This is a genomic window from Methanobacterium formicicum DSM 3637 (assembly GCF_000302455.1).
Taxonomy (GTDB): Archaea; Methanobacteriota; Methanobacteria; order Methanobacteriales; family Methanobacteriaceae; genus Methanobacterium; species Methanobacterium formicicum_A.
Genome location: NZ_AMPO01000010.1, coordinates 1 through 115,343, shown reverse-complemented (window position 1 = coordinate 115,343; position 115,343 = coordinate 1). Strand labels below are relative to the sequence as shown.

108 protein-coding genes, 4 tRNA genes, 1 pseudogene and 1 CRISPR repeat array (1 of these 114 running past the window's edge) are annotated in these 115,343 nt (G+C 38.7%); of the genes and pseudogenes, 81 read left to right on the top strand and 32 right to left on the bottom strand.

All coding sequences use genetic code 11. The features are described 5' to 3' along the window. The 14 genes from A994_RS10815 to A994_RS10750 all read left to right on the top strand — a co-directional run. Positions 1 to 150, top strand: the final stretch of a protein-coding gene (locus A994_RS10815; protein ID WP_004031626.1) for a respiratory chain complex I subunit 1 family protein. It extends 711 nt beyond the left edge of the window; the window shows 150 of its 861 coding nt (coding positions 712–861); its start codon lies beyond the left edge, outside the window; it ends in the stop codon at positions 148 to 150. A gap of 117 nt (positions 151 to 267) precedes the next feature. Continuing rightward, complete coding sequence (locus tag A994_RS10810; protein WP_004031624.1) at positions 268 to 528, top strand: hypothetical protein; 261 nt, start codon at positions 268 to 270, stop codon at positions 526 to 528. 11 nt (positions 529 to 539) lie between these two features. After that, positions 540 to 863: a DUF2104 domain-containing protein gene (locus A994_RS10805; protein WP_004031623.1), complete on the top strand. Its 324-nt coding sequence runs from the start codon at positions 540 to 542 to the stop codon at positions 861 to 863. Further along, complete coding sequence (locus A994_RS10800; RefSeq protein ID WP_004031621.1) at positions 860 to 1,285, top strand: DUF1959 domain-containing protein; 426 nt, start codon at positions 860 to 862, stop codon at positions 1,283 to 1,285. The genes A994_RS10805 and A994_RS10800 overlap by 4 nt, the downstream gene beginning before the upstream one ends. Positions 1,286 to 1,299: 14 nt before the next feature. Next, positions 1,300 to 1,749, top strand: coding sequence for an NADH-quinone oxidoreductase subunit B family protein (locus tag A994_RS10795; RefSeq protein ID WP_004031619.1), 450 nt, complete (start codon positions 1,300 to 1,302; stop codon positions 1,747 to 1,749). Next, positions 1,746 to 2,882 (top strand): hydrogenase large subunit, encoded by a 1,137-nt coding sequence (locus A994_RS10790; RefSeq protein ID WP_004031618.1) that lies wholly within the window; start codon positions 1,746 to 1,748, stop codon positions 2,880 to 2,882. Before A994_RS10795 ends, A994_RS10790 begins: the two co-directional genes overlap by 4 nt. Before the next feature lie 80 nt (positions 2,883 to 2,962). Further along, the gene (locus tag A994_RS10785) at positions 2,963 to 4,000 is read left to right on the top strand and encodes a 4Fe-4S binding protein (RefSeq protein WP_004031617.1); all 1,038 of its coding nucleotides are present in this window, start codon (positions 2,963 to 2,965) and stop codon (positions 3,998 to 4,000) included. A gap of 2 nt (positions 4,001 to 4,002) precedes the next feature. Next, positions 4,003 to 5,382 carry a 4Fe-4S binding protein gene (locus tag A994_RS10780; RefSeq protein WP_004031615.1) on the top strand — a complete coding sequence of 460 codons (1,380 nt, stop codon included), beginning with the start codon at positions 4,003 to 4,005 and terminating at the stop codon, positions 5,380 to 5,382. Between the two features lie 409 nt (positions 5,383 to 5,791). Continuing rightward, entirely contained in the window at positions 5,792 to 6,817 is a 1,026-nt protein-coding gene (locus A994_RS10775; protein WP_004031614.1) for a hypothetical protein, read from the top strand. Beyond that, entirely contained in the window at positions 6,817 to 7,758 is a 942-nt protein-coding gene (locus A994_RS10770) for a formylmethanofuran--tetrahydromethanopterin N-formyltransferase (protein ID WP_004031613.1), read from the top strand. Before A994_RS10775 ends, A994_RS10770 begins: the two co-directional genes overlap by 1 nt. Before the next feature lie 144 nt (positions 7,759 to 7,902). Then, complete coding sequence (locus A994_RS10765; protein ID WP_004031612.1) at positions 7,903 to 8,856, top strand: carbohydrate kinase family protein; 954 nt, start codon at positions 7,903 to 7,905, stop codon at positions 8,854 to 8,856. A gap of 219 nt (positions 8,857 to 9,075) precedes the next feature. Continuing rightward, positions 9,076 to 9,828, top strand: a complete 753-nt coding sequence (locus tag A994_RS10760; protein ID WP_004031611.1) for a 4Fe-4S binding protein — start codon at positions 9,076 to 9,078, stop codon at positions 9,826 to 9,828. Continuing rightward, on the top strand, positions 9,829 to 10,464 hold the full coding sequence (locus A994_RS10755) for a CBS domain-containing protein (RefSeq protein WP_004031609.1): 636 nt from the start codon (positions 9,829 to 9,831) through the stop codon (positions 10,462 to 10,464). 172 nt (positions 10,465 to 10,636) lie between these two features. Beyond that, positions 10,637 to 11,323, top strand: a complete 687-nt coding sequence (locus tag A994_RS10750; RefSeq protein ID WP_004031608.1) for an MBL fold metallo-hydrolase — start codon at positions 10,637 to 10,639, stop codon at positions 11,321 to 11,323. A 48-nt stretch (positions 11,324 to 11,371) separates the two neighbouring features. On the opposite strand, the gene A994_RS10745 is transcribed toward A994_RS10750, so the two are convergent. Continuing rightward, on the bottom strand, positions 11,372 to 11,695 hold the full coding sequence (locus A994_RS10745) for a hypothetical protein (RefSeq protein ID WP_004031607.1): 324 nt from the start codon (positions 11,693 to 11,695) through the stop codon (positions 11,372 to 11,374). Positions 11,696 to 11,948: 253 nt separating this feature from the next. Here A994_RS10745 and A994_RS10740 point away from each other — a divergent pair, with 253 nt between their 5' ends. The 7 genes from A994_RS10740 (at position 11,949) to pdxS (ending at position 18,441) form a co-directional block, all read left to right on the top strand. Next, complete coding sequence (locus tag A994_RS10740) at positions 11,949 to 13,082, top strand: trans-sulfuration enzyme family protein (protein WP_004031606.1); 1,134 nt, start codon at positions 11,949 to 11,951, stop codon at positions 13,080 to 13,082. Positions 13,083 to 13,301: 219 nt separating this feature from the next. After that, positions 13,302 to 13,496: a MoaD/ThiS family protein gene (locus A994_RS10735; RefSeq protein ID WP_004031604.1), complete on the top strand. Its 195-nt coding sequence runs from the start codon at positions 13,302 to 13,304 to the stop codon at positions 13,494 to 13,496. A gap of 52 nt (positions 13,497 to 13,548) precedes the next feature. Beyond that, positions 13,549 to 14,271: a HesA/MoeB/ThiF family protein gene (locus A994_RS10730; protein ID WP_004031603.1), complete on the top strand. Its 723-nt coding sequence runs from the start codon at positions 13,549 to 13,551 to the stop codon at positions 14,269 to 14,271. A gap of 47 nt (positions 14,272 to 14,318) precedes the next feature. Continuing rightward, positions 14,319 to 15,473, top strand: a complete 1,155-nt coding sequence (thiI, locus tag A994_RS10725) for a tRNA uracil 4-sulfurtransferase ThiI (RefSeq protein WP_004031602.1) — start codon at positions 14,319 to 14,321, stop codon at positions 15,471 to 15,473. Between the two features lie 236 nt (positions 15,474 to 15,709). Continuing rightward, entirely contained in the window at positions 15,710 to 16,537 is an 828-nt protein-coding gene (locus tag A994_RS10720) for a sulfide-dependent adenosine diphosphate thiazole synthase (protein ID WP_004031601.1), read from the top strand. A gap of 198 nt (positions 16,538 to 16,735) precedes the next feature. Then, on the top strand, positions 16,736 to 17,209 hold the full coding sequence (locus A994_RS10715; protein WP_004031600.1) for an MOSC domain-containing protein: 474 nt from the start codon (positions 16,736 to 16,738) through the stop codon (positions 17,207 to 17,209). Positions 17,210 to 17,559: 350 nt separating this feature from the next. Further along, entirely contained in the window at positions 17,560 to 18,441 is an 882-nt protein-coding gene (gene pdxS / locus A994_RS10710) for a pyridoxal 5'-phosphate synthase lyase subunit PdxS (protein WP_004031599.1), read from the top strand. A gap of 136 nt (positions 18,442 to 18,577) precedes the next feature. Here pdxS and A994_RS10705 read toward each other — a convergent pair whose 3' ends face one another. The 3 genes from A994_RS10705 to A994_RS10695 all read right to left on the bottom strand — a co-directional run bounded on the left by A994_RS10705 (position 18,578) and on the right by A994_RS10695 (position 22,074). Further along, the gene (locus A994_RS10705) at positions 18,578 to 19,210 is read right to left on the bottom strand and encodes a hypothetical protein (protein WP_004031597.1); all 633 of its coding nucleotides are present in this window, start codon (positions 19,208 to 19,210) and stop codon (positions 18,578 to 18,580) included. 472 nt (positions 19,211 to 19,682) lie between these two features. Continuing rightward, entirely contained in the window at positions 19,683 to 21,125 is a 1,443-nt protein-coding gene (locus A994_RS10700; RefSeq protein WP_004031595.1) for an MDR family MFS transporter, read from the bottom strand. Between the two features lie 358 nt (positions 21,126 to 21,483). Then, the gene (locus A994_RS10695; RefSeq protein WP_004031594.1) at positions 21,484 to 22,074 is read right to left on the bottom strand and encodes a TetR/AcrR family transcriptional regulator; all 591 of its coding nucleotides are present in this window, start codon (positions 22,072 to 22,074) and stop codon (positions 21,484 to 21,486) included. A gap of 327 nt (positions 22,075 to 22,401) precedes the next feature. On the opposite strand from A994_RS10695, the gene A994_RS10690 reads away from it, so the two are divergent. The 3 genes from A994_RS10690 to A994_RS10680 all read left to right on the top strand — a co-directional run bounded on the left by A994_RS10690 (position 22,402) and on the right by A994_RS10680 (position 23,314). After that, positions 22,402 to 23,052, top strand: coding sequence for a YkgJ family cysteine cluster protein (locus tag A994_RS10690; RefSeq protein WP_004031592.1), 651 nt, complete (start codon positions 22,402 to 22,404; stop codon positions 23,050 to 23,052). 81 nt (positions 23,053 to 23,133) lie between these two features. Further along, positions 23,134 to 23,206: transfer RNA gene (locus tag A994_RS10685), tRNA-Glu, on the top strand. Positions 23,207 to 23,247: 41 nt separating this feature from the next. Beyond that, positions 23,248 to 23,314, top strand: a tRNA-Gly gene (locus A994_RS10680). A 132-nt stretch (positions 23,315 to 23,446) separates the two neighbouring features. On the opposite strand, the gene A994_RS13420 is transcribed toward A994_RS10680, so the two are convergent. Beyond that, positions 23,447 to 23,659 (bottom strand): hypothetical protein, encoded by a 213-nt coding sequence (locus A994_RS13420; RefSeq protein ID WP_004031591.1) that lies wholly within the window; start codon positions 23,657 to 23,659, stop codon positions 23,447 to 23,449. A gap of 233 nt (positions 23,660 to 23,892) precedes the next feature. On the opposite strand from A994_RS13420, the gene A994_RS13415 reads away from it, so the two are divergent. After that, positions 23,893 to 24,045: a hypothetical protein gene (locus A994_RS13415; protein ID WP_004031590.1), complete on the top strand. Its 153-nt coding sequence runs from the start codon at positions 23,893 to 23,895 to the stop codon at positions 24,043 to 24,045. A 300-nt stretch (positions 24,046 to 24,345) separates the two neighbouring features. Next, a complete protein-coding gene (locus A994_RS10670) occupies positions 24,346 to 24,873 on the top strand; it encodes a pyridoxamine 5'-phosphate oxidase family protein (protein WP_004031589.1) in 528 nt (175 codons plus the stop codon). A gap of 164 nt (positions 24,874 to 25,037) precedes the next feature. On the opposite strand, the gene fdhD is transcribed toward A994_RS10670, so the two are convergent. The 6 genes and pseudogenes from fdhD to A994_RS10645 all read right to left on the bottom strand — a co-directional run bounded on the left by fdhD (position 25,038) and on the right by A994_RS10645 (position 31,854). After that, positions 25,038 to 25,832 (bottom strand): formate dehydrogenase accessory sulfurtransferase FdhD, encoded by a 795-nt coding sequence (fdhD, locus tag A994_RS13660; RefSeq protein WP_202802587.1) that lies wholly within the window; start codon positions 25,830 to 25,832, stop codon positions 25,038 to 25,040. Positions 25,833 to 25,874: 42 nt separating this feature from the next. Next, positions 25,875 to 27,032 (bottom strand): annotated as a pseudogene (locus A994_RS13655) (cysteine desulfurase family protein); the annotation flags it as partial. A gap of 82 nt (positions 27,033 to 27,114) precedes the next feature. Then, positions 27,115 to 27,513, bottom strand: coding sequence for a Fe-S cluster assembly scaffold protein NifU (gene nifU / locus A994_RS10660; RefSeq protein WP_004031587.1), 399 nt, complete (start codon positions 27,511 to 27,513; stop codon positions 27,115 to 27,117). 44 nt (positions 27,514 to 27,557) lie between these two features. Continuing rightward, on the bottom strand, positions 27,558 to 28,724 hold the full coding sequence (nifS, locus tag A994_RS10655; RefSeq protein WP_004031586.1) for a cysteine desulfurase NifS: 1,167 nt from the start codon (positions 28,722 to 28,724) through the stop codon (positions 27,558 to 27,560). Positions 28,725 to 28,915: 191 nt separating this feature from the next. Further along, complete coding sequence (gene metX / locus A994_RS10650; RefSeq protein WP_004031585.1) at positions 28,916 to 30,397, bottom strand: homoserine O-acetyltransferase MetX; 1,482 nt, start codon at positions 30,395 to 30,397, stop codon at positions 28,916 to 28,918. A 143-nt stretch (positions 30,398 to 30,540) separates the two neighbouring features. Next, positions 30,541 to 31,854, bottom strand: a complete 1,314-nt coding sequence (locus A994_RS10645; protein WP_004031584.1) for an O-acetylhomoserine aminocarboxypropyltransferase/cysteine synthase family protein — start codon at positions 31,852 to 31,854, stop codon at positions 30,541 to 30,543. A 339-nt stretch (positions 31,855 to 32,193) separates the two neighbouring features. Between A994_RS10645 and A994_RS10640 the strand changes: the two genes are divergently transcribed. The 7 genes from A994_RS10640 (at position 32,194) to hdrA (ending at position 40,357) form a co-directional block, all read left to right on the top strand. Next, positions 32,194 to 32,589, top strand: a complete 396-nt coding sequence (locus A994_RS10640) for a pyridoxamine 5'-phosphate oxidase family protein (RefSeq protein ID WP_048204224.1) — start codon at positions 32,194 to 32,196, stop codon at positions 32,587 to 32,589. Between the two features lie 262 nt (positions 32,590 to 32,851). Beyond that, a tRNA-Cys gene (locus tag A994_RS10635) sits at positions 32,852 to 32,922 on the top strand. 169 nt (positions 32,923 to 33,091) lie between these two features. Then, the gene (gene cysS, locus A994_RS10630; protein ID WP_004031582.1) at positions 33,092 to 34,477 is read left to right on the top strand and encodes a cysteine--tRNA ligase; all 1,386 of its coding nucleotides are present in this window, start codon (positions 33,092 to 33,094) and stop codon (positions 34,475 to 34,477) included. A gap of 127 nt (positions 34,478 to 34,604) precedes the next feature. Beyond that, complete coding sequence (locus tag A994_RS10625; protein WP_004031581.1) at positions 34,605 to 35,963, top strand: GMC family oxidoreductase N-terminal domain-containing protein; 1,359 nt, start codon at positions 34,605 to 34,607, stop codon at positions 35,961 to 35,963. 249 nt (positions 35,964 to 36,212) lie between these two features. Continuing rightward, complete coding sequence (gene hdrC, locus A994_RS10620; RefSeq protein ID WP_004031580.1) at positions 36,213 to 36,800, top strand: ferredoxin:CoB-CoM heterodisulfide reductase subunit HdrC; 588 nt, start codon at positions 36,213 to 36,215, stop codon at positions 36,798 to 36,800. After that, positions 36,797 to 37,780 carry a ferredoxin:CoB-CoM heterodisulfide reductase subunit HdrB gene (gene hdrB, locus A994_RS10615; RefSeq protein ID WP_004031579.1) on the top strand — a complete coding sequence of 328 codons (984 nt, stop codon included), beginning with the start codon at positions 36,797 to 36,799 and terminating at the stop codon, positions 37,778 to 37,780. Before hdrC ends, hdrB begins: the two co-directional genes overlap by 4 nt. Before the next feature lie 192 nt (positions 37,781 to 37,972). Next, positions 37,973 to 40,357: a ferredoxin:CoB-CoM heterodisulfide reductase subunit HdrA gene (gene hdrA, locus A994_RS10610; protein WP_004031578.1), complete on the top strand. Its 2,385-nt coding sequence runs from the start codon at positions 37,973 to 37,975 to the stop codon at positions 40,355 to 40,357. Here hdrA and A994_RS10605 read toward each other — a convergent pair. Both A994_RS10605 and A994_RS10600 read right to left on the bottom strand, forming a co-directional pair. Beyond that, a complete protein-coding gene (locus A994_RS10605; RefSeq protein WP_048204223.1) occupies positions 40,287 to 41,225 on the bottom strand; it encodes an ABC transporter substrate-binding protein in 939 nt (312 codons plus the stop codon). The genes hdrA and A994_RS10605 overlap by 71 nt on opposite strands. Before the next feature lie 2 nt (positions 41,226 to 41,227). Continuing rightward, positions 41,228 to 41,506 (bottom strand): MoaD family protein, encoded by a 279-nt coding sequence (locus tag A994_RS10600; RefSeq protein WP_004031576.1) that lies wholly within the window; start codon positions 41,504 to 41,506, stop codon positions 41,228 to 41,230. Between the two features lie 277 nt (positions 41,507 to 41,783). Here A994_RS10600 and A994_RS10595 point away from each other — a divergent pair, with 277 nt between their 5' ends. From A994_RS10595 to A994_RS10575, 6 genes are all read left to right on the top strand, one after another. Further along, positions 41,784 to 42,131, top strand: a complete 348-nt coding sequence (locus A994_RS10595; RefSeq protein ID WP_004031575.1) for a NifB/NifX family molybdenum-iron cluster-binding protein — start codon at positions 41,784 to 41,786, stop codon at positions 42,129 to 42,131. Between the two features lie 20 nt (positions 42,132 to 42,151). After that, on the top strand, positions 42,152 to 42,403 hold the full coding sequence (locus tag A994_RS10590) for a NifB/NifX family molybdenum-iron cluster-binding protein (protein WP_272942742.1): 252 nt from the start codon (positions 42,152 to 42,154) through the stop codon (positions 42,401 to 42,403). Further along, complete coding sequence (locus A994_RS13635; protein WP_272942743.1) at positions 42,336 to 42,482, top strand: NifB/NifX family molybdenum-iron cluster-binding protein; 147 nt, start codon at positions 42,336 to 42,338, stop codon at positions 42,480 to 42,482. Before A994_RS10590 ends, A994_RS13635 begins: the two co-directional genes overlap by 68 nt. Before the next feature lie 182 nt (positions 42,483 to 42,664). Further along, on the top strand, positions 42,665 to 43,651 hold the full coding sequence (cysK, locus tag A994_RS10585) for a cysteine synthase A (protein ID WP_004031573.1): 987 nt from the start codon (positions 42,665 to 42,667) through the stop codon (positions 43,649 to 43,651). Positions 43,652 to 43,779: 128 nt separating this feature from the next. Beyond that, positions 43,780 to 44,493 (top strand): serine O-acetyltransferase, encoded by a 714-nt coding sequence (gene cysE, locus A994_RS10580; RefSeq protein WP_004031572.1) that lies wholly within the window; start codon positions 43,780 to 43,782, stop codon positions 44,491 to 44,493. A gap of 321 nt (positions 44,494 to 44,814) precedes the next feature. After that, positions 44,815 to 45,192 carry a transcriptional regulator gene (locus A994_RS10575; RefSeq protein ID WP_004031571.1) on the top strand — a complete coding sequence of 126 codons (378 nt, stop codon included), beginning with the start codon at positions 44,815 to 44,817 and terminating at the stop codon, positions 45,190 to 45,192. Between the two features lie 164 nt (positions 45,193 to 45,356). On the opposite strand, the gene A994_RS13565 is transcribed toward A994_RS10575, so the two are convergent. Then, complete coding sequence (locus tag A994_RS13565; protein ID WP_237739736.1) at positions 45,357 to 45,494, bottom strand: hypothetical protein; 138 nt, start codon at positions 45,492 to 45,494, stop codon at positions 45,357 to 45,359. Between the two features lie 485 nt (positions 45,495 to 45,979). On the opposite strand from A994_RS13565, the gene A994_RS10570 reads away from it, so the two are divergent. The 15 genes from A994_RS10570 (at position 45,980) to A994_RS10500 (ending at position 63,055) form a co-directional block, all read left to right on the top strand. After that, the gene (locus A994_RS10570; protein ID WP_004031570.1) at positions 45,980 to 48,559 is read left to right on the top strand and encodes a carboxypeptidase regulatory-like domain-containing protein; all 2,580 of its coding nucleotides are present in this window, start codon (positions 45,980 to 45,982) and stop codon (positions 48,557 to 48,559) included. A 381-nt stretch (positions 48,560 to 48,940) separates the two neighbouring features. After that, the gene (asnB, locus tag A994_RS10565) at positions 48,941 to 50,542 is read left to right on the top strand and encodes an asparagine synthase (glutamine-hydrolyzing) (RefSeq protein WP_004031569.1); all 1,602 of its coding nucleotides are present in this window, start codon (positions 48,941 to 48,943) and stop codon (positions 50,540 to 50,542) included. A 143-nt stretch (positions 50,543 to 50,685) separates the two neighbouring features. After that, positions 50,686 to 50,901, top strand: a complete 216-nt coding sequence (gene gatC, locus A994_RS10560) for an Asp-tRNA(Asn) amidotransferase subunit GatC (protein WP_004031568.1) — start codon at positions 50,686 to 50,688, stop codon at positions 50,899 to 50,901. Further along, the gene (locus A994_RS10555) at positions 50,898 to 51,386 is read left to right on the top strand and encodes a hypothetical protein (RefSeq protein ID WP_004031567.1); all 489 of its coding nucleotides are present in this window, start codon (positions 50,898 to 50,900) and stop codon (positions 51,384 to 51,386) included. Before gatC ends, A994_RS10555 begins: the two co-directional genes overlap by 4 nt. 29 nt (positions 51,387 to 51,415) lie before the next feature. Next, positions 51,416 to 52,429: a homoserine dehydrogenase gene (locus A994_RS10550; protein WP_004031566.1), complete on the top strand. Its 1,014-nt coding sequence runs from the start codon at positions 51,416 to 51,418 to the stop codon at positions 52,427 to 52,429. 254 nt (positions 52,430 to 52,683) lie between these two features. After that, positions 52,684 to 53,919 carry a cofactor-independent phosphoglycerate mutase gene (locus tag A994_RS10545; RefSeq protein WP_004031565.1) on the top strand — a complete coding sequence of 412 codons (1,236 nt, stop codon included), beginning with the start codon at positions 52,684 to 52,686 and terminating at the stop codon, positions 53,917 to 53,919. A 122-nt stretch (positions 53,920 to 54,041) separates the two neighbouring features. Further along, positions 54,042 to 55,466, top strand: coding sequence for a Mur ligase family protein (locus tag A994_RS10540; protein ID WP_237739735.1), 1,425 nt, complete (start codon positions 54,042 to 54,044; stop codon positions 55,464 to 55,466). A gap of 237 nt (positions 55,467 to 55,703) precedes the next feature. Further along, a complete protein-coding gene (locus A994_RS10535) occupies positions 55,704 to 56,426 on the top strand; it encodes a type 1 glutamine amidotransferase (RefSeq protein WP_004031563.1) in 723 nt (240 codons plus the stop codon). 265 nt (positions 56,427 to 56,691) lie between these two features. Further along, complete coding sequence (gene pyrG, locus A994_RS10530) at positions 56,692 to 58,305, top strand: glutamine hydrolyzing CTP synthase (RefSeq protein ID WP_048204222.1); 1,614 nt, start codon at positions 56,692 to 56,694, stop codon at positions 58,303 to 58,305. Positions 58,306 to 58,330: 25 nt separating this feature from the next. After that, entirely contained in the window at positions 58,331 to 59,533 is a 1,203-nt protein-coding gene (locus tag A994_RS10525; RefSeq protein WP_004031561.1) for an A24 family peptidase C-terminal domain-containing protein, read from the top strand. A gap of 215 nt (positions 59,534 to 59,748) precedes the next feature. Further along, on the top strand, positions 59,749 to 60,183 hold the full coding sequence (locus A994_RS10520) for a class III signal peptide-containing protein (protein WP_004031560.1): 435 nt from the start codon (positions 59,749 to 59,751) through the stop codon (positions 60,181 to 60,183). A gap of 38 nt (positions 60,184 to 60,221) precedes the next feature. Further along, positions 60,222 to 61,118, top strand: coding sequence for a DUF2101 family protein (locus A994_RS10515; protein WP_004031559.1), 897 nt, complete (start codon positions 60,222 to 60,224; stop codon positions 61,116 to 61,118). Between the two features lie 239 nt (positions 61,119 to 61,357). Further along, the gene (locus tag A994_RS10510; protein WP_048204221.1) at positions 61,358 to 62,119 is read left to right on the top strand and encodes a phosphopantothenate/pantothenate synthetase; all 762 of its coding nucleotides are present in this window, start codon (positions 61,358 to 61,360) and stop codon (positions 62,117 to 62,119) included. Beyond that, the gene (locus tag A994_RS10505) at positions 62,116 to 62,694 is read left to right on the top strand and encodes an AAA family ATPase (protein ID WP_004031557.1); all 579 of its coding nucleotides are present in this window, start codon (positions 62,116 to 62,118) and stop codon (positions 62,692 to 62,694) included. The genes A994_RS10510 and A994_RS10505 overlap by 4 nt, the downstream gene beginning before the upstream one ends. Beyond that, on the top strand, positions 62,672 to 63,055 hold the full coding sequence (locus tag A994_RS10500) for an RNA-binding domain-containing protein (protein ID WP_004031556.1): 384 nt from the start codon (positions 62,672 to 62,674) through the stop codon (positions 63,053 to 63,055). The genes A994_RS10505 and A994_RS10500 overlap by 23 nt, the downstream gene beginning before the upstream one ends. Positions 63,056 to 63,282: 227 nt before the next feature. On the opposite strand, the gene A994_RS10495 is transcribed toward A994_RS10500, so the two are convergent. The 7 genes from A994_RS10495 to A994_RS10465 form a co-directional block, all read right to left on the bottom strand. After that, on the bottom strand, positions 63,283 to 63,966 hold the full coding sequence (locus tag A994_RS10495; RefSeq protein ID WP_004031555.1) for a diphthine--ammonia ligase: 684 nt from the start codon (positions 63,964 to 63,966) through the stop codon (positions 63,283 to 63,285). A gap of 260 nt (positions 63,967 to 64,226) precedes the next feature. Next, positions 64,227 to 65,033: a hypothetical protein gene (locus tag A994_RS10490; protein WP_004031554.1), complete on the bottom strand. Its 807-nt coding sequence runs from the start codon at positions 65,031 to 65,033 to the stop codon at positions 64,227 to 64,229. Between the two features lie 111 nt (positions 65,034 to 65,144). Beyond that, the gene (locus A994_RS10485) at positions 65,145 to 65,564 is read right to left on the bottom strand and encodes a hypothetical protein (protein ID WP_004031553.1); all 420 of its coding nucleotides are present in this window, start codon (positions 65,562 to 65,564) and stop codon (positions 65,145 to 65,147) included. Position 65,565: 1 nt separating this feature from the next. Beyond that, on the bottom strand, positions 65,566 to 65,997 hold the full coding sequence (locus tag A994_RS10480; protein WP_100222301.1) for a hypothetical protein: 432 nt from the start codon (positions 65,995 to 65,997) through the stop codon (positions 65,566 to 65,568). 35 nt (positions 65,998 to 66,032) lie between these two features. Then, the gene (locus A994_RS10475) at positions 66,033 to 67,097 is read right to left on the bottom strand and encodes a hypothetical protein (protein ID WP_004031551.1); all 1,065 of its coding nucleotides are present in this window, start codon (positions 67,095 to 67,097) and stop codon (positions 66,033 to 66,035) included. Between the two features lie 12 nt (positions 67,098 to 67,109). Beyond that, the gene (locus A994_RS10470; RefSeq protein WP_004031550.1) at positions 67,110 to 69,212 is read right to left on the bottom strand and encodes a hypothetical protein; all 2,103 of its coding nucleotides are present in this window, start codon (positions 69,210 to 69,212) and stop codon (positions 67,110 to 67,112) included. Positions 69,213 to 69,217: 5 nt separating this feature from the next. Next, complete coding sequence (locus A994_RS10465) at positions 69,218 to 70,114, bottom strand: hypothetical protein (protein WP_004031549.1); 897 nt, start codon at positions 70,112 to 70,114, stop codon at positions 69,218 to 69,220. A 301-nt stretch (positions 70,115 to 70,415) separates the two neighbouring features. On the opposite strand from A994_RS10465, the gene A994_RS10460 reads away from it, so the two are divergent. The 4 genes from A994_RS10460 (at position 70,416) to A994_RS10445 (ending at position 72,788) form a co-directional block, all read left to right on the top strand. Beyond that, positions 70,416 to 70,820 carry a class III signal peptide-containing protein gene (locus A994_RS10460; RefSeq protein WP_004031548.1) on the top strand — a complete coding sequence of 135 codons (405 nt, stop codon included), beginning with the start codon at positions 70,416 to 70,418 and terminating at the stop codon, positions 70,818 to 70,820. Positions 70,821 to 70,912: 92 nt separating this feature from the next. Beyond that, entirely contained in the window at positions 70,913 to 71,146 is a 234-nt protein-coding gene (locus A994_RS10455; RefSeq protein ID WP_004031547.1) for a hypothetical protein, read from the top strand. 102 nt (positions 71,147 to 71,248) lie between these two features. Continuing rightward, a complete protein-coding gene (locus tag A994_RS10450; RefSeq protein ID WP_004031546.1) occupies positions 71,249 to 72,277 on the top strand; it encodes a M42 family metallopeptidase in 1,029 nt (342 codons plus the stop codon). Positions 72,278 to 72,578: 301 nt separating this feature from the next. Further along, positions 72,579 to 72,788 carry a hypothetical protein gene (locus A994_RS10445; protein WP_004031545.1) on the top strand — a complete coding sequence of 70 codons (210 nt, stop codon included), beginning with the start codon at positions 72,579 to 72,581 and terminating at the stop codon, positions 72,786 to 72,788. A gap of 213 nt (positions 72,789 to 73,001) precedes the next feature. Here the strand turns inward: A994_RS10445 and A994_RS10440 are convergent, their stop codons facing one another. From A994_RS10440 to uvrC, 3 genes are all read right to left on the bottom strand, one after another. Beyond that, positions 73,002 to 73,712: an ATPase domain-containing protein gene (locus A994_RS10440; protein WP_004031544.1), complete on the bottom strand. Its 711-nt coding sequence runs from the start codon at positions 73,710 to 73,712 to the stop codon at positions 73,002 to 73,004. A 41-nt stretch (positions 73,713 to 73,753) separates the two neighbouring features. After that, complete coding sequence (locus tag A994_RS10435) at positions 73,754 to 75,031, bottom strand: methanogen output domain 1-containing protein (RefSeq protein ID WP_004031543.1); 1,278 nt, start codon at positions 75,029 to 75,031, stop codon at positions 73,754 to 73,756. Between the two features lie 110 nt (positions 75,032 to 75,141). Then, complete coding sequence (uvrC, locus tag A994_RS10430) at positions 75,142 to 77,163, bottom strand: excinuclease ABC subunit UvrC (protein WP_004031542.1); 2,022 nt, start codon at positions 77,161 to 77,163, stop codon at positions 75,142 to 75,144. Between the two features lie 236 nt (positions 77,164 to 77,399). On the opposite strand from uvrC, the gene uvrB reads away from it, so the two are divergent. From uvrB to A994_RS10380, 10 genes are all read left to right on the top strand, one after another. After that, positions 77,400 to 79,355: an excinuclease ABC subunit UvrB gene (gene uvrB, locus A994_RS10425; RefSeq protein WP_004031541.1), complete on the top strand. Its 1,956-nt coding sequence runs from the start codon at positions 77,400 to 77,402 to the stop codon at positions 79,353 to 79,355. Continuing rightward, positions 79,355 to 82,288, top strand: coding sequence for an excinuclease ABC subunit UvrA (uvrA, locus tag A994_RS10420; protein WP_004031540.1), 2,934 nt, complete (start codon positions 79,355 to 79,357; stop codon positions 82,286 to 82,288). The genes uvrB and uvrA overlap by 1 nt, the downstream gene beginning before the upstream one ends. Positions 82,289 to 82,862: 574 nt before the next feature. After that, positions 82,863 to 83,759: a sensor histidine kinase gene (locus A994_RS10415; RefSeq protein ID WP_004031539.1), complete on the top strand. Its 897-nt coding sequence runs from the start codon at positions 82,863 to 82,865 to the stop codon at positions 83,757 to 83,759. A 76-nt stretch (positions 83,760 to 83,835) separates the two neighbouring features. Next, positions 83,836 to 84,285, top strand: coding sequence for a response regulator (locus tag A994_RS10410; RefSeq protein ID WP_004031538.1), 450 nt, complete (start codon positions 83,836 to 83,838; stop codon positions 84,283 to 84,285). 189 nt (positions 84,286 to 84,474) lie between these two features. Further along, a complete protein-coding gene (locus A994_RS10405) occupies positions 84,475 to 86,244 on the top strand; it encodes a response regulator (protein ID WP_004031537.1) in 1,770 nt (589 codons plus the stop codon). Beyond that, a complete protein-coding gene (locus A994_RS10400) occupies positions 86,244 to 87,125 on the top strand; it encodes a methanogen output domain 1-containing protein (protein WP_004031536.1) in 882 nt (293 codons plus the stop codon). Before A994_RS10405 ends, A994_RS10400 begins: the two co-directional genes overlap by 1 nt. A 270-nt stretch (positions 87,126 to 87,395) precedes the next feature. Then, positions 87,396 to 88,325, top strand: coding sequence for a DUF2121 family protein (locus A994_RS10395; protein WP_004031535.1), 930 nt, complete (start codon positions 87,396 to 87,398; stop codon positions 88,323 to 88,325). A gap of 290 nt (positions 88,326 to 88,615) precedes the next feature. Next, complete coding sequence (locus A994_RS10390) at positions 88,616 to 89,395, top strand: MBL fold metallo-hydrolase (protein ID WP_004031534.1); 780 nt, start codon at positions 88,616 to 88,618, stop codon at positions 89,393 to 89,395. Between the two features lie 202 nt (positions 89,396 to 89,597). Next, positions 89,598 to 89,671 (top strand) — tRNA-Thr (locus A994_RS10385). Positions 89,672 to 89,726: 55 nt separating this feature from the next. After that, positions 89,727 to 89,906 carry a hypothetical protein gene (locus A994_RS10380; protein WP_048204220.1) on the top strand — a complete coding sequence of 60 codons (180 nt, stop codon included), beginning with the start codon at positions 89,727 to 89,729 and terminating at the stop codon, positions 89,904 to 89,906. Positions 89,907 to 89,996: 90 nt separating this feature from the next. Here A994_RS10380 and A994_RS10375 read toward each other — a convergent pair whose 3' ends face one another. Further along, positions 89,997 to 90,356, bottom strand: coding sequence for a zinc ribbon domain-containing protein (locus A994_RS10375; protein ID WP_004031533.1), 360 nt, complete (start codon positions 90,354 to 90,356; stop codon positions 89,997 to 89,999). 407 nt (positions 90,357 to 90,763) lie between these two features. Between A994_RS10375 and A994_RS10370 the strand changes: the two genes are divergently transcribed. Then, complete coding sequence (locus tag A994_RS10370; protein WP_004031532.1) at positions 90,764 to 91,513, top strand: zinc-ribbon domain-containing protein; 750 nt, start codon at positions 90,764 to 90,766, stop codon at positions 91,511 to 91,513. A 67-nt stretch (positions 91,514 to 91,580) separates the two neighbouring features. Here the strand turns inward: A994_RS10370 and aroC are convergent, their stop codons facing one another. Then, a complete protein-coding gene (gene aroC / locus A994_RS10365; protein ID WP_004031531.1) occupies positions 91,581 to 92,672 on the bottom strand; it encodes a chorismate synthase in 1,092 nt (363 codons plus the stop codon). A gap of 444 nt (positions 92,673 to 93,116) precedes the next feature. On the opposite strand from aroC, the gene A994_RS10360 reads away from it, so the two are divergent. After that, positions 93,117 to 93,794, top strand: coding sequence for a hypothetical protein (locus A994_RS10360; RefSeq protein WP_004031529.1), 678 nt, complete (start codon positions 93,117 to 93,119; stop codon positions 93,792 to 93,794). An 82-nt stretch (positions 93,795 to 93,876) separates the two neighbouring features. Here the strand turns inward: A994_RS10360 and A994_RS10355 are convergent, their stop codons facing one another. Continuing rightward, positions 93,877 to 94,758, bottom strand: a complete 882-nt coding sequence (locus tag A994_RS10355; RefSeq protein WP_004031528.1) for a class I SAM-dependent methyltransferase — start codon at positions 94,756 to 94,758, stop codon at positions 93,877 to 93,879. A gap of 39 nt (positions 94,759 to 94,797) precedes the next feature. Then, a complete protein-coding gene (locus A994_RS10350; RefSeq protein ID WP_004031527.1) occupies positions 94,798 to 95,322 on the bottom strand; it encodes a GNAT family N-acetyltransferase in 525 nt (174 codons plus the stop codon). 307 nt (positions 95,323 to 95,629) lie between these two features. Here A994_RS10350 and A994_RS10345 point away from each other — a divergent pair, with 307 nt between their 5' ends. The 4 genes from A994_RS10345 (at position 95,630) to pheS (ending at position 100,858) form a co-directional block, all read left to right on the top strand. After that, positions 95,630 to 96,319 carry an endonuclease III domain-containing protein gene (locus A994_RS10345; RefSeq protein ID WP_004031526.1) on the top strand — a complete coding sequence of 230 codons (690 nt, stop codon included), beginning with the start codon at positions 95,630 to 95,632 and terminating at the stop codon, positions 96,317 to 96,319. A 526-nt stretch (positions 96,320 to 96,845) separates the two neighbouring features. Further along, positions 96,846 to 97,829 (top strand): porphobilinogen synthase, encoded by a 984-nt coding sequence (gene hemB / locus A994_RS10340; protein WP_004031525.1) that lies wholly within the window; start codon positions 96,846 to 96,848, stop codon positions 97,827 to 97,829. Between the two features lie 189 nt (positions 97,830 to 98,018). Beyond that, positions 98,019 to 99,041 carry a triphosphoribosyl-dephospho-CoA synthase gene (locus tag A994_RS10335; protein ID WP_004031524.1) on the top strand — a complete coding sequence of 341 codons (1,023 nt, stop codon included), beginning with the start codon at positions 98,019 to 98,021 and terminating at the stop codon, positions 99,039 to 99,041. A gap of 278 nt (positions 99,042 to 99,319) precedes the next feature. Continuing rightward, positions 99,320 to 100,858, top strand: coding sequence for a phenylalanine--tRNA ligase subunit alpha (gene pheS / locus A994_RS10330; RefSeq protein WP_004031523.1), 1,539 nt, complete (start codon positions 99,320 to 99,322; stop codon positions 100,856 to 100,858). 97 nt (positions 100,859 to 100,955) lie between these two features. Here pheS and A994_RS10325 read toward each other — a convergent pair whose 3' ends face one another. Beyond that, entirely contained in the window at positions 100,956 to 102,077 is a 1,122-nt protein-coding gene (locus tag A994_RS10325; protein WP_004031522.1) for a VWA domain-containing protein, read from the bottom strand. Between the two features lie 703 nt (positions 102,078 to 102,780). On the opposite strand from A994_RS10325, the gene A994_RS10320 reads away from it, so the two are divergent. From A994_RS10320 to A994_RS10300, 5 genes are all read left to right on the top strand, one after another. Continuing rightward, entirely contained in the window at positions 102,781 to 103,446 is a 666-nt protein-coding gene (locus A994_RS10320; protein WP_004031521.1) for a molybdopterin-dependent oxidoreductase, read from the top strand. Positions 103,447 to 104,132: 686 nt separating this feature from the next. Continuing rightward, the gene (locus tag A994_RS10310; RefSeq protein ID WP_004031519.1) at positions 104,133 to 104,897 is read left to right on the top strand and encodes a metallophosphoesterase; all 765 of its coding nucleotides are present in this window, start codon (positions 104,133 to 104,135) and stop codon (positions 104,895 to 104,897) included. A gap of 143 nt (positions 104,898 to 105,040) precedes the next feature. Further along, a complete protein-coding gene (locus A994_RS10305; RefSeq protein WP_004031518.1) occupies positions 105,041 to 107,620 on the top strand; it encodes an ATP-dependent helicase in 2,580 nt (859 codons plus the stop codon). A 262-nt stretch (positions 107,621 to 107,882) separates the two neighbouring features. After that, on the top strand, positions 107,883 to 108,254 hold the full coding sequence (locus A994_RS13560) for a type I glutamate--ammonia ligase (protein ID WP_237739733.1): 372 nt from the start codon (positions 107,883 to 107,885) through the stop codon (positions 108,252 to 108,254). Further along, positions 108,217 to 109,251: a glutamine synthetase family protein gene (locus A994_RS10300; RefSeq protein WP_237739732.1), complete on the top strand. Its 1,035-nt coding sequence runs from the start codon at positions 108,217 to 108,219 to the stop codon at positions 109,249 to 109,251. The genes A994_RS13560 and A994_RS10300 overlap by 38 nt, the downstream gene beginning before the upstream one ends. 173 nt (positions 109,252 to 109,424) lie before the next feature. On the opposite strand, the gene A994_RS10295 is transcribed toward A994_RS10300, so the two are convergent. The 3 genes from A994_RS10295 to A994_RS10285 all read right to left on the bottom strand — a co-directional run bounded on the left by A994_RS10295 (position 109,425) and on the right by A994_RS10285 (position 112,221). Next, a complete protein-coding gene (locus A994_RS10295) occupies positions 109,425 to 110,192 on the bottom strand; it encodes a hypothetical protein (protein WP_004031517.1) in 768 nt (255 codons plus the stop codon). A 171-nt stretch (positions 110,193 to 110,363) separates the two neighbouring features. Next, positions 110,364 to 111,353 (bottom strand): ATP phosphoribosyltransferase, encoded by a 990-nt coding sequence (gene hisG, locus A994_RS10290; protein ID WP_004031516.1) that lies wholly within the window; start codon positions 111,351 to 111,353, stop codon positions 110,364 to 110,366. A gap of 448 nt (positions 111,354 to 111,801) precedes the next feature. Next, positions 111,802 to 112,221, bottom strand: coding sequence for a hypothetical protein (locus tag A994_RS10285; protein WP_394295006.1), 420 nt, complete (start codon positions 112,219 to 112,221; stop codon positions 111,802 to 111,804). Between the two features lie 390 nt (positions 112,222 to 112,611). Between A994_RS10285 and nikR the strand changes: the two genes are divergently transcribed. Then, entirely contained in the window at positions 112,612 to 113,019 is a 408-nt protein-coding gene (gene nikR, locus A994_RS10280; RefSeq protein WP_048204218.1) for a nickel-responsive transcriptional regulator NikR, read from the top strand. 398 nt (positions 113,020 to 113,417) lie between these two features. Further along, positions 113,418 to 113,771 (top strand): hypothetical protein, encoded by a 354-nt coding sequence (locus tag A994_RS10275; RefSeq protein ID WP_004031513.1) that lies wholly within the window; start codon positions 113,418 to 113,420, stop codon positions 113,769 to 113,771. Positions 113,772 to 113,980: 209 nt separating this feature from the next. Then, a CRISPR array of direct repeats spans positions 113,981 to 115,329; the repeat unit is 30 nt; unit sequence ATTTCAATCCCAATATGGTCTGATTTTAGT. Positions 115,330 to 115,343 lie beyond the last annotated feature (14 nt).

Genomic DNA, 115,343 nt, shown 5'->3' with positions numbered 1-115,343 from the left:
TGGTACCTGGTGGGCATGGTCCTCATGTCTGCAATTGTGGCCCTTATAAATGCCACTACCCCTATCTTAAACCCCAATCATTCCATAATGATGCAGGTTTCCTTTGCAATAATTGGAATCATAGGTTCCTTTGCGCTACTACTATACTAAGAGCGCTTCCACTATACCTAAGAGGAGATTATAGTACTAATAAAGATTAAAATACTAATAGAACATCATACCTAATAAAAAAACATTTCTACTACATCTGACAGGAGAAACAAAAAAATGGAAATGCAAGAAAAAGACACACTGTTCCTCATGACCCTGGCTGCCTTTGGTGCTGTTTTAGCCAGTGCATTAGCCACATTTATACAGTGGATTGTAGTTTTACCACTCACCATAGCAGTTTTTCTCTTAATGATTCTCACCTACTTACTTCACCGAAAAGGAGCAGTTCACTTTTCAGAGAATGCTGAAAAATGGGCCATGATCCTAACTCTCCTGGTGTTCATAGCCGCCTTCATATACCTTTACCGCCCTGTTTAAATGGTGATTAAATGAATGAAACAATTTACCTACTTTACATACTTTCCTTTGTACTGGGATCCCTGCTGGGACTGGTTGCAAGTTATCGGAAATACAAAGCACCCTATGCCATTGGAAAGCTTGATGCCCTGGCCGTGGTACTGGCTATAATCGGCTGGACATTAACACTTAACAGCGTTTTAATAACATTCATACCAGAATACATAACCATAACCATTGGTGTGTTCCTCCTGGCAATGGTGCTGGGAATGAGACCCGGTTATGGGCGTAACGAGACATTTATCGGCATAATAGTTGCCGGAATCATTTGGATTATGAGGACGGTGATCCTTTGAGCAAAGAGGATACAGGAAAAACTGGTGACATATCCACTATGGATGAGGATGATGTGCTGCGTATCATGAAGATGCGAATCGTTGAAAGTTACCGCTGGAAACTGGATATAGTTGAACCAATATCCAAGGAACTGGGAATTTCAGAAGATGAACTGGAAGAAATATTAATCCGACGGTTGGATATGGCCAGTTTAGAGGCATTACACCCGCGCTATGAATCATCAAAGCATCACTGTATAAAAGAAAAACTGCACGCTGATCTGAGATTATGCTGGTTATCCGATGCAATGAATATATTATCTGAAGAAGAAACTGAAGAAATTAAGAATAAAATTACTGCTGAAATATTAACTGAAGGTAAATCTTACCAGGAAGCCCTAGAAGACGGTAGGAAAGATTTACTGGAATATCTAATGAGATAAGTCGAGGTAAATCAATGTTAGATGCCCTTAAAGATGTTGTAAGGAAAAGTTCAATTCACGTATGCCTTATTAACACTGGAGGATGTAACGGCTGTGACATCGAAGTGGTGGCACTCTTATCACCCCGCTACGATTTAGAACAGTACGGTATCTACGTCCACAATAACCCCAGGGAAGCAGATGTAATACTGGTAACCGGGGCCGTGTCAGAACAGTGGAAAAAGAACCTGCAAAGAATTTATGCTAAAGCCCCAGAACCCAAGGTAGTGGTGGCCATAGGAAACTGCCCCCTAACAGGGGATGTTTTTAACCAGGAAGGATGCAAAATATACGCCCCAGTATCCGATTTCATACCAGTGGATGCTGAAATACCCGGATGCCCACCCAGACCCTCTGAAATTTTAGCCGCCATTCTAGCAGTAGGCCCGGATGCCATAGCAGCCAAAGGGAGGCAAAAACAATGATACTTCCAATCGGACCCATACACCCCGCACTTAAAGAACCAGTACGCCTCAAACTCAAAACAAGGGGAGAAAAGGTTATAAGTGCCGAAATTGATTACGGTTACGTTCATAGAGGAATAGAAAAGGTAATGGAAGGTAAAACCTGGCAGAAAGGAATATTTCTCTCAGAACGGGTTTGCGGAATCTGCTCCTACATTCACACCCAGACCTTTGCTGAAACCTTTGAAAAGATAGCAGGAGAACGTGCACCACTACGGGCCCAGTACCTGCGGGTTTTAACCAATGAACTGGACCGGATCCAGAGCCACCTTCTGGCCAACTCAACCTACTTCAAAGCTGTTGAACACGAAACCCTGTTCATGTACATGCTCTACCTAAGAGAACCAGTGATGGATGCCATAGAACTTTTAACCGGTAACCGGGTGAACATGGGCTGGAATGTAGTTGGTGGGGTTAAAATGGATGCCAAAGAAACCCACCTCAACCAGATAAAAGAGATCATCACCAACCTGGAATCAGAATACGATAGATACGTGTCAATATATGAGGAAGGGCCACTTTTAAGTCTCAGGTGTAAAGATGTGGGGAAAATGAGCCGTGATGATGCCATAACTGGTCGTGCAGTTGGACCCATTGGAAGGGCTTCAGGATTAAAACATGACCTCCGGGAAGATCATCACACCTACCAGGACCACTTTGACTGGAAGGTTATCTGGAGAAAAGAGGGGGATAACGATGCCCGAAACATGAACCGTTTTGATGAAGTTCGAGAGTCTATTAAACTCATCAAACAGGTTATTGACAATATTCCCGAGGGAGATGTGCGTAAAAAGATTAACATCCCCGCAGGATATGCAGAGTGGAGGAATGAAGCTCCACGTGGTGAAGTCACTTACATGATTGAAACCAATGGTAATCTTATAAACAATATCTCAATTAGAACTCCCAGTATCATGAACATCGATGTTTGTGCCCGGTACATGTTGAATGACGTGGCCACAGTGGCTGATGCAGTTGCCACCTATGCCAGTGTAGACCCCTGTGTTGCCTGCACTGAAAGAGTAGTGATCACAGATGAAAGTGGAAAAAAGAAGGAGTTTGATGGGCTTCACACTGTTAAATATCTCAAATAACAATTTAAGTAATCAAATGAGTTTATAACGGATAATATAAATTTATAACAGATAATGAATCTTTAAACAGTTGATGAATCATGTCATCGGTAATCTGGTATATTTACGAGTTCGCCCGAAAATCCTGGGCTGAAAATTTTGCAGTAGCCAAGACCAACCCTGAAATTGTGGAAACACCAGATCGTTTCCGGGATTTCCCCCAGGTCTTTCCAGAAAACTGCATAGCCTGCGGTGCATGCACTGCAGCATGTCCTGCCCCTCAAGCCATTAAACTCGTGAGGAGTGAGGACACTGCAGATGAGGAAGGGCAAACTTATCCCGTGATTAACAACCGTGGGTGTATACGCTGCGGATTCTGTGCGGAAGTCTGTCCCACTGACCCAAAAACAATTACCTGCGGAGAAAACCATCTCATCAGAGAAGAATTTACCATCCTTCCTTCTGAAATAATGTACGTAATCGATGATTACCTCTGCATTCGCTGCAAAAAATGTATGAATTCCTGCCCAGTCTACGGGGCCATTTACGAAGAGAACAACAAGATCCTCATTGATAAATCAGTGTGCATCAGTTGTGGAGAATGCTTGAAAAACTGCCCGGTGAAGGGTGCAGTTAAAGGTATTTACGTCTCCAATGTCCAGGAACAGAAGAAGATCATCAATTTAATTGTTAACACTTTAGAAGAATACATTGATGGTCAAAGAGATAAAATAACCCCTTTAAAAGATACCGAAGTTTATAAAATGGATTATCCCATCAAAGAACTGGTTGAAAGTGCCCGATCCATAGTAAAAAATGATGCCCTTATCCTGGACACATTCCATAAAATTACCGATCGATTGAATATGCGTATCGTTACCTGGGATGAAGGAAAATGTAAAAAATGCCAGTTATGTGTTGACGAATGCCCATCAGGTGCCATAAGTTACGATAAAGAGGAAAATGTGATTAAACGTGACACCAATAAGTGTCTGCGTTGCAGTACCTGTTACCAGACCTGTCCCTTTGGAGTGGCAGGATTCTTTGTAGCCAGGTTCTTGCTGGACCCACCATCCCTGGAAGAAGGTGTCATCCACATCACAATTAAGGCAGCACCGTTACCGGTAGGAGCTGATTAAAAATGCCCACAGCAACCGATGAAACTGGAAAATCGGATAAACCTAAAAAGATTTACAAACCACTTCGTGACGTGGAAGTGGAATACAACATTGATCATCATAAGTGCACCATATGCACTGAAAGGCCCTGTATTAATGCCTGTCCTGTGGATGCAGTTAGTGAAGATCCCACAGACAAACACATTGAAATTGATGATAAATGTTTAGGATGTGTTCTGTGTAGAAATGTCTGCCCCTACGATGCTATACATATGGAAACAACCCTCGATGAACCTCGTAGAGAAAATGTTCCCAACATAAACACCAAACTATGCAGGCAGTGCGGAGCATGCGTGGACGCCTGCCGAATGGGTGCCATTCACCTTGTTTCTACTGGCACAGAGGAAGCACACAGTGTAATTGATGAAGATAAATGTGTGCGTTGTGGCTACTGTTCCCGGGTTTGTCCCACTGAAGCCATAAAATACGGGGAGATCCTGCCCCGCTCAGTGGTAGGTGGAAAGGCCATTGTGGTAAACCAGAAAAAATGTATTGGCTGCATGACCTGTACCCGTGTATGTCCTTCCAGAGGCGCCATTAATGTTGGTAAAATGAATAAACTACCCTATATCAACCCATCTTACTGTGCACGATGTGAAGAATGTATGAATGTCTGCCCATCAACTGCAATACGTTATTCTTCCCGTAAAAGGGCATATGAAGGGTACCAGAAAATAAAAACCATGGAAATTGTTTCCGAGTTAATGGAAAAAGAAAGTGAAAAATTAGCCCGTGAAACAGTTAAAATAGATTCTATCCTGAATAAAGTCACCCGTGAAGTAAGTTATAGTCATAAAGAAGATGAATTCACCCAGGATGTCACTGACCTGGTAACTGACCAGATCAAAGCACTGGTTGGAGGAGATCTTGAAATTGAAGATCTTAAAGAAATAATACATGCCACCAACCCCCACCGGGAGATAATGGTGGATGAAGATACTTGTATTGGTTGTAGTGCCTGTATAAAAGAGTGTCCAGTGGAGTGTATAGAACTGGAAATGCCTTCACCAGTACATATTAAAGAGGACTGCGTTTACTGCGGTAAATGCGTTGGAACGTGCCCATTTAATTCTATTTCACTTAAAGAAGAATCTTTCCAGGTTGAAGACGGCCGTGTTCTATTTAAAAGGCGTAACATTACCGGCCCATCTTCAGGGGAAGTTCTCATTGACAACGATGCCTGTCAAAAATGTGGAGTCTGTGTCAACAAATGCCCGGTTGATGCCATGACCCTGGAAAATGATCAGGTCACAGTTAGTGAAGATAAATGTATTCTATGCGGAGAATGCCAGGCCATTTGCCCCACCAGAGCCATTAAACTGGATCATACAGATAAAGATTAGTTTTAAAAAAATCTTGTCTATATTTTTTGAAGACTTCATTTATTTTCTTATGGGTTAATTCATAAATAATAAGTTAAATCTTAAAATAGGTTAACTCCTAGTTAATCCCTAAAACATTAACTGAAATAGGTTAATCCTAAAATAAGTTAATCCTAAGTGAATCAACAAATAAAACTCCATGAATAAAAAAATTAACTTAGTAAAATTTATAGACTAATCTAACTCATAAGACCAATCTAAATCAATCATTAAAAAATCTCTTTAAAAAAGTTAATCTTTAAAAATGATCCTACCCTATCTTTTAATAAAATATCTTTTAATAAACTAATTTAAACATGTGAATATTTTAAACATTCACATAATCTAAAAACCATGTATTCAATTTTAATCGTCCACAGGAGGATGTAGATTGTTAGGTAAAAAATTCTTTGTTTCTGATTGTGAAGGACCCATCACAGTTAATGACAATGCCTTTGAAATGGCAGGTCATTTCATTGAAGATGGGGAAAAGTTCTTCCAGATATTAAGTCATTACGATGATATTCTGGTAGATGAGATAAAAAGACCAGGTTATAATGCAGGAAGCACTTTAAAACTAATTTTACCATTTTTAAAAGCATATGGTGCTACTAATCTTAATATGATGGAGTTTTCATCACGAAATGTTCTTCTGATACCTGGAGCCAGGGCCACCCTGGGATTGCTTCAATTTATCATGCCCTCATACATTGTCAGCACCAGCTACGAGCATTACATCCGGGCACTATGTGATTTAACCAACTTTTCCTTTAACCGGTGTTACTGTACCCAGCTGGATCTGGACAACCACCCCTTAAGTGATGAAGATAGGAATAAACTAAAAGAATTCCGATTATCAATTCTTTCGAACCCTGAATTTGATAACCTGGAACGCATATTCTGTGAAGAAATTCCAGGCATGGAAATTGGTTCACTCTTAACTGAAGTCAAACCGGTGGGTGGTGAAGCCAAAAAAGAAGCAGTTCTGGATATTATGGCCCAAAAAGATTACCAGGCATGTGACCTGATGTATGTAGGAGATAGTATAACCGATGTAGAACCGCTCCAATATGCCCGGGATAATGGTGGAATCGCAGTATCATTTAATGGGAATGAATTCGCACTTGATAATGCATCGCTTGCTGTTATATCAGACAATACTACAATAACATCTATACTTGCCGATCTGTTCAATAGATATGACAGGGATATGGTTCTGGAATTTGCATCCTCCTTCAAAAAAGATCCTGAAAAAGCAGTGCAAGATCATCCAGTTAACCCCCAGCTTGCATTTAAACTTGCTGAGACCAACACACGACTGGAATTAATCACCCCAGACAATTTGGAAGAGCTTAAAGAAGATAGCTGTAAGTTCCGCAAAGAGGTTAGAGGAGAATCAATTGGAGGACTGGGTTAATGACCACTGGAAAAGGGAAAGGAGATTTACCTGGAAATGCGGGAAAATATCCAGTAAGGATAGGTAAAATTGAAGATACATATGCCGAGGCCTTCAATGGTATCTGCTGCAGGGTTATTGTCACTGCCGATGATGATCTGACCCTCCAGAGAGCTGCCTACGATGCTACCAGCACCCCTGGAACCGTGATTGGTAGGGTGGAAGGAGGAGTTGAGGGATGGTTAAATGAAGATCAGACCCCGGACCATAGAAAAGGAGCAATACTCCAGTTCTGGTACAACACCACGGATATTGAAAAGTTTCAGGTGGAATTATCCTACCGTATAAGGCAGGACATCCTGGTAAAACCATTCACCTCTGTATTTGATGCATCTATAAACCCCTCGGGCTATATTGACACCATGAAATATGTTGGTCACTGTGGTGATGGATACGAGTGGGAAGAAGAAATATACGGTAGGCACATGATTGTGGTACCCATAGCCATACCCGACTTTCTCATTGAACGCAAGTTAGGGTACACCGAAGGAATTATGGGCGCGAACTTCTGGTACTACTCCCGGAGTAAAGAAGCAGTACTTGAGGGAGGTAGAGCTGCCCTGAAGGCAATTGAAAGTATTGAAGGTGTGATCACTCCTTTTGATATCTGTTCTGCAGCTTCAAAGCCTGAAACCAACTACCCCTGGATTGGGCCCACCACCAATCACCCTTATTGCCCAACATTGCAGAACATATTGGGAGGAGAATCCCAGGTGCCGGAGGGTGTTAATTACATTCCAGAAATAGTATTAAACGGTTTAAACCTTGAAAGTCTGAAAAAAGCCATGAAAATAGGAATCGAAGTCCTGCTGGATTATGATGACGTCATGGGGATATCCGCTGGTAATTACGATGGGAAACTGGGAGACCACCAGATACATTTGAAGGAGTTATTCCCTTAAAACTTAAAAAAATCTCGTAAAAATAATTTTACCGTTGGTTAAAACATTTTACCATTGATTAAAAATAAGATTAAACTAAGTAAAATTAGATTAGGTAAAAATTAACATAAAAATAGAATATAAAAATTTAAATAGATATTAAAATTGACAATTGGATGTGATGTTATTTCCATTATACTGGATGCAGTGGGATTTGGAGCACTGAACCTGGACAAACTATACCGGGTTAATAAGATAGCTGGAGAAGATGAAGAAGCATATATTACAAACGTTCATGAAAGCTGCGGGGGCTCAGCAGCCAATACCATAATAGGACTGGCCAGACTTGGACTTTCAACTGGTTTTTTAGGCAAAGTGGCCCGGGACAGACCAGGGCAGTTACTCCTGGAAAACCTTGAAAATGAAGGCGTTGATACTGGGGGAGTTATAAAAAAATCCAATGGCCGCAGTGGAACTGTCCAGGGATTCGTGGACCTTGAAGGTCAACGAGCTTTATATGTTGATCCCGGAGTAAACGATGACATCCAATCAAAGGAGATCAACCTGGAATACATATCCAATACTCGACTCATTCACCTCACCTCATTCGTAGGCAAATCAATCCAGGTTCAAAAAGAGTTTTTAGAATCAATTCCAGATAGTGTAACCGTCAGCATGGACCCCGGGATGATTTACGCAGAAAAAGGCATTAAAACATTGGAGAAGTTACTGGAGCGAACTGATATTTTACTTTTAAACCAGAAAGAACTGGAAATACTAATGCCACACCAGGAAAAAGAAGAGGAGAAAATGAAAGCCCTTCTTGATTTTGGACTGGAAATACTGGTAGTTAAACAGGGACAAAATGGGTGTACGGTTACTGATGGTGATGAACTCTATGGTTTGGATGCATTCAATGTAAATTGTCAGGACACCACCGGTGCCGGAGATGCATTTAACACCGGATTCCTCTACGGATATTTAACTGGTAAAAGTATCAAAAGATCAGCCAACATGGGCAACTACGTGGCATCATACTGTGTGAAGATGCCCGGTGCCATCAGCGGACTTCCATTCTTATCACAGATAATATCCAAGTATCCTGATAAAATGCATTGATGAATTAAGATAAAATATACAATTATGACAATGGCACAATTATGACAATGCAGATTAAAAATAATCACCAAGGTGAACTGATATTTAGAAGAAATAGTATCTTTAAAAAATTAGATATAACTTAAATTAGATGTTATCATAATACTATAAATCAGGGAAGGAAATAAACTAACCAGTAGTATAATACCCACAGTTAGTGAATTATATGACGGTGTTAAGATGGATGTAACATTCAAAAAGAAAAAAGAGGTACTGGAGGGAGAGGTAGCCCTTAAATCCAGGGACATGGAAGATAGTCATGAAGGGTTTAAAGGAGAAATCGAGGACTGTGCCTTTGAAGATGAATTCATAACTATCTCCCCAGAGTGTGTCCGGTGCAATTTGTGTGTGGAAGAATGTCCAGTTAATGCTATCAGCGACGCCACATTCTCACGACCAGCAAAGATCCTAGATGGCTGTGTGAAATGTGAAATCTGCGCCCAGACCTGCCCTGTGAAATGTATACATGTCATTGAAAGCACATCAACTGTCCAGGATGATGTTAAATTTCATCTAAAGGATGTTAAGGTGCCCCATCGTAAACTGCGCATGGAATCAATTGAGGTAGATCCAGATAAATGTGATTCATGTTCTACCTGTGTTAGATTCTGCCCCACTGAAGCCATAACTGTTAGTGAGGGAGAAACTGCCCAGATTGACCAGGAAGCATGTGTAGGTTGCGGTGCCTGTGCTAATGTCTGCCCCCAAGGGTCCATTAATCTTGTAAGAGAACTAGGGCCTGTGATAAAAACAAAAGAACTCCTGGTGGACGAGGACACCTGCGTCCAGTGCCAGGTCTGTGAGGAAAACTGTCCAGTAAATGCCATTAAACTTAATGGCGACCGGGTAGTTTTGGACCATGAAAAATGTATTTTATGTGAAGTTTGTTCTACAAAATGCCCGGTAGGGGCTTTAAAACTGGAGATGGTTTAAGTGAAAGTTAATGAAATGATGGACAAGGATTTTATTGTAGTATCCCCTGACGATGACCTGGTAGAAGTATCCATTTTAATGGAGAAAAAATTAAGATTCACCACACCAGTGGTTGATGATAAAAAAAGACTGGTTGGGTGGATCACTTCCCTGGATGTGACCAGAGGTTTCAGGGAAGGTAAAAAAAAGGTTAAAGACGTGATGTACGCCAAAGAGGACATTGTCCATGTGCATGATGATGACCCTGCACGTTTAGCTGTTCTGGAAGCAGGAGAGTATAAAGTGTTTAACATACCTGTGATAAGTGATGATGATGTTGTTGTAGGTGTGGTACGAACTTTTGATATCGTAAAAACCCTTTCCAGTCTCTATGAGATTAAAGTTTCCAAGATCTTCGAAGCCATGGCAGAAGAACTTAAAGGAGTTACCTGGGATGAACTCATGGAAGCATCAGCCATTGTCACCCGCCGCAGAACCGGTAAACGAGTCACTGCCAATGATTACGAGAAAAGAATCAAAAACTCCACCTTTGGTGAAGCTATCTGGGCCACTGGAGGATTGGAAAAATTCTTCGTTGGTTTGATAGCCATTGGAGAACTGGTTATAGCCAGGAAAGTGGCTAAAGCCCGGAAATAATATATTAAGTCCACCCTAATTCTTTTTCTTACTTTTTTTAATTTTCGGAAGAGGGATCTTTTCAAAAAGCATAAATGATTTTATTTTTTTAAAATGATTAAATTTTTTTAAACGATTGAAGGAGTTTTTTTTAAATGATTGAAGTTTCCAAATAAATGATGGTGGGAATGAAATGTTCAATACAAAAACTATTGAATTGAAGATTTATGGTGGTATAGCTACTGTTAACTGTTACCTTCTGAAGATCAACACCAGTTTTGTCTTAATTGATACTGGACCATCCAGTAAACGTACCAGTCTGGAAGAAGAACTGAAAAGTGCGGGTTGCAAGGAAGGGAATCTGAAACTTATCATAATCACCCATGGCGATTCGGATCACACTGGCAATGCAGCTTACCTTCGCCAGAAACACGGTTCTCTTATAGCCATGCATCCAGATGATGCAGGAATGACCCGGGAAGGTAACATGTCACACAATAGGGACGTTAACTTCTTGACCCGGATCATGTTTTCATTACCATTCATCCGTTTAAACAAATCAGACTGGTTTAAAGCAGATATTGATGTGGAGGATGGTTATGATCTTTCAAGTTACGGATTAAATGCAAAAATAATTCATATACCCGGCCATTCCAGGGGTTCAATTGGTATCCTGACTGGAGACAATGATCTATACTGCGGTGATCTTTTAACCAATACTAGTGAACCTGCCTTGAATTCTATTATGGATGATGAAACTGCAGCCCACTCCAGTGTTAAAAAATTGGAAAAAATAGAGGTAAATATGGTTTATCCTGGCCATGGTAGTCCATTTATCATGAGGGAATTCATAGTGAAAGAAAATGACTTAATTAACTAAATATATCCTGATAAGCACCCTGTTTCCCTTAATCAGTTTAGTTTTCACCTATTTTTCAAAAATAACACAGTATCCATTTTCAGTCTGATAAATGAATATTTTTTTATCCTGCACATGGTCAAACAGTACTCCTGCAATATCCACATAGAAAAACCATATCCCTGATTCTTCCTGAATAACATCCATCAACAGTTCAAGATATTCCTGAAGGCTGATAGAACTTAGTCTAGAAATGTCATCTGAGTTTTTACTTCTATTTACATGGTAATTGAGAGCTTCAAAAATTTCATCGGAGGATGGTTTGAGTTTTTTCCAGACATCAACACAGCGTATGGAAAATTTTAAATCATTATAACTGGTAATAAGGTTCAATTTAATTACCCCCATTTTAAGTTAATAATTTCTTTTAAATTCTCGGTAATTATAATCATAGGTCCCTTCACCGTAACTTATATAAGATATAACAATTGTTATATAACTATCGTTATGATAAGTGGTGTTAAACATTTCATTAAATGAAAAATGCATCCGAAAAATGGAATAAATAGCCTAAATCCAATTTTATTCAACTTAAATTTATCATTAGACAAAATATGCAACTTAACAGTTTAAAGGAGAAAAAATAATGAGATTTAATACCAAATCTATACATTCAGGCAGAAGACCTGATGAAGCAACCGGGGCAATATCAACCCCAATATGTCAAACCTCAACATTTGTGTTTGATGGATACCAGAAACCCAAAGAACATGACTACACCCGGACCAGCAACCCCACAAGAAACGTACTTGAAGATACAATAGCTGCCCTTGAAGGAGGTAACCAGGGTTTCGCATTTTCCAGTGGAATGTCTGCGGTTGCCAGCGCCATACACCTTTTAAGTGCAGGTGATCATGTAATAAGCTGTGATGATCTCTACGGAGGTTCACATCGACTGTTTGAACAGATAATGACCCGTTTCGGAATTGAATTTACCTTCATACGACTCAATGATGAAGAAAAAATCCAGGATGCAGTAAAACCCAACACCAAAATGATATGGGTGGAAACACCTTCCAATCCACTCCTGAATATAACTGACCTGGAACTGGTTTCCAAGATTGCTCGTGAAAACGAGCTACTCACTGTGGCGGATAACACCTTTGCCAGTCCTTACTTCCTGAAACCAATAGATTTTGGTATTGATCTGGTGGTTCATTCCACCACCAAGTATCTTAACGGTCACAGTGATGTGATTGGTGGGGCCATTGTAACCACCACCGATAAACTGGCTGAGGACATTCATTTCATCCTCAATGGAATGGGGACTAATGCCGCGCCATTTGATTCATGGCTGGTTCTGCGTGGTATAAAAACATTACCCCTCCGAATGGAAAGACACGCCAGTAATGCCATGGCCATAGCCGAGTACTTACAGGATCATCCTCAGGTTAAGGAGGTTTACTACCCGGGCCTACCAAGTCATCCTGGCCATGAAATAGCCAGAAAACAGATGACCGGATACGGGGGAGTGGTTTCATTTAAACTCAAGTCAGATGTTGGAACATTTCTCCATGGTTTGGAATTATTTTCTCTGGCTGAATCCCTGGGAGGAGCAGATTCCCTGGTGGAACACGCTGCCACAATGAGCCATGCCTCAATGACCCCCCAGGCAAGGGAATATGCGGGGATAACAGACGATCTCATACGCCTATCAGTGGGCCTGGAAGATGTTGATGATCTGATTGAAGATTTGGATAAAGGTTTTGCAGCAGGATAACTTTCATATTCTGATTCCATATCAATTGAAAATTAACTAAAAATGGATAAGAGGTGTTTAAAATGTGATTTGAATTAAAATAATCTCACAGTGAAAATAGAATAGTTCAAAAGGATTAGATTTAATTAAATTGACAGAACATGGTAAAATTCATTGCAAAAAATTATCAAATAATGTTAGTTTAAAATACGACCAAATAAAGTATTGGTCGGTGATTAAATGAAAGTAAATATCAAAGACGAACCAACAAAGGAACTGGAAATTGACTCATCTTCGGTTAAAGAGGTTCTCAAGGAGCTTGAAATTAACTCCATGGAGGTGGTGGTTAAAAAGGATGATACCATAATCCATGAAGACCAGCTCTTAACCAATGAAGATGAGATAACCGTGATTAAAGTAGTGTTCGGCGGTTAAAAAATAAAACTAACGGTTAAAAAATGAAAAAAATATAATATGGGGATGTAACATGCTAACCAGTAGCGAAATTAAACGATATGTTCGTCAAACAATGATTTTTGGCGAAGAAGGACAGGAAAAACTTAAAAATGCAAAGGTATTCATTGCAGGTGCAGGAGGACTGGGTTCCCCTATATCAGTGTATCTAGCAGTGGCCGGAGTGGGAAACATAACCATAGCCGACCACGACATTGTGGAATTAAGCAACCTCAACCGACAGATCTTACATGGGGATGCAGATATAAACCGGAAAAAAACAGAATCAGCTGAAGAAACACTTACCAACTTAAATGCAGATATAAAAGTGAACATCATATCTGAAACCATCACTGAGGATAATGTTTATGATCTAGTTGGTGACTCAGATCTGATAGTGGATGCCATGGACAACTTCGACACCCGTCACACCCTCAATAAAGCTGCATTCAAGTTGGATATTCCCTACTTCCACGGTGCAGTAAGTGGATTTGATGGTCAGGCCACCACCATCATACCCGGTAAAACTGCATGTCTAAATTGCATATTCCCTCAAAGCCCCCCTAAATCAGTTTTCCCAATTATAGGACTTACACCCGGATTAATTGGAGTGGTACAGGCTACTGAAGTAGTTAAATATATTACGGGGGAGGGTGAGCTTCTGGAAAATGAGATACTTCTGTGGGATGGTTTGAGGTCAGAGGTAGAAAAAGTTAAAACCAATAAAAGGCCAGATTGTGAAGTATGTGGGAAATAGGTCTTAAGACCTAACTATTAAATTTTTTAATTTTAAGGAGTTTAAAGATGCTGGAGAAATTAATAATAGTTCGTTACGGGGAAATTGGAGTTAAAAGCCCGAAGGTTAGAGGACGATTCGAGCGAAAGCTCATAGAAAATATTAAAACTGTTATCAAAGACAAGATAGAGATAAAACAGGGCAGGATCTTCATTTATCCCCAGGATCTGGATAAAACCCTCGAATCCCTCCAGAAAATTGTGGGTATAGTTTCATACAGCCCAGCGGCAGTCACCCATACTGATCATGACTCTATAAAGGAGTTGATCGACACTTACACCAGGGAACTGGTAGCCCGAGGGGCCTTTTCATCAGATGATTCATTTGCAGTTAAGTGTAGAAGGGTGGGCAAACATGACTTCTCCAGTCAGGAAATGGCAGCTTATGCGGGTTCAGTGGTGTATGGAGTAACCGAATCCAAAGTTGACCTTTCAAACCCCGATTTCAGATTATATGTAGAAGTAAGGGATGATAAAACCTATGTATTCCATGAGAAAATACAGGGACTGGGCGGCTTACCCATGGGAACACAGGGAAAAGTCATAGCACTCGTTTCTGGGGGCATAGACTCACCAGTTGCCACTTTTTTAATGATGAAGCGTGGTTGTAGTGTTACCATGGTGAACTTTAACAACCATCCATTCACATCTGGTTCCAACGAAAAAATCCTGAAAATGCACGAAAAATTGAAAGAATACTCTGCTGGTTCAAAACTGAAACTTTACCAGGTTGACTATGGAGAATATCTGCAAAAGTGTAAGGATGAAGCTCCAGAAAGGATGACCTGTGTACTGTGTAAGAGTGGAATGTACCAGATTGCCGAGAAGATCGCCCGTGAAGAAAACGCCCTGGCCATTGTCGATGGAAGCAGTATGGGTCAGGTTGCATCTCAAACCCTGCCCAATATCCTGGCAACACGTTACTCAACTTCCATGCCAGTTTTAAGTCCACTTATTGGGCTGGATAAGGTGGAGATTGAAAATATTGCAAAAAAGATCGGTACCTTTGATATATCCATACTCCCAGATAGTGGCTGTTTGGCTGCCCCCAGGCATCCTGAAACTAATGCAGAATTACCACTGGTGCTGGAGACACTTGAAAAAATTGATGCTGAGGATGAGTTTGATAAAGCCATTGCAGGTATTAAATTACTTAAAAAATGATTTATCTTGAATGGTTTTTAAAAATCATTCCTGCTGATTTTTACGATTTAATATTTTTTTACAATTTTCCAACTGATTAATCCTACTGAGTTATTCCAACTGAGTTATTAATTTCAAAACTGGGCGCAATTTTTATAAGTAACTATAGTTATATAACAATTGTTAAAGATGGTCTTGTTGAAGTTCCCACTTCCGCAGGGAGTTTAAAAGTGAAATTATAACTAGGAGGAAGAAAAATGGAAATATTTTCAAAAGTTTCAGAAAAGGATGTGACCAAGGCAATTGTATCAGAATTTGCAGAAGAATTCATTGATTACATAGAAAGTGATGTTATCATCATCGGTGCAGGGCCTAGTGGTTTGATAGCCGCACGTAGACTTGCCCAGCAAGGTGTTAAAACCCTGATAATTGAAAGTAACAACTACCTTGGAGGCGGGTTCTGGATTGGGGGTTACCTCATGAACAAATTAACTGTCAGAGAACCAGGAGAACAAATATTAGATGAAATAGGAGTTCCCTACAAAAAGGTTCAGGATGGTTTATTTGTTGCCGATGGTCCACATGCCTGTTCTAAACTTATTGCCAGTGCAATGGATGCCGGTGCCAAAGTGGTTAACATGACCAAATTCGATGACGTGGTTATTCGTGAAGGTAAAGTTGCCGGAGTGGTTATAAACTGGACTCCAGTTTCGGCACTGCCACGCGCAATTACCTGTGTTGACCCGGTTGCCATTGAATCTAAAATAGTCATTGACGCCACTGGACACGACGCTGTGGTTGTTAAATCCTTGGAAGAAAGAGGAATGGTTGACACGGAAGGTTTCCAGGGAATGTGGGTGGAAAAATCAGAAGACGCCATTGTGGAGAACACCAAAGAAGTCTACCCCGGTTTACTGGTTACCGGTATGGCTGTGGCCACCACTTTTGGAAGCCCCCGTATGGGACCCACCTTTGGGGGAATGCTCCTATCTGGTGAAAGAGTGGCTGAAGTAGCCATTGAAAAGCTCAAAGGCGGAGTAACAACAACCTCAACAGAAAAGGGTGAAGTTAAAGGATCCAAATAATTATTGATAAATATCAAAATATTTTTAAATGTTAAAAATGGGCCAGTGGATAGATAAATCCATAAACCATTTTTTAAAGGATAATTTATAATTTTTAAGGGATAATCTAATAGATTCGTTGAAATCTTAGTAATAAAGCTTTAATAACACAAGATTAAATCTTAAGGTCGATATATAAATCCTATTTAAGTGATCTTCATGATAAAATCTGCATCCAGTGAAAATGTGAAAAAGTTTGAGTACGGCGAGGTAATTGCAGTGTGCACCAGTCCCCTGAAGCAGACCCGAAAGATAAACGTTAAAGAGTGCCTGGTTAAAGAAAACCATGGCCTGGTGGGTGACGCACATAGCAGTTCCCAGACCCACCGGCAGGTAAGTCTTCTAGCCCAGGAAAGCATTGATAAAATGAAGGATATGGGACTGGATGTGCATCCAGGGGATTTTGCAGAGAATATTACCACCTCTGGGATAGAACTGGTCACAATTCCAATTGGTACCAGAATCCAGGTGGGGGATTGTATCATGGAAATCACCCAAATTGGTAAAGAATGCCACAACCGCTGCGCTATTTACCTGCAGGCAGGAGACTGTATAATGCCCAGGGAAGGTATCTTCGCCCGGGCTATCACTGGAGGAAAGGTTAAAACAGGAGATAAAGTTAGGATTCTTTAAAGTCAAGATTCTTGAATTTTTAATACCCTAATTTTCAATATATGGCATAAAGTTCAAATATATTGCAAATAAGATGAATAACTAAGTAATCCTATTTTATTTCTTATTTTCAACTCATTTATCTTTTTTAAAACATGTCCTGTTTAAGCAGATCTGGATTAAAATGTTTCATAGATAATATTAGTAAGGTAATTTAAATAAAAAATTTCACAAATAACATGAGATCACGGATAAATATCTAAATAAACTTAATAAACAATATATTTATTTGAAAACACGTTTATATCTAATATAAAACTAAATTTAAGATAAATAAATGAAATTTAAAACAAATATAGGAGAATTTAAGAATGTTACATGGAACTGAAGTACTGAAGAAAGGTTTCGCCAAGATGACCAAAGGCGGAGTTATTATGGATGTTGTTAACGCTGAACAAGCTGCCATTGCTGAAGAAGCAGGTGCAGTATCAGTTATGGCACTGGAAAAGGTCCCTGCAGATATCAGGGCTGCCGGTGGAGTGGCCAGGATGGCAGATCCGTCCAAGGTCCTGGAGATCATCGATGCCGTGAGCATACCAGTGATGGCCAAGGCCAGAATCGGTCACTTTGTGGAAGCACAGGTTCTGGAAACCCTGGGAGTGGACATGATCGATGAAAGTGAAGTCTTAACCCCAGCCGATGAAAAATACCACATAGACAAAAAACAGTTCACCATACCATTTGTATGCGGAGCCCGGAACCTGGGTGAAGCACTCCGGAGGATTGATGAGGGAGCAGCCATGATCAGGACCAAAGGAGAAGCGGGTACCGGTAACGTGGTTGAAGCTGTGAGGCATATGAGGGTGATTCAGGGAACCATCCGCGAACTTGCCAATAAAACCGAAGAAGAACTGTGGAGTGTTGCCCGGGAACTGGAAGCACCTCTCGAACTGGTTAAAGAAACACAAAAACAGGGAAGAGTACCAGTCGTCAACTTCGCAGCAGGTGGAATAGCCACCCCAGCCGATGCAGCCCTAATGATGCAGCTAGGGTCAGATGGAGTATTCGTGGGCAGTGGTATCTTCAAATCAGAAAAACCAGAACTAGTTGCCAACGCTATTGTAGAAGCCACTCACAATTTTAAAAACGCAGAAGTCATTGCAGAAGTCAGCCGGGACCTGGGAAGTGCCATGCCTGGACTGGAAATAAGCGAAATACCTGAAAATGAAAGGTTACAGGAAAGGGGTTGGTAAACACCCCATATACTTTCTTTTAAACTTCTGCAGTTCTTTAAACAATGTTTATTACAAAATAACAACACTTATTACAAAAAATAATTCTAATTCTAATTTAATTCTTTACATTAGTATGAAAGTTTAAAGGGAAATTTTAGGATGATATTCTTGTTTTTAAATATCCCCCGATCCATCCACAAACAGCCCCATTAACAACTCCTAATATAGTAAATGGAATTAAATAAAGAAACGAGCCAGCGAAGAGACTTCCTAAAAAGAATGCAATAGCACCGGTAATCACCGCATTTTTAGTTCCTACGATTTGGTCCCTGAAGAAATAACCCATTGCCACTAAGAGTATAAAAACTAACAGAGTGAAAACACCCTTCGTATAGGTTAATAGCATAGTTATTACCAGGGCTACAGGTATTACTAGGGCCCATCGAATGTTACGGAAATTGAGCTCATTTTTTATGGAATTTATAAGGCCTATGAGGCCAGCTTCTCTACCATACTGTGTATTACCATAATGGGCGTTGTTATAATTGGTGTTATAATTCTTATTCCAGTTATGAGTATTGCGAATGCGGTATCGGTAGTTATTCCAAAATTGAACAAAAGGAGTTTTTAAATTATACCAAAATTGAATCAAACGGTTTTTTAAATTGAAATTTCGTAGCGAAAAAACTGATTGCACCTTGTTTCGTATAATCTCACTTTTAGGACTTTTTTTTCGGGATTGAGACCTGTTTCCAACTGGGATCAACAATATCCAAATTTTCAACATACCTTAGTTTACCACCACAATCACAGGAATCAACAAAATCTTTTGCAGAATCACCTGATTGGAGTTTATAGTAGCTTTTACATTTACCACAGATTAAATAACCCATTTCATCACCAATAGCCAATAAAGACTATAACTCATTTTAAGACCCAATATTTCCTATTTAAAACTCAATATTCTTAATTTAAGACCTAATATCATTTATTAAAAGCCTAATATCCTATTTTTTAAAAATTGGTTAACCGGAATGTTAAAAGGTAAAATATGTTAGATATTGTTTAGATCTTGAGATCTACTGTTTTTAATATTTTTTAGGTATTTTAAGGGTTTAGCTATTTTCGTTAAAATGTTTAGTTAGATTGTTCCAGTTAGAGTGATCTAGTTAAATTGTTCTGGCATAAATATCTGTGCAATTATCAAAAAAGATGAATTAAAAAAACGAAAAAAATCCATCTTTTTACCTGAATCTCTTTTATGCAGGGTTTTCACGTTTTAAGAATAGTGATAGAATAAAAACCACTCCTAATACTACTGCAGCTATTAAATATGCAAAATCCACTCCAGATACCAGGGCCTGGACCTGTTGTGCGGCAGTTGGATTGGTCAGATTCTGAAGGTAACTGTTCTGTCCAAAGGACATGAAGCTTACAAATAGAGCAGAACCAATTGCACCACCCATCTGCTGTAGAGCAGTCATTATAGCTGAACCCGAAGCATAGTACTTGGGAGGGAGGGTTCCCAGGGTGTGTGTCTGGTTGGGTGCCATTACCAGGCTGGTTCCTATGAAAAAACAAACCAGTATTAGTACAATTACCATGAGGAGTGTTGATACTGAAAGGAATGAAAGCATCACCATGGAAATACACATGATAGCAAGTCCAGAGCTGATCACAATCTTAGGACCATGCCCATCATAGATACGACCCGATACAAGTGATAAAATACTATTCAAAATACTTCCAGGTAGCAGGATAAGACTGGCAATAAATGATGTGACTCCAAGGGCACTCTGCAAGTAAATGGGCAGTATAACCACCATTGCAAATATTACCATAACATTAACCATGGTAATTACAATTCCTATGGTGAATGAAGGATATTTAAACGTGCGCAGGTCCAGCATAGGTTCTTTCATGGTTAACTGGCGAATTGCAAATAGTATTAAGCTAACCATACCCACAATTAAAGGGATTGACACGTTTGGACTTAATCCATTTTCTCCCATACCACTTAAACTAATTACCACTCCTCCAAATCCAATTGCAGCAAGTATGACCGATAGAAGATCTAGTTTAGGATGACCTACTTCTGTTACATTCTTTAAGAATGCTATTCCAGCAATTGCTATGGCAACGAAAAAGACCAGTACCATTACGAAAAACCAGTGCCAATCCATATATCCCATGAGGAAACCCATGAGCACCGGTGCTATTGTCGGGGCGAACATTACCACCAGTGTCACCATTCCCATTGTTGCACCTCTTTTTTCAGGGGGTATCAAAATAAGCACGGTGTTAAATATTAGGGGTACCAGTATACCGGTTCCAATTGCCTGTATAACCCGTCCAACAAACAGAATTGGAAAGTTTGTTGAAAAACAGGCCACAATTGTTCCTGCAATCAAAAATCCCATTGAAGCTGTGAATAATTTTCTGGTGGAAAACCGTTCAATGAGAAATGCACTGATAAGAAATACAATACCCGAAACATAAACATAAACTGTAGTTAACCACTGCACAGTTCCAGCGGAAATATTAAACTGTCCCATTATATGTGGAAAAGCGATGTTTAATGCAGTTTCATTTAGCATTGACATGAACCCACCAACCAGCAGCAGAATTAAGATTCGGTTGGTGGTACTTTTACAGGGTTTAATTTTATTAATAGTGTAGTTTTCATTTTGAATTGATGACATTTGAGTACTCCTGAAGAATTAAATAGATCTTTTACGGCGAACAACATAACATGATAAATTTTGGATAAAATTCTATTGCACAAACTGGTTTAGTATAAAATTTCTCGTATTAATGAGCCTAATTCAGCGGGTTAATGAGCCTAACGAAGAAAACCCCAATATTTAGAAATTTTTTGATACAAATATGGACATAATAATAGACCGGTCTATATAATAATGTTTTTAAAAATTTGATTTAAAGGAGAGTTTTAAGGATTAGGTAAGAAGAATTTTTAAAATGGTTTAATTAAATGGTTTAATAGAAGATTTACCCATAATCTCGTAGATAAACTTCCCAATAATCCATTAAAAAGGATTTTTAATGTTTTAGTACAATGGGAATCTGTTCGGCAATCTTCTGAATAGGTGCATCACTATTTGTGGTTAAAGACATGATTATGGCCCCTTCAACCATGGATTGAATAACCATTCCCAAGGTCTCTGCCTTTTCCTGGTTGAAACCACCTTCCACCAACTTCTCAGTGTAAACCTTTTGCCATGCATTGTAAGCAGATTCACATGCTTTTCTTAATGTTTCATTATTTGCATAGGTTTCCAATGCAATTAAATTAACAGAAACTTTTTTAGTACTTTTAATGGAATGTTTATCGTCTATTTCAGAATTTGAATTGTCTACAATCTTTTCAATGGATTTTTTGATGGATTCAGCAGGATCATCAATTTCTGCCAGACCATCCCTAATTGTTTTTTCAACAAAAACATTGGTCAAATTTATGCATTCTAAAGCAAGTTCTTCTTTTCCCTTGGGAAAATAATAATACAAAGAACCTTTAGGAGCATTGCTTTCCCTTAAAATCTGATTTAAACCTGTGGCATGATAACCCTGCAGCTGGAAAAGACGCGTAGCAGCGTTAATAATTCTGTCCCTTGTACCTATTTCTTCATCCATAATAACAAAACCATTAATAATCAGTCACTAATTATAATGACCAGTCTATATATCCTATTTTTATTTAAAGTAAAAGTGATATTTAAAGGTGATGATCAAATGAATTATTCAAAAAAAATCATTAAAAATATTTTAATAAAGAACTTATGGGCTGAATTATCCTGATTTAATGGTCTTAAGTGATTTAACACTTAAAATAAATTTTAATATTAGAATTAATTATTTAAATCATCAAACCATATTATCCAATGAATTAGTTTTGATGAATTGAGTAATCAGAGTTTATATCTTGATTTACAATTTAACAAACAAAGTGAGCGCCTGCCAATGTTAAGAGATCTCCTTATTGATAAAGAACTGTTTGAAACCCTCAGAGAAAAGTCTCTGGAGTCGGATGAAGGTGGAATGAATACCACTGAAGAGGTTGAACTCCTGGAGAAAGCGGTCTTCAATCGATTGAAAAAGAAAAGATCGGTTAAAAAGTACAAAAAATTAGGGGTCAGTAAAGGGGACCTTAAAGAAATAATTCAGTTGGCAGACATCATCAGTTTAGATGCAATGGGTGGCCCATCAAATTATGAGTTGGCCAAGGAACATCAAGAATGGTGTCTCATTTGTGGAAGATGCTGCAAGGAATCTGAATCCATTTTCATACACAAGGATGAACTCAACCTGCTGTTAACCTTCAACCCTGAACTGGAGAATGGAATCATCCACAATAAACTCTACCCCGAACACTTCGAACTCAAAGATATCAGACCGTGTAAATTCATGGATAAAGAGACCCATAAATGTGAGATCTACGACTCCAGGCCACAGGTCTGCAGGAGTTATCCTCTTGTACTCATTGAATCCAATGGTAAAGCAAAAAATATCATTAATATACGTTACAAATGTAATTATACCATTAATTTGATTCTGGAAAAGTCAATGATACTCTTTGATGAGGCTATAAGAAGATTGGAAGAGAAAAGGTAATGGTTTACCAGTTATAATCTATAATTTGCCCTCCGAAAGGTTTATAGATATTAAAGCCAATTATAACAATAGATTTGTAAAGCTCCGTTGAGGTAGTCGGCAATCCTATCGGACTCTCGATCCGATTACAGGGGTTCGAATCCCCTACGGAGCACTAACAAGAATAATAAATAATAACCGAAAATCATCATTAGCGACTTTAGTCCAGCCTGGTTAAGACTTGGGCTTCCCAAGCCTGCAATCCGGGTTCAAATCCTGGACGTCACATTTACTATTAATATTAAAAAGAATGACTACCTACTAACTTTCAAAATAGGAAGACCCTGTACACACCATAGTTTAATATTAGTGGTTAATAGTTGGATGATAAGTTTGTTACAATTTAATTAAATTGTTACCACCCTTCTATCTTTTTTACTTCTTCCAGTATTTCAATACACTCTGTTATTTCATCAGTAGGTTCTAACTCCCCAAGTATGTCTATGACCTGGTTAATTCGGGCTATACTTCCAATATTCATAATTTTTTCTTTTTCAAGTTCTATATCGTCAAATCCTTTTAGTTTTACCATTTTATCCCTCATATCTTTTTTAGAGTGGTATTCCATCTATTCTACTGTTGTTTGAATATCAATTATTGTGCCTGTAATTAAATCAACCAATTTATATTCATTATTATACCTTCCAGCGGTTAATGTATTTCTGTTTTATTCTGTTTCATGGTTGTCTCTGTTATCAATATTCTCCTTGGGCAGTTTAGGCAATAACTGCACACCCCAAAAAATAAATCATAACTCCAATAGAAAAATATATACTAATAAAAATGAGGGGGTATTTTATAATGGCTGAAACATGCATGACTGAAAGTGAAGTTGAGGTGTTCGTAGACAACTTCAAAGGAATGTTATGGGATGATATGGACGATGCTTTGAACTGTATGTCCAAAGAAGATATGGTTGCAGTAATAAAAGCTTTGAAAAAACGTTTTGGTTAAATAAAAATATATTTCTATTTTTTTGAAAAATCAATCCCATCCCAAAAAAAAATCGTTTCCGATGATTCTATTGATAATTCTAAAATTTTCTCAATTATCTTAATTTGTAGTTATCATTCAGAATATCATTATTGACTTAACAGAATCGCATTAAAAAAAACTTTATATACAGTGATGTTTAATTAATAATCGGAAGTATGCTTCCTTATTCCACTATGAGGGATGAAAAAAATAACTTAAATAATAACAAAAAAGTTGATTAACACTGCTAAATGCTATGAAAAATGAGGATGTCCCTTTATGAATAAAATTAGATACGTGCAGAGAGACTGCAAAGATAAAGAGAAAATTGAAAATTTCCTAATCGAGACCAGGACTGGGGTAATTGGAATGAATGATGATGATTTTCCATACGCTGTTCCGGTGAACTTCGTGTGGTATGATGGTTCAATATTTTTCCATGGAATGGGTTCTGGGAAAAAAGTAGACCTCCTTTCATCAGAACCACCAGTCTGTTTTACAGTGTATGAAGAGTACGGAACAGTAACTGATCCAATGCTTTGTCATGCTGACACTTCCTACATGAGTGTCATGATCTTTGGCAAGGTGGAAAAGGTTGTTGATTTTGAAGAAGCAGCTTCAGCTCTTCAGAAACTGGTTGAAAAATACACCCCTGGTTATTACAAGAAGCCATTAACCAGCAAGCTGATTGAAAGTTATCGATCCTCCTTTGATGATAAAGCGGTTTCTGTTTATAAGTTAACACCTGAAGATATGACCGCCAAAGAAAACCAGGCCGATGAAAACGAAATTTTCAAAAATGAATGAAATATGAATTGGAAATGAGGGTGTCGTTTCCCATTGGGTGCGACATCTATCATTATCTAATTACAAACTAGCATTATTAAATTACAGAAATCTAATAACAGAAATCTTAGAAGAAACATTATCAAAAAAAACTTCAATTTTTATAAAATGTTCTAAAAAAATGTTTATTCCATCAATATCCTCTGGGGATTAGTGTAAATATTAAATCTATTCCCTCTTAAAAATCCGATCATGGTTATCCCTGCCTTAAAAGCCACAGAGTAACCAGATGAAGTTGGTGCAGCATTGGATGCTATTATAGGAACTCCCACCCTGGCCAGTTTTATCATCATGTCCGCAGGCATCCTGCCACTGTAAACCATGAAGGTTTGTGAAAAATCAACATTCTCCATTGCAGAGGCTCCAATAACTTTATCTGCAGCCACATGCCGGCTGACATCTTCACGGGAAATGAATTTATCCTGATAGACCATACCCGCAACATGCGCACCACCTGTATTCTGCCATACCTTGGCTTCATCCCTTAATTTTTCAATGGCCCAGAAGATATCATCCTTTGTGACAGTAAATTCAGATTCCACCCGGTTTATGGTTTCAATTTTCCGTCTCCACCCACCGAAACAATCCGAGCCCACCACTAGATCCTTTATATCAAAATCTGCCAGGTCGATCTCCACGTTAATATTCAGCCCGTCAATTTCTATCTTCTTTATACCATCAACACTTGCAACCAGACCTTCACCGAGAAGGTAGCCGGTGGCAAATTCTTCCAGGGCCTCCGGGCTAATGGAAAAACTCCGTGAGAATTTTTCATTGATAATCAGATTAACCTGTTCGTCAATGACAATTTCATCATCCCCAGTTATTAAACCGGATTTTTTATTATTATAAGAATTTTTACCATGAAAACTCTCTTTAGAGACAGCAGTGTAACGTTTTATAGGAACAATTTCAGTCATTCCCTTGACACTTGCCGGTGCTCTCAAAGTTTCCACAGCTTCTTTAATTGCTTTAACTGCCAGATCAACATCTCTAGAGGTATTATCTTTTCCCAGGGTTACCCTGAGGGAGCCATTGGCATCCTCCTCATCCAACCCAATGGCCAGTAGAACATGGGAAGGTTCCACCTTTTTGGTTGAGCACGCTGATCCAGTTGAAGCATCCACTCTTTTACTATCCAGGAGGAAAGTTAGAGGTTCTCCCCTGACACCTTTGAAACTGAAATGTGCATTACCCGGTAATCTTTTACTCAGGTGGCCATTTAACTGTACTTCGTCAATTCTTTCCAGGACTTCCCTGATGAGTCTATCCCTTAATTGGGTGATATAATCCCTGTTATGTTCCAGGTTTTCATCTGCAATCTGGCAGGCTTTACCCAACCCCACAATTCCAGGAACATTCTCAGTGCCGGGGCGCATACCCCTCTCATGACCGCCACCGTGGAACAATGGTTCCAGTTTTACTCCTTTGCGGATGTACAGTACACCGGCTCCTTTAGGTCCGTATAGTTTGTGGGCAGAAATGGATAATAAATCAACATTCATGTCTTCCACATTTACCGGTATTTTACCAACACTCTGCACTGCATCGGTGTGGAAAACAATGCCTTTCTCACGAGCAATCTTCCCAATACGTTTAATTGGCTGGATTGTGCCAATTTCATTGTTGGCATGCATAATCGTGATTAAAATGGTTTTATCAGTGATTGATTCTTCCACATCAGCTACATCAACAATACCATCACCATCAACTGGTAAAAAAGTAACCCTGAATCCTTCCTGTTCCAGGTGTTTACAGGTCTCAAGAACAGCGGGGTGTTCAATGGATGAAGTTATTATATGATTTCCATTATTTTTCAAACGATTTGCAATTTTAAAACGATTTACAGTTCCGAGTATTGCCATGTTGTCTGATTCTGTACCTCCACTGGTGAAGTACACTTCATCTGGACTGGCACCTATGAGTGATGCCACCTGTTTGCGGGCCTTTTCAGTGGCTTTTTTAGCCTGACGACCCAGTAAGTAGAGGGTGGATGGATTGCCAAAGTTATCTTTAAAATAGGGTTCCATTGCTTCCCACACCTCAGGGTCTAAGGAAGATGTGGCTGAATGGTCCAGGTAAACCCGATGCCGGTTCTGGTTAGGTGAGTATTTAGTCATACAAAAGTGAGGTTAGGGTTATTCAAGCCTTTTTTTAGTGCATACTAGGATTATAGCTTTATGTTTTTTTTAAAAAAAGATGTTATTCTGAGGTTTCATCCTCAGAAGATTCTCCGGCCTGTTTCTTTTTGTAGTCTTCAATGGCTGCTCTTAATGCATCTGCTGCCAGGTTAGAGCAGTGCATCTTCACTGGAGGTAATCCTTCCAGTTCTTCGGCCACATCATCCCTGGTGATCTTCAGTGCTTCGTCTAATGTTTTTCCAATTGCCATCTCAGTGATCATACTACTGGTGGCTATTGCTGCTCCGCAACCGAATGTTTTGAATTTTATATCGGTTATGACATCATCTTCTACCGTGATGTAGATGGTCATCAGGTCCCCACACACTGGGTTTCCTTCGGTTCCCACACCACTGGCATCTGATATTTCACCTACATTCCGGGGGTTGGAGAAATGGTCCATTACTTTTTCACTGTACATATTCCATCACCTGCTTATTTTTTATTATTAAGTATATTTTATTATTAATTTTCTTTGGCTGGACACCAAAGTGGAGACATGCTTCTTAATCTTTCAACTACTTCACCAATTGCAGTAATAGTGTAATCAATATCTTCGGTAGTGTTTTCAGTGCCCAGGCTTATGCGGAGTGATCCGTGGGCATCAACTTCTTTGAGTCCTATGGCCATCAGGACATGGGATGGTTCCAGTTTTTTGGAGGAGCATGCAGAACCTGTGGAAGCGTTGATTCCCTTGGCATCCAGTTGCAGTACCAGCGATTCTCCTTCTATACTACTGAAACGGAAGTTGGCATTGTTGGGGAGTCTTTTGGTGGGGTGTCCGTTGAGGTATGATTGCTCAATGGTCTCCAGAACTCCTTTTATTAACCGGTCCCGGAGTGAAGAGACGTATTCCATGTTTTTCTCCAGGTTCTCTTCGGCAATCTGGCAGGCCTTACCCAGTCCCACGATTCCAGGTACGTTCTCAGTTCCAGGACGCATACCCCTCTCGTGACCTCCACCGTGGAGTAATGGATCTACCCTTACTCCTTTCTTGATGTAGAGTGCTCCGATTCCTTTGGGTCCGTAGAGTTTGTGGGCAGATATGGATAACATGTCCACATTCATATCTTCGACATTGACTGGTATTTTACCCACGCTCTGCACTGCATCGGTGTGGAAGTAGATTCCTTTTTCCCTGGCCAGGGCCCCGATCTCTTTAATGGGCTGGATAGTGCCGATTTCATTGTTGGCATGCATCACTGTGATTAAAATGGTTTTATCAGTGATTGCTTCTTCCACATCAGAAACTTTTACTATACCTTCTTCTCCCACCGGGAGGTATGTAACTGTGTATCCGTTTTTTTCCAGATATTTACAGGTTTCTTCCACTGCAGGGTGTTCAATGTCACTGGTGATGATGTGGTTGCCCTTGTTTTTAAGTCTGCTGGCAGTTCCCTTGATTGCTATGTTATCTGATTCTGTACCTCCACTGGTGAAGTACACTTCTTCTGGTTTGGCACCGATGAGTGATGCTACCTGTTTTCTGCCGTTTTCCATGGCAGTTCTGGCTTCCCTTCCCAGAGCGTATAATGTAGAGGCGTTTCCAAATGATTCTGTGAAGTAGGGTAGCATGGCCTCCAGGACTTCCGGGTTAACGGGTGATGTTGCAGAATGATCCATATAACTCATTGTATATCACCTAGTTTTTTTATTAATACTTGAATAACCTTTATTAATAGTGAATAATTCTAATACTCTAATCTAATATTATATGGGGGTTAAAATTCTTAATAATTGTCCCTTAAGAATTTTCCAGTTTAATATTTGCCAATTCATAATATTGTCTTGTTTAATATTTGCTTTTTCTTAATATTGTCCAGTTAATATTTGTCCCCGGCAATGAGGGTGCTTATGTGGTCCGTGGTTATCAGACCCAGGACATTTCCTTGATCATTGACCACCGGCAGTGAAGATATGTTATGTTTTCTCATTTTCCGTGCAGCTAATTCAATTGGGTCCTGGGGTAGTGCTGTTACAACGTCACGGGTCATGATTTGGTCCAGTTTATCATATTTGAGAGCTACTGCTTTGGAAATATCCCACGCCGTAACTATTCCCAGCATTCTATAATCTTCTGAGACCACAGGTAGGTGGGTGACTTTCTCATCCAGCATTAACTCTGCTGCTTCTTCAATACTGGAGTCTTCGGTTATGGTGGCGGCATGGATGGTCATCACATCTACCACCAGGGTTTCACTGAAAAATCCGTTTATAATGTAGCTGAGTTGTCCAGCTTCCAAGAGGAATGCATCGTGACCATAGCTGGATTTGATCTGGCAGTAACTGACATCCACTTCATTGGCAGTCATAGCCATTACTATTTCTTTAGACTCAGCTGGCGTGTAAAGCCAGTCCGAATCAACTGATATTACTAATACTCTGGCTTTGACATTCTTTAATGCTTCGGATAAGGATACTGTTCCGTTTTCTGTCAGGTCAAAATAGTCAATGGCTTTGGAGATGTAGAGATATGAGTTGGCATCAAACCTCTTGGTGAAGGTGTCTCCCTGGTAGTGGAGGTAGCTTTCCACCTCAAAGTCTGTGGAAAAATCAAAACTGTACTCTTCTTTGTCCTGGAGTCTTCTTCCGAATTTCTCATACATTGATTCGTTACTGAGGTAAGTTATGTGGCCAATCATACGGGCCAGGGCCAGGCCACTGTCTGGAAATTCTCCTTCATAATAGTTACCTTCATTCCAGTGGGGGTCACTGATTATGGCTCTTCTTCCCACTTCATTGAAGGCTATTTGTTGGGGTGATGAATAGGATGTAGTGGCAATGGGAATGGCTGATCTGACCATATCAGGGTAAGATACACACCACTGGAGGACCTGCATGCCACCCATGGATCCACCTACTACTGAGAATAGTTGTTTGATTTGGAGGTGGTCAATTAATTTTTTCTGGGCTTTTACCATGTCTTTGATGGTGATGATAGGGAATTCCAATGCGTATTGTTTCCCTGTTTCTGGATTTAGGGATGAAGGTCCGGTTGATCCCTGGCATCCTCCCAGTACATTGGAGCAGATGATGAAGTATCGATCGGTGTCCAGGCATTTGCCTGGGCCGATTATATTATCCCACCAGCCAGGTTTCCGGTCTCCCTCATGCCATCCTGCCACATGGGCATTACCAGAGAGGGCGTGACAGACTAAAATCGCATTACTTTTCTGCTTGTTTAAGGTCCCATAGGTTTCATAAGCTATTGTAACATCTTTTAGACTGTCTCCACCATCTAAGATTAATTCTTCAGATAGGTTGTAGTGTTTAGTTTCTACAACGCCAACAGATTCTTTTTTCATTTTTTATCCCACATTTAGGTGTACCTTTAGTTTTATAGTTTATTCTATTCATTTTTTGCCCCAGGATTCTCCATATTCAGTTCATTCCAAGCTTACAATTTTTACATTATCAACAGTATTTTTACACATGGATACATGCGATTTTACACATCAATACGTGCTAGTGCCTGGTCTATATCTCCGATAATATCTTCAATATTTTCCAGTCCAATGGATAGTCTGATGAAGTCAGGGGTTACACCAGTGGCTGCCTGTTCTTCGGGTGTTAATTGCTGGTGGGTGGTGGATGCGGGGTGTATAACCAGGCTCTTGGCATCTCCAATGTTAGCCAGGTGAGAGAGTAGTTCCACGTTTTCTATGAACTGTTTACCAGCTTCCAGACCTCCCTTAACACCGAATCCCAGTAGTGCTCCGTATCCATTTTTAAGGTACTTAGATGCGCCTTCATGGGTTGGGTCATCTTCAAGTCCAGGATAGCTAACCCAGTTGACCTTGGGATGGTCTTTGAGGAATTTGGCAACTGCAAGTGCATTTCGGGAATGCTGTTGCACACGAAGATCCAGTGTTTCCAATCCCTGCAGAAACAGGAAGCTGTTAAATGGACTTACCTGTGCTCCCAAATCACGTAATAATCTTACTCTTGCTCGGAAAGTGTAGGCTACATTTCCAAGACCTGGGAAGTCTCCAAATGCATCCCAGTAGACTAATCCATGGTAGCTAGGGTCTGGTTCTGTAAATCCTGGGAATTTCCCGTTACTCCAGTCAAAGTTACCTGAATCCACTATAACTCCACCAATGGATGTTCCATGTCCTCCGATGAATTTGGTTGCAGATAATACACTGATGTCCACCCCATGCTCTATAGGTTTAACTAGACCCACTGCACTGGTATTATCAACGATTACCGGAATTCCAGCTTCATGGGCAATGTCTGATAAAATTTCAAAGTCTGGAACGTCCAGTTTTGGGTTTCCAAGTGATTCTGCAAATATTGCCTTGGTTTTATCTGTGATGGCCTCTTCAAATTCTTCTGGTTTGGTGGAGTCCACGAAGTTGACTTTCCTACCTAATTCAGGGAGGGTGTAATTGAAAAGTTGGTAAGTTCCCCCATAGAGGTTGTCTGCGGATAATATTTCATCACCGGGTAAACTGAGGTTTAAAACGGAGTAAGTGATTGCAGCCATTCCTGAAGCTACTGCCAGTGCTGAATTTCCACCTTCAATGGCAGCAATTCTCTTCTCGAACACATCATTGGTAGGGTTCATGATACGGGTGTATATATTACCCAGTTCTTTCAGGCCAAATAGGTTGGCTGCGTGTTCAGTGTCATTAAATACATAGGCGGCAGTCTGGTAAATAGGGACTGCTCGTGCTCCTGTTGCAGGATCAGGTTCCTCCTGCCCTACGTGCAACCCCAATGTACTTAAACCATATTCTTTCTTATTTTCTTCTGTCATTCTGTTTTCTCCGTTGTTTTTACGTTCCATTTTTCCCCATAATTCCATTGTAATTATTTTACATTAATTAAAACACATTATGGAGTTTTCCAAATTTTCCGAGGATATCTTAGTATTATTAACTTCATTTCGAACCATACTAAGGGCCCCATAGAAAATATAACAATTGTTATATTATTTTACTATTTAAACTTTGTCCCTCAATTTTAGTTTAACAGCTGTTTTTCCGAATTTTAACCACCACCCCAGCGGAGTAAATTAAATCAACCGGGAAAATTAATATTATATATAACATAACTTATATAATATAACAATAGTTATATAAATTTTGGTGATACAATGACTATGACTGAAGAAATGATGGACGCAATTGAAAAAGACTTAGTATTTCTTGCAACTGCCAGCAGTGAAGGTATTCCCAATGTGGTTCCAATTGGCTTTGCCAGGCCCATTGATAATGGAAGCATATTAATCGCTGACAACTACATGAACAAAACCCGAAAAAACATTGAAGAAAACCCCAACGTTGCCATTGTAACCAAGGACGCCCAGAAAAACCCCTACCAGTTCAAGGGGACTGCTGAGATCTTTGAGTCAGGTAAGATCTTTGATGAAGTAGTGGAATGGGCCCAGAATGTTATGACCAAATTGAATCCCAAAGCAGCCATTGTGGTTAAGTTAACTGAAATATACTCAGTACAACCAGGTCCTGAAGCTGGGAAAAAGGTTGATTAAGGGATAAAATGAGAAGTTGATGAGATATTGAGAAAGTTAATAGATATTAAAAGTTGAATAGATATTTAAATATATTTATTCAATTTTTGCCTGAAACATCCCAAATTATCGAATAATCCTCATTAAATGATTTCTGTTAAATTGATATAACAACAGAATATTTTCTGGATCGACTGAAAAACAGGGGCAATGTTTATATATAACAATTGTTAATGTTTGTAATGCAGCTTGAAAAATTGCCAAATTTTCATAATCGTTTTTTGCCAAGATGACCGAGCGGCTAGGTGCGTGGCTGCAGACCACGATACTTGGGTTCAAATCCCAATCTTGGCCTTTTATTTATTAAACAACTAACAGCTAAAGCTATATTTAATAAAAAGATAGATTTAACAAGAACCCAATTGATAATAAGCCATATATAAACTTTATAAGAAGTTATATCTTTGATAATAAGTTACATCGAATAATTTTATGAATCTATCCGAAAAATTTTAGTGATTTTATGATAACCGTATACAACACTTTGTCCCGAAGGAAAGAGATTTTTAAGCCGCGTGAAGGAAACCGGGTAAAGCTCTTTGTCTGTGGACCAACAGTTTACGATAACTCACACATAGGTCACGCACGGACCTATATATCTTTTGATGTTATCGCCCGTTACCTGAAATACAGGGGTTACAGTGTTTTCTACGTGCAAAACATCACTGATATCGATGACAAGATCATCAACCGGGCCAGAGAAACTGGGGAAGACACCTTTCAACTGGCAAGGAAGTTTGAGAAAAAATACATAGAGGATATGAAGTCCATGGGTGTGGAAAATGTTAACCTCTATGCCCGGGCCACTGAACACATAGGAGAAATCATTAAGCAGATAGAAACACTCCTGGAGAAAGGATTTGCCTATGAAACAGATAGTGGAGTTTACTTTGATGAATCCCGATTTGAAGATTTTGGTAAACTTTCCAACCGTAACATTGAGGATTTAAATGTTCACCGAATCAACCCGGACACCAGTAAGCGCAACCCTGGAGATTTTGCACTGTGGAAAAAAAAGGATGAAGAACCATACTGGGATTCTCCCTGGGGCCCGGGACGACCGGGATGGCACATTGAAGACACTGCCATAACCGAGGAATACTTCGGACCACAGTATGATATACACGGTGGAGGTCTGGATCTCATATTCCCCCACCATGAGGCAGAAATAGCCCAGATGGAATCCGCATCCGGGAAAAAACCCATGGTTCGCTACTGGATGCACACCGGTTTTTTGAATGTTTTGGGAGAGAAGATGTCCAAATCCCTGGGAAACTTCATCACCATCAAAGACCTGCTGCAGGAATATCCACCAGAGGTATTCAGATTTTTTGTTTTATCAACCCATTACCGCAGCCCCATAGATTTCAGTCAGGAAATACTGGAACAATCCCAAAGTGGGCTTAAAAGAATATACAAACTAACAGAAACCATGGAAGATCTCTTGGAAAGTGATATTCCAGAAACTGGTAAACATGATACAAAACACGACCAATTACTCCGTGAAACAAGGGAAAGTTTCCTGGAAGCAATGGACAATGATTTTAACACACCATTTGCCCTTTCATCCCTTTTCGATTTCATAAGAGATATGAACAGGGAAATAAATGAATTAAACGTTTCCAAAAATACATTGATTAATATTAAAGAATTTATAAACGATATTGGCGATATTTTAGGTTTTGAATTTGTTTTAAATAAATCTCATGGCGATGCTACTGATGAGCTGGTGAATATTCTCACCGATGTCCGGGAAAAACTTCGCAAAAAGAAGGATTATGAGCTTTCCGATGAAATCAGGAGCAAATTGAATGATCTAAACATTGTTATAGAAGACAGGAAAAATTAATTTTCAAAAAAGCAGGGAATTACTCAAAGAATAAGTAATTCCCAGATTAAAAATTAATAATTTAAAATTTAATAATACTGAAAATTTAACAATACTGAAAATTTATCACATTTTTAAAGTGAATATCATGATATACGATGTTATTGTAGTGGGAACCGGTGCCGGTGGATCAACTGTGGCCCGTGAACTTTCAATGAAAGGTCTTGATGTTTTAATGCTGGAGAAGGGAGACTTTATACCATCAGGAACTGCAGCTGGAAAAATCAAAACTGCCAAATTAATTTTAGACCAAAAAGAAATTTTAGACCAAGAAGAGAATGGTAAAAAATTTAATGAACAATCTGAAAAATATGAATTCCTGAAGTACGCAGGAGAACTGATGTACATTGAAGGTGTTGGTGGAACCACCCCTGTTTCACTGGCCAATGCCTGTTACGCCTGTACAACATGTTATTCTAACTCTCCCACCGCTCAGTTCAAGATCCACGATCTGGAATTATTTGAAGAACTCATGGAAACCAGCAGGGACATGAATGTCGGTCCACTTCCCCAGAAGCTGACTGGTCCGGTGACCCGTAAAATATGGGATGCTACTGAGAAACTGGGCTACTTTGTTGAGCCCATGCCTAAATTCATTGATTATTACAAGTGTGATAACTGTGGACTCTGTATCGCGGGATGCACACGCGGAGCAAAATGGGATGCAACCAGCTTTGTTGAAGATGCTAAAAATGCAGGAGCAACACTGGTACCCGACTTTGAAGTAGTAAAAATCCTGCACAGTGAAGGAGAGTGTAGGGGAGTAGAGGGTTTAGATAGGGATGGAAATATCAAAACCTACCATGCCCAGAGGGTCGTACTGGCAGCAGGAGCACTGAACACCCCCCGAATTTTAAAAAATAGCCAGATCACAGATGGAGTGGGGCAGGGTCTTTTCACTGATTTATTCATCACAGTGGGTGGCTTCCTAAAAGATGCAGGTCTAAGCCAGGAGTTACCCATGGGAATTAAATCTGAATTTGGAGCGTACTTCATATCACCACACTTCTCTGGCCAGCTGGTTACATTAATAGCAGAAAAAGGTTTCAATCCCCGGAATAATGATGTGGTGGGTTTAATGGTTAAAATTGCAGATGAAGCCAATGGTTCCCTGAACGAGGATGGTTCTGTTACCAAACCTCTGACCAGTTCCGATCTGAAACTGTTAACTGAAGGATATGATAAAGCTGTGGAAATACTCACTGAAGTAGGTGTGGATCCTTCTTCTATTGTTGCCACGCCCCTCAGAGGAGCACACCCTGGCGGTACTGCAGCCATGGGTAAAGTAGTGGACCCATCACTGGAAACTGAGATAACTGGTCTTTTCATTGCTGATGCCAGTGTTATCCCTCAGGCACCAGGACGACCACCAATATTAACCATAACTTCTCTGGCTAAAAGACTGGCTAAAAATATAATTCATAATGCCCTTGAATTAAAAAATTAATCACTCCACTAAATTAACAAAATCCATTAAGTACGGGTAATTAAAATTAGGTAATAAAATGTAACTCTATGAAATACCGGGAAATGAAAATTATGCATTTCATATCAACTAATTAGGTTAATAGTACTGTAATTTAAAAATTAGAGTAATAATTTGTAATTATTAAAAATTATGGATTATATTTATAAGGCTTAAAAAGCCCATCACTTAAGAAGAGATTAACAATTCACAAAAAGAGGTAAATTTGTAATGAGAACTCTTAAGCTTAATGAAGATTCCTCTAAACTTGCCAATGAGGTAATCAGCGATTTAAAATCATCACCCTCCCTTGAACTGTTTAAATGCATCCAGTGCGGAATGTGTACTTCACTATGTCCTGGAGCGCGTTACAGTGATTACAACCCCCGAGAAATGGTTAAAAGAGTGCTTGACGGGGATGAAAGTGTTGTTTTTGATGATAATATATGGAACTGTTTCTACTGTTACACCTGTAACAGTGTTTGCCCCGCCAACAACAGTGCCAGTGTGGTGAACCAAATATTAAGGCAAATGGCAATTAATAAAGGTGAACAGACAGAAAGACTTGCTGCATTTTTAACCTACGGAGATAGCTTTCTAGAGATTGGAATAGGTTCCATCCCTGCAGCATTTTTTGATGTGCTGGTCAATGATTTTGGACCAGAATGGCTTGATCTCAAAATGAACCTTGATAGCGTGCGAAAGGATTTGGGACTGGGACAAGTTACACTACCTGAAGAATCCATTGAAGAAATAGATAAAATTCTCAATGTAACTGGATTCACCAAGAAAATGGGGAAAATAAGGGGATCCAAATGAAGAAAATACCTGATAAAAATATTCTATTATTCAAAACATGTTTGGTAAGTGTGGAATATCCCGGTGTGGAATCATCAACTACCTTCCTGTTTGATAAACTGGGAGTAGGATACCATCGTGATGAACGCCAATCCTGCTGTACTGGTCTGGGACATTACTACGATCTTTTTGACCAGCTTTCAACCACCGCTCTGGCTGCCAGGAACTTTTGGGTAGCAAAGGATTCTGGTAACCCAAATATAGCAGTGATGTGCGCCACCTGTTATGCTATCTTAAAAAAATCTGCAGAAATCCTGAATGAAGATGATGAAGCACGGGAAAAGATCAATGGACTCCTGGAAGAAGCAGGCCTGGGTAAAATGGTCTACCATAAGGGGGACATAGACCCACATAAAAATATTTTCCATGCAGCTGAGATTCTCTACAATAAAAGAGATATGTTCAAAGATCTCACTCAGCAGCTTGATTTCTCTCAATTCAATATAGCCACCCATCATGCTTGCCATTACTGTAAAGTGCACTATGAAGACACCATTGGTGGAGTTAGACATCCAGTACTCCTTGATGAGTTGACTGCTTCCTGTGGTGTGGATACTGTAGAATGGTATGATCAAAAACGCCTTACTTGTGGTGCTGGTTTCCGTCAGCGTTTCACCAACAATGAGCTTTCACTCAGTGTGACCGCTGAAAAGCTCACCAGTCTTAAGGAGAACCAGACCGATATAATGCTGCACATGTGCCCCAACTGCCAGATGCAGTTTGACCGTTACCAGCCAGTTATTGAGAAGAAACTGGGTGAGAAATTCAACATATTCCACCTTAACATATCCCAGTTTTTAGCTCTGAACATGGGGGCTGACCCCTACAAAGTGCTGGGAATTCAGACCCACACTGTTCCGGTGGAACCACTCCTAAAAAAACTGGGTATTGAACCGGTTAAAAGTCCCATTAACTCTGAAAAAGTAAAGATAGATCATTAAATAATGTGTTCTCATCTTTGGATGGGAAAATTTTAGATTGGGAAAAATCTTGGGAAAATATAATAGATTAGGGAAAAATCTTGGAAGATCTGATAAATTAGGGAAATCTTTTAGAATTGGAAAAAAATAATTCAAATATAATCCTTGATTAATCCAGTATAATCCATCAATCCTTTAAGGAGATTGGTTAATTTGAATGAAAATGATTTTAATTTAAATCCTGCCAAGCAAAATCTGAGGGTGGGTGTCTTCCTGTGCCGCTGCGGTGGTAACATCTCAGATAACGTGGACATGGAAAAACTTCGCTCATCATTAGATGCCACAGTGGTTGAAGAATTTGAAAACCTATGCTCTATAAATGGCCGTAAACTCATCCGAGATTCAATTATAGACAAACACCTCGACCGGGTGGTGGTGGCGGCATGTTCACCTATTACCCATGAGAAAACTTTCCAGAAATATGTAAAACCCCTGAACCCCTACCTGATGCAGATGGCCAACATCCGTGAGCAGTGTTCCTGGGTACACTCAGACACAGGTAAAGCAACTGACAAAGCCATTTCATTAACAGTGGCTGCCATTGAAAAGGCCAAATATTCAGAACCCATTGACCCGTTACTGCGACGCACCAAAAAAAGTGTTGCAGTTATTGGTGGTGGTATCTCTGGAATCACCACTGCACTTTCACTGGCCAGGCAGGGAATAAAAACCAGGATCATTGAAGAGCGATCCACCATTGGCGGATCCATGGTTAAAATTGGTAAGGTCTTTTCTCCAGAAAAACTGGCAGAAGAATGTGCAATGTGCCTTTTAAACCCACTGGTTAACGAGGCTGTGGAAAATAAAAACATCAAAATTCTAACCAAAACCAAACTTTTAAGGGCAGAACGTAAGGCAGGAAACTTCAATTTAATAGTGGAAAAAAAGCCAGGATTTGTAAAGGCTGAACGCTGCATTGCCTGCGGAAGCTGTGCCGAAGCATGTCCAGTGGAAGTACCCAACTCCTGGAATGAAAACATGACCATCCGCAAAGCCATTTACAAATCATTCCCCCAGGCAGTTCCAGATGTCTACACCATTGATGATGAGAACTGTATCCAGTGCGGAGCATGCCAGGAAACATGTAAAATGGATGCCATTGATTTTTCCATGGAAACAGAGGTCATGCCAATCAACGTGGGATCAGTGATTATCGCCACTGGCCATGATAGGTTTGATTTATCCAAAAGACCGGAATATGGGTATGAAAGATTCCAGGATGTGGTTTCCCAGATGGAACTGGCCAGAATCATGGGAGTGAATGGTCCCACTGAGGGACAGCTACAGAGACCATCCAATGGCCAGGTTCCAAAGCGAGTGGTAATGATACAGTGTGTTGGTTCCCGTGATGATAAGCCAGATGGCAATCCTTACTGTTCCAAGGTATGCTGTATGGTGGCCATGAAACATTCCAATGTCATAAAACATTACTACCCTGAAACTGAAGTCATAATCTGTTACACTGACATGAGAACTCCCGGAATGTACGAGAAATACCTCCGCTACGGTCAAAATAGAGGTATTAAATTGATTCGTGGAAGAGCTGGGGAAGTTACCTGGAAAAACGATAAATTGGTGGTGAGGGTGGAAGAAAGCCTCGAGCACAGTCCACTGGAAATCGAAACCGATATGGTAGTTCTATCAGAAGCAATGGAACCCTCAGAAGGAACCAAACAAGTGGGAGAATTACTGGACGTGGGTCTAACCGAGGATATGTTCATCAGAGAGATCCACCCCAAAATAAAACCAGTCAACACCGATGTGGAAGGTATTTACGTTTGCGGAACAGCCCAGGGGCCTAAAGATATTACTGACAGTGTTTCTCAGGCCAATGCTGCAGCCGCTAAGGTTGCAGAATTAATGAATGGTGATCTGGAGGTGGATCCCTTCGTGGCAACCATTGACACGTCCCAATGTAATTTATGCAACAAATGTATAGATACCTGTAAGTACAAGGCCATTTACATCCAGGAAGATAACATGGGTATTGACCCCATTGCCTGTAAGGGATGTGGAATCTGTCTTTCACAGTGCCCTGAGGAGGCTATCAGCATTAGTGGTAATGCTGATGAAAAGTTATTCGGCATTATTTCGGGTGTTCTTAAAGGAAAAGAAAAGGGTGAACGCATAATACTCACCTTCCTGGACAGTGTGGGATACCTGGCAGCCGACAACATGGGTATTAACAAGATAACCTATCCTGAATCTATCCGGATAATCAAGCTCCCATCATCAAACCGTTTAATGACAAAACACATTTTATACGCGTTCCAAAAGGGTGCAGATGGTATATTTTTAGGAGAATATCCTGATGATCTGATGTATCCACATTTAAAAGAAAAAGTCAAACACTTAAAAAAAGTCCTGGAAGAGAACAATATAAATCCAAAACGTTTAACCCTCCACCGGGTTTACATACCCTACTTTAGAGGATTGGCCAATAAATTAACTCTTTTCGACCAGGAAATTAGTTCTTTGAACCAGCAGTATCAGAAGGAAGATCGTAGTGCGAAGGTTCTGGATGAACCTCTTGAATGAACTTCAAATCGAAAATATCTTCCCTTTTTATTTTATTTTGCAGATACCCTAATTTTTCAAGGACCGGAACAAAATCCAGAGTGGATTTTATGTATTCTTCTGGAAGACTGGCGCAGTACTTGGGAGAAATCTGGAAGGTTTTCAGTATGAAATCCACATCGATATTTCCCAGCTGACCAGCAGCAACTTCTGCAGCCTCGCGGGGCTGGTTGCGTATGAGATTACATGCAGCTTCGTGTGCAATTAAAAAATCAGTTATAAATTCAGGTTCACGTTTTATGAGTTCTTCCCTAACTGCGATCCCATAACTGGGATTGTAGGGCCACAATTTGCTGGGTGGAATTATCAGCTTTGAATTTATTTCCCGAGAAGCCACTGCAGCCAGTGATGGTGTGCCTAATCCTGCACTTATTTCACCATCACTAATGGCACCAGGTATGAAATCTGCCCAGGGGTAGTTAATGATGGATATATTTCGATCATGAATGAGATCCCGTATGATAACATCATGAATGGAACCACGGGCAGGAGTTCCAATATTTTCCCCTTCAAACTGGTTCAATACCTCATTAACATTACTTAAATCATCAAAAGAAGAGAATGAATCTTTAGAAATCATCACGGTACCTTCCACATGACCTCCAGCCACACATTTAAGTTTTAGTCCATTGTTTATCCCCATCATTACTGGAGGAAGTCCAATATAACCTAAATCTATTTCACCAGTTTTAAAGGCCTCTATCATTGCCGGGCCTGTGGGAAATAAAGTCCAACTAAGATCAGTGTCTATTCCTTCAAGGAATTTATTACCTAAACTTTTTAAAATAAATGATGTGTGGTAGATAGTGGAAAGATACCCTATATTCAAATTTAACCACCGGCCAGAGTCTGGAATATAACTATTTCATCAGCGTCCTTTATGGGAGAACTTAAACCACCAGTTCCTCTGATGTCATTTCCATTGACCAGGACTTTCACAAAATCCTTTATTTCACCAGCTTCATCTGTTATAGTGGATTTAAAGTCTTTTCCTTCAAGTTTAGTGTCCAGATTATCAATTAAACCGGATATTTCCCCATCGTATTCAATGGTCAGGGATTTTTCTCCAGTTATATCTGCTAGATTTGATAAAAATTTTATTTCAGGCATTTTTTTTCCTCCGATTTTTTGGTTTTTTTATAAATCATACTTCAATAAGTATAACTACTTTATATAACTATTGTTATATAACTATGGTTAACTTATAAAAGTTAGTGTCTGAAATTTTTTAAAAGAGATATTCCCCTGAAAAAATGGGGAAATTATTTAAAATAATGGGAAATTTGGAATAAATCAATTCTATGTTAAAAACATTAGGAATAAATCAATTCTACAATAAATAAATTAGTGTTTATCACAAATAAAATTATTAAAAAAGGTGTTAGTAATGTCCATAAAAGTAGCAGTTGCCAGTAGCGATGGAAAGTACATCAACCAGCATTTTGGAATGGCTTCCCAATTTCTGATTTTTGAGTTAGATGATGATGGAACCCACAAGTTTCTGGAGTTGAGGGAAAATAAACCTGCCTGCAGCACGGAGGGTCACAGTGAATTATCCATGGAAGAAAGTGTAAAACTAATATCAGACTGCCAGGCCGTACTTGCTGGTCAAATCGGTCCGGGGGCTATTGACATACTGTTGAAAAACAATATAGATCCCTATATAGCACCAACATTTATTGAAGATGCATTGAAGGAATTGGCAGGAATCATACAAACGAAAAAAAATAATTAACTCAATGCAAGTGAGTAAACATGCCCATTAGAGTAGCAGCCGCAAGTAGCGATGGAAAATACGTGAACCAACATTTTGGAAAAGCAGATAAGTTTTTGATATTTGACATTAAAGATAATGGAGAACATGAATTCATTGAGCTTAGAGAAACAGCCCCCCCGGTGTGGTGGAGATCCGAATTTAAAAGAGGAAACAATCGAATTAATTTCAGACTGCGATATTCTGCTGGTGAGTCAGATTGGACCTGGAGCCCAGAAAAAACTGATAAATAGAGGAGTTAGGCCCTTGATCATGCCTGTTTTCATAGAAGATGCTCTGGAAAAACTGTATTCAGTGCTACAGAATGGTTAATTTTATTTTTATTGAATTTCTTTTTCAATGATTTTGAACTGAATTACGGTTTAAATATCGTTAACTATTTATACTAAATAATTTGTTAACAATTGTTATATAACGATAGTTATGCAATTATTTTAATGAGTTGTATAACAATAGTTATATAAGTGGAGTTATATAAAATAAAAGGTGAAAAAATGGTAAAGATACCAGAATTAACAAGAGGAATTGCAAACGATATAACAGAAACCATTGGAAACACACCACTGGTCAGGTTAAATAGAATAAGCGAAGGTTTAGATGCAGAAATATTAGTAAAACTTGAATCATTCAACCCCATCAGCAGTGTTAAAGACCGAATTGGAGTAGCACTAATTGAACACGGGGAAGAAATAGGAGCCATAAAACCGGATTCAGTTTTAATTGAACCTACCAGCGGGAACACTGGAATTGCCCTGGCATTTGTAGCTGCAGCAAGGGGATACCGATTAATACTAACCATTCCTGACACCATGTCCATTGAAAGAAGAAAACTTCTGGCAACCTTCGGTGCGGAAATAGTCTTAACACCGGGTGCAGATGGAATGCCTGGTGCCGTGGCAAAGGCCGAAGAACTGGCTGCAGAAATACCTAACGCAGTAATGCCTCAACAATTCAAAAACCCGGCCAACCCCAAAATCCACAGGGAAACCACTGCCCAGGAAATCTGGAGAGACACCGATGGAAAAGTGGACATCGTTGTGGGAGGAGTAGGTACTGGCGGAACCATCACCGGCCTCGCACAAGCTTTAAAGGAAAAAAAACCCGAAATCAAAGCAGTAGCAGTAGAACCCGCAACATCACCAGTCCTATCCACCGGAGTAAAAGGACCACATAAAATACAGGGAATCGGTGCCGGATTTGTGCCAGAAGTATACGATGCAGACCTTATTGACGAAGTCATTCCCATTAAAGATGAAGATGCCGGAGCATATCTATTAAAACTGGCCAGGGAAGAAGGAATTCTGGCAGGTATTTCATCAGGAGCAGCCACCCGTGCAGGAGTAGAACTTGCCCAGCGCGAAGAAAACAAAGGCAAACAGATAGTGGTTATACTACCTGACACCGGTGAACGGTACCTGAGTGTTGGATGGGTTTTCGAAGAAATTTACAAAACCTACGAAGACACGATTCCTCAAATATAAATTAGTGTTAGTATAATAGTAAAAAATCCATTCAATGCCTTTATCAAGCGTTGAATGTATTTTATGATTTTTCTAAAAAAACCTAATTAGTAAACTATTAGATTTGAACTTCACAGGAGGAAAAAGTAATGTTTGATAGGATAAGAGAAGATCTGGAAATGGTACGTATGCGGGACCCTGCCGCCCGAAGCACTCTGGAAATATTCTTCTGCTATCCAGGTTTACATGCCATCTGGCTCCATAGACTAGCCAGTTGGTTCTGGAACCACAAACTATTATTTTTAGGTCGATTAACATCAACCATCAACCGCCTGTTAACCGGGATCGAAATACACCCCGGTGCCACCATTGGCAGAAGAGTATTTATAGATCATGGGATGGGGGTGGTTATTGGTGAAACTGCAGAAGTAGGGGAAGATGTACTGATTTACCAGGGAGTAGTCCTGGGCGGGACCAGTCTGGAGAAGATAAAAAGACACCCAACCATTGGAAATGGTGTGGTCATAGGTTCGGGAGCCAAGATCATTGGTAATATTAAAATTGGGGATGCATCCAAAATTGGTGCAGGATCAGTTGTCCTGAAACCAGTTCCAGCGGGTTCAACCTGCGTTGGTATACCTGGAAGGGTAGTACAGGAAGAACGCAAATGCGCCATTGATTTAGATCACGGGGAGTTACCGGACCCTGTGGCAGAAGTTATTAACTTACTTTTAAAACGACAGGATGAAATGGAAGCCCAGATCAAAGAACTTGGGATTACCTCAACAGTGATGAAGGCTAACGGCCTGTTAACCCGCAAAACTGAGATGGAAGAAATCTTCTCAGAAGGCGCAGGAATATAAAGAATTTAACTCACATTCATCACAAATAATACTAAAAATCAATACAATATGCATTAATACATACCTTTAAAACATTAAATTTTAAAATAAACATAACTCCTGAAAATTAGAGAGAACTTTTTAAAAACATGTCTTACTGTTAAATGTTTAAAAATGGATTAATGAATTAAAAAGAAAGTGCTAAAAGTATTGATAAATAAATATCTCAGGATTTAATGAATTAATTACTTAAAAACGGATTAAAATAAGGAAATAATAATAAAAAAAATACGGAAATGATTGATAAAATTATAGTAAAAATAAGGGGAATTAGTGATTAAAATGAGACCTCCATGTGAAATAGTAGTGTGGTACGTTATCCCCACCATAAGATCTGAACTGGCCAAGGAACTCCTGAATCTGGGAATGAAACAGAAGGAGATTTCTGAGCTTTTAGATATAACTCAACCCGCAGTTTCTCAGTATATCAGTGATAAAAGAGGACATGGTATAAAATTCAATGATGAAACCCAGAACCTCATCCGAGAATTTGCCAAGGGTCTGGTGGAAGAAAAATACACTCAAAGGGATATAATACCACATGTTTGTCAAATATGTAAAAAAGTAAAGACTGATGAAATTCTCTGTCAGCTACACAAAGAAAAAGGAAAAATGCCAACTGATTGTGACGCCTGTATGTCATCTCACCTAGTTGAATAAACTGTACACCCACAAAGGCCACATTCATGGATTTTTTTTGAATTCCTTTTTACTTCTAAACTTTCGCTTTACTTCTTAAATATTAAATTGAACTGATTTTAAGTTTTTTTACAGCAGGAAGGATGTTATTCTATCGTAATGTTTTTATATCAATCTATATTAACTTATCCTGTCCTAAACTTATCGCTCCTAGTTTTACAAGCTTTATAAATTTTTAAATATTTACTATGACTGGATAATGCCAATAATAAATCTTTCAACCCACATTTATTCATTGATTTTCCATTCATTTTTATTTTCATGAAATCCAGTGATTTTTCTATCCCGGTTGCTATTCTAATAGTATTACTTAATTTTTTTTTGAAAAAAAATCTGCTTTAAAAAAGTAAGCTGAAGGTATGATAGATGAATTTAAAAGGATTTATCTATTAAACTTTGAACCGTGATCTAGTACATATCATTAATTTTTGTTGCTCAGTTTGCTGAACGTAATCATTCAAATAGATTGTTGTGCTTATGAGCTAAGATTCTAATATTATAGCAGTTATGTAATGATAAAAACTGTTTTTTTAGTTAATATTTATATAGGACTGGATAATATCTAAATATGACAGTATGTATATTGATGAAATCAGTAGTATTCAAGTAATAAATACCATATTAATTTAGTAATAAAAATACTAAAAAAATTATGATATAGGTGTTTTCCATTATCATTTTGTCACTATCATTTGGAAATAACTAACCACAGTTGTTTTCATTTGTAAAGAAAAAGGAGGTGAAAAATTTGAAATACAAAAAACGTGGAGCAGCTCTTCTAATAACATTTTTTCTAGCAGTGATACTTTGCAGTGCTGTTTGTGCCGCAGATTCTGACAATAACTCCATCAGTTCCACTGCAGATAATTCCGAAATCCATTCATCGGCGATTACTGCAATATCTGAAGAAAACAACAGTGCAACATCAATAGACCCTATAATATCAGGAACAGTGTTTAATGGTTCAACAGACCTTGGGTTAGGAGGAGTTACCATCCAGGTATTGGATTCCGGTAACAATCTTATGGCGGAAACAACAACCGGAGCCGATGGTTCATATCATGTGAACTTTAACAATCCCGGAACAGTATTCCAGGTGGCAGCAATCAGGTTAGGTTACATATCATACTCAAAAGAAATAACTGTAACCCCCAATGCAACCAATCCCAGTGATCCCAATCTTTACGGAACTGCAAACTTCAGATTATATGGTTTACCAGCTTACAGTGGCAATGCTTCAAGTTATGTATTGAACGTAGGAGCGATTCCAGGAATTTTACTGGATATATACGCAGGAAAATCAAGTGCAGGAGTAGATAGCCAGGTGATACCTTACAGTGAAGGTGAAGGTATACCCTTAGAAATCAGACTGCTTGGCGGCGATTTACTCGCTGGTTTATTGAATGTGAATTCGACAGGTGATCAGGGTTTGGTGACTGGAGGAATACTTCCATCCAATTTACCTAGCTTATTGCAACTACTAGGACTCAATGTGGGTGCTTTAGTTGGAGTTGCTGATTCAAGTACCAACCCCCCAGGAGCAATCGGAGGGAGCAGTTTAGTATCTTTACAACTGAGTTTACTGAATTTAATCCAGATCATAAACTTGGGAGTTATAAACGCCAATAGCAGCGTGACACCCGATTTTGATACTGGCGCCCTTACAAGTTCCTCTAGTGTTGGAAGCACAGCCAATATACTAGTTCTCGGCGGATTACTCGAAATAAACGCTTTAGATGTTCATGCAACTGCGTTTGCCAATGGTGAAGTAGGAGGAGCTTCTGCAATCTATGATTGGACTGTAGCTGACATAAAACTCCTCGGCATAAGTATTTTGGACCAACTCCAGATAAATGGAGTAGTTCAAATTCCGGGAGTGCTGAGAATAGCACTGGGTGATAAGACAGAGATAACTTCTCCTGATGGTACTCATGCCTTTGCTTCAGGGGATGCTTTAAACATTGAACTTCTCAACATCATACCAGGTTATGAGTTATTAACCCTGACCCTGGGTCATGCACAAGCAGAAGCAAGTGTGCCTTTGGGTGGTTTAGATGTAGGAAATGCAGATCTGGGAATTGATAAAGCTGTGAATACCCTGACACCTAACTACATGGATGAAGTTGTGTTCACTCTAACTGCACATAACTACGGACCAGATGATGCTACCAATGTTCATGTGACTGATCTGTTACCTGCAGGGTTTGAATGGGTTTCTGATGATTCTAACAATTCATACAATCCTGCAAATGGAGTCTGGAATATTGGTAATCTGGCAAAAGGTACCAGTGCTGTGTTACATATTGTAGCACGAGTTATTGCATCTAACACTACTATAACCAATGTTGTCAGCATCAATGGAACAGAACATGACCTGGAACCAGGTAATGATCATGATTCTGTGACTGTAACTGTAGGCCCTGCATCCGACCTTGAGATAACTAAGACCGTTGACAAAACCTCACCAGAATATCTCGATACCATCACCTACACCATAACTGTACACAACAACGGACCAGACAATGCCAACGGAGTAACCGTGACTGACCTATTGCCGACAGGATTAAGGTACATCCAAGACGATAGCAACAACGCATACAACCCTACCACAGGAATATGGACCATCGGAACCCTGACAAAAAACACCAACACCGTTCTCCACATCTTAGCACAAGTAATGGTCTCCAACACCACCATCACCAACATCGCCACAGTAAACGGAACTAACCACGACCAAAACAGTACTAACAACGAAACCAACACCACCATAACCATAGGACCCGCATCTGACCTTGGTATTGCTATAAATGTGAATGATGCACATCCAAAATATCTGGATTTTGTTGAGTTTACATTGACTGCATACAATTATGGGCCGGACAATGCACCTAATGCTAAAGTGAATTTCACAGCACCTGCGGGACTTCGCTATGTATCAGATGATACTAATGGTTCATTTAATTCAACCACAGGTTTGTGGAGTATTGGTTACATGGCCTTGAATACCATGGAGGTTATGCATTTAGTAATGCAAGCTATGGTTCCAAATGTTCAGATGACTGTTGAGGCAGTTATAACTGATCCAGACCCTAATTTGGCTTCAGGATTCTATGATCCAAATCCGGACAATAACCGGGCAACTGCTTCAGTTTCACCTTATTCAGTATCGGAACCTGGAAATCCAACTACCAAGACCACTGATTCCAGCACCCCCACAACCTCATCAGAAAAAACCGTTGGTATGCAAACTACGGGAATACCCCTTGGTGGAATATTAATGGCAATACTGATGATCTTCACTGGAATATCGGTGTCCAAAAGGAAGTAAAAACAACTCATTTTCCCCTTTTTATTTTTTTTTGATAATTGAATGGACATGTAATAAATTAAAATTCTAATTTTTAGGTCTGAACTTAAAATCATAACAAATCAATTACAATTTAGACAGATTGAATATTATTTAATTAATTATAAAAAAGATTAAAGTCTAATATAATTAAAAATCTGTGTAAATAAGATTTTGTATATAAATAATTGTGTTATAAAATTAAAAAAAGGATATTAAAGCATAAATAAAAGCAAACACTATTTAACTTTAGGAATAACCTTATTTTATTGATTTTAGTCTTTTGGATAATTTTGTGGATTCAGACTTAATTAATTTAATACACTTCTAAATCTGTTAAAAAATTGTGGGATTAGTTGTCTTATGTGTGCAATAACTGGCATCATCGGTGAAAATATTGGTGACAAACTGTATAATATGTTACTAACCCTTAAACACAGGGGACCTGACAAATCTGGAGTTTTTGTAGATGGTAAAATATCTCATGGCAACTTGGAAGATTTGATCATACCCCACGGTAACATTGGACTGGGTCACAATCTTCTGTCTATTGTGGGATCAGAAGTTGTTCAACCAATGAGCAATGGGAAAATTATCCTGGTTTGTAACGGGGAGATCTACAATTATTCCCAACTGCATTCTGATTTGGAAGATACATCATATGATTTTAAGACTGACAGTGACTCTGAAGTGGTTTTAGCCCTCCTCACAAAACACTACCAAGGTTCCCTATTAAAAACTGTTCCTTTGGTTCTTGAAGAGTTGGATGGAGATTATGCCTTCGCTGCATATGATGGTGAAGATTTAGTTGCAGTTAGAGACCCGTTGGGTGTGAAACCACTTTATTATGGGGATGAAAATGGCTTATTTGGTTTTGCATCAGAAAAAAAAGCATTATGGGAAGTTAAAATAAATAAAACCCACAGCTTACCACCTAATTTTATGTTACATAATAAGGAACTAGTACCTTTACCACAAAGACAATCACTACCACAAATATCATCATTACAACAAATATCATCAGGGAAAGAAAATTTCTCTTCCTGCGTAGAAGACCAATTCCAAAACGAATCATATGACTTTTCCATTGAAAGTGAATTTTCCAAAAGTACTCGGGTCACTTCAGATAAAAAATATCTTAAAGAAAAAGAAGAGATTAAAAAGGTTTTAGGAAATTATATCAGGGAATCTGTGAAAAAAAGAACCCGGGGCCTGGATAAGGTGGGAATTTTATTTTCTGGAGGTGTTGATAGCACCTTACTGGCTGTGCTATGTGCTGATCTCGGGATTGAAACTGAATTGTATGCAGTGGGTAGTGAAGGTTCTCCAGACCGTGTTTTCGCCAGTAAAGTAGCGGAGTATATAGGTCTTCCCCTTCACATCAGAATGGTTGATGAGGGCGTGGTAAGAGAATACATTCCCCGAGTATTAAGTGCCATAGAAGAGTGGAATGTTATGAAATTAGGGGTGGGTATGACCGCATACCTGGCTGCGGAGATGGCCCACCATCATGGTCAAAGGGTGATCTTGTCTGGTCAGGGTGCAGATGAACTCTTTGCAGGATACCATCGATACCTCAGTTTTTACCAGCAAAAAGGTGAAGAGGCCCAGGAAGACCTCCAGAATGATGTGGCGAATCTTTACCATGTAAACTTGGAGCGTGACGATAAAGTAACCATGGCCAGCAGTGTGGAACTGAGGGTTCCCTATCTGGACCTCCAAATTATAAATATGGCCATGAATATACCTATGTACTACAAGATAAATGGTCCAGATGACAAATTACGTAAGTGTATCCTCAGGGAAGTGGCTAACCAGATGGGTGTGCCCTTTGAGATCGTTAAAAGACCTAAAAAAGCTGCACAGTATGGATCGGGTATCCATAAAATCCTCAGAAAAAAGGTGTTAAAGGACTCAGGATATATGGATAAATTGAAAAAATCCTTTAAATTTATAGACATTTAAATTCATAATATGGATGATTGATAAACATTCAATATAAAAAAAATAATAATTCAACTTACCAATTGAGAATGAAATTCTAATTAATAAACGAATATATGAAAATAACTAAAATAAGGTAATTTAATAATTTGGGAGTGAAAAAATTGAAGATTGAAAAAGAGGCCGAAGAGATACTCCAGAGCTTTTCTGAAGCCCTGAAAGACATACCTGAACTGGAAGAAACCCATTACATGGTTGATAACGTTAACCTATCCCGGGAAGACTGTGCTGAAGAGAAGGACTCAACCAAGATCATGCGCAACGCCCATGTGGATAAAGAAGGTAATCTGATTGCTGAAAAAGGAAAGTGGGTAAAATGAGATTTAACCTTGTACTGGATCTACCCGATGTTCCAGGACAATTATTAGAAGCTCTTGAACCCATGGGAAGATTAGGCGCAAACATAGTAGCAGTTATACACCAGAGAGATGTTAAAACAGAACGGGGCACAGTTCCAGTCCAAATAACCATAGAAGGAGACAAAGAAACCTTAGATCGGGTTATGGATGCCATGGAAACTAAAGATATTCAGATAATGGCAGTGGACGGTGTACTGAGGAAGGAACAGATCACCACCGTTCTGGTGGGGGATATTGTGGAAGAAGATGTGAAGGACACTGTAACCCTCTTAAACCAGTTGGAAGGTGTCAGAGTGGCTGATCTGGATCTTAAAATGTCTGATGAACCCCGAAACTCTGCCACTAAGATCGTTATGGAAGCAGATTTCGGACAGAAAAAGGAAGTGCTCAAAAACATCAAAGAAGTTGGGAATCAAAAGGGCTTCCTGGTTATTAATGAAGTTTAAGGATTATGGAGTCTAAAGTAGGTGTTCCCATGAAAATTATTATTTTAGGTTTTGGTGCAGTAGGACAGGGAGTTGCCCGTGTTCTGTCCATGAAAGAGGATTATTTGAAGAGTAACTATGATCTTAATCCCCAGATCGTTGCAGTGACTGACCGTTCCGGGGCAGCCATAAAAGAAGATGGTCTGGATGGAGAATTGCTCCTTAAAACCAAAAACGAAACCGGCAAAATCTCGTCTTACCCAGAATATGGTGTTCCTGGTGTAAGCAGTCTTAAAGTTCTAGAAGAAGTTGAATACGATTGTCTGGTGGAAGTTACTCCCACGGATATTGATGATGGAGAACCCGCCCGTAGCCATATCCTGAAGGCCATGGAAGAGGGTAAAGATGTGGTTACATCCAATAAGGGCCCCCTTGCATTGTCATTCCAGGAACTTGCTAGTTCTGCTCAATCCAATGATGTTGAATTTAAATTTGAAGCATCAGTGGGCGGTGCCATGCCCATCCTAAATTTCGCCCATGATAATCTGGCAGGATGCAGTATAGAATCAATTTACGGGATTTTGAACGGAACCACTAATTACATCTTATCCAGGATGGCTAAGGAAGGATCATCTTATGAACAAACCCTCAGTGAAGCCCAGGAAATGGGAATTGCAGAAACTGATCCATACCAGGATGTGGAGGGTATTGATGCAGCCTGTAAAATAGTTATACTGGCCAATTCTGTTTTAAACCTCCCTGTAACTCTTAAAGATGTTGAAGTTGAAGGAATATCCAGAATAACCGCTGAATCGATCGCTCTGGCTAAGAAAGAAGGTTTATTAATTAAACTTATTGGTGAAGCTTCAGCTGATGCTCTGGAAGTATCACCCCGCCTGGTGCGCCAGGGATCACCCTTTGCAGTGGAAGGTACCCTTAACGTTGCCACTCTTAAAACTGATCTGGCAGATGATGTGACTGTGGTAGGTAAAGGTGCTGGATCCGTGGAAACCGCCTCTGCCATTTTAAGTGACATCATCAGTATCTGGAAGATAAGGAAATGATAAACTTTTAAAAAATTATTTTTTTTAATAAATCATCATAATATCAGTTTTAAGCTTAATAAATTCCTAAATTAAGATTGTCTTAGAAACTGCACCTAAAACTATCTTAAAAACCATAAATAAAAAATTATCTTAGAAATATAAATAAAAAATTATCTTAAAAACTATAACTAAAAAATTATCTTAAAAAATTCATTTATTTGATTTAATGGATTTAATCTATTACAAACCAGAGATGAAAGGAGATAAATTTAATGAAGTATGTTGTTGTTATTGGGGATGGAATGGTTGACAAGCCATTAAAAGAGCTGGATGGAGAAACACCCCTACAAAGAGCCAAAACCCCCAATATGGATTTTATAGCAAAAAATGGGTCCTGTGGAATGCTGAAAACTGTCCCTCAGGGGATGGAACCCGGATCAGATGTGGCCAATCTATCCATAATGGGTTATGATCCTAAAAAATATTACACCGGCCGTGGCCCACTGGAAGCCGCCAGTATCGGAGCTGGGCTTGAAAAGAATGATGTGGCATTCCGTTGTAATTTAATAACTAACGAAAATGGCATTTTAGCTGATTTCAATGCTAGTCATATCACCACTACTGAAGCATCCCAGCTCATTGAGACTTTAAATCAGTCATTTTCACGTTACGGGAAATTCTATCTGGGAACTAGTTACCGCCACCTATTCGTTTATAATGATAGGAATGCATCTTTACTCAAATCAACTCCTCCACATGATGTTGTAGGAGAACCAATTCAGGAACATCTTTTAAAAGGAAATAATGACACATTAAAGCACCTAGCTGATGACCTGAATCAGCTGATGTATAAATCTTCGGATATTCTGGAAAAGCAATCCCTAAATGAGAAAAGGGTTGAATCTGGTAAAAATCCAGCTAACATGATCTGGTTATGGGGACAAGGACCCAAACCCCAATTACCTCCTTTCAAAGAAGAATACAACCTTAAAGGTGCAACCATTACAGGAGTAGACCTAATCAAAGGAATTGGAACTTACCTGGGATTAACCAATATTCATGTTCCTGGGGCAACTGGCTATTATGACACTGATTACTGTGGTAAGGCTGAATATGCCTTGAAAGCCCTGGAAGACCATGATCTGGTATTTATTCATGTGGAAGCTCCTGACGAAGCAGGGCATGCTGGAGATATCCAAGAGAAAATAAAAGCCATAGAACGCATTGACCGACGCATACTGAGAAAGTTAAGAGAAAAACTCCCAGCAATAGATGATTATGCTCTGGCTGTGTTACCGGACCACCCTACACCGATAGATATTAGAACTCATACTTCAGATCCAATTCCATATGCCGTGTACACCCCAGGTTGCGAAGCAGATAAAACAGAAGCATATAGTGAAGTTTCTGTTTTAAATAGCTTTAAAAATAATTCTAATGAAATCATGGAAGGTTATAAGTTTCTTAAATTTTTCATAGAATATGGAAAATGTGCTAAAAAATCTTGAGAAAATGGTAAAACATCCTGTAGAAGTGGTAAAGATCTTGAAGTGATTTCCAGACGTATCCATTTCGTTGAAGGCAAATAAACCATGAGTTGAAGAAAATATAATTATAATAATTAATAAAGGTGGGATTTAAAATAAGTTATTCAAAATTCCGGTACTATTCTGCAGTGACTGCGGGTAAAATAGTGTCTTTCGTTCTCAGAAAAATTCTCAAAAGCAGTGCTAGTGCAGCGCCTGGTAAAGTGGCCATGACCATTTATCCAGATATTCTGAGAGTGGTAAATGACCGCTGCCAGAAGAAGATCATTATCACTGGTACCAATGGTAAAACCACCACCAATAACCTTCTCACCCATATTTTAACCAGGGAATATCCTTCAGTTCTCTCTAACTTAAGGGGGGCTAACATGCCACAGGGACTGGTAAGTGCCTTTTTGCATGACCGGAAAAAAGAGTATGATTGGGGAGTTTTCGAAGTGGACGAAGGTTCATTTGAAAGGGTTACTGAACATCTTAAACCAGACTACGTTCTGGTGACCAATTTCTTCCGGGACCAGCTGGATCGCTATGGTGAGATCGAAAAAGCATTTCAGGACATCCTGGAATCTCTGGAATCATTGGATACAACTTTAATCCTTAACGCAGATGACCCTCTGGTTTCAAACTTCCGTAAACTCCATAAAAGGAATATTTACTACGGGGTGACCCAAAACCAGTACAGCAGCTGCCAGCAGGGAATTGTTGAATCAAGATTCTGTCCCGCTTGCAGTAGCTATCTAGACTATGATTATTATAATTATGGACAATTAGGTGGTTACCAGTGCCCTGATTGTGGTTTTTCCAATCCTGATTATGATTATCAGATTACGGAGATAAATTACCAGGATCATCAGTACCATTACCAGTTTAAGAATAAGAATCAAAACATGCAGGATATAACCTTTGCCTACGAGGGAATATACAATGCATATAACTGTTGTGCGGCATTATCTACTGCCCTGGAAGTAGGTCTTCCTCTCGATAAAGTTGCTCATTCCATTGAAGAATTTGAGTATCATCTGGGCCGGATGGAAAATTTCCAGTTCCCAGGGAAAATTGTTAAAATAGCACTGGTTAAAAACCCCATTGGACTCAGTGAAACCATAAGCAGCATTTTTCTGGATGAACGAGAAAAATCCATGTTATTTGTGCTTAACGACAACCCAGCTGATGGTAAGGATGTTTCTTGGATATGGGATGCTGAAGTAGAAAAAATGAATAATATAAAAAACATCAACCACATCTACTGTTCAGGTCGCCGGGCTGAAGATATTGCACTCAGACTCAAATACGCTGGAGTACCAGTTGAACTGGTAGAAGTGGATGATAAAATGGATAATGCCATAGAAAAACTTCTAAATGAAGATGTGGAAATAGCTTATCTCTTACCAACTTATACCGCCGTGTTCCAGGCCCGTGAACTGGTACTGGCACGTTTAGAAGGTTCAGGTAAGAAAATGTCACACATTCGTGAGTATCTGAAAAATTTGAAGTTTCCAGGGCGTTAAATGAATAATTAAAAAATGATTGAACCTGTTAAATAACTTCAAAGCATTATGGAACTAATTAAATAAAAGTTCAAAGTATATTAAAACTAATTTAACGACTCAAAGTATATTAAAACTAATTTAATGACTCAAAGTATATTAAAACTAATTTAATGACCTAAAGTGTATTAAAACTAATTAAATAACTTCAATATCACTTAATATGTTAATAATAAAAATAATATTGCTGGGAAAAACATGGAACTGAAAATATATCATATGTATCCGGATCTTCTGAATCTTTACGGTGATCTGGGTAATGTAACCTGCCTACGTCAGCGCTGCCAGTGGAGGGGTATTGATGTAGAGGTGGTGGGTTTCAGCATGAATCACGAAGTACCCTTGGACGAAGGTGATCTGTTCTTTATTGGAGGTGGATCTGATCGTGGACAGAACATTGTTTACTCCCACCTTTTAAAATACACACGTATGATGGGAGATCTGATTGAAGATGGTGCCCCGGTACTGGCTATATGCGGGGGGTATCAACTTTTAGGTGAAAAGTACATTGATGCAGATGGAAATGATGTTCCTGGTCTGGGAATATTTGATTACCATACCCGTAGTGAGGAAGGACGGCTCATTGGGAATATAATCATTGAAAATAGTTTAGGCCTTAATCCAGAGACACTAGTGGGCTTTGAAAATCATGGGGGTCGTACCTACCATGACCACCAGGCACTGGGAAAAGTAAAAGTAGGTTACGGTAACAATGGCCAGGACAGTGAAGAGGGTATGGTTTACCAGAACTGCATCGGAACATACCTCCACGGCCCATTACTACCTAAAAATCCACACTTGGCTGATTACCTAATTTTAAAGGCGTTAGAAAGGAAATATGGCTTGAAAGAGTTATCATCCCTTGATGATCAACCGGAATACGCAGCTCATGAAAAAGTACTGAAATTGTACTCCCCCTGATTTTCTAGGAAATCATTTAATGGGAAATACATTGATTGGTGGGGGATCATTACACTCTTTCGGAATCTTTTTTAATGATATTTACCTATACATAGATGTTCCTATTGGACTTTCATTAGGTATGCACCTTGGAGTAAATATTCATGGGAACTAAAATTTTAAGCCTATTCAAAGCATTAAAATAAGTAGTAATGATTATTTAAAGCTTTTTAGAATAGTTTATAATGTTTTACAATTAATACAGTGTTAAAATCTTTTTAAGGAGATGGTTTGTCTGTCTAGATATATAGTGGTTACTGGTGGTGTGGTAAGTTCAATTGGAAAGGGAATAACAGCAGCTTCGATTGGTAGAATTTTAAGGTCTTATGGTGTTGATGTAACTGCCATCAAGATTGACCCTTATCTTAACTGGGATTCAGGAACATTAAACCCCTACCAGCATGGTGAAGTCTTCGTTACTGAGGATGGTATGGAAACTGACCTGGATCTTGGCCACTACGAGCGTTTTCTGGATGTTAACCTCTCAGGAAAATCCAACATCACCACGGGTAAAGTTTACTCTTCAGTAATTGATCATGAACGCAAGGGAGACTACCTGGGTTCATGTGTGCAGATCATACCCCATATCACCAACAAGATCAAGGACATGGTGCGTAAGATTGCTCGTGAAAGCCAGGCTGAAGTGGTTTTGGTAGAAGTAGGGGGAACTGTGGGGGATATTGAAAGTCAACCATTTTTAGAAGCCCTTAGACAACTTAGAAATGAGGAAGGTCATGACAATGTTATGTTTGTACACGTAACCTACGTACCCTACCTGAAAGCTGCAGGTGAATTTAAGACCAAACCTACCCAGCACAGTACCAAGGAACTCAGGAGTACTGGTATCATTCCAGATATGATAATCTGCCGTTCAGAGTTACCTATTGATCAGGCTCTTAAAAACAAAATTGCACATTTTTGTGATGTAGAACCTAAAGCAGTAATCAGCACTCCTGATGTTGAATCAATTTATGAGGTTCCACTGATCATCAACCAGGAAAAAGTCGGGGAATACATCTTAAATCGGATAAAAATTGATGCATGTGACCAGGACCTGAATGAATGGGAACATGTGGTTGAATCACTAAAACAGGATTCATATCAGGTAAGTATTGGAATAATTGGTAAGTACGTGGAACTGGAAGATGCTTATATGAGCATCAGGGAGTCATTAAAACACGCTGCAGCTCATCTTGGAATAAAAGTCAACATTGAATGGATACAGGCTGAAGATACCATTGACGAAGAGAAAATAAGCCATCTTGATTCTCTTTTAATACCCGGCGGTTTTGGTGAGCGGGGAATATCCGGGAAACTGGATGCAGTGCAATATTCTCTCCAGAATAAGGTTCCACTTTTCGGAATCTGTCTGGGAATGCAGTGCATGGTTATAGAATTCGCCCGCCAGAAGGGTTTTGAAGGAGCACACAGCACTGAATTTAATAAGGAAACCTCTTATCCGGTTATTGACCTCATGGAAGAGCAGAAAAAAATAAAAAATATGGGCGGGACCATGAGGTTGGGTTCTTACCCTTGCAAAGTTAAAGAGGGAACCATGGCCCATGAAGCCTATGGTCAGGATGAGGTCAGTGAACGACATCGTCACCGTTTTGAATTAAACAATGATTACAGGGACGTTCTTAAAGAGAAAGGGTTGATTATTTCCGGAACATCACCCGATGATTTCCTGGTGGAAATGATAGAGTTGAAAGATCATCCCTGGTTTTTAGGTTGCCAGTTCCACCCTGAATTCAAATCCCGACCCAACAAAGCCCATCCTATCTTTGTATCATTTTTAAGGGCAACTCTGGAAAACCATAAGCAAAAATCAGGAAAATAAACCTACCAGAACCCTGAGGACTTAAATGATCATAGACATCCCTCTATTAACCATTATATTAGCGGTGGTAGCGTGTATTTATGCCAGTTATTCTGACCTTAAAAGGGGTATTATTCCCAATAAATTAACATTTCCCCTTATTGGTCTGGGATTAATACTTAATGGAATTTATGCAGTTATGCTGGGTGAAATCTGGTACATTGTGGTATGTGCAGTGGTTACTGGAGTAATATTTACCTTAGGCTACCTCTTCTGGAAGCTGGGAGCATGGGCTGGTGGGGATGTTAAACTCTTCACTGCTTTGGCAGCACTTCTCCCATTTTACTCACTTCCACCATATTACCCTGCCTTAATACCCTATAACTTATTTGGAGTGCAATTCCCCCTTGAAGGAATTTACCCCTTCCCATTAACATTGATAATTAACAGTATCCTGTCTATACTCCCATTTCTACTGATTTACGTTTTTTATGTGGTAGTAAAAACCAAACCACACCTCATGGGTGAATTAACAGCCCCATTTATAGAATATAAAAAGAACATTGTCCTAACCCTGGTAATCACATCCGCGGTTAACATAACTCTTTTCATAACCCAGCATTTGAACTTTCAGATAATGCAATTGGGAGCACAGATTATAATTATTTCCTTAATTTTGATTTATCTCTTAACTCTGTTAATATCCAAATTACCCAATCAGGTTAAAGCAGTGGTAGTATCAATGGTTACTGTTGCAGCTCTGTTCTTTAACCTTAAAATTACCCTTATTAGTATTGTTATTTTATTCATCTCCATAATCATAATCGAACTTGTGAAAAAGCTGTTAACATCAGTGAGCAGAGAAGCACTGCAGGATGATACTCCCCTGGATGAACTTAAGGAAGGAATGATACCTGCTTATAACCTGTACCAGAATGAGGACCAGGAGGTATTTGTGGATGATAAGAGTTTCACTGATAAGATTAAAGAATCCTTCAAAACAAGAGACCCAAATATTCTCACTGCAGCCCCGGGTAAACGTTTGATTGGAACTCTGGCAGCAGGATTAACCACAGAAGACATCCAGCTTTTAAAACAACTACACCAGAATGGTAAAATTACCAATGCATTCCGGGTAAAAAAAGGAGTTCCCTTTGCACCTTCAATTTTAATTGGGCTTATCATATCACTTTTCATTGGGGATCTGGCTTATATATTACAGAAAATACTTATCTGGGCCCTCTATTAACACATTATGAGCCCTTATTAACATATTACACCAATGATCTAATGGCGTCACTGATGGAAACCCTTGAAGATCAAGTAGCAATAATCCTCAGGATTTGAAACAAGAGACATTATATATTGTTAAGTTAAAAATGCACTAATATTTATATGAATCCTATGTCAATAGATTATATAATCTATGTGAATTAGATTATAATAATAATCAGAGTGGTTAAAATGGAAAACAAAGGACAGGTTTCTGCAGAGTACTTACTCCTTCTGGTAGTGATTTTAGTTATAATGGCTGCAGTTACCATACCATTAGTAGCTTCATCTGTCAATGCTACTATGGATGTTTCCACCTCATCTGACACGAAAAATGCAGTGCAAAGCATTGCAAATGCTGCTAATTTAGTTTATGCTAATGGACCGGGTGCTAAACGGACGCTTAGTATTTATATGCCCCAAACTATGAATTTAACTTATGATAATAACACTAAGACCATTAATCAAAAACTGGGCCTTTCTTCCCAGAATAAAACCATAAGTGCCAGTGTAGATTACACTGTTAGCTTTACGAATCCCACTCCTAGTAAGGGATGGCATGAAACACAGATAACCTGGCCCACCAATGGAACTAACTCCCCTATAACTGTAGTTTTCACAACTTAAATTTTTGAGGTAAACTTAAATTTTGAGGTAATAATATAATGTTCAATAAATTAGGAGACATAATATTACGATTTTTCTCACTTCTGGGGGCAGTGATACTCGCAATACCGAAAATTCCCCAAAAACTCAGTAACATCAACAGGGACCGCGTGAAAGAAAAGATAGACACTGAAAACATTAAAGAAAACGTTTCAAAAGTTAAGGAAAACTTGGGAATTGATGAAAAAACCTCAAAGATCAACTCTAATGAAACCCCCTCTTCAAAACAAACAACATACTCAAATGCCCATAATACTGGAAAAACCAGCGAAAAATCTGATGTTATTCTTATATCCACTCCCTTCACATCCAAGGAGAAGGAAGATACTATCTTTCGTCTTCAATTGTTATCAGCAGGATTCCTTATTATATCTGTTTTATACCTTTTTAATTTCTTTTCTTTGATTCTTTATGGAATCCTTGGGATTTTAATAGCAGGTTACATCATTTATATCTTATTTAACCGGGTTAAAGTCATGTATGGTCCGGAATTCCCTGCTTATCGGGATTTTTTCTTGATGTACCTGGTGGTGGGTATTATCCTGGTACTGGCCGGTACCAATAGCAATCTGGTCATGGCATTTTCCTTCAGTTTTTTCCCGTCACTGACCATATTCATATTTGCAATTGTGGCAGTGGCACTTGTCTATCTAATTTTCAGGATACGTTACCATCGAGACTTCACTTATGGAGTTGTGATTGAAACCGGTGAAAGGATGGCATATGTAAAGGTAGAATATGATATTCGTTCCAATGTCAAACCAGACATATATGTGGTTGAAAACGGTTACGGTGCAGTAGATGGTGATACAGTAAAATTAAAGACAGAACAGAAGATTCTCAGTAACAGTGGTAATAAACCAGTAAGTGTGATGGAAACTGTTAACAAGATTTAGTCCATTTTTTTGATTTTTAATAAAAACCTTAAATCAACATCAAATCATATGCAAATTTTATTTAAAAATTTTATTCACCATACCCGATTTGAAAAAAATTATTTACTCGAATTGAATCCATCAAAGAAACTAAACCTTATCCAAAAACTCATTAAAGCTATAATATTCACATTACCTTCAAAAAAAATTGAATGAATAAAAAAGGAATAAATAAAAAAGAATTAATGGATGTACTTAATATGCATGATATTTCACCCAGCCATCCTCGTTATCGTTCCCTTCTTTTAAGGGATAAAATGGCCCAGGCTTACCGAGAAGGAATCCTGGCTGATAGTGCCCTTATCGCCCATGGTAGGGGTGAGGCATTTGATTATATTTTTGGCGAAAAAACAAATCCCCCTGCAATTAAAGCTATTAGAGCTGCTAGTGCCACTCTTTTACTTGCTGAAAACCCAGTTTTATCAGTTAATGGAAACACTGCAGTTTTAGCGGCAGAAGATATGGTGGAACTGGCCAGTTTGCTACCTGCAAAGGTGGAGATCAATCTATTTTATCGCACACCCCCACGTGTGGTTCAAGTTGAGAGGGTGTTGAAAAATGCAGGTGCAAATGAGGTTCTAGGTAAAGAGGGTGATGATTTCCTGCCCCTTAAGGGGTTGGAGGGACCCAGATCACGGGCGCATCCAGAGGGTGTGTACATTGCAGATGTGGTTCTAGTTCCATTAGAGGATGGTGACCGTGCCGAAGCACTGGTGGCATTGGGTAAAAAGGTTATAACTATTGATCTGAACCCATTATCGCGGACGGCTAAAAAATCATCCATAACCATCGTGGACAATCTAGTCCGGACCATACCACTTATTATTAACGAAGTTAAAAGGCTTAGAGAATGCTCCAGGCAGGAGCTGGAAGAGATAGTTATGGAATTTGATAATGATGAGAATGTGTCTAGTTCACTTGAACTGATATCAGAATATTTTAAAAGAGATGAAGACTCATGAATGTAATTGGAGTTACAGGAATGCCAGGATCTGGTAAAAGCGTGGTTTCCAGGGTTGCGGATAGTCTGGGAATGAAAGTGGTGAGGATGGGGGATGTTATCCGTAATGAAGCTCAAAAGAGAAACGAAGCCCCAGGAAAAGTGGCAGTGGAACTGCGCCAGGAGTACGGGGAATTTATAGTAGCAGAGCGATGCGTGGAGTATATTAAAAATTTTTCAACCAGTGGAGTGGGACATTCAAATAAACCCCAGAAAGATAAATCGCCAGTATTCCTTATTGAAGGAATTCGCAGCCCCTGGGAAGTGCAAATATTCAAAAAAAATTTCCCAAATTTTAAGGTTATAGCCATACATTCTGCACCAAAAACACGTTATATACGGCTTAAAAAGAGGATGCGATCCGATGATTCTGCTGAGGCTAAAGAAGCCCAAAAAAGAGACCAGAGAGAACTTAAATTTGGTATTGGAGAAGTAATTGCCAGTGCTGATTTTATGGTGGTTAATGAGAGTGCTAAAGGTAAACTGAAAAACACAGTGCGGGGGATCCTGAAAAATGAATTGCAAAATAGTTGCTAAAGCCACAGTTAAACCCACTGAAGATCTGGATAAAGTAATAAAAGCCCTATCAAATATCTTTGACTATGATGATATTGTAATAGCCGAAGAAATGGTTACAGTCACTGGCAATACATCCTGTCTTTTCCCATTTAGAGAATTCCTGGATAAAGGACAGATCAATGATGCTGCCAGAAAAATGATCCTCAAGGGATGGGACGAAGAATCCAAAACCATTAATTTAAAGTTGAATAAGCAAGCAGCCTTTGCAGGTAGGATCAACCTGGTGGATGCTGCTGATCTTTCACCCCTTGGAGAGATAGAAGTTAAAATCAGCACAGAAAATGTGGAAAAATTTGCCAACTGGCTATGTGGTCCTTAAACAATAAATTTTAAACAGATACGATGATTTTAAATGAATAAACAAATTTAAACAAAAAAATGATTTAAATGGACAAATAAATTTTAAATAGAATACAATGCGTTTTAATGAATAAATAATTTTTTGATGAAGACAATGATTATTTATGGATAAAAAAAGAGTCTTAAATGGATAAAATAAGATTTTTTTATTGATAATGTGATTTTCACAAATCTAGTGAGGGAAAATCAATCTTTTTCCGTTAATTCTGCATCCTTAATCACCAGATGGCCGCTATCAACATCCCATATCTTTTCTGAGTCCAGAATATGGAGTCTTTTAGTGAAAATGGGGCCGTTAAGTACCAGGGTTTCTGCTTCCCCACCTTCAAATGCCATGTGTAAACCATATTTATCATGGAGTACCTTCAACTCTTCCAGTAACTCTTCATCAACAGTTCTACCCAGCCATGATTCATCCAGACCTTCAGCAGATACACTGGTGATGATTACTTCAAATCCCAACTCAACAACCTCTTGCATATAATCCAGAGGCTCTCGGTGCCATAATGGTGCTATAGATTCCAAGCCTAACTCCTGGCAGAGCCCATCAATACGTGATTTCTGGTACTGGGAATGTATTGCCCCGGTAAATACTGCCTCAACACCCCTATTTTTAAGGTCTTTAAGGGCATTTCTAAGATCATCTAATTCTTCTTCCTTCATGCCTGGAGTTTTAGCCTGAATAAGTGGTATTCCCATGGCTTGAGATAGTAAAACCGCCAGGTGGATGTTAGGAACATGGAACATGTAAGAGTAAGGATTCTCAGAATGCATGGAAAGTAGATATTCCACATTCCAACCATCTTCCATGGCTTTGTAAACCGCCATGGTACTGTCTTTACCGCCTGAAAAAAGTACTGCTGCTTTCATAATCATTAACTCCGTCAATAATCATTTAATGCCCTAAATATAGCAATGAAATGCCATTAAATATTTGTTAATCCATTAAATATTTAATCCATTAAATATCAATTGCTTTAAACCAATTACTCATCATTAAATAATTGTCTTTAATTGTCTTTTTAAACGTTTAATATTTGACTAAACTACTAAGATCACTGCCTGAACTAATTAAATTAATAAAATAAAAATCAAGGAGGGAAATATCAGTGGTTACCATCCTCATGTGATTAATTAACCTTTTTTTTACGTAGCCTGTTTTTAAGACCTTTAAAACCGCTTATTATGGTGTCAATGAACATTCCAGCTAATCCAACCAGTACACCCAGGAATCCGCAGAACAGTATCACATTGTTCTTTGCAGGGATGGTGCTTTTCAGGGTTTGGATTTCTTTTTCCACAGGCCCATTGATCTCAGTTACCACAACTTCCCCCTGGGGGAGTTGTTTAACAACTGAATCTACCTGAGATGCATCCACCACTACTTTAACCTGCACTATACTGTATTTGATATTTATACCACTAATCAGGAGCAACCAGCTTTTAAGTTTCTTGATAACTTCTGTGGGGTCACTTCCTGGTTTGATCTGTACCATCAGGGTATCACTGGAGACAACAGTTGCTGATGTGATATTGGTGTTGGCCGAGGGTATGCGTGACTCCAGATTACTCTTCCAAGCACTGCTTATTCCTGTTGTTTTTACCGTTATTTCTCCACTTTCAACACTCTGGACTCCAGGAATATTCTTAACATCCGCAATGGCTTTATTAACATCACTGTCTGTGGAAATGTTTAAGGTGATGGTTTCTTGCTGGTCAGTGGTGGACATGTATATGCCCCTGGCCATATCCGGAAGATCATCATAGACCGGTGCTATAAAGAATGCACCGCCAATTAAACCCACCACAAATCCTAAGCCAATAACGAATAAGAAATTCTTTTTACCAATTAATGGTGTGAGAAGTGCAGTGGAAAATACAAAGGCCATTAAGAGGAAAAAGAGTATGATCATAATGATTACAAATATTGTTTCCATGGTTTCATCTCTGGTTGGTCAGTAGTACAGGTAAGGAAAGTTAAAGTCATTGAAATGGATTATCATGTAAATAATACACTATCAAATAGTGTTCACTAGATAATTACAGTATCAAGTAGTGTTCACTATTTTTCCTGTGTTAACATCCACATATACAGTTTTTGATGGTTGGGTAATTTTGGAGATTGGAACCATCCACACCACTATGGTAGTCTGGTTGACCACAATAGTTCCCTGCATTGGGTCCGAAGCTTTATATCCCGGATTAGCATTAATAGCTATATTCTTAGCCTGAGTTGCTGATATCAGGAAAGTGTTACTTGCATTGTTATTTGATGAATTAGTTGAATTGTTAGAAACAACCGGTGCTTGGCTGACTGGTGTGGATGTGACAGGAGGAGTATAAGACTGATTATCAGTAGTTACATTTGATTTGGACTGAAAAGGATTATAAGCATACGCTACCAGCATAAAAACCACCACAGCAACTACAATCAGCGCCTTTTTTTCCCAACCTTCTCCTAGATCCATATTAATACCCTTGGAATTTTATAACACCCTTTACATTTTTAATGGTTATTATTCTATCGGTTGTAGTACTGGTAGTGATATTGAAGTTATTAACCTGTTGTGGTATCATCTTGACACTAACAGTTTTATTATTATAGATGACATCAACAGAATCAGTGGAATTATTCACACGGATAACTGATGCAGTAGTGGTTATGCCTGCCGGAATTGTTAAATTAGCTGTATAACCATCTCCATTAACATAGACTGCATTGATAGCCCCAACCACTTTTTCACCCAGAGCTCTGGCTTTACCCATATCTGCAGCATTTAACTGGTTAAATTCACTTCCAACCAGTGAAAGCACACTTGCCATAATAACCAGGAAAATGAGAGTTATAAATAATAACTCTACACTTGCCTGTCCTTTTTTATCAAGATCCAACTTTTTCACCTGAAATAATAAAGATTACGTGTTATAATTACTGATTATGTGTTATAATTACTCGCTAATGGGAAATAAGTTTTGTAAGTTTGGGAAAGATAAAAAGGTTTACCCGCGGGATCATTGAAGGGTACAGTTCCATTTATGGTTATACCAGTACCAGTCACCCCTGTAGCATACTCGTGATCTAAAGCAGAGATTGTTTTACCCCTGTATACATCGCTTAGTGGGTTACCTATAATAAAAGTACTCATACGGGTTTCATTGTTCTCACCGCTGATCTGTCCTCCCTGTAGCCTTTCAAAGAAGTTGAGCCCGGAAGGATCAGGGAAGTACTGTGGAAGAAGTGATTGATTTTGAGGATTATCGGTTCCGTTTAAACAATTCCACAGGTTCTGGATTTCTGCACCTGTAACATTATCATCAAAGTGGTAATCTACATCTCCTAAATAATTTTCTTCATACTGAGGATATTCATATATAACATCCCTGCTCCTGAAACTGGTTTTTATCCATATGTAAGGATCTTCAACACCAATAATTGGAGCATAACCTCTTATTTCAGGTAAAGTTCCCTCATAAACTTGACCTTCTTGTACAACTTTTATGGGTACACCTGCTTTAACCACTACGTAAAAACCAAATGGATCGCCATTACCATAAGGATCAACCTGAGTAACAGTGATATTATCTTGAGAGAACGTGTCATTGAAAGTAGTATTGGTTAAGTTAGTGGGTATCAGTACATTGTTAATGTAAATCTGCCTACCAGTTTCCCGGGATAGTTTACTGCAGGCATCAATGACATGGGCGTTAAGTTGTTGAGTTACAACCTGCCTGGTGTAAAGTTTGCTATCACTCATAAAATGTTGGTCGTCAATTACTTTACGGCTAGCATTATAGGCTGCATATCGTCCGGAATCACCAGCACCATTTTGTATGACGGAAATGATAGACGAAACAGTACCACCTGTAACATCACTACCAATTGTTACGGTAGAAAACTGGTTAATTTCATTCACAATATCCCCAAATGCCACTGCAAAGATTACTATTGGTATGAGGAGTAAAAATGCCAGCGGAGTGATTGTGTAACCTTTTTCATCCATGATACCATGTTCCTATTGATTCCATAATTCTAACCTGACAGTGACTGCATTGGGAGCGTTACCTGCATACAATGCAGAAGTATGTATATTTTGAGCTTTGGGATATTTTTTTAATAGATTAGCTGTAGCATTTTCCATGGCTTCTTCTGCAGTGTTTCCCATACCAGTTGACCATTCATTCTGAATCTGAGGATTGATTACTGCAATCCTGGTACCTGAAAATATGGAAGCAGTACCAGTACTCAGTGATTGATAGTCACCAGATTCCCATGCTTTGGTAGGCCCAGTAACTGTAATTCTCAAAGGATAGTTTCCAGGTACAAGAGTATAATTTGTTGCAGTGGAGTTTGATGTGGTGATCTTATGGAAATTATTCTGAGCATCCAGTGCAGCCAGATCCAGGGAAAATGGTACTGATGAGCCCTGGTATAGTATTTGATTATTACCATAGTCTATCCGGACATTTCGAGTGTTAAGTCCCAAGCCCAAAAAGAGCATAGCCTTCTGGCTGTCTTCAGTAAGTGTAAACGACTTAGTCTGCACTAAATTATTATTACTGGCTTGATGGCTGTCAAATGGATAAGTATCCCATTTTATTTTGTATTCACTGGTGGAAAGCATGATGTAAGAATCCTGCAGACCAACCAGGTCATAATCAGAGGAGGGTACATTATCCCATGTCGTTATTCTCACCTTGTTGTTTGCTCCCTGCCTTAATTCATCCCCGATATAAATAGTTCCTGGAAGATTACCGTAACCATCAGATATGTCACTGTAATCCGCTCCACCTATGTCAAATGAACAGAATACTGTTCTCCAGTTCTTAGATTGATCATCCCACACCTCAACCAGAGTATTATCTACTGCCCCCCAGCTGTTTACAACAACATAAGCATCTAATATGTTTTCATCAGCAGGGATACTAACATCTTTAACAACAGAGACTGCAGATCCATCCTCACCATTCACACCAGTTATGACAAATGGAATACCGTCAGAATAGGAATGATCCTTGTTATACATATTAGTCCAGCTGATTTCTCTTAAATAATTAAGGTTAGTCACCTGACCAGTATCCAGATTGTATATACGACCATAACCATCACCCGCCCCCAGGTCAGTTAATCTGTCTACAGCCAGACCAGCAGCGTTCTGGAATGGAAGTTTATTTGTGCTCACGTTAATTGGGACAGTGATATTGGTGGAATAACTTGACAGTATAGAAAACCAGGGCATATTATAATCATAGTTAGAATTCGTGACGAAATTAACATAGAAATTATTTATACCAGGATTCAGGAGAGTCTTAGATATGTTTCCCTGATAGTTATACATAAGTTCAGTGGAGCTCACCCTCTTATTAAGAAATGTGAATTGGTTTGAATTAGCAACAAGTGCAGGCTTGCTATTTATTACGGTGTTAGTCCCAAAAGCAGGGTTCGCTGTAGGCCAGCTATATCGGTTATCACTTGAAGAACCTTGCAAGTATTTAGCCCCATATATAGTGGCCCCGTCAGGTATGGTGAAAGTAATGGCCTGAGCACTACTTCCACTACCCCAATAAGCATAGTTCCTCAAATTACCACTTCCACTCCACGGAGAAAAGTTGGTAAGCCAGTTGTGGAATATCCAGGAAGTGGTAGTAAGATTAACCTGTTGATTTGTGAATTCAACTGGCTCCGATTTAAACCATGCACGCCCCCACCATCCTTCTTGAGGCCCAGAAATAACCCTTACTCTGGTCACAGTATCTTTATTGTATAAATATCCAGTACTACTTGAATTCCTTTCCACAGATATGGGCGTTCCAGGATTGATAGTTAACCGGTATCCAACTCCGTTAGGTATCAAATTATCTATGGATTGACTTAAGATAAACTGAGATTCCTCAGTGGCATTAGAAGAGTTACTAATAGCAGCAACAGAAGCAGAATCTAGAGTCCCATCCTGTTCCATAACCTGTAATGCACTGTCGGCCAACGCTTCCAGATGCTGGTGTTCCTGCCCCATGTACATGGGGAGCATAATGTAACTGGCCACAGTTACCGTAAATACTATAACTACCACCAAAGCCAGAGCAGCATCAGCAGTGAATATAAAACCTTTTTCATCCATTTCAATCACTTAGTCCATGCATAAAACTGGAATCTGTAACTTTTGGGTAGTGCATTAGCAGCCGTTACTTCACTGGGTGAAGTTCCTTGGGGAACCCTAATCACATAAGCATCCATATCCGTAGTAGGGCCACTGGCAACCTTCTTTAAATATAAAATATTATTTTCTAGGTTTGTTCCATTTTTTAAATAACTTTCTGGTATAATCTTTGTCCAATTTGAATATTTATCATGACCTTTAAATTCATTTTCACTCATAACTTCATATTGATTGATATAAACTGATGTGGATGTTACTCCTCTATTGAAAATAAGGATGTAATAATCATAGACTTCCAGATCATATTGATTAGTGGAAAATGGGTTAGAACTATAATCTTTGGGTTTTCCAGTACCATGACCTGCATTCTTAATTGAAGTTAATACATCACTATCAAAAGGATTATAAAGAACATCTCTTTCTATTTTGACAACGTCTTTAGCATTTTCTTTAGGAGTTCCTGCACTAGTAAGGTTCCAGACAATAGTTCCAGTCGAATTTACTGGACTAAGGGTGATTAAAAACCCATACTGATCACCAAGCATGCTCTGTGTCTTAGTTTGCCCAATAGTACTTTTTAACATGGCCATCTTTTTAGTAGATAACGTATATTCTATTGGGTTTTTACTGACTGGATCATACTGAGCAACTCCCACAACATTTGTTTGTGAAGGATTGCTCTCCCAGTTATAAGGATCTCCAGATGTTTTCAAAAGAGTATTAACAGTATCTGCTGAAACACGTTCCAGCGAACTTCTATAAATGGTATCCTGAGTATCATACATAATATTGCCCATGTTGGCTGCCACTAATCCCAACATTATAGTAATTGGAATAAGAGCAAGTAATAAGTCAAGGGACAATGCAAACCCCCTCGAATCACTTTTTAATGACCTCAGAATATCAATCTCCTGTTAATATATAATATAGATAGTTTATTTTATATAATTCTATAATTATTAAGTTTTATGGTCTATTTAAGTATATAATTATGCAGAATAGTACTTTATCATTATAAATTACTACGATAAATGAGATAGACAAATTAATGCTGATAGAATTAGACATAATTAAATAATGTTAAGAAACAATTAAAGTATAAAAAGAAATTGAAAATTATGGTAAAAGAGTAAAGGATCATTAATATAAGAGGAATGGGTTATAATGGACGGAAAAGGGCAAATATCAGTGGAGCTGATCCTTATTTTAGCTTTCATCCTGCTGGTTGTACTTGTGGTCGCGTATTATGTTAGTGATCAAAGTGAACAAAACAGCATTGCAACTGCAACCCGGTTAGGAGCTACCAATGCCACAACCACAGCAGTAATTACAACCCCTGGGATGTTACCAGTTCAAGTTGAATCCATTCAGATGAGCGGAACACAAAACATCACTGTTCTCATTAATCTCAATTATAAAAATGATCCAATTCAAAACACTACTTTAACTGGTGTATATAATTCCCTTACTGCACAGGGATATTCCCCTCAAAAGAAGAGTGTGTCCAACATAATTCAAAACTTAACTCTGAACACGACCAGACACAATTATAACATCAAGTTAGCGTGAAATGAACTCTAAATAAAATTTGAACCGGAAATAAAAATTCATTATTTGAAAAACAGCACCAAACATTAAAAAAAAGATACAGAGGATTGCAAATGGATAAAGATATAAATGAAGATATAAAAATTAGCAAACCTGAATCTGCCAAACCCAAAAAAAAGAGAAATATTAATAAATGGGGCATCTATATTAGTATATGCTTTATCCTAATTGGTTTGGTATGGTACGGGGTGAATTTAGGAGTTATACCACTGACCTTCCTTCAGGAACAGGCAGGACCAATCGTTCTGGTCTTAATAGGAATTTTAATTCTGGTTAAATCATTTTAACCACATCAAATATATTTTCAGCACATATAACCTAGATTATTGTATTTCTAGATTAATTATATAATTGTTCACATTTTATTTTAAAATTGAGAGGTTAATACCATGAAACAGTTACTTGAAAAACTATCTAATGCATCTGGTGTATCTGGATTTGAAGATGAAGTTCGCAACCTCATGCTGGAAGAATTGAAAGGGCATGTGGATGACTTAGACGTGGATAATATGGGTAACCTTATCGCAACCAAGAATGGGAAACCCGACGGAAAGAAGGTCATGTTAGCCGCCCACATGGACGAAATAGGCCTTATGGTAAGGTACATTGATAAGGAAGGATTCATCAAGTTCTCCAAACTGGGAGGAATAAATGACCAGATGCTCCTTAACCAGGAAGTGTACATCCACAGTAATGGTGAGCAAATACTGGGTGTGGTAGGAAGTAAACCTCCTCACCGGATGAAAGCAGCTGAGAAGAAGAAACCAGTGCAGTATGAGAACATGTTCATTGATATTGGTGCTTCAGATAAGGAAGATGCCGAGGAAATGGTGAATGTAGGAGATCCAATCACCATTAAACAGAAATTTGCAGAACTTAAAAATGATCTGGTAATGGGAAATGCCATGGATAACCGGGTGGGCTGTGCAATCATGGTGGAAGTCATGAAAAGAGCCCGCAGCGATGCCACTATTTATGGAGTGGGAACTGTTCAGGAAGAAGTGGGTCTTAAAGGTGCCCGTACAGCAGCATATCGTATAAACCCTGACATGGCCCTGGCCCTGGATGTAACCATATCCGGTGACCACCCAGGCATGAAAGAAGAAGATGCCCCTGCCAAGGCAGGTAAAGGACCATGCATCATACTCACCGATGCCAGTGGAAGGGGGATCATCACCCATCCACAGGTTAAAGAGTTACTGATCCAGGTAGCAGAGGAAGAAGAAATACCATACCAGTTAGAAGTTAGTGAAGGCGGAACCACCGACGCTACTGCTATCCACCTAACCAGAGAAGGTATTCCCACTGGAGTAATATCCCCACCATCCAGATACATCCACACCCCGGTTAGTGTGGTAAATATTAATGACGTGGAAAATGCAGTTAAACTAATATTAGCAGTGCTTAATAGACTTTAAGTACTGTTTAACCTTCCTTTTATTTTTTTTAGTTTAAAACGGATTTACTTAAATATGATACTTTAAATTCTTCTGCTGTAAATTTTCCGGGTGTAAATTATCCTTCTATTAAATTTGCTGTAAATTCTGCCACTACAATTTCTCCTAATCAATAGAAAAACAGAAGATAATTTTCTTTATAATTAATAATTGAAAGATTTGAAGAACAATTAATATAAAATATTGAAAATAAAAAAAATGAATATTAATAAAATGAAGATTAATCAACGAGTATTATATAATATTCCAAGGGGCATTAATAATGAACAAAGTAATAGTGTTGATGATTGTTATTCTATTAATAATTGGAGCAGTGGCTTTGAACAAAATAATAAACTCACCAGAAACAGATAAGGCACAAAAAAGCCCAGAAAACACACAAGTAATCAACAATCAAGTTCAAAACAACTCAAACAACACCACGTCCACCAGCAAGCCAAACATACCAACAACCTATGTTGCACAAAAGTAGTATAATAGAATTACAGATTACCTGTACTTACGGCTGCAGGTAACTCTGGTTTCCTATTTCAATTTTTTAACTGTTTCTGAAAAAATAAATCGTGAACTTTTCTTATAATTTTTATGAAAAATTTATTCGTAGTTTATAGGAAATTTCTTTCTTGAAATCACATATTAGGAACGGAATATCATTAACTCCAATTGAGATTCCAAAACCCTATTTTTATTCTTTAATTTCCACTCCAGATACAATGTCAATACCATTAGCATTGATCTCATAAGTCATAAACTGAGTGGGTGTTTTGGTGCTCCTCATCTTAACCACATCCATAACACGCTCTCGGCGACCAGTGTAAGGATTTTCTCGTTTCATGAGTTTTATGGCACCATAAACAGAGAAAAGGGCAATTTCGTTGAATTCTCTCGAGGTTGCACTATCCAGGATGATAAGTGCAGTTATGTTACGCTCTTTCAATTCGTATACCAGAAGGTCGAAACGATCCCTGAATTCGTAGGGGGTGAGCTTTGCGGTGTAACTACCAATATTGTCAATTATTACTGTTTGGGTGTCTTCAGGAAGGTCTTTTAAGAATTTAGAGAAATTACCTTTCATTGCACCGACATCAATGCTGATCTCAGCCTCGGTCACCCTGGCCCTGATACCGGCTAATTCAATGAAACGTAAAAGACCACTGTCAGTAGCTGATTGAATATCCCATCCAAAGGTTTCTCCCTGGGTAAAAAGATCCTTAGAATCTTCTTCTGTAGTGATGTAAACCGTTTTATTATTCTGCTGGCAGCTGGTAAGGGCAAACTGTAAACCAAATATGGTTTTACCAGAACCAGCATCTCCAGTTATGAGTATTGTTTTCCCACGGGGAAGTCCACCTGTAAACTGGTCTATTCCGTTTATTCCTGTTTTGATTCGTTCCAAAGATTAAACCCCCAATAATAATATAATATGATTTTTTCAAGTTAAATACTACTATCCCATGAAATTATAAATTCAAAGGAGCATTTATTATCATCATCAAGCAGGCACTGGCTCTGTTCCACATGTCCATGGAGAGATGTCCAGGTGAAGCTACGTATAACAATGGCCCTGCAAATTAAGCAGAAGATTGGACTAACACTTTCTTCATTGGTCCAGGGACAGTTGGCAAAATTCAGATAACTTTTTCTCTTTTCAATGTCAGTATCCGTTACAATACCCATATTAGACATGAATTCACTGATCCAGGACAAGTAACACTGGAACAAGATTTTTTGATTGGTTTGAGAATCATCGCCTCTGTTAAGACATGTTTCCATTTCCGCCACAAAGAGGGGCTTCATGTTTTTCTCAAATCGATCCGCAAAACTACGGGCAATGTTATTCCTGATCTGCGGTGGGATATTAGATGCAAATACAGGCAGGGCACTGACCATGAAACTGGAAAGTTCTCCCCTGGCTTTATCCTTCAATAATTCTTCTCTTTCCTTTGCTTCCTTTCGACGCTGGGTTACATCACGGAAGACCAGGGCCACACCAATTATGCCACCATTTTCATCCTTGATTGGAGCACTGCTGTCATCAATAGGTATCTGTTCGCCTTTTTTATTGATCAAAAGTACTTGTGGTGGTAGATCAATTATGGCATCATTTTCAACCACCTTCACCACTGGATCATCAACTGGTTTACCAGTTTCTTCATGAATGATCTTAAAAATATCATTTAATGGTTGTCCAATGGCTTCAGCATGACTCCATCCAGTCAATTGACTAGCCACCGGGTTCATGAATTTAAGTTTGCCATTTTTATCAGTGGCTATAACTGCATCTCCAATACTTTCCAGGGTAGTGGATAACCATTTTTCACTCTCTTTGAGTTTACTTTCCATTTGGTGTTTGTAGAGGGCTACTTCTACTGCACTGTGAAGTTCCCGGTCTTCAAAAGGTTTGATTATGTAACCAAATGGTTCTGTGATTTTGGCTCTTTTCAAGGTTCTTTCATCAGAATAAGCAGTTAGATATACTACTGGAATGTCGTAATTATCCCTTACCTTCTGTGCTGCCTCAATACCATCCATTTCACCCTTGAGAACAATATCCATCAGCACCAGATCAGGCCGATTACTGGCCACATGTTCCAATGCTTCCTCTCCAGAGGGTGTTATGGCGGTAACTTCATACCCCAGACCTTCAGCCCGGTGTTTGATATCCATGGCCACAATACTCTCATCTTCAACAATCAAGATTTTAACTTCAGACATGCCATTCCCCATTCACAGATAAATACATTGTATCATTATCTATCATTATCTTTTGATTTGAACCTTATAAGATTTATTATAGGTTTACTAGTTAATCACATTTTAAATGTTCAATCCCGGGCATTATGAAGATGTGCATGTATTTCCCTGGCCAAATTATTATTTATACCTTTAACTTCAGCTATTTCACTAATGCTGGCATTTTTTATTGAGTTATTATCTCCAAAATGCCGTAACAGGTTCATTTTACGTTTGGGGCCTATACCTGGAATTTCATCCAGGGGAGAACTCTTAAGATTTTTGTCTCTGAGATTTTTATGGTATTTTACTGCAAAACGATGGGCTTCATCACGAACTCGCTGCAAAATGTGTAACGCTGGAGAGTTAGGGGGTAATATGAGTGGAATGGCAACTTCAGGTATGAAAACCTGTTCAAACTCTTTGGCCAAACCTATGATTCCCGTTTTTACACCCAGTGAATCTAAAACATCAATGGCAACATTTAACTGACCCCGCCCACCATCAACCACCACCAGATCTGGTGGTTTTTCATCTTTACTTACCATTTTTTCGTATCGTCTTGTTAGTACCTCTCTCATCATACCATAATCATCAGGCCCTGGTGTTTCCAGTTTATATTTTCTGTAATTATTTTTTGATGGTTTACCATCTTCAAAAACTACCATTGAGGCAACAGCCATTTGCCCGGAAAGATTGGATATGTCAAAGGCTTCTATGCGCCGAGGAATTCTGGGTATTTTAAGGTAGGTTTTCAGATCAAGCAATGCCCCCCTGGCCTGTTTATGGTGGTTTAAAATTATACTAGCATTTTTGGTTACCATTTGAACCAGACGTTGCTCTAATCCTTCATCAGGCACCCTTAATGATACTGCAAAATCATTAATAGCCTTATTTGGAATGTCATTACCAATCATAGAAGTATCCCTTTCGATCCCCTTTTCACCATTCCTATATTCCACATTAATAACATTAATTTCAGGATCAGGACTATGAGAGTTATCTAAACTTCCAGAGTTATGGGAGTTGTCTAAATCTCTAGGACTAAGAGAGTTACCTAAACTTCCCGATTTATGGGAGTTGTCTAATTCTCCATGTTTAAGAGAGTTATCTAAATCTCCAATATCATCGGCAAGGATTTTGTCAGACAGCCATTTTTCAATAAGTTCCTTGTCCTTAATCATAACTGGTAGAAGAATTTCTGAAGGTACCTGGCGGGGGCCAGAATAGTACTGTTTGATAAATGCTGCTAAAATTTCTTGGGATGTGTTTTCCTGAGCTCCTTCCATTAGGAAGTCCTCTTTTCCCATGATTTTACCATTCATCACCCTGAAAACAACCACTACCACAACTTCCCCATCATTAGATGATGCTATAACATCCTGGTCCAGGCTACGGTTGAATTCCATCTTCTGTTTCTCCATAACCTCCCCTAAAGAGAATAACTGATCCCGTATAACCCCTGCTTTTTCATAGTTATGAGTACCTGCTGCCTGTTCCATTTCTTCCTGTAGGAGGTCCATAACCTCTTTTTGCCGGCCCTCCAGGAATAGTTTAACCTTTTCCACGTTTTCATGGTAGTCTTCCCGGGTGACCTGCCCGTTGCAGGGTGCAGGGCACAGATCAATCTGATAGTTCAGGCAGGGACCATCCATACGTTTACAATCCCTGAGCTGGAATACTGGTTTCAGGAGTTTTAAAAGACTCCGGACTGATGTGACATCGGTAAATGGCCCGTAGTAATGGGAACCATCCTCACGGATATTACGGGTGATTAGTAAACGGGGATAGTCCTCTGAGGTTATCTGTAAATAGGGATAACGTTTATCATCCTTGAGGCGTATGTTGTAACGGGGTAAATGTTTCTTAATCAGGTTAGATTCTAGAATAAGAGCTTCTTTTTCTGTATCGGTCACCAGGTAATCCATGTGGTGGAAGTGGCTCATTAAAACCCGGGTTTTGGGATCTTCCAGTTCTTCTTTAAAGTAACTTTTAACCCTTTTTTTAAGAGATTTTGCCTTTCCCACGTACAAAATCTCATCATTAACATCTTTCAGGAGATATACACCGGGTTTTTCAGGTAAATCATTGGGGTTGCTAATTGTGGCTGACAAAACAAATCCTCTTTAATAATCTTACCTTATATTAAAAAAATTTGATTCAGTAAACAATGTGGTAACTAAAAAATATTCATATAATACAATTACGATTTACGAACAGTTCGCTGATCAGTGACTTATATATAACATTGTTGGGAAAAGATAGTATAATAATGTATGGCAAATAATATAATCTATTTTTAGATTTAAGATTAATTAATATTTTGTTTTTCACATGAGAGGATTGATAAATGAGAAAATTTGAACTTGTATCAAATTATAAGGCATTAGGCGATCAGCCAAAGGCTATTAAATCTTTATCTGATGGAATAAACAGGGAAATGAATCATCAGACCCTTCTAGGAGTTACTGGTTCTGGTAAGACTTTCACCATGGCCAATGTAATCAAAGAAGTTCAAAAACCTACCCTGGTAATATCACACAATAAAACACTGGCTGCTCAACTCTACGAAGAGTTCAAAGAACTGTTCCCCAACAACGCAGTTGAATACTTCGTCAGTTACTATGATTACTACCAGCCCGAGGCCTATGTGCCCCAAAGCGATACTTACATTGATAAAGAGTCATCAATCAATGAAGAAATTGATATGATGAGGCACAGTACCACCCAATCTCTTCTTAGTCGGGATGATGTAATCGTGGTCTCCAGTGTATCCTGTATCTATGGTATTGGTGCACCAGAGGATTACGGAAACCTGGTACTCCAGCTTGAAATGGGTCAGAAGATAGAAAGGGAAGAAATAATCTCTAAACTGGTTGAAATGCAGTACGAACGGAATGATATTGATTTCAGCCGGGGCAAATTCAGAGTAAGGGGAGATGTGGTGGAGATCTTCCCAGCACAGGGAAAAACAGCAATCAGAGTGGAACTTTTCGGTGATGAAGTGGATGGCCTGTCCTTCATTGACCATGTAAGAGGCAGTGTAAATCGCCAGATGGACAAAATAGTAGTTTTTCCAGCAAAACACTTTGTAACCTCACCCGAAAAAATGAACAATGCCCTGAAAAAAATTGAAGATGAACTGGAAGACAGACTCCGCGTTTTAGAGGCAGAAAATAAACTGGTGGAAGCTCAACGCTTAGAACAACGCACCAGATTCGATCTGGAAATGTTAAAAGAAATGGGGTACTGTCAGGGAATTGAAAACTACAGTATGCATATTTCCGGGCGAAAATGGGGAGAAACCCCCTACAGTTTATTGCGTTACTTCCCAGATGACTATTTAACCATCATCGATGAATCCCACGTGACTGTGCCACAGATCAGGGGGATGTACGCTGGTGACCGGGCACGTAAGGATGTTCTGGTTGATTATGGGTTTCGACTGCCATCTGCCCGTGAAAACAGACCCCTGAACTTCGAAGAGTTCCAGAGTCTCCAGAACCAGGTGATATATGTATCAGCCACCCCTGCTCAGTACGAGTTAAACCTATCAGAACAAGTGGTGGAGCAAATTATCCGACCCACTGGCCTGGTGGATCCGGAAATAATGCTTCAACCGGTCCAGGGACAGGTTGATCACCTGCTGGGCCAGATCCGGGAAAAAACTGAAAAAGATCAGAGGGTCCTGGTGACTACCCTAACTAAACGCATGGCCGAAGACCTTACAGATTACTATGCCCGGGCTGGTGTTAAGGTACGCTATCTACACTCGGAGATCAGCACCCTGGAAAGGATTGACATCATCGATGACCTGCGCAGAGGAGAATTCCACTGCCTGGTGGGAGTAAACCTGCTCAGGGAAGGTTTGGACTTACCCGAAGTGGGCCTGGTAGGTATTCTGGATGCAGATAAGGAAGGATTCCTCCGCTCCCAGCCAGCACTTATCCAGACCATTGGACGGGCTGCACGTAACGTGGAAGGTCAGGTGATTATTTACGCAGATAAAATTACTGATTCGGTTCGTAATGCAGTTGATATAACCAACCATCGGCGAGAATTGCAGTTAAAGTACAATAAAGATCATAACATAACCCCCAGAAGCACAGAAAGGACTTTGAAAGAGAAAACACAAGTTAAAGACGTTATTATGCGTGACGATGTGGAAAAAATGCCCAAAGATGAGCTGCGTCTATTAATTAAGGACTTGAAAGAGGAAATGAAAAAGGCAGCTACTCGCCTTGACTTTGAAGAGGCCGCCAGTATCCGGGATAAAATATTGATTCTTGAAGGAGTTTCAGACTGATGAATAATAAGAAAGAAATTATTTTAATTAAAGGAGCCAGGGAGCACAATCTCAAAAACATTGACCTGGAGATTCCCAGAGACAAGTTCGTGGTAATCACCGGATTGAGTGGTTCTGGAAAGTCTTCCCTGGCATTTGACACCATCTATGCCGAAGGACAGAGACGTTACGTTGAATCCCTTTCTGCCTATGCCCGGCAGTTTTTGGGGCAGATGAAGAAGCCAGAAGTGGATTATATCGAAGGATTATCCCCTGCCATATCCATTGACCAGAAAACCACCCGTATGAACCCCCGTTCCACAGTAGGAACTGTTACCGAAATATATGATTACCTTAGACTTTTATTTGCACGTATCGGGACTCCCCATTGTCACCAGTGTGGCCAACCCATCAGCCAGCAAACTGCGGGCCAGATCGTGGACCATATCCTGCAAAAAGAGGAAGGCACCAAGATACAGATACTCTCACCCCTGGTAAGAGACCGGAAGGGAGAACACCAGAAAGTCTTTGAAGACCTACGCCGCAAGGGATTTGTGAGGGTACGAGTTGATGGAGAAGTTCACAACCTGGATGAGGATTTCCAGCTGGAGAAAAACTTCAAACACAGCATAGAAGTAGTGGTAGATCGGCTAGTTATCCGCTACGATCGTGATTTTGAAAGTAGACTGGCAGATTCTGTGGAAACTGCCCTGGAACTAGGTGAGGGTCTTCTAATTACAGTTTACGGTACTGGTGAAGATGCCACTGAGAAAATATACAGCGAACACTTTGCCTGCACTGACTGTGGAATTAACTTTGAGGAGATCAGTCCCAGAATGTTCTCCTTCAACAACCCCCACGGAGCCTGTCCAGAATGTAATGGACTGGGAAGTAAACTGGAAATCGATGCCGATCTGGTGGTACCAGACCCTGCACTATCCTTAAATGAGGGAGCTATCTTGCCCTGGAGTAAATCCAAACACCGTGACAACTACTACGGGCAGATGTTAAAGGCAGTGGCTGATCATTACGGTTTCAGCATGGACACACCATTCCAGGACTTACCCCAGAAATACCAGGATATCATCCTATACGGTTCACCAGATAAGATCGAATTCGAGTTCCAGAGAAAAAACCGCCTCCACCGTGTTCACCGCTACTTTGAGGGAGTGGTAAAACGGATGGAACGTATCTTCATGGAAACCAAGTCCAATTACATGCGCAGTTACATGGGCCACTTTATGAGTGATCGTAAATGTCCTGCCTGTAACGGGACCCGCCTGCGGCCTGAAAGCCGTAGTGTGACTGTGGGGGGCAAATCCATAACCCATGTAGTTGAGATGCCCATTAAAAATTCATACGATTTCTTTGAATCCCTTGAGTTATCTGAAAGGGAACAGTTCATTGGACATGAAGTCTTGAAGGAAATAAAAGAACGATTAAAGTTTTTAAAAGACGTGGGACTTGATTACATCACCCTGGCCAGATCTTCAGGTAGTTTATCCGGTGGAGAAGCACAACGAATACGCCTGGCCACACAAATAGGTTCGGGACTGGTGGGTGTGCTGTACATTCTGGATGAGCCCAGCATTGGCTTGCACCAGCGGGACAACCACCGGCTCATTGAAACCCTTAAAAAACTTAGGGATATTGGAAACACCCTCATTGTAGTGGAACACGATGAAGACACCATACTACACGCAGATTACGTGGTGGATATTGGTCCCGGAGCAGGTGAACACGGTGGCTGGATCACCGCCACTGGAACTCCCCAGGAAATAATGGAAAACCCGGACTCCATAACCGGCCAGTATCTCTCCAGGTTGGAAACCATACCCCTACCACCTAAACGGACTCCGCCCAATGGCAACTATTTAACTGTTAAGGGTGCCAGGGAACATAACCTGCAGAATATCAACGTGGAATTCCCCATGGGCGTGTTTACATGTATTACAGGGGTTTCAGGATCCGGTAAAAGTACCCTGATTAACGATGTATTATACAAGGGACTTTACGGAACACTTAACCATAAACACATGAATCCAGGTAAACATGATTCCATAACTGGCATAGAACATGTGAACAAGGTAATTATAATTGACCAGTCCCCTATTGGCCGTACTCCGCGTTCAAACCCTGCCACCTATACTGGGGTTTTCACTTACATCCGGGAGATATTCGCCCAGACACCCACCGCCAAGAAAAGGGGTTACAAACCAGGAAGGTTCAGTTTCAATGTTAAAGGTGGAAGATGTGAGGCCTGTACCGGTGATGGTATCATAAAAATAGAAATGCACTTTTTAGCAGATGTTTATGTTCCATGTGAGGTTTGTAAAGGTAAAAGGTACAATAAGGAAACCCTGGAAGTTCGTTACAAGGGTAAAAATATCTCAGAAGTTCTGGACATGACTGTTGAGGAAGCACTGGAGTTCTTTGAGAATATTCCCCGTATCAAGAAGAAACTGCAGACCCTGGATGATGTGGGTTTAAGTTACATTAAACTGGGACAACCAGCCACCACCCTATCAGGAGGAGAAGCCCAGAGAGTGAAACTGGCCAAGGAATTGAGCCGTCAAAGCACCGGCCGTACCCTGTACATACTGGATGAGCCCACCACTGGACTGCACTTTGCCGATATCCGGAAGTTACTGGAAGTACTGGGAAGGCTGCGCGATGGTGGAAACACAGTAATAGTCATTGAGCACAATCTGGATGTTATAAAAACCGCAGACCATATCATCGACCTGGGACCAGAAGGTGGAGATGGTGGGGGAATGGTGGTTGCCCAGGGAACACCAGAAGAAATTGCTGCCAGTGGATCTTACACTGGAGAATTTTTAAAAGAAGTTTTGAGTGATGGAGAAAATCTGAACAAGAAAAAGGAACCATTAAGTCAGAGTATAAAGTCAGATAAAGAAATTGACAAATCCAGTACCAAAACCCGTGGCAAATAGTCACTAAAAACATGTTGCGTGCGTCAATTCTTCCCCCATCCACATTATTTTTTTTACTTCCAAACCATTTCTTTTTTTTATTTAAATTTTAATTGTTTATTTAATCAAATGATTAAAATCAATGATTAACCAATATAACTGATAATATTTCATTAAATTTTATAAATACTATTTTCTATAAGTTTTCATAAAAATAACGTAAAATCCTATTCCAAACTAATAGTAAATTTTAATATTCCTAAACTGTAATTATCTAAAATTCCAATATTTGTAAAATTCCAATATCCAAGACTAATTATAAACTACATATTCCGGACTAATTAATAAATTCCAGTTATTCTAGACTAATTATTTGATTCAATTATCCAGACTAAATTTTGTAATTCACTATTTTATTAATTCCATTCTAAAAATAAGGCTACCAACCTAATCTTTTAGAACGTTAATCAAATTATTGTGATACTAATCCCCAAGTTGGGTGGAATATTTATAAAGTTGTGAATAGAGGGGTAAATTACAAGTATAATAATGAACATAAATCATTTAATAATTTAATAAAAAAAGGAGGTAAAATATGGTCTTTAACCCAGTGTTAATCTCATTTATATATGCCCTAGAACCTGTTTACAACGTTTTGAATGTTCCTCCCAATGAAGATTACTTCCTTTTATTAATGCTTATTATTGTAGTGGTTCTGGTGGCTATTCTCGCCGAAAGGATTGAAAAGGTAAGAAAACTCAATGAATTAAACCAGAAATTAAAGGTTCAAACTGATAAACTGGAAGATGCCAACCAGGAATTGGAGGCATTTGCATATTCCGTATCACATGACTTGAGAGTTCCATTAAGAGCCATTGATGGTTTTTCACGGATATTGGTGGAGGATTATGAGGATAAACTGGATGAAGAGGGAGTAAGGCTCCTGAACATTGTAAGGGATAATACCTCTAAAATGGGACACCTTATTGATGACATTCTCCTCCTATCCAGAGCCAGCCGTCAGGAGATGAAACTCAATGAACTGGACATGGCAGCCCTGGCAAAGAGTGTTTATAATGAATTCCAGACAGATGTAGAAGGGCGAAACATTCAATTCTCTGTGGGCAACCTCCCTCCTGCCTATGCCGACCGGGCCATGATGGGACAGGTATTTCAAAACCTCATTGGTAATTCCATCAAATTCACACGCAACCAGGACCCGGCTATAATTGAGGTGGGCAGTAAATTAGATGATAAAGAAGTCATTTACTACGTCAAGGACAATGGAGCTGGTTTTGATATGAAATACATTAACAAACTCTTTGGGCTCTTTCAAAGGCTGCACAGTCCTGAAGAATTTGAGGGAACTGGGGTTGGGCTTTCCATTGTTCAAAGGGTTGTAAGACGGCACGGTGGACGTGTTTGGGGTGAAGGATCCGTGGATGGTGGTGCAACCATTTATTTCACCCTACCCAAAGATAAGCCTAAATAAGATTATTTAGAAAAGATTTTAATGAACTCATAAAATAACAGCAATAATAGATTAACGACCCAAGGAAGGTGTATTAATGGATTTTGAAGAGGCTGATATTTTACTGGTGGAAGATAATCCCACCGATGCCGAACTCACCATGAGGGCACTTAAAAGGAAAAATCTGGCCAATCAAGTAGTTTGGGTGAAAGATGGAGCGGAAGCTCTGGAATTCATATTTGCCACAGGACAGTTTGCCCATAGAGATGTTGAAAACTTTCCAAAGCTCATATTATTGGATTTGAGAATGCCGAAAGTGGATGGGCTGGAAGTTTTACAGAAAATCAAAGCAGATGAACGAACCAACCGCATACCCGTGGTTGTTCTAACTTCATCCCAGGAAGACCGGGATATAGTGGAAAGTTACAAGTTAGGAGTAAATAGCTACGTCAGTAAACCAGTGGAATTCGATGATTTCATTGAAGCAGTATCCACCCTCGGATTTTACTGGATGCTCATTAACAATCCCCCTAATTCATTGGAATAATCACATATTCAGGGATATAATCACTTATTCATGAATTAGAATAACCCAGTACATTATACGGAATAAATATTCCTAATACGTATACTAAAAATAAAAACGCTGACAATAGCGTAAATAACCCATTTTAGGGAATAAAGTCAGGCATAACAGAATAATAACCCTAAAAAGGTGCAACTCCCTAGTGATTTTATGGAAGAAGAAATTAAAGTTCTGATCCTGGAAGACGTTCCTTTAGACGCGGAATTAATAGAACGAGAACTTAGAAAAGAAGGTTTCGATTTTGTTAGTCATCGTGTTGAGAGTGAAGATGAATACGTGAAGGAAGTGGAAAAATGGCAACCCAACATTATACTGGCAGACCACTCCCTGCCACAATTTGATGGTGTCTCTGCACTTCACATAGCTCAAGAGAAATCATCCCACATACCATTTATATTCGTCAGTGGAAAAATAGGGGAAGAATTTGCAGTGGAAATGTTGAAAAAAGGAGCTACAGACTACGTACTCAAACATAACCTTTCTAAATTAGGATATGCTGTTCGAAGAGCTCTGAAAGAAGCACAGGAACACTTGGAAAAGAAGAAAGCACAGGAAGCTCTCCTGGAAAGTGAAAAAAAATACAGAGCATTATTTGAAAAAACTACCAACCCCATCCTAGTTTTTAATGATGAAGGTGTTTTTATAAATTTTAACCAGGCTGCAGTGGATTTTCTGGAAACAAAACCATCCCAAATCCTTAAACATAAAATTTATCAATTCATTGCTCCTGAATCAGAACCATTTGATATTAAAGAATGGTCCACTGGAGAAATAGTAGAATTACCCCTTAAAATTAATGATGAACTTAAGATACTGGAATTAACCATCACCCCTGTAAAGCTGGGTAACAGTAACATTATTTTCGGTACAGGGAGGGATCTCACCAAACAGAAGCAGATGGAAAATGCCCTAAAAGAAAGTGAGGAAAAATATCGGCTCCTGGTTGAAAACCAGACCGATATGGTGGTAAAATTCGATCCAGATGGGAAAGTTCTCTTTGCCAGCCCCTCCTACTGCGAAGTTCTGGGACGTACTGAGGATAGCATTATAGGAAGTAACTTCCTACCCATGGTACACCAGGAAGAACAGGAAAAAACTCAAAGAGCACTGGGAAAACTGCGACGTCCTCCCTATGTTGTTTTCTTAGAACACCGCATGCTGACCATGAATGGATGGCGCTGGATTGCATGGGCAGATAAGGCCATAATGGATGATGAAGGAAATTTAGAAGCATTTGTAGGTGTGGGACGTGACATAACTGAACGTAAACTGGCTGAAGACAGGATAATGAGATCATTAAAGGAAAAGGAATTATTACTCAGGGAAATCCACCACCGCGTGAAAAACAACCTGCAGATCATATCCACCCTTCTAAGTTTACAATCTGCTCAAATTGATGATCAACGCGTCATTGACTTATACCGGGAAAGTCAGAATCGCATACTTTCCATAGCACTTATACATGAAAATCTGTACCAATCTGATGATTTAACCAACATTAAATTTGCCACTTATGTGAAAAACCTTATTGATGACCTTTTCAACTCATATGGTGTGGATCCAGAGAAAATCCAAATCAACATGCAGATAAAGGATATTATAATAAGTATTGAAACTGCAATTCCCATCGGTCTTATCATAAATGAGTTAATATCAAACACCCTGAAACACGCGTTTCCCCAGGGAAAAGGAGAGATATATCTGGAATTATCCGCAAAAAACAGGGATAAATACCAGTTAATTGTTCGAGATAACGGGAAACCATTCCCAGATAACATTAAATTAAATGAAACTGATACCCTGGGAATGAAATTAATTTCTAACCTTGTAAATCAGTTAGATGGAACAATTACACTGAATAAAGATAATAAAGAATTTACTATTGAGTTTGAGGAACTTAAATATAAGGAGCGGATCTGATGACCAAATCCCGTATACTTGTGGTTGAAGATGAAGCAATAGTTGCAATGGGTATTAAACAAAAATTAGAAGACCTGGGTCATCAAGTAGTGGATATTGTTTTCACTGGGGAGGATGCAGTACAAACAGCACTAAATAAGCAACCAGAGCTGATTTTAATGGATATTGTCCTGAAAGGAAGTATGGATGGTATAGAAGCTGCTGCTAAAATACGTAACCAGCTGGATATCCCGGTAATCTACTTGACAGCATATTCCGATGAGGAGGTCCTGGAAAGGGCACGTATGACCGAGCCATATGGATACATAATCAAACCATTCAAAAAGAGTGAATTGAATGCCAATATAGAAATGGCTCTTTATAAACATGCTGAAGACCAAAAAAAGAGCGAAACTGTTAAAAAACAGGTTCTGGCAGATTTTTATGATTTCATACTCAACTCCCTGCCTACCACTGCAGATCAGTCCGATGCTGAAATCAGAGACACTCTCCTGAACATATTCGCATCACGTCTGGAAGAAGATATGCGGCCCCGTTTTGAGCTTGAACTGGGAGATATTGTTGAAGAACAGAATTTAAATGACTTGGAAAGTATCTACAATGCCTACCTTGATTGGGTTGCTAAACTCTTTGCAGATTTTGGTGTTCAAACCAAAATTGAAGCCAAAGGCCGTGTGCATCTATTTGAATTCCTTAACTGCCCCTGGATTGAAGATGCCAAGAAAAAACCAGTGTTCTGCCTTAATTGCCAGTCAATAATGCAACAAACATTTGGTTGGACTGGTATGGAAGGGGATGTAGAAAAAAAAGCTACCATTGCTGATGGTTCTGATAAATGTATCTTTAAATTCAAGGTTCCATTCATGGAAGAGGATAAATGAGGTGCATGAATAATAGAATGATGAATAATAAAAATAATATGATAACAACGACAATACGAATAATTTAATCCTAAAACCATCATGAAATGGCCTATAATTAAAAAAATTTATATTGTTCTCCACTATGAAAAAGTAATTATGAAAAGGTTATTATATTCCTATTTTTATCAATAGATATTGTCCTTGATGCAGCGAAAGAGCTATTCCCATTATTTTTAATAAACATCTTTAAACATTGAAGATAGTATAAACAATTATAAAGGTGATGTAATGAGCCTGATTATAACATACGTTGGAAGTAAAGGTTGCGTGATGGCCGGTGACAAACGCAGTATCGGTTTTTTGGGAGACAAAGAACAGAGAGAACTACTAGAAGAAGAGATGTACACCGGTAAAATAAAAACCACCGAAGAACTCCATAAAAGAGCAAAAGAACTGGAAATAAATTTGAAAATAACGGATAATGTTGAAAAAGTGCGTAATCTTGGTGAAGTTTTAGTGGGTGAGGTGAAACTTCGAACTACTCTTGAAACCAGGCGTAAACGGATATACGGTACCAGCAGTGGTTACCACCAGGTCGAACTTACTGGATCTGAAATAAAAAATGTCAAAAGCGGTCAAAGCTCAATTGTTATCTTTGGAAACAAAATTACCAAGGAAATCGCCAATAAACACCTTAAAAAACATTGGAAATCAAAAACAAGCCTGAATGAAGTAGGTAAAATATTTAGGAACATTATGGAAGATGTGGCACAACTTACACCTACTGTGAGCAGCCAATATGATATTTTCACTGTTCACCCCCAGCTGGACCATAAACAGGCCATGGAACTTTTGAGAACAACCATGATTGCTGATGTTAAACAACTGCAAAAATGGCGTGAAGATCTTAAACAGGAAATGTTAGAAAAATCAAGAGATATTCAAATGGCTTCACGAATTTTAACCCAGGGCGAAGTGGGAAGGGTTCGTAAAACAGAAGGAGATGAAGTGGAAGTAATCCTTTCACCCGGTGTGGAGGCCTTGAATACCAAGTGGGAACTCCTTGCTGGTCCAGGAGAAACTATCACCATGAAACTGAGTGATCACACATCCCTTAACCGGGGTGATCTGGTGATAATTGAAGATGAAAACCTTTGCATTAAAAAGGATAAAACAGGCCTAAGCTGTGATATCATACTCTGTAAATCAGACCAATAAAAGGTTAAATTCGAAATAACCCTTAACTTACTGGAAAAAAACCAAAATACTTGCAAAAACCAAAAACAGGAAATTATGGGAAAAATTGAAGTTTAACATTGTTCGTGAAGTTTAATAGTCAGAATTGATTGATAAATTGCAAATTAAAAATTTAGAACTTGCAAGTTAAAAAATATAATAAGAAGAACTTCAAAATACTAAACTTCAATTAAATTTCATATACAAAATGGATATATTTAAATTGTAACTTAAATCAAAGGTAAATAACATGAAGCTAACTTTTTTAGGAAGTGGTGGCGGACGCTTTCGCCACTATAACTCAGCGCAGGATGACCGGCGGATTTAGAATCGACGGTATAGATGGTAAAAACCTGCACCTGGATCCGGGTCCTGGGGCACTGGTAAGAAGTTACCAGTTCGGTGTGAACCCCCTTAAACTCCACGGAATCCTGGTATCACATTCCCACACCGATCACTATAGCGATGCTGAGGTCTTAATTGAGGCCATGACCAGGGGCATGACCAGGAACCGGGGACTGGTAATTGGTAGTCAAAGTGTTATCAATGGATACAAGCAATGGGGCCCATGCATATCCCATTATCATCTTTCTAAACCCCGGGTGGAAGTTTTAGAAGCTGGTGCGAAGTTAGAGATAGATGATCTTAAAATCACTGCCACTCCCACCAGACATGGTGACCCTAAAAACATTGGTTTTCGCATGGAATGGGATGAATTTACCCTATCCTACACATCAGACACTGCCTACTTTGAAGAACTTCATCAACACCACCAGAATGCAGATGTGCTTATTGCCAGTGTAATTCGACCAGGAAATGAGAAAATTCGGGGTCATCTGTGTGCGGATGAATTCCAGTTGTTGGTGGAGGAGACTTCACCCAAATTGGCCATTATGACCCACCTGGGAATGAAACTCATCACCGACCACCCGGTAGATGAGGCCAACAAAATCAGCAAAGAAACTGGTGTTAAAACCATTGCTGCCCGGGATGGGATGGTTATAGATCTGGATATTTTCCGATCCAAACAGGAGACCCTGGACAAATATTAAAACATCAAACCGTTCCTTAAATCCATCAAAAAACTCATCAAATCAACAACCATACCTTAAAACAATCAAAAAAACCTCATCGAATTAACCAAAACTTACCTAAAAGGTGAGTGGCATCCAATACTAATTACATTCAAAAAAAAAAAAACTTAATCTAAAATAAAGAAAATTTTAAATGACATTTAATGAATAAAATTGATCTGCCTCGGTGGCTCAGTCTGGTAGAGCGCGTGACTCGTAATCTCGTGGTCGGGGGTTCAAATCCCCCCCGAGGCTTAAACTTCTTATTCTGCATTAAACTAAAAGTTACGATTTAATGGTGATTTTCTAGATGAAAGTAAAGTTAAACCAAAGTCCGGTCATGTGCCGGGAGCATTACCACTGCCAGTATGAAAGCTGCAAACATTACTCCTGGCACGAAGAGAAAGAGTCCTGTAAGAGCCGTAAATGCCAGAAACTCAGGCAAATGGTTGCCTGTACTAAAACACCAGTGATTAATGATAAAGAATAATAAAAAAGTAAATTTATTGATTGATATATATAGCACAGCACTCGTCTTTCAACACTGCACTCTTTTTCCATTTACCATTTACATATCCACTCATACAGGGTTGTAGAAGTAGGCCCGATAGACTAAGAGGCCCCCAATAGCCATAATAACCAGTAAAAGGATAATCACTGAAATTGCAGCAATAATGATACCATGAGTTTTATCTTTGCCACCTCTACGATAGAGAACAATTCCAATTATAAGACTGATTACTGAAAGTATGCCTATGGAAAATATTCCTAAAATTGAAAGGATATAACCTAAAACAATGAGTAATGTACTGGATTTCTCAATGTTTTCATTAACTTCAATGTTTTCACTAGCAGGTTTTTTAATAATCTCTTGGCCACAACTTTGACAAAATTTAGAGTTTTCATCGTTTTCCGTTCCACAATTAGGGCATGATACCATTTTAATCACCTCAATTATTGGTTTTTTAATTTTTCAAATATATGATTTATTAATCACCCACAATATTAATGTGTTATCCTTTTTTAGGAACTGAGTTTTTTTTTAAAAAATTTTATTGTATAGTGGATATAAAAATTGGAAAAATGGGAAATGGAATTAAAAAGGGGATGAGTGACAATGGGATGAAATAATTATGTTAAACGTAATAGAACAAAAAAATAACAAATCAAGGATATTTAACCCATAAATTCACATTAATCTATGAATAATCTTCAATGAATTAGAAAATAATTAGGAAAATAAATTTCATAAATAATAAAAATTATTTCAAACTATTAAATATTCAGAAAATATCCAGACTGGTTCAGAAAATATCCAGACTGATTAAAAAAATAGGAGTTACTACTATGTTCTGTCCGGAATGTGGTGTGGAACTAAAAAAGAAGGAATATGTGTGTCCTTACTGTGGAAGAGATCTTCATGATCTGTATAAACTGGAGAAAAAAAATTTAAAGAAATTGGTTATTGTAATTATTGGTGTAACTTGTGTGCCAATTATTGTAATCACATCGTATTTATACATGGGTATGGCTGCAATCTACCTTTCACTTGTTTTATTAGCTGTATTTTTTATTATTTACCTTATTTGCCGAACAGAAGATTTAGACTATTCAAAAATTGGAAAATGTTGCCCAAACTGTTACAATATGTATTTAAACATTAATTTCTGTTTTAAATGTGGTTATGACCTTAGAAAGATAATTGGATTTTCAACATGGACTGGGTATGATTTAGAGATACGTGAAAAATATATCAAGATAAGCCGGTATTATCTCAATAATGGAATGAGAAATTATGTCTGTACAGGTAAATATGCCCTGATACATATCAGAAACCTTCATGTTCAATACAATAAATGTGGGAGATTTTTATCCAAATTACCATGTTTAGTATTTGAATATGATCCATTTTACATCGATAATAAAGGTAAACCCAAAGATAAATACGTATTTAGAATCACCATACTAAAAAAACTGGCCCCACAAATTGAAAAAGCGATTACAAACCCCATATTCGGGAAATCCCGTAGCAATGAACCATATCCAGTGAAAAATCCCTTTCCACAGGATTATGATCCTGAAATGGTAAAAAAATAAAAAACTAAAAAAAATAAAGTCAAATATTATTTAAAAGAAGTTGAAACCCACCATTTATAGAAAACCATTATATATGTCTGGGATTTATAAAACCTGATCTGAGAAGATGATCTGCTAAAACCATAGCTACGGCAGATTCAGCCACTGGAGTGACCCTGGGACAGATACACGGGTCGTGTCGGCCTTTTATCTGGATTTCAGTTTCTTCCATTTTCTCCAGGTCAACTGTTTTTTGAATTGTACTGATGGATGGGGTGGGCTTGACTGCCATTCTGGTTACAATTGGCATACCGTTGGATATCCCACCCACAATGCCACCACTGGTGTTGGTAGTGGTTTTGATCTGTTTTTCTTCCAGGTAGTACTCATCGTTGGTGACACTTGCCGTTGATTCTGCTAGCTGGAAGCCAAATCCTATTTCCACACCTTTCACTGCTCCGATTCCCATTAGTGCCTTGGCTAGATCCGCGTCGAGTTTATCAAAAACCGGTTCTCCCAGTCCGGCAGGAACACCGAAAGCTATGGTTTCCACCACACCACCTACAGAATCTCCTTTTTCCTTAGCATCCAGGATCTTATCTTCCATGATTTTTGCAGCCTTCTGGTCAGCGCAACGCACCATGTTCTGTCCTGCGTACTCTTCAATATTGCTGTAAGCAACGTGCTGGGCCTTCACATCACCCACCTGGGTTACGTGGGAAACCACACGGATATTCAGTTGTTCCAGGAGCTTTTTGGCCACTGCTCCACCAATCACATGGCCAATGGTAGTTCGGCCACTACCACGGCCACCTCCACGGTAATCATAAAATCCGTACTTGGCAGTCCATGTGTAATCACCATGACCTGGCCTTGGTTTATTACGGAAGGGCTCGTATGCAGAGGAATCAGCATCTTTATTGTACACCACACCAGTTATGGGTGTGCCATCTGTTTTATCCTGAAAAATCCCGGATAAAAGTTCAATCTGATCTGTTTCTCCCCGGGGAGTGGTGATTTTACTGGTCCCTGGCCTCCGGCGATCCAGTTCCCTTTGTATATCCTCAGATGATAGTTCCAAACCCGCTGGGCAACCATCAACCACTGCCCCCAGTGCAGTGCCGTGGCTGGACCCGAAGGTGGTTACCTTGAATAAATTCCCTGTGGTGTTTCCGGCCATTTAAATCAACTTCCTAATTTTTAATTACGATTTTAGGTGAATTGAGATTATTAAATGAATATTTGGTTATATTATGATAATTAATTAATTTTGACTTTACGAATGATTAATTAAATATTGGCTGAAATAGGATAATTAATTAAAGGTTAGGTGAATGAGATAAATAGAATTTTGGTATTTTATTTACTATTTTTATCGGTACTATATATCTTAAACTGAACCAATGAGTATCACTCTAAGTTTTTAGAAGAATACTTTGAAGAAGTAAGAATTATCCTTCAAAAAAATGAGACCATTTAACTGGTATAGATGGAATTAAAATGGAATTATAAGAATAAAAAATTTGAAAGACTTTTTTTAGATTTTGGGATTTTTTTTGTTCATGGTTGATGTATTGAATATTAGAAAAAAGTTTTTTATATATTGTTTGAAAAAAGAAGTTTTATGGATGAAGACAAAACATTAATTGCTATTTGTGGGATTGGAATAATATTAACATTTTTAATAATTTATTTGCGGTCTAATTCTACCTTTTTCTTAATTTGTATCACGTTAGGTATCATGACGCTTATATATGGATTTTTTAGTGAAGATTCAACTGTTAAAGTTACAGTAAGTTATGTTTTGGCAATGTTTTGTGTTATTGTGGTTCAATGGTTTCTAGTAATTTATATATTCTATAACTCGTTATATATAGGAGATTTTTATCTTAGTTTAATCATTGCATTGTTATCTACCATGTATATAGTTAATCAGATCCGTAACAAATATTTTAAATCCACTGAAATCATTACGTTAAAAAATAATAAAAAACTAAAATTAGTTTTTATAGGTTTAATTATAATTATCGGTAGTTTAGCAGGTTTTGATGTTTATTGTGATCCTATATTCTTATATGGAATTACTTTAGGGTTGATGGTTTCTATATTTGGATTTTATCATAATGGTAAAAAAGTTAAAGTTTCATGGACTTATGCTATTATTATGATTTTTCTTTTAATATTACAGTTTTCTGTCCTCTTTTATTATATCACTCAATTTTCAGTAGGTGAATGGACTTTTACTATGACTTTATCCCTAAATATTGCACTATTCCTATCAATACAACTTTATGTAAAGTAATTTAGAATTTACAAAAAAAGATGTGAATAGGTTTTTATTTGCTATACAAAACTGTTACAATCCCATAGTATAAGTTACAGGTTTATTTCCTTACGTAAGCAATGCAGTGCGTGCCATTAACTTTTCCTATTATGTTTCCATCTTCATCTTTAAAAAATTCTCTTTCCAAGTCTTCGGAGGTTAAACTTCGTATTAACTGAAGATTTTTAGTTTCTAAAAATGATCCCAGTTCCCCTTTTTCTATTCCAAAAGACCAGGGTTCATTTTCTTTTTTAACCTCTTTGAAAACTTCAGATTCACCGTAGTAAATATTTTCACCCCTTAAAACAGAGGAGTAGATATAATCAAAAACAATTTCACTACTTGCTCCTGCAAATTCATTTATTATATTAAATGTATTATCAATGGCCGCACTGTCCAGATACATTGTTAAGCCTTCCAGAATAAAGAGAGATTTTTTATTTCTATCAAACCCATATTCCAATAATTTGTCTTTAAAAGATTCTTTATTAAAATCAATGGGAATGAAGACTATGTTTGGATTTATTACAACTCCCCTCTTTTTAAGTTGATGAATTTTTGATTTTTGTGTAACTGGAGCATCCAATTCGAAAAATACTGTTTTTTGGTTTAAGCCTTGAAAACGAATTCCCCTGGAATCAAAGCCAGCACCAAATATCAATATTTGATCAAAATCTTTGGAAATTGCCCCTTGAAAAACGGTGTCAATGAACTTTGTTCTGGCAATTACATATTCATACATACCCGGAGGGAAAAATCTCTTTTTAAAAATATTTCTTAGAAAATCAATTTTAACAACAGGTGAAAGAAATTTAGGAATCAATTTAGGAGCTATGTTATCAAAGCTCTTATATTGGGGGGATTTTTCATGAAAAGAGAAAGCTCTTATTAAACAGGTAAATTCAGCAGTTCTTGAAACATTGTTTTCGATTCTTTTCTCCATCTTATCACCTAAAAAGTTATCCAAAAAAATATATCCATATCATTCATGCACTGATTTTGTAATGGCATACAAGGCCTGGTTGTAGATTGTATTGTGTTTAATAACACTTTTTTTTAAAATACCTTCCTGAATGAAATTATTCCTCTCCAACACTCTCCGGGAAGCAGTGTTATGTTCAAATGGTTTGGCGAATATCCTTTCGAGTTCTAATTGGTTGAATCCATATTCCAGGATTCCTTTTATGGCAGAAAAGGTTATTCCATTTCCCCAGTAATTCTCACCTAACCAGTACCCAAGTTCGGCTGATATCCGTTCTATGTCATTACCGGGAGCAAGTCCTATGCCTCCCACTGCCTGGTTGTTAATGGTAATGGCGAAATTATGCTGTGGATCATCACTGCCAGCCATATTGATCCATGCTTCACCATGTTCTGGGGTGTAGGGATAGGGGAAGCCATCCCTCATGTTAGCTGCAATACTGGGGTTGTTGGCATTGGTTACTAAACTAGGAACATCCGAAGACTTCCATTCTCTTAAAAAACATTTATCACACTTAATTATCATTATTATTACTCCGTGTATTCTATTAATTTATTCCAGTATATAATACACCCGTCGTAACTAACATACACCCAATAATGCACTTCCCACCCCCATATTCACCATATCTTTAAAGGAGTGAATTAGTAAAGATTTAGTTGGTAGATTAATGCAACTGATCAATCACGAGTAAATTGATTTAATACATTTGATGTAAATCTATAACTTTGATTTAAAATTTAATATCAGTGATGCAGAATTGATCTATGAAATTTGTCTAAAATTTAGTTAATACCATTGATGTAGAATGATCTAATAACCGGGTTTTTTCATGAAAGAATCAATAATTTTCAAGATATATGAAAAACTTTACCATATTTATGGTCCCCAGGGATGGTGGCCATTGATGGACTTAGAAACTGAAAATCCAGATAAAACCGGGGCCACCCAGGGTTATCATCCATTGGATTATGATCTTCCCATAACACCAGAACAGAAGTATGAAATTATTTTAGGCACTATTTTAACCCAGAACACGGCATGGACATCTGCTGAAAAGGCCCTGGAAAATCTGAAAAACCTGGATGTGATTCATCCAGAAAGATTACTTTTACTGGATGATGAAATATTAAAAAATGCTGTGCGTCCTGCAGGATTTTTAAACCAGAAATCAGTTTATCTTAGAAATATAAGCCAGTTTTTCCTGTCACTGAAGGGTAAAACACCCGCACGGAGTGAAATTTTGGAGGTTAAAGGTGTGGGAAATGAGACTGCAGATTCCATATTACTTTACGCCTACAGGAAACCTGAATTTGTGGTTGATGCTTACACCAAAAGGATTTTCAGCAATTTAGGATTGGTAGATGAAAAAATAACTTACATGGACTTGAAAAAGTTTTTTGAAAATAATTTACCGGTAGATGTGCCGATCTATCAGGAATACCATGCATTGATAGTGGAACACGCCAAAAGGTACTACCGTAAAAAACCCTACAGTGAAATTCTAGATATTAACAAATAGCCAATTTCATTAATAAAAAATCTATTAATACTTTAATTCTCTCATTAAGTACATGATTACTTAGTTAAATACCATAAAACCATTTATTAAATCCAAGGACCCCATTAAATCCCTTAACTATTTTAAATCCAATGACCCCCACCTTTAATTAAACATAACACCCCTAATTAAATCCCATATTTTCTTGTTTAAACCCCATAATTCTATTTTTAAAGATAAATATTAAGACTAATTGGAAAAAAGAAAATTATAATGGTTTAATGAAATCGGGGGCTAAAAATAAATATAATATCCCTGAAATAAATATAACATCTTCAGAATATATTAATCAGGGATAAGTTTTGAGTGTCAAGTTAACCATATTAACTCCCCACAATGAACTTTCTTAAAAACAGAGCAAAATATTATATTTCCTTATTAATTTATCTAAACAAGGAACAACACTATTAAATCCCGATTTTGCCAGTTAAACAGATTAATTTGGTTAAATTTTTATATTTAACAAATTTATTTATATGGTGATAATATGCAATTTCCAACCCGTCGCATGCGTAGACTAAGAAAAACACCCCAGATAAGGAAAATTCTCCGAGAAACAACCTTAAACGCGGAAGATTTCATTTACCCGCTTTTTATTAAAGAAGAACTGGAAGAAGGGGCAGGCGAGCATATTGACACCATGCCTGGCCAGTACCGTTACAGCTTAGAAGATGCAGTAGAAGAATCAAAGCGACTGGAAAAATTGGGCCTTCAATCAGTCCTTTTATTTGGAATGCCTGAAGAGAAGGATGAACTGGGAACATCAGCCTATGCCGAGGATGGGATAGTTCAGCAGACTGTCAGGCGCTTGAAAAAAGAGACCGATCTGGTGGTTATTACCGATGTTTGCCTCTGTCAGTACACCACACATGGCCACTGCGGAATAGTGGAAAAAGGGGAGATTCTCAACGATGAAAGCCTGCGTTTACTGGCTAAAACCGCTCTTTCTCATGCTGAAGCCGGTGCAGACATTGTGGCCCCATCAGATATGATGGACGGTAGGGTGGAAGCCATCCGTGAAATGTTAGATGACGGAGGGTTCCAGGACACACTGATCATGTCATACGCTGCTAAATATGCATCAAGTTTCTACGCACCATTCCGTGATGCAGTTTGTTCTGCACCATCATTTGGTGATCGTAAAACCCATCAGATGAACCCTGCCAATATTGAGGAAGCCATTTTAGAAGTGGAATTAGACCTCAATGAAGGAGCAGACATTGTAATAATCAAACCAGCCATGGCATATCTGGATGTTATACACCAAGTTAAAGAAGAGTTCAGAATGCCTACCGCAGCATACCAGGTTAGTGGAGAGTATTCCATGTTAAAAGCTGGAATAGAAGCAGAATATCTCACCAACGATGCTATTTATGAGTCATTGCTATCAATTAAAAGAGCTGGAGCTGATTTAATTATATCTCACTTCGCACCTGACTTTTTAGAAGGAAAACTGGAGGAAGGTTGTTAACCTTAAATTTAGGGATTTAATTAAATTTTATGGATTTAATTAATTACTAATTGATCATTGACGTTGATTTAATGTTTTGACGTGAATCTTGTGAAAAGTAATCTTGTAAAAAAAACAGGGTTGCGTAAGAATAAGGGAATTAAAACATGAATAAATAATCATTATGAATCTTATTTGAGGTGAACTCCATTGGAATCCAGTTATGTTGCAAAATGTGCTCAGATAGCTTCTGTGCTTGAGGTGAGTGGGCATCCAAAACCAGGTAATGTGCACCGCACCCGGAACTTTCCAGACATGGTCTTTGAGGATTTTCTTCTCAGTGGAATAGCCATTGGAAAGACCATGGAAAAAGCTGCAGAAAGGGGATTCAAATACCGCAACCGGTCCGAAAAATGGGATAAAATGGGTTTAGGTGAACTGATCCTGGAGGCGGTAACTGAAACCGACCACTGGGTTGCCAACAACACCAACCTGGGCATTGTAATGTTACTCACCCCTATTTCAGTAGTGGCAGGGATGTTTGAGGATGTAAAAAGTGGTGAAACAGAAAATATCGGTATTTCTGAAAGTGGGACTGAAAATACTGGCCTGATTCAAAGAGGAACTGAAGGGTCAATTGAAATATGGAATAGTTTCAGGGAACGAATTGAGCAGATTATGAGGTCCACCACTTCTGAAGATGCGGTTAACCTTTACCGGGCTATTAATATTGCCGATGCAGGGGGAATGGGTCAGCAGGATGACCTGGATGTGGCAGCAGATAGTTCTCTCCAGAAACTGCGGGATGAAAATGTTAACATGTTCAATGTGCTGAAGATGTCATCTGCATGGGATAAACTGTCATACGAGCTCACCCATAAAATGCCAGTTACCTTCGAAATAGGATACCCTACCTTTAAAAAAATTAAATCAAAATATGAAATCAACCAGGCCACGGTGCATACATTCCTGACCATTCTATCCGAAGTTCCAGATACTCTCATCAGTCGCAAGTTCGGGGACCCTCAGGCAGAGGAAGTTAGAACCAGGGCAAAATCTATGTTGGAAGAAGGTGGAATATTAACCAGTAGGGGAGTATCTCTGGTGGAAAAATTTGACCATGAACTGATAGACAATGGTTTAAACCCAGGCACCACTGCGGATTTTACTGCCTCATCAATCATGGTGGCCTATCTTGATGACTACAGTGATTATAAAGCCAAGCTGCAATGAATAACCAAATCCTATAAATAGAATAGATATTCATCTAAACCAAATAATATCAATTTGATTCATCTAAAATAATATCAGTTAATCATCTAAAGAACATCTAAAGGATAATATCACTTAATCATCTAAAAGATAATATCACTTGATTTAAGCACTAAATAATATCACTTGATTTATCTAAGAAATATTATCAATTAATTACCTAAAAGAAATAATATCACTTAATTTACCTGAAAAAATAGTATTCACTTAATAAAATAACGATTACCGAGGTTTCAAAAATGTTAGATAAAATAATCAATGAAATGCACCTCTATGAAAAGAAAGTTTTAAAAGCGTTGGGGGAAGCAGGAGGCCAGGACATACCAGAAAACGTGGCTAAAAGTACAAAACTTGACATAAAACAGGTTATGAGTGCTTCAGGGGCCCTGGAATCCAAAGGAATCATAGAAATAGAACGTGATGTGGAGGAAGTGCTCAGCCTGGGCCCTTCAGGATCTACATATGCTCAGGAAGGATTACCAGAAAGGAAAATCTTAGAAGCACTCCACCAGGAACAGACCATCCATATGAAAGATCTGGCCCAAAAATCTGGAATCGACCAGTCCGAAGTTAAAATAGCCATTGGATGGATCATGAAGAAAGGTTGGGCAGTACTCGATAAAGGAAATGTTACCATTACTGCAGATGGTGAAAAAGCCCTGGAAAAGCCTGGTATTGATGAGATCCTCCTTAAGACCATTATGGATTCCACCAAAATCTTAACCCTGGGTGGCCTGTCAAACTCCCTTAACGAAGGATTCCAACAACTTAAAAAAAGGAAAGGACTTATTAATTTAAATAAAAATTCCAGTTATACTTTAATTGTTACTGAAAAAGGTCAAAATATCCTGGATCATGGTTTTGAAATACGTGAAGAAGCCACTCAACTTACCCATGACCAGCTTAAAACTGATTCCTGGAAGAACTTACACTACCGTGGTTACGATATCCAGGCAGAACACCCCCTCATATTCCCGGGGAAAATGCATCCCCTTCAGCGGACCATTCAGGAGATACGTCGCATATTCCTAAACCTGGGTTTCACTGAATCAAGGGGAACCATCCTTGAATCAGCCTTCTGGAACTTTGACTGCCTATTCCAGCCACAAGACCATGCTGCCAGGGAAATGCAGGATACATTCTATGTTAAATCTCCAAAGAGCACCCGGCTACCATCAGATGGGATGGTGCAGAAGGTGAGTCAGACTCATGAAGATGGTGGTGCCACCGGTAGTGAGGGATGGGGTTACCACTGGGATGTTGATGTAGCCATGCAATCCGTGCTCAGAACCCATACCACCTGTGTATCAGCCCGTTACCTTGCAGAGAATGAACCACCCTTAAAGATGTTCTCGGTGGGTCGTGTGTTCCGCCGTGAAACCATAACCTACAAGCACCTCCCTGAATTCCACCAGGTTGAGGGTATTGTGGCCAGTGATGATATAAACTTCAAGAACCTTCTGGGAATAATCAAGGAATTTTACCATCAGATGGGCTTTGAAGTTCGCTTCCGACCGGCATATTTCCCCTACACCTACCTGTCCACTGAATGTGAGATTTACCTGCCTGAGAAGGAGAGCTGGATTGAACTGGGAGGATCTGGAATGTTCCGTCCAGAGGTCTTAGAACCACTGGGAATAGAAACACCAGTAGCAGCTTTTGGCCTGGGAATTGAACGCCTGGCCATGATACAATTGGGGATAAAGGATATCCGGCAGTTATATCAGAGTGACCTTGGTTGGCTCCGAGAATTACCGGTAATTAACTGGGTTAAATAAGACAAAGTCCCTGAATGGATTCATGTACTGGGGAATGGATTCATGTACAGATAAAAGTAGTACTTAAAAAAAAATAAAATGAGTTAAAAAGCTAGATTTACTTTCTTCTAGGCAATAGTAGGCCACCCATAACCAGTAACAATGCAGATATTAATCCCGCTACAGGAACTCCTGAAGTCTGCATTCCTACTGTTTTAGCGGTGACTGTTGTTCCGTTGGTTGCTGGTTTTGTGAAAGTTACTGTTGGCACAGGAAGCGTTGCAGTTTTAGGAATACCTTCTGGATCGTTGTAAGAGACAGTCGCTTGAACGTTAGTAGGAAGTGTTCCGTATTGACTGGATTTTACATTGTACGAAACTGTCCAGGTTTGTCCAGTAGATAAGCTTCCGACATTCCAGACTAAAGTTGTAGTTCCATCAGCGTTTTTGGTATTGCTGTTTGGTATAATGGTAGGATTACCCACTACTGAGATGTAACTGGGCAAGACATCAGTAACTACAATGTTGGTTGCAGTTTGAGATGTGAATTGACTGAATATATCGTTGTATATCTGGTCTAAATCACTGCCGGATGGTGCAGCATAATATTTTCCTCCGGTAATGGTGGCTAACTGAGTCATGAATGCAGCATCCACACTATCACCTAAACCAATGGTAAATAGTTTGTAGCCTTTAGCTGCGGCAGCTTGTGCTTGAGTTATAGCATCAGCCTGACTATCTGGATAACCATCACTTAAGAGAATTATATTATGGGTGTTTCCTGCCATGGTACTTGCATCAAGATAGGCAATGGCCTGCTGTATAGCTGCAGCCATATTAGTAGATCCTGCTGCTACTCCTGCATTAATTGCAGCATGTACTGCCGTATAGTCAGTAGTTAAACCTATACTGGACGGTTGAATAGTACTATCCCAATTTACAACAGCTGCTTGCTGATTTGCCGGATTCATCTTGTTAACAATGTTGTTCGCTGCATCTTGAGATGCCTGTAGAGGTTCACCACTCATACTTCCAGAACAATCCAATGCATATACTACATCGGTTCCAGTAGCAGAAGAATTTGCAGGCGGTCCATTAATGGTAATGGTTACCGTTGCAGTGTCCGAACCTGTACTAACAGCAGTCTTGCTTACAGTAACATTATCCCCAGCAGTTGCAGCTCCACAAAGAACAAATACTAACAACAAACTAAAAGACAATGTTATGGCTTTTTTCCTCATTTTCCCCCCTCCTATTTATTTTTTATTTTACAAAATCAACCACAACCTAGTAAATTAGAATTTTTGCTGAGTTTAAGTTCAAAAATAATAATGTTTATGGACACATTCATGAATATTCAATGTTAGTTAAGATAGATTGTGATTACATAATATAATTATTATGTTTGTAATATAACTATATTGTTATTACAGAACAATTATTTTATCATATGAAATTTTTTATCATGATGAAAATCATGATATAAGCACCTTATTCTCACAAACACACATAATTTGAATTACAAAGTGTTAGGATAACAGAAAAAAGAAATATTCAGGATAAAGTCATTGTACCTGATTATTACGCGCTATTGATATTTTTTTTGATACATCAAATGGTTAAAAGTAGCTAATGCCATATATTTCATTTATAAAGTATATAAAATAGGTTTTATTCGCAAAACTCACAAAAAATGTTTATTTCTGCTTTAATTGGTAATTTCCACTAGTTTATGCGATGAATATTCTAATGGCAAAAAAATTTCCAGGGATAAATGCTTTATATGAGGGTTAACTTAAATATAACTAGTATTAATGGATTTTCAGTAAAATTGAGTATTAAATATGTTCAGTTGTAAATTGTCAAAAATTCAGGGATACTTAACCATAAAAATACCCTTCCTGACTTTTCAAAAAAGGTAAAATGATAGGGGGTAGATGAATAATGATAAAACAATACATTGCCGTGGGTGCAATCGTTATTATCATGTTACTGGCCATTGTAATTAGTCTGGACTTATTGCCTCCCAGTACAATTCCCCTTGATTCTGTGGAAGTTACCAACTATCAGGGACAGCAACTATCATCGGTTAACGACTTCCGTGAAAACTCAATTAAAGGACCCCAGTACGTGAATATTACCAGTTACCATCTGGAAGTAGATGGACTGGTGGCTAACCCCCAAAATTATACTTATGATCAGGTTAAGGATTTCCAGAGTTATCAGAAAGTGGTTAAACTGGATTGTGTGGAAGGATGGAATGTGAATATACTTTGGCAGGGAGTACTGGTAAAGGATATCCTTAATGATGTGAAACCATTACCCCAGGCAAACACCGTGATTTTTTATGCAGTTGATGGTTATTCCACCTCTTTTCCACTGGAATACCTTCAGAATAACCAGATATTAATGGCGTATAAGATGAACAATGCCACTTTACCTACTGAGAGGGGATTCCCATTTCAACTGGTGGCAGAGAGTAAATGGGGATACAAGTGGATAAAATGGATAAACAGGATTGAACTATCTGATAATCCTAATTACCAGGGTTACTGGGAAAGCAGAGGATATTCCACAACCGGTAACCTCAATGAAAGCTTTTTAAAATGATAAATCATTAAATGATTCCCTCATTAAATACTAGATCAAAACACACCCAGGTTGTTTAAAATGGACAGGAAACCCATTAAAAAAGCTGTTCATATTACTTTGATAATTTTGATATTCATTGTTATCATTTCTGGCCTGGGAATAACCTATTACAGAAGTATAGAATTTATCACAGGAGGTTTACTCGATAAAACCCTTTCTTTCCAGCTACACACCCTCCTGTTTTTACCATTTCTTTTGATACTTCTAATTCACATCTTTTTTTCATGGCTTTGGCCTAAAAAATAAAGCAACAATAAATATAAAACAAGCAAACATCAAATATATATACTTAAATAAGTTGATCTTTAACTATATTGATATCATATAGATAATAGATTCCTAAATTTATAGTGATAACCACATCATTACTGACTACAAACCTTACTGATTTACATAATCATTTTATAACATTTACACAGTTCCAATAAATTACCATAAGAACTAACAAATCACATACCGATTTTCTAAAGATATTTTTTCTATTAGTAATTATTCCACATCTTAAATGAGAATCTAGTCCTAACTAGATATTTAAAAATAATACTCTGAAAATTAAGAAGTAATATTCCAATATTTAAGGATGAATAAGGTTTTAAATGATAAACAGGATTTTGAGATTAAAAAAAGGGTTTTAGAGGATAAACATGGTTGATGATATTATTTTTGGTGCCAGGATTCTGGATCTGGCCCTGGAAGTTGAGGATCACCTTATAATATCCGATCTTCACTTGGGATACGAGGAAGCATTGAACTACCAGGGTATTATGATACCCAAGTTCCAGTACCCCAAAATCATTAAGAGAATGGAAGAAATCCATTCTCGTAGTGATTGTGCTAACATCATCATTAACGGTGACCTTAAACATGAATTTGGTAAGATAAATCGTCAGGAGTGGAAAGAAACCCTGAAATTCATTGATTACCTTAAGGAACGTTTCCAGAAAATCATTCTGATCAAGGGTAATCACGATCCCCTGACACCAATAATAGCCGAAAAAACTGGTTTAGAAGTGTACCCCTATTATTCAACCGGTAATTTCATAGTAATGCATGGTGATAAGATTCCAGGAAAATGGGATGAAATCACCGAACAAAAGATCATAATTGGACATGAACATCCCTCGGTTGGAATTAGAAGCGGTGAAAGAATGGAGAAGGTTAAATGTTTCCTTGCCGGAGATTTTCGGGATAAAAAAATGATTGTAATGCCATCATTTAACTTCATCACCGAAGGTTCAGATGTTCTCCATGAAAAACCACTCTCCCCCTTTTTAAAAGAAGCCAAACATGATGATCTGGAGGTTTTTGGGGTTGAAAACTTTGAAACATTCTATTTTGGTAAAATAAGTCATCTTTTGAATGTTCAACAGGAACCATATCCTTATGATTCTCATTTTATAGAATTTTAAGGGGTAAGGTTATGAAAACTACTATAAATCATTGAAAAAAAATCCCAAATCATTAAAAACACTCTAAATCATTAAAACAAGTTTAAATCCATAAAACGGTTCTAAATCACCATTAAAGAGAGATTATTAAAATTTAAGATAAAATGATAGTAAGACAGGATAAAAAATATTCTGATAAGGATATTTATAAAATTCTACATCCCTGGGCCAGGGAATGGTTCAAGGGGAAGTTTGAAACATTTTCCGAGGCACAGCGCCAGTCAATCGTGGATATACACCAGGGAAAAAATGTGCTGGTCTCATCACCCACTGGTTCCGGTAAAACCCTCACTGCATTTCTATCCATAATCAGCGAACTCACCCGTCTGGCTGATCAGGAAATCCTGGAAGACCGTGTTTATTGCCTGTACATATCCCCATTAAAGGCACTGGATAATGATATTGAGAAGAACCTGGAAGAACCATTAACTGAGATTGAAAAGATAGCCGGGCACGAGCTTGGTATTCGTAAGGCAGTGCGTACCGGGGACACCAGCCAGTATGAAAGGTCCAAGATGCTTAAAAAGCCACCTCACATCCTCATTACCACCCCTGAATCTCTTTCAATCCTTCTCTGCGCACCCAAGTTCAGGGAAAAACTTTCCAAGGTTCGCTACGTGATTATAGATGAAATACACTCCCTGGCCGAGAATAAGCGCGGAGTACACCTCAGTCTCAGTCTGGAGAGATTGGAACACCTCACTGGTGGATTTGTACGTGTCGGTCTCAGTGCCACTGTACACCCCCTGGAGAGGATGGCAGAATTTTTGGTGGGCTACTCCTATGGCCAGCCACGGGATTGTCTCATTGTGGATGTAAATTATCTGAAACAACTGGATATGGAAGTGATCTGCCCGGTTAAGGATATCATAGCCACAGAACCTGATGAAACCAACAAGGCCATGTATCAGATGCTCCATGATCTCATCCAGGAACACCAGACCACCCTCATCTTCACCAACACCCGTAGTGGTACTGAAAGTGTGGTTTTCAACCTTAAAAAAAGGTACCCTGGTAGTTACCATGACCAGAATATAATGGCCCACCATTCCAGTCTCTCCAGGGAACTGCGACTGGAGGCCGAAAACAAGTTAAAGGAGGGGAAGCTGAAAGTTGTGGTCTCATCCACCAGTCTGGAGCTGGGAATAGATATTGGTTACATTGACCTGGTGGTACTGGTTTCCAGCCCCAAATCTGTCTCCAGAGCCCTGCAAAGAATAGGTAGGAGTGGCCATCAGTTACATGAAAAATCCAAGGGCAGGATGATGGTGGTAGACCGTGACGACCTGGTGGAATGTGCTCTCATTCTTAAAAATGCCATAGAAGGAAAGATCGACGAGATACACATCCCTGAAAACTGTCTGGATGTTTTATCCCAGCAGATATATGGTATGGCCATTGAACAGCGCTGGGACCTGGATGAAGCACTCCAGCTTATCCAGGGAAGTTACCCCTACAGAGAACTGAGTAAAGATGATTATCACAGTGTCCTGAGCTATCTAGCCGGTGAGTACACCCGATTAGAGGACCGTTACGTCTATGCCAAGATATGGGTGGACTGGGATGAAAACCGCATGGGAAAAAGGGGTAAACTGGCCCGTATGCTCTATTCAACAAACATTGGAACCATACCCGACCGCAGTGCTGCAGTGGTAAAATGTGGTGGTGAAGTGGTGGGTAGGATTGAAGAGGACTTCATGGAAAAACTCAAAAAAGGTGATAGTTTCGTATTAGGAGGGCGCATCTACCGTTTTAATTATGCCCGTGGAATGAGTGTGAATGTCAGCCCTGCTTCTGGCCCCCCAACCATTCCCTCCTGGTTTTCAGAACAGCTACCATTGTCATTTGATCTGGCTATGTCCATTGGGAAGTTCAGGGGAATACTGGAATGGGAATTTAAAAAGGGTAGAAGTAAAGAGGAAATCATTGAATTCATACACCAGTATCTCTACCTGGATCACAACGCTGCCAACTCCATTTACCAGTACTTCCGGGAGCAGTACCTCTACGCAGTGGTACCCAACCTTAAAACATTACTGGTGGAGTATTACACCGGTTTTGGCGGTCGTAAATTTGTGGTGTTCCATTCACTCTTTGGAAGAAGGGTTAACGATGTCTTAAGCCGTGCCCTGGCTTACGTTATTGCCAGAAGGTATCGGCACGATGTTATGATATCCATCTCTGATAATGGATTCTACCTTTCCAGTGAGGGTAAGATCGGTGCACTGGAGGCTTTCCAGGAGCTCACATCTGAAAACCTGGAAAACTACCTTAAAGAAGCAATTGACCGTACCGAGACACTGGCTGGAAGGTTCAGGCACTGCGCTGGACGTTCCCTCATGATCCTCCGGCGTTACAAGGGTCAGGAGAAATCCGTGGGGCGTCAGCAGGTTAAGGGTAAGATTCTCTTAAAGTTCGTGAAGGAACTGGACCCTAACTTCCCCATTCTCAAGGAAGCTAGGAGAGAAGTTACCGAAGACTTCATGGATGTTAAAAATGCTCTGAACGTGTTAAAAATGATTGAAGATGGTAAAATGGAGATAAAACATATAAATACCAAAATACCATCCCCATTTGCTTTTAACCTGGTGTCTCAGGGATACCTCGATGTTTTAAAGTATGAAGAAAGAATAGAATTCATTAGAAGAATGCATGAAGCTATTATCAAGGAAATAGATGGGTAAACTACTTTTTTCAAAATCTCTAGTAAATCATGCCCCCTCCCCAATTTCATCCTCTAATAATATTTACAGACAATCTTAAGATCTCAATCCATCCATATTCATTTTTCAATTGTAATATCCACGATAATCTTAAGATCTGCAGATACTCCATCATTACAGTTAAATAATCCGGAGCCATAATCAATGTTAAATTATCATAAGTAGTAATCAATTAGAAGTAAAGAGCCATGATTACTAGGACATGATGCCAACGGTGACGTTAATGACGAAAAATATATCAGACTCCAAACCCTGTTTTATTAGAGTACTATGGTGTGATAATGCCAATATCATCCGGGCAAAAGCGGTTTGTGTGGACGAAATTAAGGATCAAGAAGTCTCAGTGGGTATTTCACGTGCCCAGCAGGGGGTTCCAGTGATGTACGATGGAGTGGTAGCAGGATGCGGACTGGATCCAGTGGGTGAAATAAATTTAAAGGGAGACATGTCAACTTTGACACCAATACCCTATGCTCCGGGTCATGCCCGGGTTATGGGTGATATGTTTTATGAGGGAAAGGTCTGGGATAACTGTCCCCGTGGGTTTTTAAAAAAAAATGATCAACGCCCTTCAGGAAGAAGGTTTAAATGTTAAAGCAGCCTTTGAAAATGAATTTTATCTCCTAAAACATGATGATGAAAAAAGGGATAATACGAATGGTAAAAATAATAAAAAGAACAGTAATGGTGTACCAATCAAACCATCAGAGTTTACCCCTTTTGCATCCTCTTACTCCATGGATTTAAACTATCACATCATCAGCGATATAGTTGAAGCATTAATTGCCCAGAACATCACAGTCCAACAGTATTATCCGGAGTCGGGTCCTGGTCAGCACGAAATAACTATCATGTATTCTGATGCGCTGAGTGCTGCTGATAATCAGATTGTTTACCGGGAGACAGTGAAGGGCATTGCATCTAAACACGGCCTTCAAGCATCTTTTCTTCCCAAAATTTTCCCCGATACAGCAGGTAATGGCTGTCATCTACATCTTAGCCTGTGGCAGGATGATATGAATATTTTACATGACTCAGAATCCGATTATGGTCTTAGTGAAGCTGGGGAACAATTCATAGCAGGAATACTGTATCATTTACCTTCACTTGCTGCCATCACCACCCCCATACCCAGATCTTACCGCAGGATAAGACCCCAGATGTGGAGTGGAGCATTCCAAGTATGGGGTTTTAACAACCGTGAGGCAGCTATAAGAGTAATCCGTGAAGATGATGGTAGGATACTGCACTTTGAAGTTAAAACTGTCGATGCATCAGCTAATCCTTACCTTGCTTTGGGGGTAGTGATTAGCGCTGGACTTGATGGTATCCGTAAAAAGATGGAACTTCCCCGTCCAATCCAGAAAGACCCTGCTAATCTATCAGATGCGGAAATGAAGGAAATGGGAGTTAAACTACTTCCCAGTAATCTGAAAGAAGCCCTTGCTAATCTTAAAAAGGATAAAACTATTTTAGATGCATTGGGAGAAGATCTTTCCAGATCTTACCTGGCTGTCAAAAGTGCAGAATACGAAGCTCTGGGAAAGTTATCCTCTGAAAGGGAAGTGGATTTACTGCTGGAGAAATACTAAAATTAATCAAGAAAAATAATGAATTAATCATATGTTGGGAATTGCTGGGTTCCTTTTTATATAAGATTAAATTCTATTTTTATAAAGAGAAGGTAGTTTAAAGTGAATTTAGTTCTTTTTATAACAGAATGCGGTTTAAATAGAATACGGTTTAAATAGAATGCTGTTGCTTTTTATAAAGAAAAAGCAGGTTCATTGATAATAGATTTTATCAGCTTCTGGGCAACCCCAACTTCAGAGGATTTACCACTGACTGCAATCCATATTGACCCTTCTGCACCAGCAACTCCACCTGCAGCTACTAATTCTGCAGTGGCACCGGTTAAACTGGAAATGGCCTCTATTTCAGTGAAAACTTCTCCCACCACCGGTAAAAGCCGTGGCCCCTGGTTACCCGGAGTATTCAATTTCAGTGCAAGATCATCCAGATCAGTGTGGACCCTTTTTTCCAGCCCCACTGGAAGGATTAAACGCACCCTGCGACCGATAACTGCCTGTAATGCTACCCCAATGGTTCCACCATGGGGATGGCCAATATATATGGCGGCCTTATTATGAAGATAATTTATGGCATTAGCACCCTTTAAAATCACATCCCCTTCCTTAAGATCATCCACAACATCGAATATGGTTAAACCTTTCTTCCAGGTACCATTAACTATTACCACATCACCGGGGAATTCAGTTTCAGATTTAAGTCGTCCGGTTTTATCAGTTAGTCCCACCGGAGGTAGTACTATTCCCCTGAAGAATTTTTTCCTGGAGAATTCTTCCAGTTGTTCCAGGGAGGATAAGATTTCTTCAGCCACATAACCATTGGTTGTTCCGGCTATTATGACAACTGTTCCATCCTTTAGGGCTTTTTTAATAGCATGATGTTCTTTTAATGCCCTGGCAATTAATCTTTTACCTGCTGCTGGAGTAATCAGAAACTGTTCCATTCAATCCCCCCATGTCCTGTTTTGTTAATAATAGGTTGCTAACACTGATTTAGGGCTCAATACTGTTTGGATAAACCTAGATCCGGCTTGGTTGATAATAAATTACTAAGTCAGATCATCAACCAAATTACCTGACTAGATTAGTGCCCTGATTTACTTTAGTACCCCAATTTACTGAACATACTGCTTAACATTTTCACGGACAATAGCCGAAGCACCGAAGCTTTTTATTCCTTTTAACATTTCAGGGAATTTGTTTTTAGGAATTAAGACGTTGACCTGGGAGAAGCTGCTTCCTACCACCACTGTGGGCTCATCAGAACAGTATTCATTGGAGAGGAGGAAGTCTTTCACATCATCCACCCGCTGGTTGGCAATGTTGAATTTCACATCAAAGTATCTTCGAGCGTTGATTGCACCAAATAACTGTTCGAATATTATTTTTGCTTTTTCAGCCTTCTCCTGTGTGCAGCTGGGACCCGCGTATAATCCTGCACTGGATTCCATTATGGTTTCCAGGATCTTCAATCCTGCTTTTCGGAGGCTGCTTCCAGTTTGAGTATTATCCACTATCAAATCTGCTCCCTTGGCTATGTAAACTTCGGTGGCACCGTCTGAGTTGATGATCTGGACCATTTCATTGTCCCCATCCCACAAACCACGTACCTGAACCAATGGTTTGCTTTCCCCGAATAATTCCCGGTAACTCTCATTTTCCATGAAAAACTGTCTGGTGAGGTTAGGGTATTCTGTGAAGCATAATATGGGAGTTTTTCTATCTTTATTAGCCCTGAAGAAGTCTGAAAGAGATTCATAAGGGTCTTCATTGGGTACTGCTACTATCAACCTGGTTTGACCGTAATCCAGATCACCCACCTTTCTTATGAGTTTTCCTTCCACATTCACGGATTCTTCTCTGGCCCAGTCTTCCCCGATTATAGCTATGTCCAGGATTTGCCGGTTAAGTTCTACCGGGGCACTCTGGGGTCTGGTTAGGAATCCTTTTATTTCCGGATCATTTAATATGGTAATTTCATTTTCTTCCTTACCGGGTTCGTATCCACGAACCTCATAACCTGCATCAACAAATAATTGGTATGTGTTTCCCCTGTTAACATTATTTAAACTTCCTTTAGGAAGTCCTAGTATTATTTTTTCCATTTTTTTATACTCCTTGATTATAAATCGAATTAAATGCCTTTTGTAATGTTAAACCTTTCTTGTAATGTTAGATTTAACCAATCTACTTTTATTAATTAGTTCCGGATTATAATTTAAGAAAACCAATCTAATATATTATTCTCTTTATCTTTTATGTAAATCAACCCGAAATTAAAATCACATAATAAACTATTTAAACCCAAAATCATTCTATAAGCGAAACATATCCCCTAAATCAACTGTCAGAGTCTTTAAAAAGAGCAGATATGTTCTAAACGGAACACTAAACAGAACAGTTAAACTGAAAAAACTGGTTTTTTAAAGAATAAATTGAAACGAAATAACATGTTCCTAAAGGAAAAAAAAGATTTAAAGGAAAAAAAGATTTTTTAAAAGAGAATAATAGTTTATAAATTAATCAAAAAAATATTAATCAAATGAATGATGATTAAAATTTAAACCCCATATTGGTCAAAGTGGTCGAGTAATTGGTTAAGTTGTAGGTTGCTATGAATTTATCATAGCCCATGGTGTAAAGCATTACTACTCCAATAGCCCAGAAGATTCCTCCAATTACCAGGAATGCCAGTCCCCAGAATTTAGCCTCTTTTTCCTTCCGGGTTATTAAGTATAATCCAGAAGCTATGGCTAATGGAAGGAAAAATACTATACCAAAAAATCCAATGATTTTTGATAAAAAGTACGAATTTTTAGTACCTGGTTGATCTATACTACTTTGAATTACGGTTCTTTTCCCATTTTCTCCCTTGATCTCGGAGGTTGGGTTTTTTGGATAACCACAGAACCTGCAGCGGTCTGAATTTTCCGGATATTCTACTCCACACTTTGGACATCGCAAATTTTTCACCTTATATTAAATACATTAACCCCTCATTTAATCTTATTGGATATTCCAGAAGACTATAAACCAGTTAATCATACAAATTATAAAAAATGTTGGGGTGATTATTACCAGTTTGTATAATAATTTTTTGCTGTTTGACAGTTCATATTAATCTTCATCCCTAAAATATTCAATATTTCCTTATTAATGAATGAATAATGTAGAAATTATGGTTTTAAACTTTAAAAATTCTCTTTTTTAGAATATATCTTTTTAATCTAATTTAATTCTAAAAATAATGGATTTAATATTTTTTAATTTTTGTGGTAAAAAATTAGAATAGTAACAATTTAATAATAGTTAGATCATACTTAATAAATAGTTACAATTTGAATAATAAAAAGGGGGAGATCAGTGATGAGAATAAGCATGTCCTTACCGAAGAAATTGTTAAACGAGTTCGACGAAGTTTTAAAAGATAGGGGCTATAATTCCAGATCTAAAGGAATTCGAGATGCCCTGAAGGACTACATAGTACGATACCAGTGGATGAGGGACATAGAAGGGGATAGGATAGGTATAGTGGCTGTTATCTACGACCACCATTATACAGGGGTACTGGAAGACCTGACTGATATTCAGCATGAATTCAGGGACTACATAAACGCCACTATGCACATCCACATGACTGGGAAAAACTGTCTGGAAGTAATAGTGGTTAAAGGAGAAGCCCAGGAAATCAGGAACCTGACTGAAAAGATAATGAGACTAAAAGGTGTGGAACACGTTAAACTGACCACTGCTGCTGGTGGAGAACAATAAATTAACTCCTACCCCGAACTAACCTTAAGTGTGCATGATTAACTCAAATGACGCCAGTCTATGATACTAGGCAGATAATACCAGTTTGGAGAATCTATCCTTTCTTTAAATGTAGGTAGTGAATCATTTAAGAAGCCCATTGCAGGAGTTACCACAAGGAAACGTACAGAACAATTTAGTAGATTATTCCATCATTTTTTTAGTATTTTCACCCCATATGGCTTTACTCTGAATTATGAGTCCAGGATAGTTAGATCCAATTATAGAGTCTCATTTATTCCACAATCTGATTTTTAGTATTTTTTCATAGCTCCAGCTTCTCAGGTTAAATACACCAAGTTTTTAACACCAGGAGAACTAAGGAACTATTAACTAAAAAAATAATGAAGGGATTAAAAATGACATCTATGTGTTCAAATCCAAATTGTAGTAATGTTAAACGGGTGGAAGGTGAGGTTTGCCCTGAGTGTGGAAGTCCAGCTAAAGAGATGGGATTTAGGGAGGGCACATCCATGATAAAACTTAAAAAGGAGACTATGAATCAAAGAGAAGATGAAACCCATGAAATAACAGTTTCAGAAGTGGATGATAACATAGATGACAAAGTAGATTGTGAAATAAACACGGAAGAGAACAAAGCTAAAGAAAAAATGGTTAACACCAGTGCAGGGATAAACAGCCCCATATTAAAGATTCTGGTTTTTATTGGAGTTGTAATAGTATTTTATATATTGTTTACATCAATATTTTGATTTAAATTAATTTATAAACTTGGAGAAATAAACAACTAACTAAAAACTAATTAATTAAATAATGGAATAAATAATCTCTTTTTCTCCTTTTCAGAAGGTTTCTGCCACCATCGATATTTATCACAATTAAATTTCTTAAATACCCCCAAATTCCAATTTGGTCTGATTTTAGTTTAGTAATGGAGTTACTAAGGTATTAGGCCAGGTTCATTTCAATCCCAATATGGTCTGATTTTAGTATTAATTTTCTCATTCAACATTTCAACAAAGGTCGATTTCAATCCCAATATGGTCTGATTTTAGTTTGGATTCATTGGTTTATTATTCCTTTTCTATGGCAATTTCAATCTCAATATGGTCTGATTTTAGTTGAATTTTGTTACCGGCAGCATCTCGGCCCATCATTATTTCAATCCCAATATGGTCTGATTTTAGTGGGTGTAAATGTCCCCGCCCATCATGCCCAGGGTTATTTCAATCCCAATATGGTCTGATTTTAGTCTGGAAGCCCGTAGTGAGACTTGAACTCACAACCAAATTTCAATCCCAATATGGTCTGATTTTAGTTCACGTACCCGGGCCACTATAAAATCTCGCTCATCCATTTCAATCCCAATATGGTCTGATTTTAGTGAGTTTATCACGTAAAGCTTGTTCTTTACCTACTTCATTTCAATCCCAATATGGTCTGATTTTAGTCAGTTGGAGAGGATTAAAAATGTATTGTCTACATTGATTTCAATCCCAATATGGTCTGATTTTAGTTCTTTAGGATGGAAGATCCCCACATTAGGTTCTGTAATTTCAATCCCAATATAGTCTGATTTTAGTATTGTTACGTTATCAGGATCTTCGATTACAATGGCATTTCAATCCCAATATGGTCTGATTTTAGTGGAACCTATGAAACATTTATATCCAACCTAAAAGAATTTCAATCCCAATATGGTCTGATTTTAGTCTCTTAGAAACTGAAATATCAGATGAGATGAACAAACATTTCAATCCCAATATGGTCTGATTTTAGTCATGGTCTGGAGATAAACATGTAACACTCTCAATTGAATTTCAATCCCAATATGGTCTGATTTTAGTATATGCTCCACCTGTAACGGCCGTATTATCTCCAGTATTTCAATCCCAATATGGTCTGATTTTAGTTACTTATCCAGCTAATTCCCATTTCCCTATATTAATATTTCAATCCCAATATGGTCTGATTTTAGTATAATCTCCCTGTTTATACAAACTCCCTACAGTCCCATTTCAATCCCAATATGGTCTGATTTTAGTACTGCAATATTGCAACTGTCATGAGATTTGCAAATATTTCAATCCCAATATGGTCTGATTTTAGTAGCCATGAGGATAATAAATATTCTCAATAGTGAAAAATTTCAATCCCAATATGGTCTGATTTTAGTCGATCTCTTCAACAATAAAATCAGAGTGAGGATCATCATTTCAATCCCAATATGGTCTGATTTTAGTAATCACACTAATTCTAATTCTTATCAGTGGATACGTCATTTCAATCCCAATATGGTCTGATTTTAGTGGCCTGGCAACTTT

Excerpts from the sequence above, each read along its gene's own strand:
- A994_RS10810 (WP_004031624.1), top strand. The coding sequence starts at position 268 with ATGGAAATGCAAGAAAAAGACACACTGTTCCTCATGACCCTGGCTGCC.
- A994_RS10805 (WP_004031623.1), top strand. The coding sequence starts at position 540 with ATGAATGAAACAATTTACCTACTTTACATACTTTCCTTTGTACTGGGA.
- A994_RS10795 (WP_004031619.1), top strand. The coding sequence starts at position 1,300 with ATGTTAGATGCCCTTAAAGATGTTGTAAGGAAAAGTTCAATTCACGTA.
- A994_RS10790 (WP_004031618.1), top strand. The coding sequence starts at position 1,746 with ATGATACTTCCAATCGGACCCATACACCCCGCACTTAAAGAACCAGTA.
- A994_RS10785 (WP_004031617.1), top strand. The coding sequence starts at position 2,963 with ATGTCATCGGTAATCTGGTATATTTACGAGTTCGCCCGAAAATCCTGG.
- A994_RS10780 (WP_004031615.1), top strand. The coding sequence starts at position 4,003 with ATGCCCACAGCAACCGATGAAACTGGAAAATCGGATAAACCTAAAAAG.
- A994_RS10770 (WP_004031613.1), top strand. The coding sequence starts at position 6,817 with ATGACCACTGGAAAAGGGAAAGGAGATTTACCTGGAAATGCGGGAAAA.
- A994_RS10760 (WP_004031611.1), top strand. The coding sequence starts at position 9,076 with ATGGATGTAACATTCAAAAAGAAAAAAGAGGTACTGGAGGGAGAGGTA.
- A994_RS10750 (WP_004031608.1), top strand. The coding sequence starts at position 10,637 with ATGTTCAATACAAAAACTATTGAATTGAAGATTTATGGTGGTATAGCT.
- A994_RS10740 (WP_004031606.1), top strand. The coding sequence starts at position 11,949 with ATGAGATTTAATACCAAATCTATACATTCAGGCAGAAGACCTGATGAA.
- A994_RS10735 (WP_004031604.1), top strand. The coding sequence starts at position 13,302 with ATGAAAGTAAATATCAAAGACGAACCAACAAAGGAACTGGAAATTGAC.
- A994_RS10730 (WP_004031603.1), top strand. The coding sequence starts at position 13,549 with ATGCTAACCAGTAGCGAAATTAAACGATATGTTCGTCAAACAATGATT.
- thiI (WP_004031602.1), top strand. The coding sequence starts at position 14,319 with ATGCTGGAGAAATTAATAATAGTTCGTTACGGGGAAATTGGAGTTAAA.
- A994_RS10720 (WP_004031601.1), top strand. The coding sequence starts at position 15,710 with ATGGAAATATTTTCAAAAGTTTCAGAAAAGGATGTGACCAAGGCAATT.
- A994_RS10715 (WP_004031600.1), top strand. The coding sequence starts at position 16,736 with ATGATAAAATCTGCATCCAGTGAAAATGTGAAAAAGTTTGAGTACGGC.
- pdxS (WP_004031599.1), top strand. The coding sequence starts at position 17,560 with ATGTTACATGGAACTGAAGTACTGAAGAAAGGTTTCGCCAAGATGACC.
- A994_RS10705 (WP_004031597.1), bottom strand. The coding sequence starts at position 19,210 with ATGTTGAAAATTTGGATATTGTTGATCCCAGTTGGAAACAGGTCTCAA.
- A994_RS10700 (WP_004031595.1), bottom strand. The coding sequence starts at position 21,125 with ATGTCATCAATTCAAAATGAAAACTACACTATTAATAAAATTAAACCC.
- A994_RS10695 (WP_004031594.1), bottom strand. The coding sequence starts at position 22,074 with ATGGATGAAGAAATAGGTACAAGGGACAGAATTATTAACGCTGCTACG.
- A994_RS10690 (WP_004031592.1), top strand. The coding sequence starts at position 22,402 with ATGTTAAGAGATCTCCTTATTGATAAAGAACTGTTTGAAACCCTCAGA.
- A994_RS13420 (WP_004031591.1), bottom strand. The coding sequence starts at position 23,659 with ATGGAATACCACTCTAAAAAAGATATGAGGGATAAAATGGTAAAACTA.
- A994_RS13415 (WP_004031590.1), top strand. The coding sequence starts at position 23,893 with ATGGCTGAAACATGCATGACTGAAAGTGAAGTTGAGGTGTTCGTAGAC.
- A994_RS10670 (WP_004031589.1), top strand. The coding sequence starts at position 24,346 with ATGAATAAAATTAGATACGTGCAGAGAGACTGCAAAGATAAAGAGAAA.
- fdhD (WP_202802587.1), bottom strand. The coding sequence starts at position 25,832 with ATGACTGAAATTGTTCCTATAAAACGTTACACTGCTGTCTCTAAAGAG.
- nifU (WP_004031587.1), bottom strand. The coding sequence starts at position 27,513 with ATGTACAGTGAAAAAGTAATGGACCATTTCTCCAACCCCCGGAATGTA.
- nifS (WP_004031586.1), bottom strand. The coding sequence starts at position 28,724 with ATGAGTTATATGGATCATTCTGCAACATCACCCGTTAACCCGGAAGTC.
- metX (WP_004031585.1), bottom strand. The coding sequence starts at position 30,397 with ATGAAAAAAGAATCTGTTGGCGTTGTAGAAACTAAACACTACAACCTA.
- A994_RS10645 (WP_004031584.1), bottom strand. The coding sequence starts at position 31,854 with ATGACAGAAGAAAATAAGAAAGAATATGGTTTAAGTACATTGGGGTTG.
- A994_RS10640 (WP_048204224.1), top strand. The coding sequence starts at position 32,194 with ATGACTATGACTGAAGAAATGATGGACGCAATTGAAAAAGACTTAGTA.
- cysS (WP_004031582.1), top strand. The coding sequence starts at position 33,092 with ATGATAACCGTATACAACACTTTGTCCCGAAGGAAAGAGATTTTTAAG.
- A994_RS10625 (WP_004031581.1), top strand. The coding sequence starts at position 34,605 with ATGATATACGATGTTATTGTAGTGGGAACCGGTGCCGGTGGATCAACT.
- hdrC (WP_004031580.1), top strand. The coding sequence starts at position 36,213 with ATGAGAACTCTTAAGCTTAATGAAGATTCCTCTAAACTTGCCAATGAG.
- hdrB (WP_004031579.1), top strand. The coding sequence starts at position 36,797 with ATGAAGAAAATACCTGATAAAAATATTCTATTATTCAAAACATGTTTG.
- A994_RS10600 (WP_004031576.1), bottom strand. The coding sequence starts at position 41,506 with ATGCCTGAAATAAAATTTTTATCAAATCTAGCAGATATAACTGGAGAA.
- A994_RS10595 (WP_004031575.1), top strand. The coding sequence starts at position 41,784 with ATGTCCATAAAAGTAGCAGTTGCCAGTAGCGATGGAAAGTACATCAAC.
- A994_RS10590 (WP_272942742.1), top strand. The coding sequence starts at position 42,152 with ATGCCCATTAGAGTAGCAGCCGCAAGTAGCGATGGAAAATACGTGAAC.
- cysK (WP_004031573.1), top strand. The coding sequence starts at position 42,665 with ATGGTAAAGATACCAGAATTAACAAGAGGAATTGCAAACGATATAACA.
- cysE (WP_004031572.1), top strand. The coding sequence starts at position 43,780 with ATGTTTGATAGGATAAGAGAAGATCTGGAAATGGTACGTATGCGGGAC.
- A994_RS10575 (WP_004031571.1), top strand. The coding sequence starts at position 44,815 with ATGAGACCTCCATGTGAAATAGTAGTGTGGTACGTTATCCCCACCATA.
- A994_RS13565 (WP_237739736.1), bottom strand. The coding sequence starts at position 45,494 with ATGAAAATAAAAATGAATGGAAAATCAATGAATAAATGTGGGTTGAAA.
- asnB (WP_004031569.1), top strand. The coding sequence starts at position 48,941 with ATGTGTGCAATAACTGGCATCATCGGTGAAAATATTGGTGACAAACTG.
- A994_RS10555 (WP_004031567.1), top strand. The coding sequence starts at position 50,898 with ATGAGATTTAACCTTGTACTGGATCTACCCGATGTTCCAGGACAATTA.
- A994_RS10550 (WP_004031566.1), top strand. The coding sequence starts at position 51,416 with ATGAAAATTATTATTTTAGGTTTTGGTGCAGTAGGACAGGGAGTTGCC.
- A994_RS10545 (WP_004031565.1), top strand. The coding sequence starts at position 52,684 with ATGAAGTATGTTGTTGTTATTGGGGATGGAATGGTTGACAAGCCATTA.
- A994_RS10535 (WP_004031563.1), top strand. The coding sequence starts at position 55,704 with ATGGAACTGAAAATATATCATATGTATCCGGATCTTCTGAATCTTTAC.
- pyrG (WP_048204222.1), top strand. The coding sequence starts at position 56,692 with ATGGTTTGTCTGTCTAGATATATAGTGGTTACTGGTGGTGTGGTAAGT.
- A994_RS10525 (WP_004031561.1), top strand. The coding sequence starts at position 58,331 with ATGATCATAGACATCCCTCTATTAACCATTATATTAGCGGTGGTAGCG.
- A994_RS10520 (WP_004031560.1), top strand. The coding sequence starts at position 59,749 with ATGGAAAACAAAGGACAGGTTTCTGCAGAGTACTTACTCCTTCTGGTA.
- A994_RS10515 (WP_004031559.1), top strand. The coding sequence starts at position 60,222 with ATGTTCAATAAATTAGGAGACATAATATTACGATTTTTCTCACTTCTG.
- A994_RS10510 (WP_048204221.1), top strand. The coding sequence starts at position 61,358 with ATGCATGATATTTCACCCAGCCATCCTCGTTATCGTTCCCTTCTTTTA.
- A994_RS10505 (WP_004031557.1), top strand. The coding sequence starts at position 62,116 with ATGAATGTAATTGGAGTTACAGGAATGCCAGGATCTGGTAAAAGCGTG.
- A994_RS10500 (WP_004031556.1), top strand. The coding sequence starts at position 62,672 with ATGAATTGCAAAATAGTTGCTAAAGCCACAGTTAAACCCACTGAAGAT.
- A994_RS10495 (WP_004031555.1), bottom strand. The coding sequence starts at position 63,966 with ATGAAAGCAGCAGTACTTTTTTCAGGCGGTAAAGACAGTACCATGGCG.
- A994_RS10490 (WP_004031554.1), bottom strand. The coding sequence starts at position 65,033 with ATGGAAACAATATTTGTAATCATTATGATCATACTCTTTTTCCTCTTA.
- A994_RS10485 (WP_004031553.1), bottom strand. The coding sequence starts at position 65,564 with ATGGATCTAGGAGAAGGTTGGGAAAAAAAGGCGCTGATTGTAGTTGCT.
- A994_RS10475 (WP_004031551.1), bottom strand. The coding sequence starts at position 67,097 with ATGGATGAAAAAGGTTACACAATCACTCCGCTGGCATTTTTACTCCTC.
- A994_RS10470 (WP_004031550.1), bottom strand. The coding sequence starts at position 69,212 with ATGGATGAAAAAGGTTTTATATTCACTGCTGATGCTGCTCTGGCTTTG.
- A994_RS10460 (WP_004031548.1), top strand. The coding sequence starts at position 70,416 with ATGGACGGAAAAGGGCAAATATCAGTGGAGCTGATCCTTATTTTAGCT.
- A994_RS10455 (WP_004031547.1), top strand. The coding sequence starts at position 70,913 with ATGGATAAAGATATAAATGAAGATATAAAAATTAGCAAACCTGAATCT.
- A994_RS10450 (WP_004031546.1), top strand. The coding sequence starts at position 71,249 with ATGAAACAGTTACTTGAAAAACTATCTAATGCATCTGGTGTATCTGGA.
- A994_RS10445 (WP_004031545.1), top strand. The coding sequence starts at position 72,579 with ATGAACAAAGTAATAGTGTTGATGATTGTTATTCTATTAATAATTGGA.
- A994_RS10435 (WP_004031543.1), bottom strand. The coding sequence starts at position 75,031 with ATGTCTGAAGTTAAAATCTTGATTGTTGAAGATGAGAGTATTGTGGCC.
- uvrB (WP_004031541.1), top strand. The coding sequence starts at position 77,400 with ATGAGAAAATTTGAACTTGTATCAAATTATAAGGCATTAGGCGATCAG.
- uvrA (WP_004031540.1), top strand. The coding sequence starts at position 79,355 with ATGAATAATAAGAAAGAAATTATTTTAATTAAAGGAGCCAGGGAGCAC.
- A994_RS10415 (WP_004031539.1), top strand. The coding sequence starts at position 82,863 with ATGGTCTTTAACCCAGTGTTAATCTCATTTATATATGCCCTAGAACCT.
- A994_RS10410 (WP_004031538.1), top strand. The coding sequence starts at position 83,836 with ATGGATTTTGAAGAGGCTGATATTTTACTGGTGGAAGATAATCCCACC.
- A994_RS10405 (WP_004031537.1), top strand. The coding sequence starts at position 84,475 with ATGGAAGAAGAAATTAAAGTTCTGATCCTGGAAGACGTTCCTTTAGAC.
- A994_RS10400 (WP_004031536.1), top strand. The coding sequence starts at position 86,244 with ATGACCAAATCCCGTATACTTGTGGTTGAAGATGAAGCAATAGTTGCA.
- A994_RS10395 (WP_004031535.1), top strand. The coding sequence starts at position 87,396 with ATGAGCCTGATTATAACATACGTTGGAAGTAAAGGTTGCGTGATGGCC.
- A994_RS10380 (WP_048204220.1), top strand. The coding sequence starts at position 89,727 with ATGAAAGTAAAGTTAAACCAAAGTCCGGTCATGTGCCGGGAGCATTAC.
- A994_RS10375 (WP_004031533.1), bottom strand. The coding sequence starts at position 90,356 with ATGGTATCATGCCCTAATTGTGGAACGGAAAACGATGAAAACTCTAAA.
- A994_RS10370 (WP_004031532.1), top strand. The coding sequence starts at position 90,764 with ATGTTCTGTCCGGAATGTGGTGTGGAACTAAAAAAGAAGGAATATGTG.
- aroC (WP_004031531.1), bottom strand. The coding sequence starts at position 92,672 with ATGGCCGGAAACACCACAGGGAATTTATTCAAGGTAACCACCTTCGGG.
- A994_RS10360 (WP_004031529.1), top strand. The coding sequence starts at position 93,117 with ATGGATGAAGACAAAACATTAATTGCTATTTGTGGGATTGGAATAATA.
- A994_RS10355 (WP_004031528.1), bottom strand. The coding sequence starts at position 94,758 with ATGGAGAAAAGAATCGAAAACAATGTTTCAAGAACTGCTGAATTTACC.
- A994_RS10350 (WP_004031527.1), bottom strand. The coding sequence starts at position 95,322 with ATGATAATTAAGTGTGATAAATGTTTTTTAAGAGAATGGAAGTCTTCG.
- A994_RS10345 (WP_004031526.1), top strand. The coding sequence starts at position 95,630 with ATGAAAGAATCAATAATTTTCAAGATATATGAAAAACTTTACCATATT.
- hemB (WP_004031525.1), top strand. The coding sequence starts at position 96,846 with ATGCAATTTCCAACCCGTCGCATGCGTAGACTAAGAAAAACACCCCAG.
- pheS (WP_004031523.1), top strand. The coding sequence starts at position 99,320 with ATGTTAGATAAAATAATCAATGAAATGCACCTCTATGAAAAGAAAGTT.
- A994_RS10325 (WP_004031522.1), bottom strand. The coding sequence starts at position 102,077 with ATGAGGAAAAAAGCCATAACATTGTCTTTTAGTTTGTTGTTAGTATTT.
- A994_RS10320 (WP_004031521.1), top strand. The coding sequence starts at position 102,781 with ATGATAAAACAATACATTGCCGTGGGTGCAATCGTTATTATCATGTTA.
- A994_RS10310 (WP_004031519.1), top strand. The coding sequence starts at position 104,133 with ATGGTTGATGATATTATTTTTGGTGCCAGGATTCTGGATCTGGCCCTG.
- A994_RS10305 (WP_004031518.1), top strand. The coding sequence starts at position 105,041 with ATGATAGTAAGACAGGATAAAAAATATTCTGATAAGGATATTTATAAA.
- A994_RS13560 (WP_237739733.1), top strand. The coding sequence starts at position 107,883 with ATGACGAAAAATATATCAGACTCCAAACCCTGTTTTATTAGAGTACTA.
- A994_RS10300 (WP_237739732.1), top strand. The coding sequence starts at position 108,217 with ATGATCAACGCCCTTCAGGAAGAAGGTTTAAATGTTAAAGCAGCCTTT.
- A994_RS10295 (WP_004031517.1), bottom strand. The coding sequence starts at position 110,192 with ATGGAACAGTTTCTGATTACTCCAGCAGCAGGTAAAAGATTAATTGCC.
- hisG (WP_004031516.1), bottom strand. The coding sequence starts at position 111,353 with ATGGAAAAAATAATACTAGGACTTCCTAAAGGAAGTTTAAATAATGTT.
- A994_RS10275 (WP_004031513.1), top strand. The coding sequence starts at position 113,418 with ATGACATCTATGTGTTCAAATCCAAATTGTAGTAATGTTAAACGGGTG.